Consider the following 115,343-nt stretch of genomic DNA (forward strand, 5'->3'; position numbering starts at 1 on the left):
ACACGAGTATGAAAGAGGGTTTCCGTCAGGCCATGGCCTGGTTGCACACCTGGGCCGGGTTGATCTTCGGCTGGCTGCTGTTTGCAATTTTCCTGACAGGCACCCTGTCGTATTTCAAGGACGAGATCAGCCACTGGATGCAGCCCGAAGTGCAGGCCCGTCCCCTGGACGATGCGCGCAGCCTCACCGTGGCGCAAACCTATCTGCAGCAGGTCGCACCCACCGCCGCACGCTGGTTCATCACCTTGCCGGACAGCCGCGACCCCGGCCTGTCGGTGATGTGGCAGGACAAGGTCGACCCCGGCAAGCGTGGCAACTTCATCCAGAAAACCCTCGACCCCGTCACCGGCCAGGCCGTGCAGGCCCGTGAAAGCATGGGCGGCGAGTTCTTCTACCGGTTCCACTTCCAACTGCAAATGCCTCACCCGTGGGGTCGCTGGCTGTCGACCATCGCCGCGATGGTGATGTTCATCGCGCTGATCACCGGCATCATCACTCACAAGAAAATCTTCAAGGACTTCTTCACCTTCCGTCCCCGCAAAGGCCAGCGTTCCTGGCTCGACGGGCACAACGCGGTGGGTGTGCTGGTGCTGCCTTTCCATCTGATGATCACCTACAGCAGCCTGGTGATCTTCATGAGCATGGTGATGCCGGCGCCGATCCTGGCTTCCTATGGCAACGACACCCGCGCCTTTTTCAGCGAGGTGTTCCCGAACACCAACAACGCGCCTGCATCGGGCCAGCCAGGCACATTGCTGCCGCTGGTGCCGATGTACGAGCAGGCGCGGGCACAGTGGGCGGGCGGGCATGTGGGGCGCGTGGCGGTGAATAACCCCGGCGATATGAACGCCTCGGTCAATGTATTGCGCGCCGGTTCCGACAGCGTAGTGCACGATTTCGGCAGTACCGTGTCCTTCAATGGCAGCACCGGCGAACTGTTGCGAGTGAGCGGCGGGCAGTCGCTGCCGGCGGCCATCGGCGGCAGTTTCTACGGCCTGCACATGGGCCATTTCGCCGGCCCGGTGCTGCGCTGGTTGTACTTTATCTGCGGGCTGGCGGGCACGGCGATGATCGGCACCGGGCTGGTCATCTGGCTTGGCAAGCGTCAGCTCAAGCACCTCAAGAGCAATGTGATGCCGTTTGAACTGCGTCTTGTGGAAGTACTCAACATCGCCAGCATGTCCGGCCTGATGATCGCCATCGCGGCGTTTTTCTGGGCCAACCGCCTGCTGCCGGTGACCTTCGCCGAACGTTCCGGCTGGGAAGTGCAAACCTTCTTTATTGCCTGGGGCCTGAGCCTGCTGCACGCCATCCTGCGGCGTGGCCGCCAGGGTTGGGTCGAGCAGTTGAGCGTCGGCGCATTGCTGTTTATCGCCATTCCATTGCTCAACGCGTTGACCACCTCGCATCACCTGGGCGTTTCATTGGCCACCGGAGACTGGGCCATGGCCGGCTTCGACCTGACGAGCCTGGCCAGCGGAATATTCCTCGGCTGGGCCGCCTGGAAGATGCAGCATCGCACCGTGCCTGCGCCCAAGGTTGAACGCACACGCGGGTTGACGCTCAAGCAGGAGGCGAACTGAATGCTGCTTGCACTGCTGATGTGCTACGCCGGGTTTACTGCGCTGTGCTTGTCCACCGACCGTCATCACGGCGAACTGTTGCACAGTAGACCCACGCCTCGCCGGCGCCTGGGTTTGCGTGTGGCCGGGTGGTTGCTGCTGACCGTGTCGATCTGGCCCGCCGTGGCCATCGCCGGTTGGGGCCAGGGCCTGGTGGAGTGGTGCGCCGTGTTGATGCTCAGCGCACTGCTGTTGGTGCTGCTGTTGCCGTATCGGCCAAGGCTGGCCCTGATCCTGGCGGGTGTCGGCCTGCTCGCCAGCCCTGTCGCAGCCTTCGCCACCCTCTGAGCCCGTCCATGATGATCAGCACCCCACCGGAACCCCAGGACAGCCAGCACGCTGACGCGGCCGGTGGGCGTGCGCATTTCCTGCAGGTGTTCCTGTCCCAGCGTTCGCAGATGGAAGCCCTGGTGAGTCGCCGCGTGGGGTGCCGCGCCACGGCGGCGGACCTGGTGCAGGACCTGTTCCTGCGCTTCTGGCGCCGGCCGCTGGTGCAGGTCGAAGAACTCAGCACCTACCTGCTGCGCTGCGCCGGCAATATCGCCATTGATCACCTGCGCAGCGAAGGCGCGCGGGTGCGCAGCAGCGAAGGCTGGCTGCCCGAACAGCACGACAACCAAGGCTCCGAGCCCCAGGCGGCGCTGGAAGCCGGCAATGATCTGCGCCATGTCGAAGCGGCGCTGCGCAGTTTGCCCGAGCGCACGCGGCAGATTTTCCTGCTCAACCGCATCCACGGGCGCAAGTACGCGCAAATCGCCAAGGCCATGGGCCTGTCCCAAAGTGCCGTGGAAAAACATATGATGCGTGCCCTCGAAGCCTGCAAAGCCAGCCTTCGCGACCCCTCATCCCCACGCACGCCAGGGAAAGCACCGTGAACGTCACCCCCACGCCCGCCCAGGAACAAGCGGCCCTGGCCTGGTTGAGCCTGCTGCACGACCAGCCCAGCAGTGGCGACCAGGCCACGTTCAGCCAGTGGCTGCGGGCCGACGCTGCACATGTCGAGGCCTATTCCCAGGCCCAGGTGCTGTGGGAGTTGAGCGAAGTCCCGGCGCGCAAGCTGGCGGACGAAGAAGCCATGGCCTTGCAGGGCTACCTCAATGCGATGAACACCCCGAAGCGTTCGCGGGTGCTGCGTTGGTCCGGGGCGTTGGCCATGGCTGCCTGCCTGGTGGTGATGGTGTCCATGGGGGCTGGTTGGCAGCCGTCGCGCTGGGTCGATGACCTTGGCGCTGACTACGTGACGGCACCCGGGGAAATCAAAACCGTCACGCTGGCCGACAACTCCCAAGTCACCCTGGACGCTGACAGCGCCATCGCCGTGGATTTCAACCATGGCGAGCGGCGTATCCAATTGCGTCGCGGGGCCGGCTTTTTCAGCGTGACCCACACCGGGCAATCCTTCGTGGTGGCGGCGGGCAGCGGTGAAGCGCGGGTGCTGGGCACCCAGTTCGAAGTGCGCCTGCAACCGGCAGGCGCCCAGGTGACGGTGTTGTCCGGACGGGTTGGCGTGACGCCGTCAAAGCAGGGCCAACAGCAGGTTCTTACCGCCGGCCAGCAAGTGGCCTACGCCGATGGCATTGCCGAACCAATGCATGGGGTCGACAGCGAATCACGCCTGGCCTGGCGCGACGGCTGGCTCAACTACTACAAGGCGCCCTTGGCGGACGTAGTGAAGGACCTGGGCCGTTACTTCCCCGGTCGTATCCTGTTGCTTAACGAAGAGATGGGCGCCAGGCGCGTCAGCGGCAGCTTCCCGAGCAAAGACCCACAGGCTGTGCTGAATGTCTTGCAGGCGGTTCTCGGTTTTGAACAGCACCAGGTGCTGGGGCGCATGATCGTGGTGCGCTGATTACTTCAGCGCCGCCATGATCTTCTCGGGGCTGTACTCGCGAATCAGCGTGCCGTTCACGTCCACAAACGGAATCCCGCCGCCGCCCAACGCCTCATACGTCTTGCGCGCCTGGGCGTCTTTCTCGATATCGAACGCCTGGTAGGGGATGCCTTTCTGGTCCAGGAAACGGCGGATCTGCTTGCAGTACCCGCACCACGCGGTGGCATACAGCACCACGCGCGCCGAAGCGCGCACTTGTTCAGGGGCTAACTGCGATGGGTTGAACACCCGCTCGATCTTGCCCCAGTTCTGGATCACCACCACCACCAGCAATACCAGCAGGACTTTCTTGAAAACCCCGCCCAGCATCAGTTACGGCGCTTGAGCTGGTCGGTCAGCTGGGTCGGCAGGCCCTTGATGATCAAGGTGCCGGCGGCTTCGTCGTACTCGATCTTGTCCCCCAGCAGGTGTGCTTCAAAGCTGATGGACAGGCCCTCGGCGCGGCCGGTGAAGCGACGGAACTGGTTGAGGGTGCGTTTATCCGCCGGAATCTCCGGCGAGAGGCCGTAATCCTTGTTGCGGATATGGTCGTAGAACGCCTTTGGCCGATCTTCATCGATCAACCCCGAGAGTTCTTCCAGGCCCATGGGTTCGCCAAGCTTGGCCTGGCTGCTGGCGTAGTCCACCAGGGTCTTGGTCTTTTCGCGGGCGGATTCGTCGGGCAGGTCTTCGCTTTCAACGAAGTCGCTGAAGGCCTTGAGCAGGGTGCGGGTCTCTCCTGGGCCGTCGACGCCTTCCTGGCAGCCGATGAAGTCGCGAAAGTATTCCGACACCTTCTTGCCGTTCTTGCCCTTGATAAACGAGATGTACTGCTTGGACTGCTTGTTGTTCTGCCACTCGGACACGTTGATCCGCGCCGCCAGGTGCAGTTGGCCCAGGTCCAGGTGACGGGATGGGGTCACGTCCAGCTCGTCGGTCACCGCCACGCCTTCGCTGTGGTGCAGCAGGGCGATGGCCAGGTAGTCGGTCATGCCTTGCTGGTAGTGGGCGAACAGCACGTGGCCACCGGTGGAGAGGTTGGACTCTTCCATCAGCTTCTGCAGGTGCTCGACGGCGGTGCGGCTGAACGTGGTGAAGTCCTGCCCGCCGTCGAAATACTCCTTCAACCAGCCGCTGAACGGGTGCGCGCCGGACTCGGCATGGAAGAAACCCCAGGCCTTGCCTTGTTTGGCGTTGTAGCTCTCGTTGAGGTCGGCAAGCATGTTCTCGATGGCGGCCGACTCGGCAAGCTCGGAGTCGCGGGCATGGAGAACTGCAGGTGTGCCGTCGGGTTTTTTGTCGATCAGGTGGACGATGCAATGACGGATCGGCATAGGCTTCTCGGCTGGTTGAGAGGGGAGCGGTGGGCCTCCCCGAAAAGTCGCCAAGTGTACCGCACCATTGGCCAAGACGTGCTTCGAAGGGTGTTTTGGGCACCTTCCGACGGGGCATATGCCTTTTTTTCACGGTTTAGAGCGATAAAGCTGACCAAATGGGTAGGTAGAGGCGGATATTTCCCCGTCTCTGTGCTAGTTTTGCCCCGTCTTACGCCAAGTCTCGGCGATAAGCGTGCATTCAGCATCTGTCAGGTCGAACCAATCCCCGTTTCAAGCATCTATAACCCCGATCTCCGTGGTTATAGCCGGGGGTGCCAGGCCGTGACGGTCGGGCTCGACGGCTGACACTGCACTCTGCAATCCATATGAATTTGATAGGGAAGGAACACCACAATGGCTATTACTAAAGACCAACTGATCGCTGACCTGGCTGAAGCAGTAGACGCACCGAAAACTACCGTGCGCGCTCTGCTGGACCAACTGAGCCAAGTTGTTGCTGACCAGCTGGAAAACGGCGGCGAAATCACTCTGCCAGGCGTTGGCAAACTGAAAGTGACCGAGCGTCCTGCCCGTACTGGCCGTAACCCTTCGACCGGCGCCGCCATCGAAATCGCTGCCAAGAAAGTTATCAAGCTGGTTGTGGCCAAAGGCCTGACCGACGCTGTTAACAAGTAAGACGCAGCAAAAAAAACCGTGCTCCGGAGCGATCCGGGCACGGTTTTTTGTTGCCTGCAATTTGTGCCTAGCGCACCCAGCGCTGGCGCCAGATCTGCTGCTCGTTCTTGGTCTGGAAGGTCCAGGCCACGAAGCGACTCTGCTTCTGTCCCTGGGACATCTCCACCACCTGGCTTTCCAGCACGCCGGCTTTTTTCAACGCCGTCTCGATCGCGGGCAAGTTCGACGCTTTTGACACCAGGCAACTGAACCACAACACCTTGTGGGCAAAATGCGCACTTTCAGCGATGAGCTGCGTCACAAAGCGCGCTTCACCGCCTTCGCACCACAGTTCAGCCGATTGGCCACCGAAGTTCAGCACCGGCAACTTGCGCTTGGGATCGGCCTTGCCCAGGGCGCGCCATTTGCGTTCGCTGCCCTTGGTCGCTTCGTCCATGGAGGCATGGAACGGCGGGTTGCACATCGTCAGGTCGAAGCGCTCACCTGGCTCCAGCAAGCCCAGCAGGATCTGCTTGGGGTTGGTTTGCTGGCGCAGCTGGATGACCTTGCTCAGGTCGTTGGACTGCACGATGGCCTTGGCCGCAGCCACGGCGATAGGGTCGACCTCGGAGCCGAGGAAGTTCCAGCGGTACTCCATGTAGCCAATCAGCGGGTAGACGCAGTTGGCGCCCATGCCGATGTCCAGCACCTTGACGATCGAACCGCGCGGGATCTTGCCGTCATTGGTGCTGGCCAGCAGGTCGGCGAGGAAGTGTACGTAGTCCGCACGCCCCGGCACTGGTGGACAAAGGTAGTCGGCCGGGATGTCCCAATGCTGGATGCCGTAGAACGCCTTCAACAGTGCACGGTTGAACACCCGCACCGCATCGGGGCTGGCAAAGTCGATGCTCTCTTTCCCATAAGGGTTGATGATCACGAATTGCGCCAGTTCCGGCGTAGTCTTGATCAGCGCCGGGAAGTCGTAACGCCCTGTGTGGCGGTTGCGCGGATGCAGGGTGGCCTCTTTGCGCGGCACGACGGGTTTGGCCGTGGCTGCGGTTTTAGGCTTCTTGCGCGGAGGTTTTGGCGTGCTGGGGGCGGTCATGATGATTCTGGTGTTGGCTCAAAGTGGTGGGCATTGTCACACATCCTGAGCCTGTCCCGGTCAAATGTGGGAGGGGGCTTGCCCCCGATGGGGCAAGCCCCCTCCCACATTGACCGTATTGCCAGTCAGGTATTGGCTAGTTCCACACAAAAAAGAGGCCCGAAGGCCTCTTTTTTACACAGGTTCCATTTTACAGGCTGGAAATCCGCGCATGTTGCTCCGCCAGTTTGCCCAGGGCCTGTTCGGCCTCGGCCAGCTTGGCGCGTTCCTTCTCGATCACTTCAGCCGGCGCCTTGTCGACGAACGCCGCGTTGGACAGCTTGCCACCCACCCGCTGCACTTCGCCTTGCAGGCGCGCGATTTCCTTGTCGAGGCGGGCCAGTTCGGCACCCTTGTCGATCAGGCCGGCCATTGGCACCAGCACTTCCATCTCGCCAACCAGTGCGGTCGCGGACAGCGGTGCTTCTTCGCCGGCCGCCAATACGGTGATCGACTCCAGCTTCGCCAGCTTCTTGAGCAGCGCATCGTTCTCGGCGAGACGACGCAGGTCCTCGGCACTGGCGTTCTTTACGAACACTGCCAATGGTTTGCCCGGCCCGATGTTCATTTCGGCACGGATGTTACGCGTGCCCATCATCAGGGTCTTGAGCCATTCGATATCGCTTTCGGCCGCCTCATCGATGCGCGCTTCGTTGGCCACCGGCCAAGGTTGCAGCATGATGGTCTTGCCTTCGATACCGGCCAGTGGCGCCAGGCGCTGCCAGATTTCTTCGGTGATGAACGGCATGAACGGGTGCGCCAGGCGCAGCGCGACTTCGAGTACGCGCACCAGGGTGCGACGTGTGCCGCGCTGGCGTTCGATCGGGGCGTTCTCGTCCCACAGCACAGGCTTGGACAGTTCCAGGTACCAGTCGCAATACTGGTTCCAGATGAACTCATACAGGGCCTGTGCGGCCAGGTCGAAACGGAACTGGTCGAGCTGGCGGGTCACTTCGGCTTCGGTGCGTTGCAGCTGCGAGATGATCCAGCGATCGGCCAGGCTCAGTTCGACGGCTTCGCCGTTCTGGCCGCAGTCTTCGCCTTTATCCAGCACGTAGCGCGCCGCGTTCCAGATCTTGTTGCAGAAGTTGCGATAGCCTTCGACGCGGCCCATGTCGAACTTGATGTCGCGACCGGTGGATGCCAGCGAGCAGAAGGTGAAGCGCAGGGCGTCGGTGCCGTAGCTGGCGATGCCATCGGCGAATTCGTCGCGGGTCTGCTTCTCGATCTTCTTCGCCAGTTTCGGCTGCATCAGGCCCGAGGTGCGTTTCTGCACCAGGGTTTCCAGGTCGATGCCGTCGATGATGTCCAGCGGGTCCAGCACGTTACCCTTGGACTTGGACATCTTCTGGCCTTGGCCATCACGTACCAGGCCGTGCACGTACACGGTCTTGAAGGGTACCTGCGGCGTGCCGTCCTCGTTTTTCACCAGGTGCATGGTCAGCATGATCATCCGGGCAACCCAGAAGAAAATGATGTCGAAGCCAGTGACCAGTACGTCGGTGGAGTGGAATTTCTTCAGAAATTCGGTCTGCTGCGGCCAGCCGAGGGTGGAGAAGGTCCACAGGCCCGAACTGAACCAGGTGTCCAGTACGTCGTTGTCCTGCTGCAGCGCAACGTCGGCACCCAGGTTGTGCTTGGCACGCACTTCGGCTTCGTCGCGGCCTACATAGACCTTGCCCGACTCGTCGTACCAGGCCGGAATGCGGTGGCCCCACCACAGTTGACGGCTGATGCACCAATCCTGGATGTCGCGCATCCACGAGAAATACATGTTTTCGTACTGCTTGGGTACGAACTGGATGCGGCCATCTTCCACGGCGGCAATGGCCGGTTCGGCCAGCGGCTTGGTGGAGACGTACCATTGGTCGGTCAGCCACGGCTCGATCACGGTGCCGGAGCGGTCGCCCTTCGGCACTTTCAGGCCGTGGTCGTCAACGCTCACCAGCAAACCCGCGGCGTCGAAGGCGGCAACGATCTGCTTGCGTGCTTCGAACCGGTCGAGGCCGGCGTATTCAGCCGGGATCTTGCCATCGACAGTTTCGTTCAGCGTGCCGTCCAGATTGAACACCTGGCAGGCCGGCAACACGGCAGCGTTCTTGTCGAAGATGTTCAGCAGCGGCAGGTTGTGGCGCTTGCCGACTTCGTAGTCGTTGAAATCGTGGGCCGGGGTGATTTTCACACAGCCGGTGCCGAATTCAGGGTCGCAATAGTCGTCCGCGATGATCGGGATACGGCGGCCCACCAGCGGCAGCTCGACGAACTTGCCGATCAGCGCCTGGTAGCGTTCATCATTCGGGTTAACCGCCACGGCGGCGTCGCCGAGCATGGTTTCCGGACGCGTGGTGGCGACGATCAGGTAGTCGTTGCCTTCGGCGGTCTTGGCGCCATCGGCCAGCGGGTACTTGAGGTTCCACAGGAAACCTTTCTCGTCGTGGTTTTCCACTTCGAGGTCGGAAATCGCCGTGTGCAACTTGGTGTCCCAGTTGACCAGGCGCTTGCCGCGGTAGATCAAGCCGTCTTCATGCAGGCGCACGAAGGCTTCTTTCACGGCTTCCGACAGGCCATCGTCCATGGTGAAGCGTTCGCGGCTCCAGTCTACGGACGAACCGAGGCGACGGATCTGACGGCTGATATTGCCGCCGGACTGGTCCTTCCATTCCCAGATTTTTTCCAGGAATTTCTCGCGGCCCAGGTCATGACGGTTCTGGCCGGTGGCTTCGAGTTGGCGTTCCACCAGCATCTGGGTGGCGATACCGGCGTGGTCGGTGCCCGGTTGCCACAGGGTGTTGCGGCCCTGCATGCGGCGGAAACGGATCAAGGCATCCATGATCGCATTGTTGAAGCCATGGCCCATGTGCAGGCTGCCAGTGACGTTCGGTGGCGGAATCATGATGGTGTAGGAATCGCCCGCGCCTTGCGGGGCGAAATAATTCTCGGATTCCCAGGTGTTGTACCAGGAAGTTTCGATGGCGTGCGGCTGGTAGGTCTTATCCATGCGCGGCGGGACCCTAGTTGGCATTAATTCAGGAAAGCCGGCAAGTATAACGGGGCTGGGAGCTGAGGGCGAGTTGAAGACTTGTGCGAATCAAATGTGGGAGGGGGCTTGCCCCTTCCACAGGGAGATTATGCAAGGCTCAGGACTGGTACTGGCTGAGCAGCCGCTCCATCCGCGCATCCAGTCGCCGCTTGATCTCGGTTTCGATATGCGGGGCAAAGTCGTCGATCACGTCCTGCATGATCAGTTGTGCGGCGGCGCGCAGTTCGTTGTCCAGGTGCAGTAGCAGGGCGTCGGGCCCTTTTTCAGCGGGGGCAGGTGCGACGGCGGGTGCTTCGACAACCGGCTCCGGCGCGACAGGTTTGCCGCCGACCATGTCGAACAGCAGCGGAATCTGTACCTCGCCCTCGACCGTTTCGGTCAACAGCGGCGGTTGCAAGTCATCATCACCCAGTAACTGACGGATCGACTCCAGGTCGTCCAGCAGGTGGTCATCTTTTTTCAGCGGGTTTGGCGTGTCCATCATTTACTCAAAGTCGTTGTAGCCGGTGATCCTGGAGAGGATAGCCCTGTTCGCGGTAGAAACGGAAACTCTCCCGCGCGGCCTGACGAATAGCCGGATCTTCCACCACCACCTCGGCCACACGGGCAAACGCCTTGGCGAACGGCGGCACTTTCAGGTCCAGGTTGACCAACAGGTCATGGTGATCGCCACAACTGTCGCCCAAACCGAGCACCACCAGCCCTTCAGGTTCAGACTCGGCGGGGCCATGGGGTACGAAGCTTTCGCCCTTGAAGCGCCACAGGCGGGCATCCAGCTCATCGCGTTGGGCAGCATCGCTGCAATGCAGGTAGATGCGGTGGCCCATGCGCCAGGCTTTTTCGGTGAGTTTGCAGGCAAAGTCCAGGCGCGCGAGCGGATCGGCGCTGGGCAGTATGTAGAAGTCGACTTGAGTCATTGCGGTTCCCGAGACCGAGGCGACATACGCGTCGCCCCGGAATCTTCAGTTTCAGGCCTTGGCGCGATCCAGCAGGTACTGGGTCAGCAGCGGCACCGGACGGCCAGTGGCGCCCTTGTCCTTGCCGCCGCTGGTCCAGGCCGTGCCGGCGATGTCCAGGTGCGCCCAGTTGAAGTTCTTGGCAAAACGCGACAGGAAGCAGGCCGCGGTGATGGTGCCGGCTTTCGGGCCACCGATGTTGGCGATGTCGGCGAACGGGCTGTCCAGCTGTTCCTGGTACTCATCGAACAGCGGCAGTTGCCAGGCGCGGTCGTCGGCGGCTTTACCGGCGCTGAGCAATTGCTCGATCAGCTCGTCGCTGTTACCCAGCAGGCCGGAGGTGTGGGAGCCGAGGGCGACGATGCACGCGCCGGTCAGGGTGGCGATGTCGATCACAGCCTGCGGCTTGAAGCGCTCGGCGTAGGTCAGGGCATCGCACAGCACCAGGCGGCCTTCGGCGTCGGTGTTGAGGATTTCGACGGTCTGGCCGCTCAGGGTGGTGACGATGTCGCCCGGACGGGTCGCGCCACCGCTCGGCATGTTCTCGGCACAGGCCAGGATGCACACCAGGTTGATCGGCAGCTTGAGTTCCAGCACGGCACGCAGGGTGCCGAACACGCTGGCGGCGCCGCCCATGTCGTACTTCATCTCGTCCATGCCCAGGCCCGGCTTGAGGCTGATGCCGCCGGTGTCGAAGGTGATGCCTTTACCCACCAGGGCGTAAGGCTTCTCGGACTTCTTGCCGCCGTTGTATTGCATCACGATCAGGCGTGGCGGCTGGTCGCTGCCCTGGCCCACGGCATAGAACGAGCCCATGCCCAGTTCCTTGATCTTCTTCTCGTCGAACACTTCGACTTTCAGGCCCTTGAACTCTTTGCCCAGCGCCTTGGCCTGTTCGCCGAGGAAAGTCGGGTGGCAGATGTTCGGCGGCAGGTTACCCAGGTCACGGGTGAACGACATGCCGTTGGCGATGGCCGTGGCGTGGGTCACGGCGCGCTGGACTTCAGCCTGGGCGGCCTTGATGGTCAGCAGGGTGATTTTCTTCAGGGCGCGGGGTTCGGTCTTGGTGCTCTTGAACTGGTCGAAGATATAGCCGCCGTCTACCAGGCTCTCGGCCAGCAGGCGGGTCTTGCCATAACTGTCACGGTCTTTGACCACGACTTCGTCGAGGGCCAGCGTCGCGTCGCTGCCGCCCAGGCCCTTGAGGGTGCTGAAGATGCCGCTGATGATTTTGCGGAACGGACGGTCACCCAGTTCGGCGTCCTTGCCCACGCCCACCAGCAATACGCGGTCGGCTTTCAGGTTGGGCAGGCTTTGCAGCAGCAGGCTCTGGCCGACTTTGCCGGCCAGGTCGCCGCGCTTGAGCACCGCGCTGATGGCGCCGCCGCTGAGTTCGTCGAGTTGCCTGGCGGCCACGCCGAGCTTGCGGCCTTCGCCGATGGCGACCACGAGGGTGGCGGTTTTCAACGTTTCGGGGCTAACGCTTTTTACAACCAGTTCCATTTTCGGGTCCCTTATAAAGGTCGGTTGGCCAAGAGTCTGTACTCCGGCTTTAATACCAGGCAGCCGTGTAAGCCGCCGGCGACAAAGGCCGCAGTTTGAACCTCGCCGACGGAGCCTGACAACCCTTGGTGCACGCTTTGTGCGTGTGCACGAGCAAGCTCCGTGACAGGCGCGGTCAATCACAGGATAATGCGCCATCTTTTTAGCCGGCCCTGTGTAAATGGGCTGTCTCGGTATGCTTGCTTGTTTGGCCGCCTTAGCCTGACAACCCTGGAGTGTCTGGTTTGATCGTCTTCCGTTATCTGTCCCGCGAAGTCCTGTTGACCCTGAGTGCCGTGAGTGCGGTGCTGCTGGTCATCATCATGAGTGGTCGTTTCGTCAAATACCTGGCCCAGGCTGCCTCCGGCGCCCTGGACCCGGGTTCGCTGTTCCTGATCATGGGCTTTCGCCTGCCGGGCTTCCTGCAGTTGATCCTGCCGTTGGGCCTGTTCCTCGGGATACTGCTGGCCTATGGCCGCCTGTACCTCGAAAGCGAAATGACCGTACTCTCGGCCACCGGCATGAGCCAGCAGCGCCTGTTGGGCATGACCATGATCCCGGCCGCCGGCATCGCGCTGATCGTGGCCTGGCTGAGCCTGAGCCTGGCGCCCCAGGGTGCCCTGCAGTTCCAGCTGGTACTGAACAAGCAGGACGCGATGACCGAGTTCGACACCCTCGAACCCGGTCGCTTCCAGGCGCTCAATGACGGTTCCCGGGTGACCTACACCGAAACCCTGACCGACGACCGCGCCAACCTGGGCGGCGTGTTCATCTCCGAGAAACGCCTGGGCCAGGACAAGAAAGACCGTGGCATTTCCGTGCTGGTGGCCGATTCGGGGCGCCAGGAAGTCCGTCCTGATGGCAGCCGCTACCTGATCCTGGAAAATGGCTACCGCTATGACGGCAGCCCGGGCATGGCCGATTACCGCGCGATCAAGTACGACACCTATGGCGTGATGCTGGCTCGTCCGGACATCAGCGACGAAGTCACCGACCGTGATGCCATCCCGACGCCTGATCTGTGGGGCAGCAAGGAACTGCGTTCCATCGCCGAGTTGCAATGGCGACTCTCCCTGCCGCTGCTGGTGTTCATCGTGACCTTGATGGCCGTGCCGCTGTCTCGCGTCAACCCGCGCCAGGGCCGCTTCCTCAAGCTGTTGCCGGCAATCCTGTTGTACATGGCCTACCTGACCATCCTGATTTCCGCCCGTGGCTCCCTGGAGAAGGGCAAGTTGTCGCCGACCCTGGGCCTGTGGTGGGTGCATGGGATGTTTCTATTGATCGGCCTGGGGCTGCTCTACTGGGAACCGATCCGTTTGAAAATGATGAGCCGTCGTGGCCAGAAGGAGTTGGCTCGTGGCTAAGCTCGATCGCTACATTGGTAGCAGCGTACTGATCGCCATCCTGGCGGTACTGGGCATCATCCTCGGTCTGGCGTCGTTGTTCGCCTTCATCGATGAAGTGAGCAATGTCAGCGACACCTACACCGTGTGGGACGTGCTGAGCTATGTGGCCCTCACCGCGCCGCGTCGCCTCTACGACATGATGCCGATGGCCGCGCTGATCGGCTGCCTGATCGGCCTGGGCAGCCTGGCCAGCAATAGCGAACTGACCATCATGCGCGCTGCTGGCGTGTCCATTGGTCGTATCGTCTGGGCGGTGATGAAGCCCATGCTGCTGCTGATGGCCTGCAGCGTGCTGATCGGCGAATACGTCGCGCCACCAGCCGAAACCACTGCCCAGGCCAATCGTGCCCTGGCCCAGGGGTCAGGCGATGCGCAAAGCTCCAAGCATGGCCTGTGGCACCGCCAGGGCGATGAGTTCATCCACATCAACGCCGTGCAGCCCGGCGGACTGTTGATTGGTGTGACCCGTTACACGTTCGACAAGGAGCGTCACCTGCTGGAGTCCAGCTTCGCCAAACGTGCGCAGTACGGTGGCGAAAAGTGGCAACTCAGCGATGTAACCACTACCTACTTCCGCAATATTGGCCAAGGCACCAAGGCCAGCACCGAAGTGATCAACGTACCGAGCCAGGAATGGGATATCGCCCTCAAGCCGGAGTTGCTGAATACCGTGGTGATGATCCCGGAAAGCCTGCCCATCTCCGGGTTGTGGGGTTATATCCACTATCTGAAGGACCAGGGCCTGAACAACGGCCGCTACTGGCTGGCATTCTGGGTCAAGGTGTTGCAACCGGTGGTGACCGCCGCACTGGTGTTGATGGCGATTTCCTTCATTTTCGGCCCGCTGCGTTCGGTGACCCTGGGCCAGCGTGTATTCACGGGTGTGCTGGTGGGCTTCACCTTCCGCATCGCCCAGGACCTGCTTGGCCCTTCGAGCCTGGTGTTTGGCTTCTCGCCGCTGTTTGCGGTGCTGGTGCCCACTGGCATCTGCGCCCTGGCCGGGTTCTGGCTGTTGCGTCGAGCCGGCTGATGTCGCGCTTATGATCAAAAAATGCCCCGGTCGAGAGATCGGGGCATTTTTGTTCTGGTCACCAAAGATGACGTCTGGCCTGAGCATCAGGTACAATTCCCGGCTATTTTTCAGCGGGCAATCTGCCTGCAGCCTTTTTGAGTGTTGATCCGTGAGTGATTTGAGTCATATCCGCAATTTCTCCATCATCGCCCACATTGACCATGGCAAGTCGACGCTGGCCGACCGGTTTATCCAAATGTGCGGTGGCCTTGCCGAGCGCGAAATGGAAGCCCAGGTCCTGGACTCCATGGACCTCGAACGCGAGCGCGGCATCACCATCAAGGCCCACAGCGTTACTCTGTATTACAAGGCCAAAGACGGTATCACCTACCAGCTGAACTTCATTGACACCCCGGGCCACGTCGACTTCACCTACGAAGTCAGCCGTTCCCTGGCGGCCTGTGAAGGTGCCCTGCTGGTGGTGGACGCCGGCCAGGGCGTGGAGGCGCAGTCGGTTGCCAACTGCTACACCGCGATCGAGCAGGGCCTGGAAGTCATGCCCGTGCTGAACAAGATCGACCTGCCCCAGGCCGAGCCTGAGCGCGTCAAGGAAGAGATCGAGAAGATCATCGGCATCGACGCCACCGACGCCGTCACCTGCAGCGCCAAGACCGGCCTGGGTGTCGACGAAGTGCTCGAGCGCCTGGTGCACACCATCCCTGCGCCGACCGGCAACTACGAAGATCCGCTGCAAGCGTTGATCATCGACTCCTGGTTCGACAACTACCTGGGCGTTGTGTCCCTGGTGCGCGTGCGCCATGGCCGCGTGAAGAAGGGCGACAAGATCCTGGTCAAGTCCACCGGCAAGATCCATCTGGTGGACAGCGTCGGTGTATTCAACCCCAAGCACACCGCGACCGTTGATCTGAAAGCCGGTGAAGTGGGCTTCATCATCGCCGGCATCAAGGATATTCACGGCGCACCGGTAGGTGACACCCTGACCCTGAGTTCCACGCCGGACGTCGACGTGCTGCCAGGCTTCAAGCGCATCCAGCCGCAGGTCTACGCCGGCCTGTTCCCGGTCAGCTCCGACGATTTCGAAGACTTCCGCGAAGCCCTGCAGAAGCTGACCCTCAACGACTCGTCGTTGCAGTACACCCCGGAGAGCTCCGACGCCCTGGGCTTCGGCTTCCGTTGCGGGTTCCTGGGCATGCTGCACATGGAAATCATCCAGGAGCGCCTCGAGCGCGAATACGACCTGGACCTGATCACCACTGCGCCGACCGTTATTTTTGAGTTGTTGCTGAAAACCGGTGAAACGATTTACGTCGACAACCCGTCCAAGCTCCCGGATCTCTCGGCGATCGAAGACATGCGCGAGCCGATCGTGCGCGCCAATATCCTGGTGCCGCAGGAACACTTGGGCAACGTTATCACCCTGTGCATCGAGAAACGTGGCGTACAGCGCGACATGCTGTTCCTCGGCACCCAGGTCCAGGTGACCTACGACATGCCGATGAACGAGGTGGTGCTGGACTTCTTCGACCGTCTCAAATCCACCAGTCGCGGCTATGCTTCGCTGGATTACCATTTCGACCGTTACCAATCGGCTAATCTGGTGAAACTGGATGTGCTGATCAACGGCGACAAGGTCGATGCCCTGGCACTGATCGTGCACAAGGACAACGCGCACTATAAAGGTCGCCAGTTGACCGAGAAGATGAAAGAACTGATTCCGCGCCAGATGTTCGACGTCGCGATCCAGGCCGCCATTGGCGGGCAGATCATTGCGCGGACCTCCGTCAAGGCACTCAGAAAGAACGTACTGGCCAAATGCTACGGCGGTGACGTAAGCCGTAAGCGCAAGCTGCTTGAGAAGCAAAAGGCCGGTAAAAAACGCATGAAGCAAGTAGGTAACGTGGAAGTTCCACAAGAAGCCTTCCTTGCGGTGCTCAGGTTGGATAGTTAGGTCCTATGTCGCTAAATTTCCCGCTGTTGCTGGTCATCGCCGTTGCCGTTTGCGGTCTCCTGGCGTTGCTCGATCTGGTGTTCTTCGCCCCGCGTCGGCGGGCGGCTATCGCGGCCTATCAGGGCAGCGTCAGCCAGCCCGATGGCGTGGTGATCGAGAAGCTGAACAAAGAGCCTTTGCTGGTTGAATACGGCAAGTCGTTCTTCCCGGTGTTGTTCATCGTGCTGGTGCTGCGTTCTTTCCTGGTGGAGCCGTTTCAGATCCCGTCGGGGTCGATGAAGCCTACCCTGGACGTGGGCGACTTCATCTTGGTGAACAAGTTTTCCTACGGCATTCGCCTGCCGGTGATCGACAAGAAGGTCATCGAAGTCGGTGACCCGCAGCGCGGCGATGTAATGGTGTTCCGCTACCCGAGCGACCCGAATGTCAACTACATCAAGCGTGTGGTTGGTTTGCCGGGCGACGTGATTCGCTACACCAGTGACAAGCGCCTGTTCATCAATGGTGAGTCGGTGGCTGAAAAGCTGCTGGGTTCCGAGCCGAACAGCCTGGGCAGCGCCGAGCTGTACCAGGAAAAGCTCGGTGCGGTGGAGCACGAAATCCGCAAGGAAATGAGCCGCTACCGTGCCCAGCCTGATGGGCAGTGGAAGGTTCCGGCCGGGCACTACTTCATGATGGGCGACAACCGCGACAACTCCAATGACAGCCGGTACTGGGATGACCCCAACATTCCCAAGGACCTGCTGGGCATGGTTCCCGACCAGAATATCGTCGGCAAGGCCTTTGCGGTCTGGATGAGCTGGCCGGAACCCAAACTCAGCCACCTGCCGAACTTCTCGCGGATCGGGCTGATCAAGTAATACAGGCGGCGCTGTGATCACAGCGCCGAATGCTTTTCTGGGGTGGGGACAAATCGGTCCTGCCTCATGCGGCACCAACCAGGATTTGAATTTGAACACTGCGTCAATCGTCGATGGCCGCCGGTGCCACCAACTAGATATGGATAAACCGTGACCGTTTCTCTAGCACGTCTCGAGCGCCAGCTCGGCTACACCTTCAAGGATCAGGAACTGATGGTCCTTGCCCTCACACACCGCAGCTTTGCCGGGCGTAACAACGAGCGCCTGGAATTCCTCGGTGATGCCATCCTCAACTTCGTCGCCGGTGAGGCGCTGTTCGAGCGCTTCCCCCAAGCCCGTGAAGGCCAGTTGTCGCGCCTGCGTGCGCGCCTGGTGAAGGGCGAGACCCTGGCCGTGCTGGCCCGTGGCTTCGGCCTGGGCGAGTACCTGCGCCTGGGGTCCGGCGAGTTGAAGAGTGGTGGTTTTCGTCGCGAGTCGATCCTGGCCGATGCCCTTGAAGCGCTGATCGGTGCCATCTACCTCGATGCCGGCATGGAAGCCGCCAAGGAACGTGTCACTGCCTGGCTGACCTCCGAGATCGAAAGCCTCACGCTGGTCGACACCAACAAAGATCCCAAGACCCGCCTGCAGGAATTTTTGCAGTCCCGCGGGTGCGAACTGCCACGCTACGAAGTGGTGGATATCCAGGGTGAGCCCCATTGCCGCGTGTTCTTCGTGGAATGTGAAATCACCTTACTGAACGAAAAAAGCCGAGGTCAGGGTGTGAGCCGTCGTATTGCCGAACAGGTAGCGGCCGCCGCAGCACTGATTGCCCTGGGCGTGGAGAATGGCCATGACTGATTCAACCGCAACACGCTGTGGCTATGTTGCCATCGTCGGCCGCCCGAACGTGGGCAAGTCCACGTTGCTCAACCACATCCTTGGCCAGAAGCTGGCGATCACCTCGCGCAAGCCGCAGACCACCCGCCACAACATGCTGGGCATCAAGACCGAAGGCACCGTGCAAGCGGTCTACGTCGACACCCCAGGCATGCACAAAGGTGGCGAGAAAGCCCTGAACCGCTACATGAACAAGACCGCTTCGGCGGCGTTGAAAGACGTCGACGTGGTGATCTTCGTGGTCGACCGCACCAAGTGGACCGACGAAGACCAGATGGTCCTCGAACGCGTGCAGTACGTCACCGGCCCGTTGATCGTCGCGCTGAACAAGACCGACCGTATCGAAGACAAAGCCGAGCTGATGCCGCACTTGAGCTGGCTGCAGGAACAACTGCCGAACGCCCAGATCATCCCGATTTCGGCCCAGCACGGCCACAACCTCGATGCCTTGGAGCGCGTGATCGCCGAGCACCTGCCGGAGAACGAGCACTTCTTCCCGGAAGACCAGATCACCGACCGCAGCAGCCGTTTCCTCGCCGCTGAACTGGTGCGCGAGAAAATCATGCGCCAGATGGGTGCGGAGCTGCCGTACCAGATCACCGTGGAAATCGAAGAGTTCAAGCAGCAGGGCAAGACCTTGCACATCCATGCGCTGATCCTCGTCGAGCGTGACGGTCAGAAGAAAATCATCATTGGCGACAAGGGCGAGCGTATCAAGCGCATCGGCACCGAGGCGCGCAAGGACATGGAATTGCTGTTCGATTCCAAGATCATGCTGAACCTGTGGGTGAAGGTGAAGGGCGGCTGGTCCGATGACGAGCGTGCACTGCGTTCCCTGGGCTATGGCGACCTGTAAGGTCCTGAATGCACCGCGGGGCTGAAAATGTGGGAGGGGGCTTGTCCCCGATAGCGGTGGGTCAGTTGACAAATAAGTGACTGACACACAGCCATCGGGGGCAGGCCCCCTCCCACATTAGGTTTGTGTCGTTTTCAAAAGTGCATTCCAGCAGTGAGCAGCCATGTCCCAATCCCCACCCCCCAGCCAACTCGCCTACGTCCTGCACAGCCGCGCCTACCGCGAGACCAGCGCCCTGGTGGACTTCCTCACGCCCCAAGGCCGCCTGCGCGCCGTCTTGCGCAGTGCACGGGGCAAGGCGGGCACGTTGGCGCGGCCGTTCGTGGCCCTGGACGTGGAGTTTCGCGGCAAGGGTGAGCTGCAAAACGTCGGCCGCATGGAAAGCGTGGGCACCTCGGCCTGGCTCAACGGCGATGCGCTGTTCAGCGGCCTTTACCTCAATGAACTGCTGATCCGCCTGCTCCCCGCCGAAGACCCGCACCCGGCAGTATTCGATCACTACGCCGCCACCTTGCTCGCCCTGGCCGAAGGCCGTCCCCTGGAACCCTTGCTGCGTGCGTTCGAATGGCGCCTGCTCGACGACCTGGGCTACGGCTTCGAACTGGCCAACGACCTGCACGGCGAGCCCATCGCCGCCGATGGCATGTATCGCCTGCAAGTGGACGCCGGCCTGGAGCGCGTGTACCTGCTGCAACCTGGCCTGTTCCAGGGCACCGAGCTGCTGGCCATGAGCGAAGCGGACTGGACGGCGCCCGGCGCCTTGTCCGCCGCCAAGCGCCTGATGCGCCAGGCCCTGGCCGTGCACCTGGGCGGCCGGCCGCTGGTCAGCCGCGAGTTGTTTCGAAAGCCCTGACAACCCCGTGTATGCTGTGCGGCGTTTCTTTCCCTTTTCAGGAGCGCTTCCGTGAGCACCAGCAATCGCATTCTTCTTGGCGTCAACATCGACCACGTCGCCACCCTGCGCCAGGCCCGGGGCACCCGTTACCCTGACCCGGTCAAGGCCGCGCTGGACGCCGAAGAAGCGGGCGCCGACGGCATCACCGTGCACCTGCGCGAAGACCGCCGCCACATCCAGGAGCGCGACGTGCTGCTGCTCAAGGATGTGCTGCAAACCCGCATGAATTTCGAAATGGGCGTTACCGAAGAAATGATGCAGTTCGCCGAGCGCATCCGCCCGGCACACATCTGCCTGGTGCCGGAAACCCGCCAGGAGCTGACCACCGAAGGCGGCCTCGACGTGGCCGGCCAGGAAGCGCGGATCAAAGCCGCCGTGGAGCGCTTGTCGAAGATCGGCAGTGAAGTCTCGCTGTTCATCGACGCCGACGAGCGCCAGATCGAAGCCTCGCGTCGTGTCGGCGCACCGGCGATCGAACTGCACACCGGCCGCTACGCCGACGCCACCACGCCCACCGAAGTGGCCGAGGAACTGCAACGCATCATCGACGGTGTGAGCTGCGGCCTCAAGCAAGGCCTGATCGTCAACGCCGGCCATGGCCTGCATTACCATAACGTCGAAGCCGTGGCCGCGATCAAGGGTATCAACGAGCTGAACATCGGCCATGCGCTGGTGGCCCATGCGCTGTTTGTCGGTTTCAAAGGCGCTGTCGCCGAAATGAAAGCCCTGATCCTGGCTGCCGCCAAGCACTAAACAACGATGCAGTTGCAATGTGGGAGGGGATTGCCCCCTCCCACATGCGAACCCTTACTGTTTAGCCGTTGCAGGTGTATCGTATCTGCCCTTTGCAGGCCTTGGGCCTGCGGCCGATACGTGAGGTTGTTGTGTCCCGATCCTTTTCCCGTCGACAAATCCTGGGTGGTCTTGCAGGCCTGGCCGTAGTGGGCGTCGGTGCCGGTGGCGGCTACCGCTACTGGCTGGGGAAAGTTGCCGAAGCCGAGGCGGGGCACGACTACGAGCTGATCGCCGCGCCACTGGACGTGGAATTGGTGCCAGGGCACAAGACCGAAGCCTGGGCGTTCGGCCCTTCGGCGCCGGGCACCGAGTTGCGGGTGCGCCAGGGCGAATGGCTGCGGGTACGCTTTATCAACCACCTGCCGGTCGCCACCACCATTCACTGGCACGGCATTCGCCTGCCGCTGGAAATGGACGGCGTGCCCTACGTCTCTCAATTGCCGGTCCTGCCCGGCGAATACTTCGACTACAAATTCCGCGTACCCGACGCCGGCAGCTACTGGTACCACCCCCACGTGAACAGCAGCGAAGAACTTGGCCGTGGCCTGGTTGGCCCGCTGATCATCGAAGAGCGCGAACCCACCGGTTTCAAGCACGAGCGCACCCTCAGCCTGAAAAGCTGGCATGTGGACGAAGAGGGTGCTTTCGTCGCATTCAGTATCCCGCGTGAGGCCGCTCGGGGCGGTACGGCAGGGCGTTTGTCGACGATCAACGGCGTGTCCCAGGCGGTGATCGATTTGCCGGCCGGGCAGATCACCCGCGTGCGGTTGCTCAACCTCGACAACACCCTGACCTATCGCATCAACATCCCGGATGTTGAAGCGCAGATCTACGCGCTGGACGGCAACCCCATCGAGCCACGCCCCCTGGGCAAGGAATATTGGTTGGGCCCTGGTATGCGTATCTGCCTGGCGATCAAGGCGCCGCCGGTGGGTGAGGAACTGTCGATCCGCAACGGTCCGGTGCGCCTCGGCACCTTCCGTTCGGTCGCCAACACCGATGCGCCAGGCGAATGGCCGCCTGCGTTGCCCGCCAACCCGATCAGCGAACCGGACCTGGCCAATGCCGAGAAACTCAACTTCAATTTCGAGTGGGTGGGTTCGGTCTCGGTCAACACCGACAACGGCAAGCCACCCAGCCTGTGGCAGATCAACGGCAAGGCCTGGGACATCACCGACAAGACGTGCGCCGACCGCCCGATTGCCAAGCTGGAGAAGGGCAAGAGCTACATTTTCGAATTGAAGAACATGACCCAGTACCAGCACCCGATCCACCTGCACGGCATGAGCTTCAAGGTGATCGCCTCGAACCGGCACAAGGTGATCCCGTATTTCACCGACACCTACCTGCTGGGCAAGAACGAGCGTGCCCGCGTGGCACTGGTGGCGGATAACCCAGGCGTCTGGATGTTCCATTGCCACGTGATCGACCATATGGAAACCGGCCTGATGGCCGCCATCGAGGTGGCGTAATGCGCCAGATCCGCCCAACCGCAATCATTGATCGCAGCCGCGACCAGGACTTCATGCGCGAAGCCCTGGCCCTCGCCGCCCAAGGCGCCGCGCTGGGAGAAGTGCCCGTCGGCGCGGTGCTGGTGCAGGACGGCGAGATCATCGGTCGAGGCTTCAACTGCCCGATCAGCGGCAACGACCCCAGCGCTCACGCCGAGATGGTCGCCATCCGCGCCGCCGCGCAAGCCATCAGCAATTACCGCCTGGTGGGCAGCACGCTGTATGTGACCCTGGAGCCGTGCAGCATGTGCGCCGGTTTGATCGTGCATTCACGGGTTGCGCGGGTGGTGTATGGCGCATTGGAGCCCAAGGCGGGAGTCGTGCAAAGCCAGGGGCAGTTTTTTACCCAGGGCTTTCTGAATCATCGAGTGTTGTTTGAAGGCGGGGTGCTGGCTGAGGAGTGCGGGACGGTCTTGAGCGAGTTCTTCAGGGCGCGCCGGGCCAAATCTGCTCTCTAAACGACGCTGGAAATCAAAAGGTGGGAGGGGGCTTGCCCCCGATAGCAGTGTGTCAGTAAGCATATTTATGACTGATGCACCGCCATCGGGGGCAAGCCCCCTCTCACATTTGGAACTCTATTTTATCAGTGAGGTATCAGCGTCATTTCCTGGCAATGATCACCGCCCGCATCGGCGCCGGCAGCCCTTCGATGGTCTTGCTGTGATCTTCGGGATCGAGGAAGTCACTCAACGACTGGTACTTCATCCACTCCGTCCCGCGCTGTTCCTCGACGGTGGTCACGCTCACATCCACGCAGCGCACATCAGTGAAGCCTGCACGGCGCAGCCATAGCATCAGTGCCGGTACTGAGGGCAGGAACCACACGTTACGCATCTGCGCGTAGCGATCTTCCGGCACCAGCACTTGTTGCTGATCGCCTTCGACCACCAATGTTTCCAGCACCAGTTCGCCACCTTTGACCAGGGTGTCTTTCAGCGCCAGCAGGTGTTCGATCGGCGAACGACGGTGGTAGAACACGCCCATGGAAAACACTGTGTCGAAGCCTTCCAGGTTTGCCGGCAGGTCTTCGAACGGGAACGGCAGGTGCCAGGCCCTGGGCTCGGACAGGTAGCGCTGTACCGCCTGGAACTGGCAGAAGAACAACCAGTTCGGGTCTACGCCAATCACGCTGTCAGCGCCGGCGCCAAGCATGCGCCACATGTAGTAACCGTTGCCGCAGCCTACGTCGAGGATACGTTTGCCCTTCAAGTTCAGGTGCGGCGCAACCCGCGACCACTTCCAGTCCGAGCGCCATTCGGTGTCCACATGCACGCCGAACAGGTTGAACGGCCCTTTGCGCCACGGGCTCAGGCCCATCAATGCAGTGTGCATCTGCGCGCGGGTGTCATCGTCGCAGTCGGTATCGAGTGTCAGGCCGTTGAGCAAATCCACGTCGCTGGGCTGGATGTTTGGCAGCGCATCCAACGCACTCTGCCAACGCTCCAGGTCGCCATGGCCCTTTTCCATCTTGCTGTCGAGCTGCGCTTGCAGGCCCTGGGCCCACACGGCCAGGGGAGTGCCGACCAGATGGCGGGCGAGGGGGGAAAGATCAATCATGGCAAGGCAATCAACGAGGCAAAGTTAAGACACTGGAACCACGGCACGACTTTCGAGAACCCGGCTGCCAGCAGGCGTTCGCGGTGTTCTTCGAGGCTGTCGGGCTTCATGACGTTTTCGATGGCGCTGCGCTTCTGGGCGATTTCCAGTTCGCTGTAGCCGTTGGCGCGTTTGAACGCGATGTGCAGGTCGGTGAGCAGCGCGTGTTCTTCGGCATCGTTGAAGCGCAGCTTCTCCGAGAGGATCAACGCACCACCCGGCAACAGCGACTGGCGGATGCGCGAGAGCAACGCCAGGCGCTCATCGGGGGCAATGAATTGCAGGGTGAAGTTCAGCGCCACCACCGAGGCCGGGGCAAATTGCAGCGCGAGGATATCGCCCTCGATCACCTCGACCGGCAGCAACTCCTGGAACATCGAGTCCTGGCCATTGAGGTACTCACGGCAGCGCTCGACCATGGCTATCGAGTTATCCACCGCGATCACCCGGCAACCGTCGGTGCGCACATGGCGGCGCAGGGCCTGGGTGACGGCGCCGAGGGACGAGCCCAGGTCATACAGCACGCTGTTGGGCTGGGCAAATTGTGCCGCGAGTACGCCGAGGTTCTCGACGATGGTCGGGTAACCGGGCACCGAGCGCTTGATCATGTCCGGGAACACCCGCACCACGTCTTCGTTGAAGGCGAAGTCCGGCACCTGGGGCAGGGGCTGGGCGAATAGGCGATCGGGTTCTTTGCTCACGGCTGTTCCGGGGGACGAGGGGGGAAAGGCCGGCATTTTAGCCAACTTGGCCCTCGGATGCGCGGGTTGTCTGATGGAAAGCCGAAGCGGTGATGCCCCACTGGCCGAGCCAATAAGTGACGATCAGCAAATACGGCGCCGCCTCGAACGCCACCACAAACCGATTGATCCCGATCAGCGTGTCGGAAAACACAAACGACGCCGCGCCCGACGCCGCCAACAGTGCCGAGCGCTGCGGCACTTCACTGCCCAAACGTGCCAATGCGCGCCAGAGCATGGCGCTGATCACCAGCGCATACACCACCACCGGAATCAGCAGATCGCCCAGGCCGTGGGAAATCAGGATGCTCAGCAGGATCGCGCCCACCCCCAGCGCCAGTAGCAGCGGCAGCAGCGCCAGGCGGCGGCAATCACTGAAATAGGCCTTGAGATACGCCAGGTGCGCAAACAGGAACGCCCCCAGGCCAAAGATAAACAGGTCGCCGGGCCAGGCAAGCAGCACATCCCCCACCAGGGAAAAAATCAGCCCAAGGCTGATCCAGCGTCGATAGTCGGTGGGCGGCGCATCATGCAGCCAGCCCAGCAGCGCAAGTACCGGCAGCGGCTTGACCAATAGACACAGCAAGGTGGCATGGGTGCTCAGGCCGTAGATGAACGTGCCGGCGCCCATCAACGCAAGAATCAGCCAAGGCATATCAGTTCACCGTAATGGTGCAGTCAAAGGTTTCGACAGGTTCGGCCTCCGGCTCCCAGGGTTGCTGGGAGGTCAGGCGCAAACGGCCCTGGCCGGCGGCGAAGGCCTGGAAGCGCCAGGTCGATTGGCCGCCGCCGCCGATCACGCCCGACTCGCTGCTACTGTAGACCTCAGGGCTCAACGCGCGCAGTACGCCGCCGGCGGAATCCTGGATGGCCCAGCGGTAACCGGTAGTGGGGTTGCTCGGGAGGGTGAGGGTCAGGTTTTGTCCGCTTTTAAGCTGAAGCGGGCAGGCGCTCTGGTTGTCCACGGTGACGTTTTGCTTCGGTGCACTGGCGCACGCGGCCAGCAGGGCAAGGCTCAAGGGGAGAAGCAGGCGGGCAGCGGTCATGGGGGCTCCGTTCATTCACGACGAAGGGCGAGCATAACCGAAGATGAGACAAGGTGTGACAACAGGGCAGCAGGCTTGTTGTGGCGAGCAGGCGTGCCCTGCGTTGGGCTGCGAAGCAGCCCCAAAACTAACGACCCACACTTTCAGGAAAAATGGGCTGCTTTAAAGAGGGGCTGCTTCGCAGCCCAACGCAGGGCAAGCCTGCTCGCCACAGGGGGCCTACCAGGCGCTGGATAGCTGTCAGAAGAGCACCTTCGCCACATCCGCAAAGCGCTTGGCAAAGTGCACCGTCATGCCTTCCTTCAGGTACTCCGGCAACTCTTCAAAACTCCCGCGGTTCGGCTCCGGCAAGATCAGTTCATGAATCTTCTGGCGCCGCGCCGCAATGACCTTCTCGCGCACCCCGCCAATCGGCAGCACATGCCCGGTCAACGTCAGTTCGCCGGTCATGGCCACGCCTTTTTTCGGCGGCTGGTTACGCGCCAGCGACAACAACGCGCTGGCCATGGTCACCCCGGCGCTGGGACCGTCTTTGGGCGTGGCGCCTTCCGGCACATGCAAGTGCACGAAGGCTTCATCGAAGAATTTCGGATCGCCGCCAAACGACTTCAGGTTCGAACTGATGTAGCTGTAGGCGATTTCGGCAGATTCCTTCATCACTTCACCCAATTGCCCAGTGAGCTTGAAGCCGCGGTTGAGCGTATGGATGCGCGTGGCCTCGATCGGCAAGGTTGCGCCGCCCATGCTGGTCCAGGCCAGGCCTGTGATCACGCCGGTGCCGGACAGCACTTGCTCATTGCGGAACACTGGCATGCCCAGGGAGCTTTCCAGGTCCTTGTTGCCGATCTTGATCACCGAGTCCGGCTCATCCAGCAGCTTGACTACCGCCTTGCGCACCAGTTTGCCCAGCTGTTTCTCCAACTGGCGCACCCCGGCTTCGCGGGCGTAGCCGTCGATGAGTGCGCGCAGGGCGCCGTCGCTGATGGTCAGGCTGGTTTTCGCCACACCGGCTTTTTCCAGCTGCTTGGGCCACAGGTGACGCTTGGCGATGGCGACTTTTTCTTCGGTGATATAGCCCGACAGGCGAATCACTTCCATACGGTCCAGCAGCGGGCCGGGGATGGAGTCCAGGGTGTTGGCGGTGCACACGAACAGCACCTTGGACAGGTCCAGGCGCAGGTCCAGGTAGTGATCGAGGAATTCGACGTTCTGCTCCGGGTCGAGGGTTTCCAGCAGCGCCGACGCCGGGTCGCCCTGGAAGCTCTGGCCCATCTTGTCGATCTCGTCGAGCATGATCACCGGGTTCATCACCTCCACGTCCTTGAGCGCCTGCACCAGCTTGCCGGGCAGCGCGCCGATGTAGGTACGGCGATGGCCCTTGATCTCGGCCTCGTCGCGCATGCCGCCGACGCTGAAGCGGTAGAACGGCCGCCCCAGGGACTCCGCGATGGATTTGCCCACACTGGTCTTGCCCACACCCGGCGGGCCGACCAGCAGCACGATGGAGCCGGCGACTTCGCCTTTATAGGCGCCCACCGCGAGGAACTCGAGGATGCGGCTCTTGATGTCGTCCAGGCCCGCATGGTGCTTGTCCAGCACCTTGCGCGCATGTTTCAGGTCGAGCTTGTCCTCGCCATACACGCCCCACGGCACCGAGGTGGCCCAGTCCAGGTAGTTGCGCGTCACCGCGTATTCCGGCGAACCGGTCTCGAGGATCGACAGCTTGTTCAACTCTTCGTCAATGCGTTTCTTCGCCTGGGCCGGCAGCACCTTGCCTTCCAGGCGTTGCTCGAATTGTTCGACGTCCGCGCTGCGGTCGTCCTTGGTCAGGCCCAGCTCCTGCTGGATGACCTTGAGCTGTTCCTTGAGGAAAAACTCGCGCTGGTGCTCGCCGATCTTGCGGTTCACCTCGGCGGAGAGTTCTTTTTGCAGGCGTGCGACCTCGACTTCCTTGCGCAGCATCGGCAGCACTTTTTCCATGCGCTTGAGCATGGGCACGCAGTCCAGCACCTCCTGCAACTCGTTACCGGTGGCCGAGGTCAGCGCGGCCGCGAAGTCGGTGAGCGGCGACGGGTCGTTGGGGCTGAAACGGTTGAGGTAGTTCTTCAGTTCTTCGCTGTACAGCGGGTTGAGCGGCAGCAGTTCCTTGATCGCATTGATCAGTGCCATGCCATAGGCCTTGACCTCGTCGGTCGGCTCGCTGGGCTGGTGCGGGTACTCAACTTCCACCAGGTACGGTGGGCGGTGGTGCTTGAGCCAGGTCTTGATGCGTACGCGGGTCAGGCCCTGGGCGACGAATTGCAGCTTGCCGTTCTCGCGGCTGGCGTGGTGCACCTTCACCAGGGTGCCGTACAACGGCAGGCTGGAGGTGTCGAAGTGGCGCGGGTCTTCCGGCGGCGTGTCCATGAAGAACAGGGCCAGGGAGTGGTGGTCGGACTTGCTTACCAGCTCCAGGGTTTCGGCCCACGGTTCTTCATTGACGATCACCGGCAGCACTTGCGCCGGGAAGAACGGCCGATTGTGGATCGGGATGATGTAGACCTTGTCCGGCAGGTTTTGCCCAGGCAGGGCCAGGCCGGTATTGGACGAGGCGGATTCAGCGTTTTCGGGGTCGGCGTAGTCGTTGAGGTCGTAATCGGGGAAATCTTGCTGGTCGCTCATGGGGCACCTGCATAAGGAAGTATGGTGCTTAGATGGGGCGGGGCAGTGGTGGTTTCAATGGCGGGGTGGAGTTAGCAACAAATTGCATGAATTCAGCTGATCTTGTGCAGATAACTCGGCAACGGCTGCTCCGGTAACACCGACAGCACCTTCAACCGCTGCAACATACGTTGCCTGGCCCGCTGCAAATGCTCGCGCAGGTTCAACGCCGCCGCATCAAACGCACCATGCAGCAGCAGCTCCAATATCAACCGATGTTCGGCCAGCATGGCTGGATCCGCGCCGATCCCCAGCAAGCGGTAGAAAATCCGGCTGATGATCATGGGGCTCTGGCCCTGGCGGATCAACGCCGCGATCTTGCGGTTCTGCAGGCCGGCGAGGCAGCGTTGGTGCAAGTCGTCCTCGATCTGTTCGATGGCCTCCAGGCTGCAGTGGGGGTTGTCCTGGGCGGCCAGCACGCGCTGCAGCATGGCTTCGAGCAAATCGCGGTCGAGGTGGGGCGCGCTCTGGCGCAGCGCTTCGGGTTCCAGGCAGGCGCGCAGTTCGTAGTCTTCGGTGACTTCCCGCGCCGTCAAAGGCCCCGCCAGCCATTGGGAGTAGGGCTCCTTTTCCACCAGGCCACGGTCGCGCAGGCGCATCAGCGCTTCGCGCACCACCGCACGACTGACGCTGTAGTGGTCGGCGGCGGCTTGCTCGTCGAGGCGGTAATGGCCGAAGGCGATGCAGGTGGACAGCGCCGCGCCGATTTCTTCGACGATACGTTCGCCCAACGGCCGCGTATCCACCAGTTCATCGTCACCGTTGAGCCCCAGGTGTGCATGGCTCAGGGGCAGGCGCAGCGGTTCCATGGCCAGGCCTTCGGGATTGATCAGGTAACCCCGGCCGTTGAAGCGGCAGATCAGGCCTTCGTCATGCAGCAGGTCCAGGGCCTTGCGCACTGGGACACGGCTGGTGCCGAACAATTCGGCCAGCGGCGCTTCCAGCAACACCAGGCCATGGCGCGCAGTGCCGTTGACGATCGCGTCACGCATCACCTTGTGAATCATCGCGTAACGGGACGCCGAGGCGGACACTGCTTTCATCGTTTTCTCTGGAGACTGTAGGAAGGTGGCCGAGGATTCTCTCATAAGTCGTGCCTGTCACTCTGCGCCACGTCGGTGGCACTTTTTTGGGGCCTTGAAAGCGAGGATGTTACTTTTCTGCACCAAAATGTACTTTTTAATAGAAGATACATTATTTCATTGAAGGTGTTTTCCCTCGTCCTGGCAAGATTTTTCCTGCCGTCTAAAAGCATCTATCCCGCTGCTCTGGGCAAACTTTCCTCATCGCGTACACACGTGCCGATACAGACTGGCACGGAATCTGCCTTTGTAAAATGTACATTTTATTAATATGTACGTTTTGAGGATCAAGCCGATGTCAGACGCCACTTCCATGGCCGAGGATTTTGCCAGCGGTCGCAGTGACCCGGTGCAAGCCCTCGAACAGGCACTCGATAAGGCCAGCCAAGCCCCGGCCGTGTTTATCAGCCTGACTGCCGAGCGTGCGCGCCGTGAAGCCGAAGCCTCGGCTGCCCGTTGGCGCGCCGGGCAGCCATTGAGCGTGTTCGATGGTGTGCCGCTGGCCTGGAAGGACCTGTTCGATGTGGCCGGCAGCGTCACCACCGCAGGCGCTGCCTATCGCCGCAACGCGCCTGCCGCGTTGCTCGATGCACCTGTGGTCGGCCTGTTGTGCCGCGTCGGAATGGTCAGTGTCGGCAAGACCAACCTCAGCGAACTGGCCTATTCCGGCCTGGGTCTGAACCCGCATTTCGGCACGCCGCACAATCCCCATGGCGACGACGAGCCGCGCATTCCTGGCGGCTCGTCGTCCGGCTCGGCGGTGGCGGTGGCGGCCGGGATCGTGCCCATCGCCATGGGCACCGACACTGCAGGCTCGATCCGCATCCCATCGGCGTTCAACGGCCTGGTGGGCTACCGCAGCAGCCGCCGACGCTACAGCCGTGACGGCGTGTTCCCCCTGGCCCATACCCTCGACAGCCTGGGGCCGCTGACCCGCAGCGTGCGCGATGCACTGGCCATCGACGACCTGCTGCATGGCCGTACCCAGATCCACGCTGCCCGCAGCCTCAAGGGCCAGCGCTTTGTGTTGGCGCAACAGGACGTCGAGCCCGCTGTGCGCAACAATCTGCTGCGCGCCGTGGAGCAACTCAAGGCCCGGGGCGCACTGGTTGAAGAACGTGAATGCGCGACCTTCCAGGCCACCCTGGACCTGATCAAGCACCACGGCTGGCTCGGTTCCTTCGAAGCCTTTGCCCTGCATGAAGCGCTGCTCGACGGCCCTGATGCCGAGCAACTCGACCCTCGCGTACGTCGCCGCCTCGAAGCCGCGCGCGCACTGCCCGCCAGTCAGCTTATCCACCTGACCGACGCACGCCGCCGCCTGCAACAGCAACTGATCGACGACCTCGACGGCGCCATCCTGATCACTCCCACCGTCGCCCATGTCGCGCCAGGCCTGGCACCGCTGGAGGCCGACGACGACCTGTTTGTCAAAACCAATCTCGCCACCCTGCGCCTGACCATGCCCGGCAGTTTGCTCGACATGGCCTGCGTGAACCTGCCCAGCGGCCGCGATGCCCAGGGCCTGCCCACCGGGCTGCTGCTCAGCGCCCCCACCGGAGAAGACGCTCGCCTGTTGCGCGCGGCGTTGTCCGTCGAAACCGTACTTAACGTTTAAGGAGACACACCATGGCTAAAGACATCCTCTGTGCATTTGGCGTCGACGTTGACGCCGTCGCCGGCTGGCTCGGTTCCTACGGCGGCGAAGACTCGCCGGACGACATCTCCCGCGGCCTGTTCGCCGGTGAGGTCGGCGCGCCACGGTTGCTCAAGCTGTTCGAACGCTACGGCCTGCGCACCACCTGGTTCATCCCCGGCCATTCGATGGAAACCTTCCCGGAACAGATGAAGGCCGTGGCCGACGCCGGTCACGAAATCGGCGTGCACGGCTACAGCCACGAAAACCCTATCGCGATGACGGCCGAGCAGGAAGAAATCGTCCTGGATAAATCCATCGAACTGATCACCCAGGTCACCGGCAAGCGCCCCACCGGCTATGTCGCGCCGTGGTGGGAATTCAGCAAGGTGACCAACGAACTGCTGCTGAAAAAAGGCATCAAGTACGACCACAGCCTGATGCACAACGACTTCCACCCCTACTACGTGCGCAAGGGCGACAGCTGGACCAAGATCGACTACAGCCAGCACCCCGACACCTGGATGAAACCCCTGGTGCGCGGCGAAGAAACCGACCTGGTGGAGATCCCCGCCAACTGGTACCTCGACGATCTGCCGCCGATGATGTTCATCAAGAAAGCCCCCAACAGCCACGGTTTCGTCAACCCGCGTCACCTCGAAGAAATGTGGCGCGACCAGTTCGATTGGGTCTACCGCGAACACGAACACGCGGTGTTCACCATGACCATCCACCCGGACGTGTCCGGTCGCCCGCAAGTGCTGCTGATGCTGGAGCGCCTGATCGAACACATCCAGAGCCATGCCGGCGTGCGCTTCGTCACCTTCGACGAAATCGCCGACGACTTCATCCGCCGCCAACCGCGTACCTGAACCTTTGCAACCACCCCTGAGGCGCGACCCATGTCCATCTACAACAAGCTTGACCTGACTGGCTGGAAACCCCGGCAACTGACGTCCCAGGAAGTGCGCTTCGCCACCTGGATCGCGTTTTTCGCCTGGGTGTTTGCGGTGTATGACTTCATCCTGTTCGGCACCTTGCTGCCGGAGATTGGCCGGCACTTCGGCTGGGGTGAAGTGGAGCAAGCGGAAATCGCGACCTGGGTCGCGGTGGGCACGGCGGTGGTGGCGTTTGCCATTGGGCCGGTGGTCGACAAGTTGGGCCGGCGCAAAGGCATTATCTTCACCGTGGCGGGTTCCGCGCTGTGTTCGGCGCTGACCGCAATCGGTGGTGCGTGGGGCAAGTCGCCGCTGATTTTGATCCGCTCGTTGGGCGGCCTGGGCTATGCCGAGGAGACCGTCAACGCCACCTACCTGAGCGAGCTGTACGGCGCTTCGGAAGACCCGCGCCTGACCAGACGCCGTGGCTTTATCTACAGCCTGGTGCAAGGCGGCTGGCCGGTCGGTGCGTTGATCGCCGCCGGGTTGACCGCGCTGTTGCTGCCGATCATCGGCTGGCAGGGCTGCTTTATCTTTGCCGCGATCCCGGCCATCGTCATCGCGATCATGGCGCGCAAGCTCAAGGAGAGCCCGCAGTTCCAGATCCACCAGCGCATCAGCGAGCTGCGTAAAAGCGGTGCGGTGAAAGAAGCGCAGAACGTCGCCGTGACCTACGGCGTGGACTACGACGAACACAGCAAGGCCGGCCTCAAGGCCGCCTTCCGTGGCCCGGCGCGCCGCGCCACCCTGGTGATCGGCGCCGCGCTGTTGCTCAACTGGGCCGCGATCCAGGTGTTCAGCGTGCTGGGCACTTCGGTGATCGTCAGCGTGCACCACATCTCGTTCGAGAACTCGCTGATCATCCTCGTGCTGTCGAACCTGGTGGGCTATTGCGGCTATCTGAGCCACGGCTGGATGGGCGACAAGATCGGCCGTCGCAATGTGATTGGCCTGGGCTGGATGCTCGGCGGGCTGTCGTTTGCCGGGATGCTGTTTGGCCCGAGCAATATGCCGATGGTGGTCGGGCTGTACAGCCTGGGCCTGTTTTTCCTGATCGGGCCGTACTCGGCGGCGCTGTTCTTTATCAGCGAGAGTTTCCCCACCAGCATCCGCGCCACCGGTGGCGCGATCATCCATGCCATGGGGCCGATCGGCGCTGTAGTCGCAGGCTTTGGCGCGACCCAAGTGTTGTCTGCCGGCAGCGACTGGCAGACCGCCGCGCTGTGGTTTGGCGCACTGCCGTGCTTCCTCTCCGGAGCGCTGATGTTCGCCGCACGGCATGTGCGTCCGGAAACCGTTCAGTAAGGAGTGATCGATGATCCCTGAAGTTGCCTTGATTACCGGTGCCGCCAGCGGCATCGGCCAAGCCCTCGCGGTGGCCTATGCCCGCGTGGGTGTGGCGGTGGTGGGCGGGTATTACCCGGCCGATCCCCATGACCCGCAGGCCACCGTAGGCCTGGTGGAAGAGGCCGGCGGCAAATGCCTGATGCTGCCCTTGGACGTGGGCAATACCGCCTCGGTGGACGCCCTGGCCGAACAGGCGGTGGCGCATTTCGGCCGGTTGGACTACGCCGTGGCCAACGCCGGCCTGCTGCGCCGCGCACCGTTGCTGGAGATGACCGACGCGCTGTGGGACGAAATGCTCAATGTCGATCTCACGGGGGTGATGCGCACCTTCCGTGCGGCCACCCGCCATATGGCTGAAGGTGGTGCGCTGGTGGCGATTTCGTCGATTGCCGGTGGCGTATACGGCTGGCAGGAACACAGCCATTACGCGGCGGCCAAGGCCGGTGTGCCGGGGTTGTGCCGGTCGCTGGCGGTGGAGTTGGCGCCGCTGGGGATTCGTTGCAATGCGGTGATCCCGGGGTTGATCGAGACGCCGCAGTCGCTGGATGCGAAGAATTCGCTGGGGCCGGCAGGCTTGGCGAAAGCGGCGCAGGCGATCCCCTTGGGCCGGGTAGGGCGGGCGGATGAAGTGGCGTCGCTGGTGCAGTTCTTGACCAGTGAGGCGTCGAGTTATTTGACCGGGCAAAGCATCGTCATCGACGGTGGCCTGACCGTCCGCTGGCCGGACTGACTAACTGGTTTACTGGGTCCAGTGTGGGAGGGGGCTTGCCCCCGATAGCGGTGCATCAGTCACCGTTGTTTTATCTGAACCACTGCCATCGGGGGCAAGCCCCTCCCACATTGGACCTGTGTTTTGTTCAGGAGAATTTACATGTCCCAACTTTCAAATCGCCGGGCCGTGATCACCGGCGCCGGCAGCGGCATCGGTGCCGCCATCGCCCGTGCCTACGCCGCTGAAGGTGCACGCCTGGTGCTGGCCGACCGCAATGCGGCCAGCCTCGCGGAAACCGCGATCACCTGCCGCAACCTCGGCGCCGAGGTGTTCGAATGCCTGGCCGATGTCGGTACCGTCGAAGGTGCCCAGGCCAGTGTCGACCGCTGCGTCGAGCACTTTGGCGGCATCGACATTCTGGTCAACAACGCCGGCATGCTCACCCAGGCCCGTTGCGTGGACCTGACCCTTGAAATGTGGAACGACATGCTGCGCGTCGACCTTACCAGTGTGTTCGTCGCCAGCCAGCGTGCGTTGCCGCACATGCTCGCGCAGCGCTGGGGGCGGATCATCAATGTGGCTTCGCAACTGGGCATCAAGGGTGGCGCCGAGTTGACCCATTACGCAGCGGCCAAGGCGGGGGTTATCGGCTTTACCAAATCCCTGGCCCTGGAAGTGGCCAAGGACAATGTGCTGGTCAACGCCATCGCCCCCGGCCCGATCGAGACGCCCCTGGTCGGCGGCATCAGCGACGACTGGAAACGCGCCAAGGCCAGGGAACTGCCCCTGGGCCGTTTCGGCCTGGCGGATGAAGTGGCGCCGGTCGCGGTGCTGCTGGCCAGCGAGCCGGGCGGCAACCTGTTCGTTGGCCAGACCCTGGGCCCGAACTCCGGCGATGTCATGCCATGAGTGAGGTGTAGCCATGTGCGGACTCTGTGGATTGCTTGGCGAAGACCTGCACTGGAGCGACCCCCTGGGCGATGAATTGCCCCGGCGTCGCGAACGCCTGCGCCGGATTGCGGCGATCAACCAGGTATTGGCGGTGTTCCGGCTCAAGGTCGAAGACTTCCAGGGCGCGTCCTATCTGCTATTGGGCGCCACCGGTAAACAGGCATTGGCCAGCGGCCTGGATCAACTCTGGCAAGCTGCCGAGACCTTGCTTGGCCGTCCGTTGGACCCGCTCGATCCGCGCCTGCTGGATCATCTGGAGGCCTGCGTATGAGCATCGCCCTCAACGTCATCACCGGCTTCCTCGGCAGCGGCAAGACCACCTTGCTCAAGCGCCTGCTGCAAGGCGAAAGCCTGGGCGACACTGCGTTGCTGATCAATGAATTCGGCGACGTCGGCATCGACCAACTGCTGGTTGAGGAGGTTGCGCCGGACACCGTGCTGCTGCCCAGCGGCTGTGTGTGTTGCTCGATCCGGGGCGAGTTGAAAGACGCGCTGCTTGGCCTGCTGCAGCGCCGCGAGCGCGGTGAAATCCCGGCCTTCAAACGGGTGATCCTGGAGACCACAGGCCTGGCCGATCCGGCACCGATCCTCGCCACCCTGAACAACGATGTGCAACTGCGCGGGCGTTTCCATATCGGCCTGGTGATCACCCTGGTCGACGCCAGCCACGCAGCCCTGCAAGAACGCCTGCACCCGGAATGGCTGGCGCAGGTGGCTGCGGCGGATCGCTTGCTGCTGAGCAAGACCGATCTGGCGGGGGATTGCGCAGCGCTACGTACCCATTTGCAGGCACTCAATGCCGGCACGCCGATCTTCAATACCCAGGATATTCACGGCGGCGACCAGTTGCTGCTCGGCGAAGGCCTGCGCAGCGCCGAGCCCGCCGTTGAAGTCAGCCGCTGGCAGTTGCATCGCACCCCCACTGCCACTCACGGCGCCGCGCAAGTGTGCAGCCTGACGTTCGACCAGCCACTGGACTGGGTGGGGTTCGGGGTGTGGTTGTCGATGCTGTTAAGATGCCACGGCGAACGAATCCTCCGGGTCAAAGGGCTGCTCAACGTGAACGCCAGTAACGCTCCCATCGTCATCCATGGCGTGCAGCACTGCCTGCACGCGCCGGTGCATCTGCCGACGTGGCCGGGCAGTGATCGCCAATCGCGCCTGGTGTTCATCCTGCGCGGCCTCGACCCTGCGCTGTTAAGGCGCTCGTTTGAAGTCTTTTCGCGGCGGTGGGCGACATGATCACACTGCGCGTCCTCGGCACCTCCGTGACCCTGCTTGAATGCCTGCGCGTACGTGCCGAACAAGAGCTGGGCATTCGTCTGGTGTACCAGGTGCACGATGTCGAACAGGCCCAGCGTATTGCGGTGATGCAGCCCGACAGCTACGACCTGTACGACCAGTGGTTCCACAACGTCGACTTTGTGTGGCCGGCCCAGGCGATCCAGCCTATCGACACCCGGCGCATCGCCTTGTGGCATGAAATCAACGACCTGCCCAAGCGCGGGCGCCTGTCGGCCGACGACCGCCTGGGCAGTGGCAGCGTGCCCAGTGAGCGGCTGTTCGTGCAGCACGACGGCAGCCTCGGCAGCACGGTCACCGAGCGTATCAGCATGCTGCCGCTGACCCACAACGCCGACAGTTTCGCCTACCGCCCCGAGCGCTTGCCCGACGGTTTTTGCCACGGTAACGAGAGCTGGGGCTGGCTGCTGGACCCGGCTTGGCGTGCGCGCACCGCGCTGCAAAGCGACGCCGCCATCGGCGCCCTGGATGCCGCGCTGGCGGTGCAGGGCGCGGGGCTGGCCAGCTTCAAGGACATCGGCAATATGAGCATCGAAGAGATCGACGTGCTCGCTGACATCCTGGTGCGTAAACAGAAAGAAGGACACTTTGCGGCGTTCTGGTCCGACGATGAAGAAGCTGCGCAGTTGATGCTCAGCCCGAGTATCGATATCCAGAGCCTGTGGTCGCCGACCCTGATGCGTCTGCATCGCGCAGGGGTGAAATACCGCCTTGCCGTGCCGCGTGAAGGGTATCGCGCGTGGTTTGGCGGGTTGTCGTTGTCGCGGCATGCCAAGGGGCCGGTGCTGGATGCGGCGTATGCGTACTTGAATTGGTGGCTGTCCGGCTGGCCCGGGGCGGTGATGGCGCGCCAGGGTTACTACATTGGTAACCCCGCGCGCAGTCGTGATCACTTGAGCAGTGCCGAATGGGATTACTGGTATGCGGGGTTGCCGGCGCGGGAGGAGTTGTTGGGCAGCGATGGTTTGCCGTTGATCGATGTGGGGGAAGTGCGGGACGGGGGGTCATATGAGCAGCGCATGGGGCATATTGCGGTGTGGAATTCGGTGATGGATGAGCACAATTATCTGGTGCGGCGGTGGGGGGATTTCATGCGGGCTCGGGGTGGGTGATTGTGTTCATATCAAGGTCGTTAAGTAGAACCGGCGATAACTACCCTGTGGCAAGCCCGCTCGCCACAATTGCAGTGTTCGCAACTGTAAGAGTGGAGCCATAAGTCGCCGTTATCCAAATAACGGATATGTACTCAACTCAAAACCTCAGCCAACCCTTTGTCGCCAAAAAACCGCCACCCAGTTCCCCGGCTTTATTGGGTGCACATACGCCCACTCCCAGCTAATCTCCTCAAATCGAATATTCAATAAAAATGGATATTTTTTTGACGCCAGGTCAGCAGTCGCAGGGAATGCACATGACAAAGGGACGTAGTGGCAGAGAGAGGCGAACGCTGCCAGAGGGCACTGCGATGAAGTGGCGCCACACGTTCCAGACCCGCATCGCCGGGGTGCTCGCGCTGCTGCTGCTGGTAGTCGTGGCCGCCACCTATTTCTCGGTAAAGACCGCCACCGCCCGCGCTGTGGAAAACCAGGCGCAAGTCCAACTGAAAACCGGCAGCCAGGTGTTCGAACGCTTGCTCGATCTGCGCGGGCATCGCCTGCAATACGGCCTGGACTGGCTGACCGCCGACCTGCCGTTCAAGCAAGCCGTGGCCGACGGCAAGACCGTGCCGATCCTTGCTGCGTTGCGCCGTCACGGCACGGGTATCCGCTCCAGTGAGGTGTTTGTGCTGGGCCTGGATGGCAAGGTCATGGTCAGCACGTTGCCGATCCTCACCCGTGGCCAGGTTTTCCCCTACGACGATGCCCTGCGTCACGCGCGGCGCACGGGGCTGCAGATGTTGATCGTGGCCATGGATGGGCGTCCGTATTTGTTGGTGCAGGATGAAGTACTCGACCCGCTGCCTATCGCTCGCATCGTCATGGGGTTCCCCATGGACAAGCTGTTCGCCAGTGAACTGCGTTCCATGAGCAACCTGGAGGTGTCGTTCCTCAGCGTGCAGGACGGCAAGCCCGGCGCGTTGTTCAGCACGCAGCCGGACGCCTACCAGGCCGGTACCCTCAGCCTGTTGCGCGACGGGCATATCGACCCCGAACCGCGGATCCATTTGTTCTACGGCCAGCGTGTGCTCAGCCAGATATTACCGCTGGCCAACACCGGCGACGGCGATGATGTGCGGGTGCTGTTGCAAAGCCCGCTGGACCACGCCCTGGAATCCTTTGCGCCGCTGGACCGGCAGTTCCTCGGGATTGCCCTGGCGGTGCTGGTGGTGTCGTTGGCCGGCGCGTTGTTTTTGGCGCGGCGGGTGTCGCGCCCGCTCAATGCGCTGGTGCAGGCGGCCGAACGCATCGGCGCCGGTGACTACCGCACGCCGGTGCGGGTGCGCAGCCATGATGAGTTCGGCCTGTTGGCCCGTGCGTTAAACGCCATGCAAAGCGGCATCGCTGTGCGTGAGCGGCAACTGGCGCACAACGCGTTGCATGATCCGCTCACCGGCCTGCCCAATCGCGCCCTGGCGATGGAGCGCCTGGGCAGTGCGATCAGCGCCGGCAGGCCGGTGGTGTTGCTGTATGTGGGGATCGAAAATTACCGGGTGATCAACGAAGGCTTTGGCCCCGAAGGTGTCGAGGAAATGCTGCGCGAAGCCAGTCGCTGCCTGGCCATGAGCCTGTTGGCCAGCGACACCGCGGCACGTATTGCCGGCAGTGAGTTTTTGCTGTTGCTGGAAAACACCGAGGTCGACCGCGCCGTGGCCCGCGCCGACCGCCTCTACGCGCTGCTCACCGAGCCCCAGCGCATCGGCAATGACGAACTGCGCCACGAAGTCAGCATCGGCATCGCGGCTTACCCCGCCGACGGCCAGCAAGTGGAAGAGTTGATCAGCCGCGCCGCCATCGCCCGGCATGACGCCGCGAGCCTGCCGGGGCATCTGCAGATCTACCAGCAGGACCGCGACCTGGCCCATCAGCGCCAGATCACCCTGATCCGCGACCTGCGGCGTGCGGCCATCGAGGGCGAGTTGTTCCTGTGCTACCAGCCCAAGCTCGACCTCAAGCACGGCCATGTGCGTCAGGCCGAAGCCTTGTTGCGCTGGCAGCACCCGACCCTGGGCCAGGTGTCTCCCGCCGAGTTCATCCCCCTGGCCGAACGCACCGGCAGCATGAGCAGCCTGACGCTGTGGGTGATCGAAGAAGCGGTGCGCCAGATCGCCGAGTGGGCGCAGCGCGGCCTGCTGATCCAGCTGTCGGTGAATATTTCGGTGGACGACCTGGCTGATGACGACCTGGCGATTCGCGTCACCGCGCTGTTGATGCAGTACCAGGTGGACGCCGGGCAACTGATCTTCGAGATCACCGAAAGCGCGATCATGCACAACCCGCAACAGGCCCTCAGTGTGCTGGAGCAACTGCGCGGTTGCGGTATCAGCCTATCGGTGGATGACTTTGGTACCGGCTACTCGTCCCTCGCGCAATTGCAGCGCTTGCCGGTGCAGGAGTTGAAGATCGACCAGTCCTTCGTGCGCAACCTCGACAGCACCAGCGGCGACGCCGTGATCGTGCGCTCCACCATCGAGATGAGCCACAACCTCGGACTCAAGGTAGTGGCCGAGGGCGTGGAGTTCGCCCCCAGCCTCAAGCTGCTCAAGCAGTGGAATTGCGACACCGCCCAGGGCTACCTGATCAGCCGCCCGCTGAACGCGATGGCGTTCGAGATGTGGATGCGGCGTGAGCGGGTGCCGATCTAGAAAAGCCTTTCCCTTCGACTGCAGATTTTCAAAACAGCGTCGATAACCTCTACAAGGCTTGACCGAATGCATAGTTTTTTGCCGACAGGCGGTTATGTATTGCTGTAAAACCGATGATGGCAATTGGCCTTGCTTGCGTCATCATGCATGCACTTCAATGTTTCTGTGCCAAGGCAGGCTGCTCTTTCAGCTCATTTCCTGCGGATCGACCATGGCTTGGATTTTTCACTCGTTACTTCGTACGGCGCTGTTGCTGGCTGTGGGCGGCCCCGCATCGGCGGCGACGCTTGAGGTGTTGGCCCAGCAGGTCGACGGTCAGCCTGTTGCCGATGCCGTGGTCACCTTGCACGGCCCGGCGCAGGCGCCGCAGGGCGTGCTCAAGGCGGATATGGACCAGCGCGGTCAACGCTTCGCGCCCCATGTACTGGCAGTGCACACCGGTACCCAGGTGCGCTTCCCCAACAGCGACAATATTCGCCATCAGGTGTATTCGTTCTCCGCTGCCAAGCGCTTCGAACTGCGCCTTTACGAAGGCACGCCCACTGACCCGCTGCTGTTCGACAGGCCCGGCGTGGTGGTGCTGGGCTGCAATATCCATGACTGGATGCTCGGCTATATCTACGTCACCGATGACCCGCGTTTCGGCGTCAGCGATGCCCAGGGCCGCGTGCGCCTGGAACAGTTGCCGGCCGGTGACTACCACCTCACCGTGTGGCATCCGCAACTGGCAGATATGCAGCCGTTGGATGGCGGCACCTTGCACATTCCTGCTGCCGGGCTCAGCCACCGTGTGACGTTGAGCCTGGAGCCCGCACCGGCGGATTTGCCGCCGCCGCCCAGCGCCTTTGGCGATGCCTTCAATCGAGCCGCCCATGAAACTGCGCAGTAGCTTCCAGGCGCGGGTCGCCTGCGTGTTGATCGTGCTGTCACTGGTGGTGATCGGCGCGCTGTATTTCAGCGTCAAGGCCGCCACCCGCTCGGCGGTCCACGGCCAGGCCCTGGCCCAGCTGGACGTGGGCACGCGGGTGTTCGAGCGCTTGCTCGACACACGCGGTCGGCGCCTGGCCGATGGTGTGCAGTTGTTGGCGGCCGACTTCGGTTTTCGCGATGCGGTCGCCAGTGGCGATTCGGCAACCCTGCGCTCGGTGCTGCTCAACCACGGCAAGCGCATCAACGCCAGCGACATGATCCTGCTGGGCATGGACGGAAAAGTCCTGGCCAGCACCCTGGAGGACGTTTCGGAGGGCTCGACCTTTCGCTACGACCAGGCCCTGCGCGAAGCCCGGCGCAATCGTCAGGCGATGCTGGTGGTGCCGTTGCAGGGCGAGCCGCATCTGTTGGTAGAAGCTTCGGTGCTGGCGCCGTTGCCTATCGCGCGGGTGGTAATGGGGTTCAGCATGGACGCGGCATTTGCCGATGAGCTGCGTTCGCTGAGCAACCTGGAAGTCTCGTTCCTGGCGATTGATCATGACCGCCCCGGCGAGCTGGTCAGTACCCAGCCGCAAGCACTGCGCCAGAGCATCAGCGCGCTGATGCTGGGCGACTCGACGCGGCGTGGCGTGTCCACCACCGCTCACCTTGAGCACCGCTTCCTCAGTCAATCGCTGGTATTGGCCAGTGATGAAAACGGCAAAGTCCTGGCCCTGCTGCAAAGCCCGCTGGATGCGGCGATGCAGGCCTTTGTGCCATTGGATGAAAAGATTCTCGGGATTGCCCTGGTCGCGCTGATCGCTTCATTGATCGGTGCCTTGCTGCTGGCGCGCACGGTGTCGCGTCCGGTGCAGGCCTTGGCGCAGGCGGCCGAACGCATCGGCAGCGGCGACTATCAGACCCCGGTGGTGCTGGCGCGCAGTGATGAACTGGGGCGCCTGGCCCTGGCGGTCAACGCGATGCAAAACGGCATTGCCGAGCGCGAACAACAGCTGGCGCACAATGCCTTGCATGATCGCGTCACCGGCCTGCCGAACCGTGCGCTGGCCATGGAACGCCTGGGCAGTTCGATTGCCCTGCAACGCCCGGTGGCCCTGATCTACCTGGGCATCGACAACCTGCGCGCCGCCAGCGAAACCGCAGGCCCCGAAGCGGTGGACCAACTGCTGATCACGGTCAGCCAGCGCCTGCAAGCGGCGTTGCGCCCCGGCGATACCGTGGCGCACCTGATCGCCGACGAATTCCTGCTGCTGCTCGAAGGTGCGGGCAGCGACGAAGCGGTGGGCATGGCCGACAAACTGCAACAGCTGCTGCTGCGTCCCCAGCGCATCAACGGCCATGACCTGGCGCTGGATTGTCGCCTGGGCATCGCGGTGTACCCGGTCGATGGTGAAAGCCCGCACACCTTGCTGGAACGCGCGGCCATCGCCATGAAGGACGCCGCGCAAATGCCCGGCCGCCTGCAAATCTATGAGCAGGGCCGCGACCTGGCGCACCGCCGCCAGATTACCCTGATCCGTGACCTGCGCCACGCGGCCAACCAGGGTCAACTGTTGCTGCACTACCAGCCCAAGCTGGATATCCGCCAGGGCCATGTGCGTCAGGCCGAAGCGCTGTTGCGCTGGCAGCATCCGCAGTTCGGCATGGTCTCGCCGGGGGAATTCATCCCGCTGGCCGAACGCTCGGGCAGTATCCAGTTGCTGACCCAATGGGTGATCGAGCAGGGCATTCGCCAGTTGTGCGAATGGAACCGGCGCGGCCTGTCCTTGCAACTGTCGCTGAACATCTCGGCGGACGATCTGCTGGGCGATGAGCTGGCCCACCGGGTCTCGGCATTGCTGTGTCGCTATGGTTTGCCGGCCGAGCAACTGCTGTTTGAAATCACCGAAAGCGCGGTGATGCGTGAGCCGGAAAAAGCCCTCAAGGTGCTCAACTTGCTGCGCGATTGCGGTATCGGCCTGTCGGTGGACGATTTCGGCACCGGCTATTCGTCACTGGCGCACCTCAAGCGCCTGCCGGTGCAGGAGTTGAAGATCGACCAATCCTTTGTGCGCAACCTCGATGAAACCAGTGAAGACGCAGTGATCGTGCGCTCCACCATCGAGATGAGCCACAACCTGGGCCTCAAGGTCGTTGCCGAGGGTGTCGAATACGCCCACAGCCTGCGCCTGCTGGAGCGCTGGCAGTGCGACACAGCCCAGGGTTACCTGATCAGCCGGCCGTTGAGTGCCGACGCCTTCGAAGCCTGGATGGCCTTGCCGCTCAGTGCGCAAACTTCCCTGGTTCATTGAGTGACATGACCGTGCGTTTTTCTTTCCTGATCGGTTGCCTTGGTGCACTGACCCTGCAAACGGCACTGGCCGACAACGGCCGCCTGATCGCTACCGGCGGCGCCAGCAGTATCGAAGGTGCGGCGGGCGGTGGGATCACACCCTGGGCAGTGCTGGCCGGATACGGCGAACAGCACGAATGGGGGGCCACGGCGTTCGCGACCACGGTCAACCTGCCGGATTATCGGCTGGACGTGGCCGGGCTGGCGCTGGCCTACGACAACCGCATCGAGGTGTCTTTCGCCCGCCAGCGCTTCGACCTCGGCAGCCTGGTGCATAAGCTCAATCTGCCCGAGGACAACCTGGGCCAGGACGTGCTTGGCCTCAAGGTGCGCCTGTTCGGTGATGTGATCTACGACGCGCTGCCGCAGGTTTCCCTGGGCCTGGAATACAAGCACCAGACGAACTTTGATATCCCCAGCCTGGTGGGCGCCAGGCGCGACAGCGATGTCGAAGGCTACCTGGCCGCCAGCCGCCTGTTCATGGGCGCCGCGTTTGGCTACAACGTGCTGGTCAACGGCAGCCTGCGCTACAGTCGGGCCAATGAAACCGGCTTGCTCGGCTTTGGCGGCGACCGCCGCGACAGCCGCAGCCTGCTCAAGGAAGGCTCGCTGGCGTTGCTGCTCAACCCGCGTTGGGCGGTGGGCGTGGAGTACCGTGAGAAGCCCGACAACCTGTCGTTTGCCGGCGAAAGTGATTGGGCGGATGTGTTCGTGGGGTACTTCCCCAACAAGCATGTGTCGTTTGTATTGGCTTATGCACGGCTTGGCGAAATTGCCACGCTGGACCACCAGAACGGCACGTATTTGTCCGTGCAGGGGAGTTTCTGATGCGCTGTTTACCGCTGGTTTTCGTCCTGCTGCTCAGCGCCTGCGCGCAGCAACCGCCCAAGGACGACAGCCTCTATCGCGACCTCGGCGCCATGCCCGGCATCACCCGGATCGTGGAGGGCATGTTGCTCAACATCGCCCGGGATGAACGCATCGTCGAGCGCTTCCGGCGCATTGATATCCAGCGCCTGCGCAACAAGCTGATCGAGCAGTTCTGTGTGGAGGCGGGTGGGCCGTGCACCTACACCGGTGACAGCATGGCCGAGAGTCACAAGGGCCAGAATGTGAGCCGCAGTGATTTCAATGCGTTGGTGGAGGACTTGATCAAGGCGATGGACAGCGAGGGAATTGCGGTGCCGGTGCAGAACCGCTTGATTGCGCGGTTGGCGGTGATGCGCGATGAAGTCATAGAACACTGATAAAAAATGTGGGAGGGGGCTTGCCCCCCTCCCACAGTGACAGTTCTGTTGCCGGTGTCGCTTATTCCGGCAGTTTGAACGCCATCACATAGTCACCCTGCTTGGTGCCCAGGGAACCGTGACCGCCGGCCATGACCAGCACGTACTGCTTGCCATCCTTGCCGGTGTAGGTCATCGGGGTGGTCTGCGCGCCGGCTGGCAGGCGACCTTCCCACAGTTGCTTGCCGTTTTTCACGTCGTAGGCACGCAGGTACTGGTCGAGGGTGCCGCTGAGGAACGCGACGCCACCGGCGGTGGTGAAGGTGCCACCCAGGCTAGGCACGCCCATGGTCAGCGGGACCGGAACCGGCGAGCTGTCACGCACGGTGCCGTTCTTGTGCATCCAGATGGTTTTGTGGGTGGTCAGGTCGACCGCGGCCACATAACCCCATGCCGGTGCCTGGCACGGCAGGCCCATTGGCGACAGCAGGGCTTCGAGGATCACGCCGTACGGCGCGCCTTTGTTCGGCTGCACGCCTTCGGTTTCGCTGACGCGCGGGCCTTGCTTGGCGATGTCGGCCGCCGGGATCAGCTTGGACTTGAACGCCATGTAGCTCGGGTTGACGAAGGCAATCTGGCGCACCGGGTCGACGGAAATGCCACCCCAGTCAAACACGCCGAAGTTGCCCGGATACACGATCGAACCTTGCAGCGAAGGCGGGGTGAACGCACCGTCGTAGCGCATGGATTTGAAATCGATGCGGCACAGCAGTTGGTCGAACGGTGTCACGCCCCACATGTCACGCTCTTTGAGCGGCGGCGGCATGAAGTTCAGGTCCGACTTCGGCTGGGTTGGCGAGGTGTGGTCGCCCGCGACGGCGCCTTGCGGCACGGCCACTTCGTGGATCGGCACCACGGGTTGGCCGGTGGCGCGGTCCAGCACGTAGATGCTGCCTTGCTTGGTCGACGCCATCACCGCCTGCTTCACGCCGGCTTCGGTCTTGATGTCGATCAGCGACGGCTGGCCGCCTACGTCCATGTCCCACAGGTCATGGTGAGTGAACTGGAAGGTCCACTTCACATGGCCGCTGTCGATGTCCAGGGCGGTCAGTCCGGCGCTGTATTTTTCCGAGTCTTCGGTACGGTCGCCGCCGTATTGGTCGGGCATCTGGTTGCCCATCGGCAGGTACAGCATGCCGAGTTTTTCATCCACGGCGAACATGGACCACATGTTCGGCGAGTTGCGGGTGTACGTCTTGCCTTCGGCCAACGGGGTGGTGTCGTCCGGGTTGCCACTGTCCCAGTTCCACACCAGCTTGCCGGTGTGCACGTCGAACGCGCGGATCACGCCGCTGGGCTCGTCGGTGGAGACGTTGTCGGTGACGTGGCCGCCGATCACCACCAGGTTCTTGGTGACGGCCGGCGGCGAGGTGGAGTAGTAACCGCCTGGGGCGAAGCTGCCGATGTTGGCACGCAGGTCGACCTGGCCTTTGTCGCCGAAGTCTTCGCACATCTTGCCGGTGTCGGCGTTGAGGGCGATCAGGCGGGTGTCGGCGGTTGGCACGAAGATGCGTTTCGGGCAGGCGTTCGGTGCGGCGGCCGGGCTGGCGCTGCCGGTCGGGCTTTGCTCGGAAGCGTACACGGCGTCATCGTGATACGACACGCCACGGCAGGTCATGTGCGCCCAGCCCTTGAAGTTCTCAGCCCCCTGGCTGCTGATCTTCGGATCGAAGCGCCAGATTTCCTTGCCGGTGTCCGGGTCGAGGGCAATTACCTGGCTGTGCGGGGTGCACACGTAGAGCATGCCGTTGACTTTCAGCGGGGTGTTTTCCGCGGTTGTCTCGCCTGGATCATTCGGGCCAGGGATGTCACCGGTGCGGTAGGTCCACGCTGGTACCAACTTGTGGGCGTTTTCCGGGGTGATCTGTGCCAGCGGCGAGTAACGGTCACCGTAGGCCGAACGGCCGTAGGAGTTCCAGTCGCCATCGGCCTGGGACGGCGCAGCGCTGGCCATGCCTGGCACCGCGTCGCGGTCCAGTTGGCCGGTCTTGACCATCTCACCCGGGTTGGTGAACTGGCTGGCCAGGGCGGTAGCACCTGCCAACACCACGGCGACGCTCAGCGCGCCAGTGCCCAGTGGGGCAGGTTGGCCGCGCAGCAACGGACGGCGGAACCACGGCAGCAGCATGACGATACCCAGGGCGAACAGCAGCGCCAGGCGCGGCACCAACTGCCACCAGTCCAGGCCGACTTCCCACAGCGCCCACACGGTACTGGCGAACAACACCAGTGCGTACAGGCCCAGCGCGGCGCGGCGGGTGGCCAGCAACAGGATGCCGGTCAGGGTGATGCCGATACCGGCCAGCAGGTAGTACAGCGACCCGCCGAGCATCGTCAGCTTGATACCCCCGGCCAGCAAGGCCAGGCCCATGATCAGCAGCAAGACGCCTAGCAACCTGGGCAGCAGGCGGCTTGGGCTCGAAGCACCATCAGTGCTCATAGTGTGTTTCTCCGTGACGTTGGAATTATGTGACCCCGTGCTTCACTGTAGATGACGATTCGGCACGGGCTTGGTTCAGCGTTAATTCGGTTTTTCTGGGGATAAGTGGGGTTATCCACAGACGGGCGATTTATCCCCAGGCGCAGCTCGGGGTAAGACAGCGCTGTCTTTGCAGGTGGGAATAATCAGCAAGATGAGGTCGACCGGGGGGCGCGTGAAACGTTTCAGTTTGTTGCGGCAAGGATAAAGGGAGAGGGCTTCAAGAGAAAGCGTAAATCGCAAGATGCATCATTTCAGATTTGGTAACAGTGACAGATAGTCGCTGCAACGTTGGCTTCATGAAACCCCGCCCTGTGGCGAGCGGGCTTGTTGTGGCGAGCGGGCTTGCCCCGCGTAGGGCTGCGAAGCAGCCCCCTGTCAATTCACCGCATTCTTTGAGAAAGACTCAGTGACTGGTTTTGGGGCTGCTGCGCAGCCCAACGCGGGGCAAGCCCGCTCGCCACAGTAAGCGGGTTGCTACAGGCTGGGGGGAAAATTTTTAGAAGGTGGTTCGAACGCCGAACTGCACACTTCTACCCGGCGCCGGGGCAATATCGCGCAGGATCGAGCTGGCATAGCGCACGGTCTGGTTGGTCAGGTTCTCGCCGTTCACGAACGCCAGCCACTGGCTGCCACCCATATTGAAGTGATAACCCATGCTGGCGCCGAGGGTGGTGTAGCCATCGGTGCTGCTTTCGTTATCCGGCACGCGACCCTGGCCCGCCGCGTGTTCCACATCGATACGTGCCTGCCAGCGGTCCAGTTCCCACAGCAAGCCGCTGTTCAAACGCAACGGTGCGATACGCGGCAGGGCTTCGCCGGTGTCGAGGTTGGTCGCACGGGTGTAGTCGCCCGACAGTTCCAGCGCGAACTTACCGTAGGCGCTTTCGCCAAGTTTCCAGTGATCCTGGGCTTCAAAGCCGGCGAAGCGTGCCCGCACGCCAGAGTACTTGTACTCAGGGATGCCGCCCGCGTCTTCTTCGCCTTCATCGTTCAGCGTGCGACCGCTGCCCAACAGCCCGATGTAGTTGGAGAAGCGGCTGTAGAACACCCCGAAGCTGCCCTTGTGGGTGCCATTGTCAAAGCGCAGCGCCAGGTCGCTAGACACTGCTTTTTCTTTTTTCAGGTTGGCATCGCCCAGCTCGTAGGTGCCGGTGGCGACGTGGGCGCCGTTGGCATACAGCTCGTAGAAGGTCGGTGCACGCTCGGTGTAGCCCAGGGTGGCGGCCAGGGACCACACGGGTGTGAGGGTGTAGACCGCACCCGAAGACAAGCTGCCGGCGGTGAAGTCATTGGATTTGTCGGCATTGGCAAAACGCGCGTTGCCCTTGGCATCCGGGTCGACGCTGGTGTGTTCCAGGCGCCCGCCGAGGCTGAGTTTGAGGCGCTCGGTGGCCTGCATTTCTTCGAGGATAAACAGCGCGCCGGCGTTGGTGTCGGTCTGCGGCACGAAGGCCTCTTCGCCGAGGGCGGAGAACTCGTTGCGGGTCACTTGCGCGCCCACCACGCCGTCGAACGGGCCAAGCGGCTGGTGGCGGGCTTCTACCCGGGCTTCATACCCCTTGTTCTTGAAGATCGTACCGGTTTCGCCCCCTTCGATTTCGCGGTGCTCGTAGTCGGTGTAGCCCGCGTCGAGTTTCACCGAGGTGAACGGCCCCTGCAGGTTGCGGATTTCCGAAGCGAAGGCGTAGTGATCCTGCTTCATGCGGATGCGCACATCCTGTTCGGCAGGGGAGCCGTAGTTGGCGTCGTAGTTGCTGTAGGACAACCCGGCATAGCCGTCGTCCCAGGTGTAGGAACCGCCCACGGCACCGCCGTCCTGGCGCCCGTCGCTGTTGCCCAGGCGGCCATTCTTGCCGGGGACGTCGTCGGTTGCCGGGGCGTGGCGGCTGCGCGCCTGGCCGGGGATTTTCAGGTCGTTGAATTCCCGCGCGTTGGCGTCCAGGTGCAAGGCGAACGTGCCGTTACCTGCCTCCAGTTTGCCGGCGCTGCTGCGCGTGGTGTCGGCGCCGCCGTAGCGCAATTCACCGGCACCGTGGATGCCTTCGATGGCTTCGGTGGGGATGCGGTTGTCGAAGGTGTTGACCACGCCACCGATGGCGCTGCCGCCGTACAACAGCGCCGCCGGGCCGCGCACGATTTCAACGCGATCCACGTTGACCGGGTCCAGCGGCACCGCGTGGTCGTAGGACAGCGACGACGCATCCAGCGCGCCCACGCCATTGCGCAGGATGCGAATGCGGTCGCCATCCTGCCCGCGGATGATCGGCCGGCTGGCGCCCGGGCCAAAGTACGACGACGACACGCCTGGCTGCTTGTTCAGGGTTTCGCCGAGGCTGCCCTTTTGTTGCAGGGTCAGGTCATCGCCTTCCAGCACGGTGGTCGGCGAGGCGAGCTGCTCGCTGCCCAGCGGGTTGCCGGTGATGACTTGGGGTTGCAGCTCCAGGGCATGGGCTTCGGAGCCGATCAGCAGGGCGGCGGCGAGCGGGGACAGGCGCCATAGGGAAGAGAAGAGCATTGGGCATTCCTTTGTAAAGCAACGAAAAGATTTGAGATTTGTAGTTACAATATAACATCTCTTTTTCGCTGAAAACGGGAACTTTTTTGATCGTGCTAAAGTGCGCAGCTGTGTGTTCTCTTTTCTAAAGGCCTGGCATGACCGCGACAAGCAACGACCCTCTCCACGGCGTGACCCTGCAACACGTCCTCACCACCCTGGTGGAGCATTACGAATGGGCCGGCCTGGCCGAACGGATTGACGTGCGCTGCTTCAAGAGCGACCCGAGCATCAAGTCGAGCCTCACGTTTTTGCGCAAGACCCCGTGGGCGCGGGAAAAAGTCGAAGGGTTGTACGTGAAACTGATGCGTACCAAACGCCCGCTGGACTGATCCCATGAAGCGGTTTGTGGCTGCGGCGGCGTTTGCTGGTTGGGTGGGGTTGGTGATTCAGCAATACCTGATTTTCTATTCGCGCTGGGAATCCGGCGCCAGCTTGATGGGCGGGCTGGTCAATTTTTTCAGTTTCTTCACCGTGCTCACCAACACCCTCGCGGTGGTGGTGTTGAGCTATGCGCTGGTGAGGCGCGATTCACCCGCGAAGCGGTTTTTCCTCGCGCCCGGCATCAGCAGTGGGATCGCCGTGAGCATCCTGGTGGTGGGCCTGGCTTACAACCTGTTGCTGCGGCATCTGTGGCAACCCGAAGGCTTCCAGTTCATTGCCGACGAGTTGCTGCACGACGTAATGCCGGTGCTGTTTTTTATCTACTGGTGGCAGTGCGTGCCCAAGGGCAACCTGCACCTCAGGCACATCGCCGGCTGGGTGATTTACCCGCTGGTGTACTTCGCCTATGTGCTGCTGCGGGGGGATTTGCTCGGGCAGTATCAGTACCCGTTCATTGATGTGGGCACCCTCGGTTATCCACAGGTGTTCGTGAATGCGGGGGGCATTCTGGCGGGGTTTGTCGCGATAGCAGGGGCAGTGGTGGGGCTGGACAAGCTCATCAAGCCCCAGCCCTGATTCATTCTTCGTCGCTGCCTTCGGCGCGCCAGTAACCGACGGCCTTGAGGAACTCCTCCTTGACCTGGTGCGTGTCCAGCAGCACGCGGCGCACCTGGCGCGACAGCTTGGTTTCGGTGGCGACAAAGCTGTACAGCGAGCCACTCGGCAGCGTCAGTTTGCGCACGGTGTCGAGCAGGTCGTCCTGGCCGCGAATCACCCAGACCACCTGGACGTCGGCCGCGCTTTGCAGCGCCTGCTTTTCGGCTGTATTGGCGATCTCGATCACGGCCAGCACGGTGCGCCCGGCCGGCAACTCTTCCAGGCGGCGAGCGATGGCCGGGATGGCGGTTTCATCGCCGATCAACAGATAACTGTCGAAGATATCCGGCACGATCATCGAGCCCCGTGGCCCGCCGATGTACAGGTGTTGGCCAACCTGCGCCTGCTCGGCCCAGGTAGACGCAGGGCCGTCGCCATGCAGCACGAAGTCGATATCCAGCTCACCGATGCTCAGGTCGAAACGCCGCGGCGTGTAGTCGCGCATGGCCGGTTGCGGCCCGTCGCCCTTGATGGCGAACGTCGGGCTTTCCAGCGCGGCCTGTTCGGCGGCGTTCTGGGGGAACAGCAGCTTGATGTGATCGTCACTGCCCAGGCTGACAAACCCGGCCAATTCTGGCCCGCCCAGGGTGATGCGACGCATGCGCGGGGTGATGTCCACCACCCGCAGCACCTGCAGGCGGCGACGTTTGATTTCGTGGGTAACGCGATGGATGGTTTGCGTATTCATTGGTTTTCCCCGTCGACAATGGCCTGGGCGGTGCTGTTGAGCAGCGCCGCGACACGCACGATTTCTTCCGGGCTCCAGCGCCCGTGGTGCGAATGCAAGGCATGGCGCAGGTTGTGCACCGCTTCGTGGATTTCCGGCGGTCGGTCCTGGCCGCGCAGCGCGCGCTTGCTCACGTCCATGCGCAGACGAATACCGTCGAGGGCAACCGTCTGCTCGCTTAAGAAGAGACGACCGGCGTCGGTGATTGTGTAGCGTTTTTTCCCGCCTTCGGTGTCGCCGCTGATCAACTCGCTTTCTTCAAGAAAGGTCAGCGTGGGGTAGATCACCCCGGGGCTGGGGCTGTAGGCGCCGTCGAACAGGCTTTCGATCTGGCGGATCAGGTCATAGCCGTGGCAGGGCTGCTCGGCGATCAGCGCCGGCAGCAGCAATTTCAGATCGCCTGGGGCAAAGACCCGCGGGCCGCGGCCACCGCGTTCGCGACCGCCGCGTTTTTCGAAGCCGTCGTGGCTGTCGTGGTGAGGGTGTCCTCTCATTTCGCTTCTCCTGTCGTGTTTAGATACAACGTAAGATATATCTTATAGATAGGGCAAACGCACCCGACCAACGGCACGCAAGGCATTACGAGCTTGGCAAGCAGGCTGAAAGTTTCGAGTTATTCAACTCTGTATAAATAGAGCTATTACTCAAGTCGTGAGTGGTGTGCTCTTACACGCGTTGTCGGCACGCGAGAGTTGGAGTTTTTATGCGCATGTCATACTGTTCTTACAAACGTGTTCGGTGCGTAATTATTCTCGTTTATTATCAAGTAGTCTGTTTCTTACAGTTGATTTTAAAGTTTTGGCAAAATGCCACTTTTTTCCCATATTACTAGGTGTGTCTTGGCTACATGAAGTAGAGAAGCGGACTGCTTACTTGGGCTTTTATTTTGAGAATACTGGTTGGGCATAGGGCGAGACGGTACGTTCGTCAATGCGAGTTGTTGAAAAGTTTGCGTAATGCAGGTTTTTAATGACTCCACTAAATTGTTTTTAGCCAACAGGTATATCGCTATGTTGAAACAACTTTCCGTCGCGGCCGCTCTGGTCGCGGTCGCCTTGAATTCAACCCTGGTCGTTGCCGCCGATGACGCGCGCACCGCCATTAACATCAAGGCCGACATCCCGACCAAGCAGTTCCATGCGCAGCCACGGGACCCGAACTTCGGTAAAGACGAAACCATGAACTACAACCCGGTGAGCGGTGAACTGAGTTCCCTGCGCGCCACGTTCGATGTGAAAAACACCGACGGTTCGGTGCATGCCTACATCGAAGGCGGCCCGTCTTCGGCAGCGCTGTACAACGGTTCCAACAGCATTGCGCTGACCAACACCTTCAACGGCGTCACCCTGACTGGCACCCCGCAGGAAGTGGTGGACGACCCTCAATCCACCCCGGGCACCCAGGCCGACCTGGTGATCACTCCGGCCAAGCCGACAGACACCCAGAATGGCCTGTACACCGCCAGTTACACGGTGATCTTCGACGCCGTGCCGCGTACGCCGAATCCGTAACCGACGCGGAGCACCCCTGGCCCCGTGATCGCGACGATCACGCGGGCATTGACCCAAGGTCGGTCGCCGGCAATGGCTGCCGACCTTGTCAAGCAGCCCTGACTGTGCGTATTTACGAGTATTCCGTTCATGTTTTCGAAGACGCCTATTGCGGGCGCGCTGGCGCTATTGATGTGCGCTGGCGCCCTGGCCGCGCCGACAGCGCCTGGCACGACGCCGGGCAGTTTGCTGTCACAGTCCAAGGGATTGCCAAACGATTTCGAAGAGCACTTTTTTGACGTGCCCTTGGCCGTGCGCGTGGAACTGGACCAACAGTTTCTCGGCGAGGCCATGATTGTGCTGGATCGCAATGACCGTATTACCTTGCTGGAATTCACAGACGCCAACGATAGTCCCTTCGCGGCTTCAGAACGGGCCAAGTGGCAGCAACTCCTGCAACAGGGAATGACCCTTGGAAGTTGCGAAAGAAGTTGCCCAGAGCAACTCCTGGCGATGCACTACAGCCTGGAAAACTCATTGGTCTCGATCCTCACCGAGAACGTCGAGCGCACCACGCAGACCAAGCGTTATTACGACCAGCCGGAGGCCGGAAGCCTGGGTCTGATCGTCAATAACCAATTGAACCTCAATGGTGGGCAGGATGAAGCGTTGGGCGGCCGTTATGGCCTGGAAGCCAGCGCCAGCGTCGGCAATTGGACCCAGGCACTGAACCTGCAACTGTCGCGTTTCGGCGGCACCGATACCACGCTGTACCACGCCGTGCATGAGCTTTACAGCCAGCGTGAAATGGAAGGCAACTTCCTGCGCCTGGGTTACTTCACCCCTGGCTCCGATGGCCTCACGCGGCAGGTCCGCTCATTCGGCGCCAACCCCGACACCGCCGTGGGCCTGATGTACGGCAGCTCCGACAGCCTGCTGATCAACAACCCCAAGCCCAGCGTGTACCCGATTTACGTCACCGCCAGCCGCCAGGCGTCGGTAGAGATCTACCGTAATGGCCTGTTGATCAATAGCCAGCCGGTGGCGGCGGGGTTGCAGACCCTCGACACACGCTCGCTGCCGGGGGGCATCTATGAAGTAGAGGTGCGTCTGATCGAAGACGGGCTGACCACGGCCACCACCCAGGAACTGGTGTACAAACCCAACAACTGGCGCAATGCCGACGAACGCTGGCGCTATAACACCTTCGTCGGTCGGGAAACCAAGCTGCTCAGTAACTGGGACGAACAAGCCACCGGGTTCATGACCTACGGCGCCAGCGCCAACTACCTGGCCCATCCACGGGTAATCCTGGGCCTGTCCACGCGCAAAGTGCGCGAGAAGATGCAATACGGCACGTCCATCGACTGGACCCTGGCCAACAGCACCAGCCTCTACGCCAACGTCTACCAGACCCAGGACCATGGCACCGGCCTGGATATGCAAGGCCTCTACAGCTACGGGCACGGCAGCGTGGTACTCAGCCACAACCGCAGTTGGCTGGACACCCGCCGCACCTACGAGATCCTCCCCGACGGCACACGGCTGCGGCCGCGGACCGCCTTTATCGGCCAGACCAGCAACTCGTCGCTGTCGATCAACCATCGATTGAGCAACAAGAGTTCGATCAACTCTCGCCTGTCCTACAGCCAGGGCAACGTCGAAGGGGTCGGCCTGGACCTGGGTTGGAACCAGCGCGGCAAGCTTCTTGGCAGCGATGCCAACTGGCGCTTTTCGGTGTTCGATCGCCCGGCCACCTCCAGCACCGGCGACAAACGCAACGTGGGCGTCGACGTGAGCGTCAGCCTGGCCCTGGGCGGGCCCAACGAGCAATGGTCCGCCAGCCTCGGCACGCGCACCGCCCGTGATGGCAGCCGCGACAACAATGGCTCGCTGACCTACCAGCGCACCCTGGACGATCACATGCTGCAAAGCGTGTCGGCCACGGCGATTGCCGATACTTACGGCGTCGGGTTGTCCGGTCGCACCAGCTTCCAGACCGATGCGCTGTACGGCGATGCCTTTGCCCAGCGTTCCTCCTTCAACAACAAGATCACCGGTGGCTTGAACCTGAGCAGTACCGTCGCGGTGGGCGGGCAGAAAGTTGCCCTGAGCAGCCAGCCCCAAGGCCACGGCGCCGGGATGATCGTGGATGTGGAGACCGACCTGGACGACATCACCCTGCGCGCCGATGACCTTACCGGCGGCAGCAGCACCCTGCGGCCGGGGCGCAACTTCGTGCCCATCACCGCCTACAAGAACAGCACCCTGAGTTTCGACTTCGAGGGCAACCATCCACCAGCGGCCAACATTCAGCCGGCGCGGTCCAGCTACCACTTGAACAAGGGCGGGGTGGGCTACCGCAAGATCAGCGTGATGAAAACCGTCACGGTGCTCGGTCGCCTGCTGGATGCCCAGGGCCGGCCGCTCAAGGGGCACCACGTGATCAATCACGCCAGTCGCGGGATCAGCGAGGTCGACGGGTTCTTCTCCATGGAGATGAACGCCAGCTCGCCCACTCTGGAAGTGCGCTACGCCAACCAATTGCTCTGCCAGTTCCGCCTTGACCCCAGCCAGGCGCGCCAGGAGAGCGATGTGCTGATGATCGGTGATCTGCGCTGTACCCCCGACACCCTGGCTGAGGCCACCCTGGGCACGGCAACAGCGGGTTGAATAGTTCCTGGATAAACGGCCGCGTTTGGCCGCTTGCAAAACATGAGGTTGTGGCATGAAACGTTTTTGGTTGTTATGCGTATGTCTTTTCTCCCTGGGGGCCCAGGCGGGCCCGCAGATCAACGTAGGCGTGGTCTACGACTACCTGGAGGCGGGTAAGAGCACCTATATGAAACGGGTGTTCAATGGCGGCACCTCCACGGCATTCGTCAAGGTCAACATCCTGGAAATGATCTACGACGCCGATGGCTCCTACCGTGAAGTACCGTTGCAGAACCAGCCCGGGGCCGCTGCGCGCGATGGCCTGATGGCCAGCCCGGCGCGGCTGATCGTACCGGCCAACGGCACCCAGGGCACGCGCCTGCTGTTCATGGGCAACCGTGACAAGGAACGCTACTTCCGCGTGCGCTTCGTACCGGTGGTGCCCGAGACCGAAGACGAGTTCGCCGTCACCGAAGAAGAGCGCAAGCAATACAAAGACAGCCTGGCCGCTGGCGTACGCGTGCTGGCCGGTTACGGCACGGTATTTTTCGTACGCCCCAGCAACGTGCGGTTTGACACCCAGGTGCGTGACGAAGGCAAGCGCTACACCTTGGTCAACAAGGGCAACAGTGTCGTGGTGGTCGATGAATTCAAGGACTGCTCGGCGGCCAATACCCTGGAATGCCGGCCGACGGTCAAGCACCACATCATGGCCGGTCGTTCCTATGGATTCGATAAAGAGCCTGGCCGCTCCTACCGCTTCAGCCTGATCGAAGGCAGCGAGAAAAAACCGATGGAGGTCAAGGGGTGATCACACTCTTCAAGACGCTGGCATTCGCCTCGCTCAGCGCTATTTGCGTGTTGCCCTCGGCCCGGGCTGCGGTAGAGCGGGAAACCTTCGAGGTGTTCGTGGAGATTCCCACAGCCCAGTTTTATGTGCTGCCGGTGGACCCGATGCTGGTGCATCGCGAGCAGACACTGGACTACAACCCGATATCGGCGCAACTGAGCCCGCTGCGTGCGCAGTTCGATGTCAAAAACATCAGCGGCTCGATTGGCGCGCGCTTGGATGCCGAACCATTTCTGTACAACGGCAAAGACCGTATCGACCTGCGTGTGACTTTCAACCAGCAGGTGCTGGGGCTGGCGTCCACTGAGGTAGTGTCCAGCGCCGACGCCGCGCCGGGCAAGCGGGTGGCCCTGGAAATCGCAGCGATCAAACCGGCGGATGAGTACGCGCCGGGCAACTACTACGGCACGGTGCACATGGTGTTCGATGCCATTGCGCCAGGAGTGAACTGATGGCCTTTTTACGCGCCAGGCACTGGGCCTGCGTCCTTATTCTAATGTGGGTATCGGGTGCGGCCCAGGCCGGCACCGCTGAGGTTCGGGCCAAGTTTCGTCCCGACCCCAGCAACCCTATGGTCAACCGTTTTACCAACGTCACCCCCAGCACCGGGTTCTGCCAGCATTTTGCTTATTATTGTGATCCCAGGGGCTGGTTCAGTTTGAACTTGCCCGTGGGGGTGATAACGGGGGCGCCGGTTGCCGCCAACCATGACGATCCGCGCCAGGGGGTTTACCTGAAGATACCGTCTGAATGGCGAACCGTCTCGGTTAACAACGATAAAGGTGATACCGGCGAACTTGAGGTACGTATCTCGGGAATTGGCGGTTGGGCCCGTCATGGCGGGGACGTCATGCAGATCACCAATGGTGGCGGCTATGAAGCGTTATGGAGCAGTGGTCGCTGGCATAAAGCGCCGGCACCGTGCCTGCCCACGGGGGTGCTCAATGGCACCAGTTACCAGGTTCAATGGCTCTGGCTAGTGCCGGAATACGCCGGAGCCTGCGTCACTCAGGCCTTGTTTAATCTGCCTGTTTTTTATTACGCCAGCCTGTACTTTACCTATGAACTGCGTACCCCCAACCCACTGAGCATGCCAGCGGGAACCTACCATGGGCAGATGCTTTACACTGTGGGGCCTGGCATGGACTTCGACTTTGGCGACATCACCCTGGCCAACGACAATACCTTCCTGGTTAATTTCGAGCTGGATGTCGACCACATCTTCAAAGTCGAAGTGCCTCCCGGCGGCAACCGCGTGCAGTTGGAGCCCCAGGGAGGTTGGCAGGCCTGGCTGCAGAACGGGCGCAAACCGACCCGTCTGTACCGCGACCAAACCGTCAACCTGTGGACCAGTACCCACTTCAAGATGACCCTGGAATGCGGCGTGCCGATGGGCAATACCTGCAGCGTAAGCAATGGTACGCACCAGGTGCCGCTGGACCTTGCGGTCACGTTACCGGCAGGCTTGAGCGACGCTGCCGGGCGCCCGGTCAATCACCTGCCTCTGCGCCTGGACGGCAGCGGCAGCGAACGTTTCCAACCCAATCGTTACATCGACCGCAAACCCAGTACCCTGCACTTTGCAGTCCAGGCCGACGCAGTCGCGCAGATGCTCGAGCAGGGCAGCGGCACCACTTATTCCGGCACGGCCACGGTGGTCTGGGACTCCGAGATCTGAAGCGTGGGCTCAAGCGCCGGCGGGGGCGACTGGCGGTGGACAGCTACTGGTCCGGGGCATGACAACTGATCGGGGTTATCAGACAAAACGCGGGTTAGGTCACAAAGCCTGGGGGCGTGAGGTGAGGCAAGCGTAGTAACTGTCTACGTCGGTAAGGCGCAAGCAAGGAGCTAGCGTGTGCGGCTTTACTCGACGGAGATACCCGGATGACCATGACTGCCAGCGCCCGACGCCAGGCCCATATCGAACAGATCGAAACCTTGTTCAGTGACCCACCGTCATTGCTGGCGGTGGCCCAGGACAGTGCCCAGGCCTATCTGGACCAGCATTTTGCGGCGCGTAATGAGCGCGCCGGAGCGCTGCACCTCGTGACGCCAGAAGCCTCACCCTGCGCGGGGGCTTGGCGTTATGTCTCATTGGCGCAGTTGCTGGTGGAGCGCCTGGCGTCTGCGCGGCCGATGTTGCTGGTAGAAGCGTGCCACCAAGTGGTTCGACGCGTACGCGAAGTGTTTGAGCCGGGCGGGCTGAGCCTCGCCGAGCTGGAGGTGTTGATCAATGAATGCGGCGCCTTGCTGCTGGAGGCTTTTGCCCAGCGGCTGCAGGCGTGGTGGCACGAGGCAATGCCCGTAGACATGGTGCGCTGGGGGTATTTGTCCGATGAGTTGCTGGCGTTGCTCTACGACGCACAAACGCCGCCCGGCATGAGCCAGGCGCGCGTTGCGCAGCTGTTTCCCAAGGCGCTGTTGCGCCCGAACCGGCCAGACCGCCAATGGAGCCTGGACAGCCCGACGCTACGGGTGCAGACCGTGCACCTGTCGCAGCAAAACCAGGTGCGCACACTGCCCTGGCTGGTGCTTGACCGAACGTTGCCGCAAGGTGGTTCATGCTTGCTGCTCTACAGCCCGGCGTCGGGGATAACGCCCATCGAGCGCATGGACGATATCGGGGTGCTGCTAGTGGGGCAGGTGGACCCGTTGCCGACCGGGCAGGTTGCGCACTGGTTCGTCCGGCCTGTGGAGGGTGACCCTTTCGATGCCTTGGCGGCCAGCTTCCTGGAGCGTCAATTGCGCGACATCGACCGTATCAACCGCTTGGTGCCGCGTACGCCCTTGGCCTTGCAGCAATTGCTGGACGCTATCATTGACCCCCTCGGCTGGTTTGTCGCGCAACTGAGTCCGTATCAGCAGCGATTGCGCGCCGGCTTGCCGCTGTGGTTGAGCCAGGCCGATGCCACCGACAGCGCGGCCTTTGCACAGTTGCTGCGCGGCTGGGCGCTGACCGGGCACGATGACGGGGCGCAAGACTACCTGGACGGCATCCCGTCCATTGAGCAATTCGCCGATGAGCAATTGCGGGCGTGTTTGAAGCAGCATCCAGGGACGGTCGAACTGAAACCACACGAAATCAGTATCAGGTTTGATCGCGTGATCGCCGCCGCCGTACCGGTGCCGGGTGGTTTCATCGCCGGTGAAGTCGAACCTGTCACAGTGACCCTGGTGCAACTGGCCCTGGAAAATCTCGCCGGGTTTCCCCATACCCCCAAGGCAATCACCCTCAAGGGCGAGAACGCCCCTGCGTGGCTGAATTACCGCCTGCTCGGCACCTGCATCGAACAGGTTGATATCGGGCAGTTCTATCCTCAGTTGCTTAGACGCAAGCTGGTGGACGATGCCACTGAAGCCGCTCGCCGCCAGCGTCTGTTCAGCCGGCAACTGCGTAATCAATTGCCGCTGCTTGCCCTGGAATACAAGGCCAGGGGGCTGCAGGGGCTGACCCGCAGCGGGTTCCTGTGCCTGCAGGCCGCGTTGCAAGCCACCCCGACGGAACGTCTGCTCGACGGAAAAGCCATGGCCCTGTGGCCGCTGGCGTTCCAGGCTGCGCCCGATCAGGCTGCGGATGTGGTTGCCAACCAGTTCATCATCGGGCCACAGGCCGGGCATGATGGGCCGCACCTGTTGTACCGGCCGCTGCTGAGCCCGATGTTGCAGGAGTATGAAAACCTGGCGGCGTTGTTCGAGGCGATCAAGGCTCCGGGCGAGCTGCAAGAGCAGGCACTCATCTGGATGGAGCCCCGGCGCCAGGCGGTGTACGCCAACGGTGGTTTCAGCGAGCCGCATATCCGCCATTTTCTACCGTCGGATGAATTCGCGGTCTACACCAAGCCGGGGCCCGCGCAATTGCACAAGCACGTGGCCCCCGGTGACCCGACGCAGCAGGTGTTCATGGCCACTGCCGACGCGCTGGTGGCGTTGGCCGACCGCCAGTCCCAGTCCAATGCCGAGCAGCGTTGGGCCAGTCTGAAGACGATCGGTTGGTTGCTGTTTACCAACCTGCTGCCATTCCTGCGCGGGCCGATGGCACTGGCGGGCTGGATGTTGCAACTGGCAGACAGCGTGCAACATGACCTTGAGAGCGTGCGCAGTACCGACCCGCAGGCGCGAGCAGCTGCAGTCACTGACATGCTGGTAAACCTGGTAGCGGTGCTGGCGCATCAGGCCGCACCCCATGACTTGCAGCGTCACCTGGACCTCGAACACCCGGCGTTCGCGCCATTGGCACGTGCCGAACCTGTGGCTGTCGCGCCAGTGCGGGTTGATGCCCCGGTGGCGTTCAGCGCGCCGCTGGGGTGGGCCAATGCCCGGGATACCTTGACCCCGGCCATGCAGGCGCGGTTGACAGCCTTGAGCCTCATGCTGCCGCCCGCCGCCGAGTCGCTGGACCTTGTCGAGTCCAGCGGCCCCATGCAAGGCCTGGTAAAGGTCTCTTCCGCCACGCCGCCGCAGTGGCGGGCGCGGGTGCGTGGGCATGTCTACCGGGTGCAGATCCAGCAGGGGCGGGTGCGGGTGGTCAGCGCCACCGGTGAGGTCCAGGGGCCATGGCTCAAGCACCTCGGTGAGGGGCGTTGGGACGTCGATCTTGGTCTGCATCTGCGTGGCGGCGCAGCCGACTCGATGCTGCAGGAGGCACGCCAGGCAGCGAGCACACTCAAGGATGCCCTGACTGAAGATTACCAACAGGCACGCCTGGCCCAGGCGCGGGCGCGCCGTGCGATGGCGGTCGCCCGCGTCGTCATCGAACAGCCCGTGGGCGCGATTGCCGAGCAACGTCGCATCGAAGCCAGCCGGCACTATCAACAGGAGGCTGAAAAAGCGCTGAGTCATGCCCAGCGGGAATTGCAGTGCCTGCGCGCATTGCGTGACCTGGCGCCGCGTCCGCATTATGAGCAAGAACTGTGCGAGGCTCTGGAGTCGGTGATACTGAGCACGCAACTGCTCGGTTCCCTGTCACGCGAGCACATGGTCGTGACCAACGCACAGCTCGATCCGGTGCTCAAGGTACTGGAGGACGAAACCGAGGATGAGGCCCAATCGGACATCAATCGCCAGGCCCATTCAACCCTTGGGCAGGGCCTGCGTGAACTGGCAAGGATTCAGGAAAACGCCATTCGCTGGCGGACCCTGGAGGATCGCTACCTCGACGAACTACGGCAAGTTCCCAAGCAGGGTCGCACCAAGGCCGAGGCGCTCACGGCAGCCTTGCCCGCACGGCCGTCGGTCCAGGATCTGCAGGCCCTGCAATTTACCACCTTGTGGGGCATTGCCATTGATGTGGCGGGGCCACCGCTGGAGGACGGGTTTTTTGACAGCGTGAGTGAAACCATCAATCGAGCCCGCCGGGCTAACCGTTCCATGGCGGACTTGCGTCACCTTCAGGTCACTGACCAGGAACGCATTGATTTGTTGCAGAGCATTGACCGGGTGTACGCGCAAACCGACGATCAAATCGAATTCTGGCGGGCAATGGAGCCGGACAAGTTTAATGTGGAGTACCTGCAACAACTCCAGGCGTTACTGACAGACCTGCATCTGCACATCGAACGTCAGTTGAACGAGCTGCAACAAGGGGAGGTGCCGGCCGCACCCAAGACCAAGCCTGCCCCGCCGGTACCTGGGGCGCGGCGCAAGAAAATCATCCGCACGCGCAATCGCGACCTGTATGTGGCGCAACTGAGTGAAGCGCCAGGGCTGCCGGGCGGCGAAACCGCCGAGCTGCAGGACCCCTCGGGTGCGGTCATCGCAGCGTTCACCGAAGCCGAGGATGGGGTGTGGGATGCCCAGCCATCCCCCCCGCGGCGGCGCCCCAATCGTGAACTGAGCAGCCTGATGGAGAAGGGCGAAGACTTGCTGGCCAATGACGAAAAAGCCATCCGGAACGTGGAGAAGATGATCGAATCCGTCAATGAACCGGCGAGCCTGCAGCACCTGCTCGAGTCACAGGCTATCAGTCGGCGATGGGTGGCCGAGGACATCCGCAAGAAATTGAGCATGCTTGACACCGCACGGTTAGCGGTGGTGCAACAGGCTAAAGCCGAGGCCATGGTCAGCCGTTTACGTGCCGCAGTGGCGAGCCTGGAGGCGGCCGGCCTGGACGCACGGATACGCGCAAGCAAGCTGCGGCCGATCACCCCGGACACGCTGGAGTTCCTGTATAGCCACCGCGAAGTGCAGATTACCCGTCGCGGTGAGCGGGTGAAGCTCAAGAAGCACAAAAACGATTACCTGCAGGTGTACAAGGTTGCCGATGTCGCCACCGGCCGGGCGCTGTGCTTTGCCCATTTCCACTACAAGACGCAGACGCGGCAGAATGAGGCTTACGAGGCCGCTCACCTCAAGCAACCCGGGCAGGAATACCTGGGCCGCGAGGACCAGGCTGAGGTCGAAGCCGCGATGTTTGCGCGTATTCGCCGTGGGCAGACCGGCAAGTTCGAGCCCATCCCTGAGATTGAGCGCGGGAAGCTCTCGCTGGGCATGGCACGCCGGCTGTTTTTCAGCCTCGACTGAGTTCAGTGGTTGCCCGGCACAGGGTCTGGCTGCCGGGTTGCCAGGGCGGCACCAGCACCGTGCCCATACATCGGTCAGGCAATTGGAAATCCCTTCTTTTACGGCCTGGACAGGCCAGTACTCATGAAGGCAGCGTCACGGTGATCTGGGATTCAGAGGTTTAGCCACAATCTGCAGGAGCGAGCCCGGCTCCTGCAGTGGCAGCCGAGTGCGATTCAGGTGGGGGGTAAGGACGGACCGGGTTTCGTCAAGTCAAGGGGGAACTCAAGGCCTAGTCGGTTGACACGCTCCGCGACTGTTCCAATATTCGTGTTGAAGGTGCCGTCGGCGTTCACGTATTGCGTCCAGGATGGCGGGTGAATGCCACGATCGATGGCGAATTTCCAGACTGCGTCTGCGTTCTGGTTTACCGGTTTAAGGGCCAACTGATACCAGTCTTGAAAATGCTGGTCGGTGATCCGGGTGAAATAACCGCCGGATAGGCTCGTCAGTCTTGCCTTGCGGGCCTCGCCAACTTTGTTCAGCTTGCCCCAGGCGACGAACTCGCTCCAACGATCTGGGTGAATGCCATGTGTTTTTATAAATGCATCCGCCGCTTCTTTGGTCGTCTGCTCCATGTTTACCCATTTCATGAACAGATTGTCTGACAGGTGTGTAGTGCCCTCAGGGTTGAGTCGTGCCAAGCCTCGTTTAGTTATTTCGCCACCTGACCTGACGAATTTGTTCCATGTTTTCAACGGGATATTGCGACTTGTGAAAAAAACAGCCGGGTTCAGAGCGGCCTGTGGGGTGGAGGACGCCGCATCGGCTTTGACGTATGCGTCCCATTCCCTGAGTGCTTGGGCGAGCTGACTGTCGGTTTTTGGCCCGGCGCCGGGCAGGCGTTGCCAGGTGTCCAGCTCCCAGAATTTGTTCGGCAGGCGCCGCAACCGAAACGGGGTCACGCCTCCAGCGGGTGTGAGTACCGGCGCGACCAAGCCATTGCTGTCATAGAGGTTGAACGCATTCTGAATACGGAACACCTGCTCTTTGCCCTTTGCGCCGACGCTGCGTACCAGGTAGGTACTGGGCGAACCGGGGACGCGATAGATGCCTGTGCCTTCGGCCAGTTCTGCACCGGCCGGGATGCCGCCTTTCACCACCAGGCGGGCGCTTTCTTGCAGAAAGTCGTTCTGGTATTTCAGCAGGTCCGGACGCAGTGTGTTTCTCCCTGGCCGCAGTAGCATGGACAGCGGCTTGATACCCAGGCCTGTTGTTCGCGTTACCCCGGCAACCGTAGTGGTGACTCTTGCGACTTCAAACAGCGTTTGCGCACGTGACCCGCGACGCACGACGAGCCCCGCCACGGTTTGTCCAAGGCTGCGCAGGGTATGGACCGTCGTGCGCCCCACCCGACCGACAAACCTGGCGGCCGAAGAGGCCAACTGGCCGCTCCAGGGGAAACCGCCCAGCACGCTCAGCGCTACGTCCACGCCGAACAGTACCTTGTTGAGGGTCGACTGGGCCTCCAATTCTTCGTTGGTCAAGCTTTCAGTGTCGGCTTTGTCCAGCAGGTACAGGTAGTTCTGCCGGTACAGCCCGACCAATACATCGCCTCGATGCGCGGCCAGACGATGATTGAGCAAGCGTGTATCGGCGGGCAGGCGTGCGCGAAGATAATCCAGCCAGGCCGGCCCTCGCATCAGTTGTACCAGCTCGGCCTCGTCGGCGAGTTCCCTGAGTTCCACACCGTCGGGTGCATTCGGGGTATACAGCACCCGCATGTCATCGGCGTCAGTGGAGAGAATCAGCACGCCATTCACGGTCTGCCCGCCTAATCCTTCGGGCGCGTTACTGGCCGGGTTGAACATCAGCGCGTTGGCGATCACTGCCTGCCCGTCGACCCGTGGCCGTGTCGCGGGGGATGGCGAGGCGAGCACCGCCTCCACCCAAGCGGCCGCTTTCTTTTGCCCGGAGTCACCGGGCATTTGGCTGCGGTAGATATCAGGATTCAACCGGGCCGCAAGGGCCGCGTAGTCCAGGACAGCTGCCTGGCATGCGATCCAGGCTTGTTTCAAGGCCTGGGCCTCGGCTGCCGTAGCCTGAGGGGCGAGGTATTTTTCGAGCACGTTTTGTTCGTACTGCTGGCCAACATCCAGGTCCTTGAGCCACTGCTCAAGACGTTCTTTCTCCAAGGTGATGATGGTCCCCTTGGCATCGCGCACCCATTCTCCCTGGGCGGTGGTCAGTTCGGCATTCAACAGCTCGCCTTCTTTCCAGTTGAAGCCCATTTGCCACGGTTTGGTGTTTTTCAACAGCAGGTTGGTCAGGCTCATCTTGCTGCTCTTGACCTCTTCATGCACAGACCCAAAGCCGGCACCGGATGAAATCCTTATTCGGGTAGTACGGACGACTGTTATTTTGTCCGGGTCGATGCCCTGCGCGGGATAGCCCTGGCCTTTTTCGACCAGCAAGGCGCGAATCTTTGGCAGTACCTGTTGCTTGGCATACTCGGCCAATGTGGGGATCAGCGCTTGCCATTGTTTGGCCAGTTCATCCTGTTTGGCCAGGGTGGTGTCGGCTTGATCTTGCAGAGCCTTCTGGTCCGCCGCGCTCAAGCGCTTTTCCCAGTCCGGCCGCCAGTGTTCTATCAGCAGCCGGTTGCGCGCCAGGAACGGTCCGGCCATATCCACCAGTTCCGCCAGCTCCACGCGGCCATTTTTTTCGCTGTCCGAGCCATTCTCAGTCAGGCCCAGAATGGTTTCGATGTCAGAGAGCTGTTTGTCGAGCAAGGCCTGGATGCTGTCTGCCACAAAATCGTCTGCGATCGGCGCGAATATGCGACTCAAGTCATCGCCCCACAATCCGGTTTTTCCATGCTGACCCAACAGCGGTAGGCCGCTGGTAAACAATCTGCCGGCGTCTTCGCCGGCATTGATGCGGGCTTTGAGTGTGTCATGCAGAGCTTGCAGGGATGCACACTCTTCAAAGCCCATGTTCGGGGTATATAACACTACCGCGCCAACGCCCGCTGTTTGGGTACTCAGGTTTTTGTGCCCTTGGGGCCAATGAGGAGTGACCGGGCTGGAACCGTCATTGAAGGTCAGGACGAAGCTGCCGGCCATGCGCGCCACTTCGTTGCGGACGGTGGCTACGGTCAATTGATAGACGCCGGGACGGTTGCCATGACTGAAGCTCGCTTCGCGCCGCGCCTGAGTCGGGTAGCGCAGCACACGGTCAATCAGCAATTTGGCCTGCGGGCTCAGGGTATTGTCGGCCACGCGCAGGCGTGCCTGTACCTCCAGGGTTTGGCGCTGGATATCAATCAGCCGGACCTGTGGGCAGACCAGCTCGGGTGCTATTGGCGTACGCCAGTAAGTGGTGACCCGTTCGGCCAATCGTGTTTTCAGCTTGTGAGCCAGGTCCGACAGTGTGCCGGTCTGGTTCAGTTGGTCGGTTTCGCTGAACGCGGTCGCGCTGCGAAAGACACTTTCGGCGAAGGTCTCGACCAGGTTGGCGTCATCTTCTTGAGTGGCGTGATCCTCATCCGTTTCCACTGCAGTGTTGTCCCAAAGCAATAAGGCACACACCGCCTCGAGTAATGGGCGGGAAGATTCAAAATGGCGTGCGCCCTTGCTGTCGATGCGGTAGCGGTTGACATACAGGCTGTCCAGCCCTGTATCGTCAGGCAATTGTGCAAAGGTCTCCTTGAGCAGTGACGTCAGCACAGTGCCCAGCGAGGGATGTTTGTGCTTTTCCAGGACCTGGTCCAGCTGTTGGTTGAGCGAGTTCCACTGCTGTATCAGACGCGTTTGTTGCGCAGTGTCGGGCAGGGTGAGCGGGACGGGAGATGCCTGTGTCAAGTCAGGCTGCACAGGCAGGCGGGCGATCAAGCCCGGGTTGCCCTTGAGCGGCAGTGCCAGCGTGGCGCGTACGCTGGCTGCCAGGGTCTCGAACGTGGTGTGGGACATATCGAAGGCCCGGTCGATATCGGCCTCTTGCTGGATGCGCCGAGCGTGCAGACACGCACTGAATACCTGCCCGGTGATCGGCGCATAGGTCAATTTCTGCTCATTGCGTAACACGTTCCTGGCGCGGGCGTGTTCCTTGGCGGCAATGTTGGCGAACAGCAGGTCTCTTTCGGCGCTTCTCACCAGGCGTAGACGCAAGGCATTTTCCATGGACGAGAAATTCTCGAAAAATTCACCCCCCCATTGTGGGGTATACAGGACGGTCGGTCTGGCCCCATGCAGTTGCTCGGTGAGCACGAAGCAGCCGTTGAGCGTCGTGGTCCAGTCAGGCGGGCTCGTAGCGTTCAGCGCAATACTGAGTGTGAGCGGCGGTGTGGCGTTGTTCTTGGTTTCATGGAGTACGCGGTTTTCGATCAATTGCCGGCCTTCGATCAGCACCTGCAGGTGTGACTTGGCTGTGGCCACAGCCGCTTGAACCTGAGTATCTTCAGGCGCTTTCTTCAGATTCTGCTCGGCCTTTTCGACCTGTTGCCATGCATCATGCAGCTTCAGGTCCGCCTCCAGCGTAAATACCTCACGCTGCTTTTGACTCACGGCCGCCAGGACGCTCAGGGCACCGGTGCTTGCGTGGGGCGACGACCAGAACGTCTTGAGTGTGTTCACGTAGAGCGTCTGGCTGTTGAGTTGCAGGTCGCTGATCAACTGACTGACTGCCGAGATTTCCAACGCGGCCAGTTCGGTGTCGCGTCCGGTGCCATGGGCAGTTGGATAGAACCCGGCGGCTTGACTGACGCTACCGGTTTGCGGCTCTTTGGCCAGCTCGGTCGGCAGGTTTTGGGTGGCAATCGTTTCTTGCAGCAGCTGTGTCAGGTTACGTGTCCGGGTAATGCGAGGTGCGCTGCCTTGCTCTGTCTGCGAGGGAATCTCGTACTCGTTGAGATAAACCGTATCGGGATTCGGCGGGTTGGCGGGTGCCAGTTTCGCTAATCCATGGCGCAGTTCGGTGGCCATGACGGTCGCCAAGTCCGGCTGGGCGTCCAGCAGGTGCTCGATGGCGGTGATACGGATAGGCAAGCGGCGTAGCAGGTCCTCGGTAGAGGTCTGGGGTTGTGTAGGCATAGCCTGGGTGTCCTGTAGCGATAAGGTTATCCATACAGAGCAGGTCTCTGCATGCGAATGCCCACACTATTGGCCGCCGAGGGAATGACGGGCCTACATAACCACTACATGTCTGTTTCGCCCAGGCATGTCGCGCGGTGGCCTTTGAATCAGTGAGTAGCGGCCAGGCACATGGTGGGACTCCCCGGTTGTAATAACGGATTGAGCAGCGGTGCCATGCCTTTGAGCACCTGCACCGGCAGCGCCGACGTGAACGTGAACTGTTGAGCGGAGGCGCCCGGCACAAAGGCGGTCAGGGTGCCGAAATGATGTTCGCCGATGTAGAACACAAAGGTGGCCGTGCGGTTGATCGACTTGGAACTGAGGATCCGCCCGCCAGCACCGATGGCTTCGATGCGATTGTCGCCGGTGCCGGTCTTGCCGCCCATGGCCAGTGGCGTGCCGTCGGCCAGCTTGAAACTGCCGGCCACGCGTTTGGCGGTGCCGGCATCCACCACCTGGGACAAGGCGCCGCGCAGGGCTCTGGCGACCTCGACCGGGATCACCTGCTTGCCCGGCGCCGGGTCGTTGACGACGCGTGTTTCGTAAGGCGTGCCGGCGGCAAACAACAGGCTGTCGATACGCAGCACCCTGGGGCGCACACCATCGTTGAGGATAATCCCCATCAGCTCCGCCAAGGCTGCCGGGCGATCGCCAGAGCTGCCGATCGCCGTCGCCAGGGATGGCACCAGGTGATCGAAGGGGTAGCCCACGGCCTGCCAGCGCTGATGAATGTCGAGGAAGGCCTCGATCTCCAACATGGTGCGGATGCGACTGTCCCGCGCACTCTGGTGGCGGCTCTTGAACAACCAGCTGTACACCTCCTGGCGTTCGAACTGACTGGCCTTGACCACCTCGCTGAACGTCGCCTCGGGATGGTTGAGCAAGTAGCCGAGCAACCACAGGTCCAGCGGGTGCACCTTGGCGATATAGCCTTGGTCGGGCAGGTCGTAGGTGCCGGGGCCGTAGTCCTTGTAGAGTTTTTGCAGGCGTTCGTCGGTGAGTTTTTCGTGGGTCTTGATGCCGGCCAGATGTGAGCGCACGAACAGGTTGAAGCTCGCATGGCTGGCGTCGGGCAACAGGTAGCGGTGCACGGCGGCCAGGCGGATCGGCGTGGGGCGCAGGCTGTCGAGGAAGGTGTCGAGGCGTGCCTGGGTATCTTTTTTCTGGTACTTCTTCCAGAACTTGCGCAGGAAGGTGGTGCCTTCGCGGTCAGCGAAACCGGCGAGGTATTCCTGGCGGCGCGGGTCGCTGTCGTCCTTGAGCAACTCGGCGCTGTTGTTCTCGCCCGAATAGGTGACGTAGCGCACCACGTCGCGCATCAGCCGAATGAACGGCAGGTTGATCGATTCGCGCAAGGCGTCGCGCAGGGTCGGGCTGCGGCCGTTGTCCTGGCTGCGAAAGTTATGGAAGCTGTGCAAGCCGCCGCCGGTGAAGAAGCGCTCGCCGGGGTTGGCCGAGTAGGTGCGGTCCAGCGCCGCGTCGAGCATGACGGCCAGGGATTTGTCCGGGGCCTGGATCAGGTAGTCGAGGGCCCAGCGGCTCAGGCGGTCCTGGTCGTCGACGGCGACTTTTTTCAGCGCGGCGGGCGCTTGCGCGGCGTACTTGGCGTGTAGCTCGGCGATGATTTGCAGGTAAGTGGTGAGCACCCGCAGCTTGGCGGTGGAGCCCAGCTCCAGCTTGCTGCCGTCGTTGATGTCGAAGGGCTGGTCGGTGTTGTCGGTCTGTACCCGCACCCGCGAACCGTCCGGGGTCAGTTCGAACAGGGTGAAACTGTAGCGCACCTGGGCGGTACTGGCGGGAGTGAGCAGGCGCTCGCCGATCAGGCCGATCTGGCGTGCATACTCGGGGTCGGCGAGTTGCTTGAGGTAGTCACTGACTTGGCCCTGCAACTGCGCTTGCAGGGTCGTGGTGGCGGACAGGTCCAGGCGGTCGAGGTCGTACAGCGGCCGGTCCAGTAATGCGGCCAAACGGCTGCGGGCCACACTGATGCCTTTATTGGTTTCTATCGGTTGAAGCGTGGGTTGTTGTGCCCAGTCGCGGTAAGTGACCTTGCTCGCCAGGGCGACCTTCAGCAAGTCAGGTCCGATTACGCCATTCTGGGCCAGTAGGCGTAAATGGCTGTCGGTCAGGTCGGCAAGTTCGTCCCGCCCTTTGGCGAGGTAATGGGAAGGACGACGCTGCGCGATGATCAACGACAGCACCTGACGCAACGCCAGGCCTTGCTGCGCATTCACTGGGCCGCGCAATGCCTGGTTGACCTGGTTGAAGTCGGCGCCGTACCACACCCGCAATCCCTCGGCCATGCCGTGCACTTCACCGTGCCCCGGCACCGCCGACAGCGGCACGCTGTTGAGGTAGTCGCGCACAATATCCTGCCGCGCCGGCAAGGTCTCTGGCCCATCATGGTAAGCGCGCACGGCGGCGGAAAACATCTGTCGCAGCTTTTCCCCACCCGATACGGTCAGCCCGTCTGGCGAATGGCGATATTTCTCCAATTGGGTGGCGAGGGTACTGCCGCCGGCACTCTGGCCCGGCAGGTGCAGCAGCCGGGCGACTTGCGACCAGGCTGCCTTGGCGAAGCGTGGCCAGTCCACGGCGGGGTTGGCCTGGGGTTGCGCGGGGTCGAGCAGGTCGCGGTTTTCGATGAACAGCAGGCTGTTCACGACCAGTGAGGGGATAGCCGTGAAGCTTGAGTACAACTGTTGCGGGTAGTCGTACCGATACAGCGGCACGGCGCGACAATCGGTGATGGAAAGTCCCGCCTGGATTTTTTCCGTGTAGGGCACGAACAGCCCTTTGGCGCTGTAGTCCATCAACGCGGGGGAAAACCGCGCCTGGGCTTCGATCACGTAGCCGCGCTTGAGCAAGCGCGGCAGGAATGTATCGAGGTCGCTGTATCCCAGGCGACGATCGAATGGGCCAGCGCCGGGGTAAACGATCGCATCGCTGGGGCCGGGCCTGACGTCATAAGTCAGGTCGCGGGCCAGCCGGCTGAGTGCCTCGGCCTGCAGGTGCGAGGTGCGCATCTCCCTGGCGGCGGCAAAGCCCAGGGCGATCAGCGCCATCAGCACGATCAACCAGAACAGGCGACGCCCATGGCGCGGCCGGGGTTTACTTTCGGGTAAAGGCGCTGGGTCCGAACTGCCTTGTGGTTTCGCAGCCTTGGTCGATTCGGTTTGCCACAGTGCGCCCATAGTCGATTGATCCATTCACGCAGATTGATCGGACTTGCTTGAAGCGTAGTCGCTGGGCGCTGCTTGTGAGGGAAATGTGTTTTTCGAGTCAGAACCTTCCGATGGTTGTGGGGGCGGGCCTGCCGCGACGTTTTGCCGCTCAATGTAGGTCAGATGCTCCTGTTAAATTGCAAGATATCGAGCACTTCCACTAAATTGCCTCGCTTTTATAGTGAAAGACCCTGCTCCGGGCTTTTTATACTGCACGCCCCGCTGATCTTGCCTGGCAAGAAGGGCCCGTCCATGAGGCGGCCCCGGTCTCGGCAAGGGTGCCGGCTTACCGGCCCGCGCCCTGGAGACTCGACGGACAATCCAATAACAAAATGAGGTTGTACCCTATGCCAGTCGGCAACCCACTGCCCCATGGCGAGACCGCTCAAGGCGGCCCGCTCAAACGCGAACTCGGTGAACGGCATATCCGCCTGATGGCGCTGGGCGCCTGCATCGGCGTCGGCCTGTTCCTCGGCTCGGCCAAGGCCATCGAAATGGCCGGCCCGGCGATCATGCTGTCGTACATCATCGGTGGCCTGGCGATCCTGGTGATCATGCGCGCCCTCGGCGAAATGGCCGTGCACAACCCGGTAGCCGGCTCCTTCAGCCGCTATGCCCAAGACTACCTCGGCCCGCTGGCGGGCTTTCTCACCGGTTGGAACTACTGGTTCCTGTGGCTGGTAACCTGCGTGGCGGAGATCACCGCCGTGGCGGTGTACATGGGCGTCTGGTTCCCGGATACGCCGCGCTGGATCTGGGCCCTGGCGGCGTTGATCAGCATGGGCACCATCAACCTGATCGCGGTCAAGGCGTTTGGTGAGTTCGAATTCTGGTTCGCCCTGATCAAGATCGTCACCATCATTGCCATGGTCATCGGCGGCGTCGGCATCATCGCCTTCGGCTTCGGCAATGACGGCGTGGCCCTGGGGATTTCCAACCTGTGGGCCCACGGCGGCTTCATGCCCAATGGCGTGCAGGGCGTGTTGATGTCATTGCAGATGGTGATGTTTGCCTACCTGGGCGTCGAGATGATCGGCCTCACCGCCGGTGAAGCGAAGAACCCGCAAAAGACCATTCCCAGCGCCATCGGCTCAGTGTTCTGGCGCATCCTGTTGTTCTACGTGGGCGCATTGTTTGTGATCCTGTCGATCTATCCGTGGAACGAGATCGGCACCCAGGGCAGCCCGTTCGTGATGACCTTCGAACGGCTCGGTATCAAGACCGCCGCGGGCATCATCAACTTCGTGGTGATCACCGCCGCGCTGTCGTCTTGCAACGGCGGCATCTTCAGCACAGGGCGCATGCTCTACAGCCTGGCGCAGAACGGCCAGGCGCCGGCCACGTTCGGCCAGACCTCCAGCAACGGCGTGCCGCGCAAGGCGTTGCTGCTGTCGATCTTTGCCTTGCTGCTAGGCGTGTTGCTCAACTACCTGGTGCCGGAAAAAGTCTTTGTGTGGGTCACCTCCATCGCCACCTTCGGTGCGATCTGGACCTGGCTGATGATCCTGCTGGCCCAGCTCAAGTTCCGCAAAGGCCTGAGCCCCGCCGAACGGGCAGGGCTCAAATACCGCATGTGGCTGTACCCGGTCAGTTCCTACCTGGCCCTGGCGTTCCTGGTGCTGGTGGTGGGCCTGATGGCGTACTTCCCGGACACCCGCGTGGCGCTGTATGTGGGGCCGGCGTTCCTGGTGCTGCTGACCGTGTTGTTCTACGTGTTCAAGCTGCAACCGCTGGACACCGCACAGGGTGCCACGCGTTCGGCGTGACGCTCAATGGGCCCGCTGCGCCAGTTGAGCCGCTTCGGTCAACTGGCGTATCAGGCGATTGCGTTCGGCGATCTGCAACTCCACCAGCGATTGCCGACGTTCCAGGTAGGCTTCCGAGCGTCTGTCCGGGATCTCCAGGTTCAGGCTGTTCAATTGGTGACTCACTACGTTCTCAATGGTCGAGAAGGGCTCCGGGTAACTGCGGGCCAGGTACTCGATCCAGAACTCCTCCATCAGTAGTGCGTTCTGCGCCGCCTGGGTCTTGCTCAAGTCTTCCAGGTGGCGGCGGGCGGCGGCGATGTCGCTTTCATCAACCCAGTCCTCGACGGCATACAGCATTTCTTCGCGTTGGATCGGCAGTTCGAATTGCGGCAGAAAACGCAGCCGGTAATACAGCTTGATTTCCGCATCGTCCGGCTCCACCCCGGCGTCACGCAGTCCCTGGATGTGGCTATCGGCCAATTGGTCCACCTGGCGCAGGTAGAACAGGCTTTTGGCAAGCGCCAGCAGATCCCGGTCGGCCTGGTTGCTGCCGGCCTGGGACCGGGCCTGGTGGACCTTGTGCTGAATCTCCATATCGATGAAGGCGAGGATGGCGCCATCGCCGCACGTACCGGCGACATAGGTATTCAGGAAAATTCGCTCGCGCAGCTCAGTTGATTGGCCCATGGCCTCGAGCAGGTGCCAGACCCTGGTGGTCAGGACTTGCTGGCTGGCCGGACTGTGGGTGTAGGCATAGGATTGGACCAGGTCGCGCAGTACCCGGAACGCGTCATCCGACCTCGCCCCCTCGTGGTGTTGCAATTGCTCCCATAACTGTTGCCGTGCACTGTGCTGTGCGACAGGAACACCGGCCAGCCAGCGGCTGAATTCCCTGGACATGGCCTGTTGGTGCAAGATCCCCGGCAATGCGCCACCGATGACGATGCCGGTGCGATGACGGTATTCGCGAATCCTGGCCAGGGTAGCTTCGCTCAACGGGTTGTCATGCAGGATGGTGTTGCGGTTGGTCGGCCCCATGCGCACGTCGGAAAGCACTGCGTCAGGTACCGTGGTCAAGCGGTTTTCCTGCAACAACAGGGTGCGCAGGCTGCTGCGGGTGTCGGCGCCGATGGGCCACTGATCAATGTTGGTCTGACGCAACGAGAGCACGCGCAGGCGGGCCATTCGGGAGACATCCGGGGTCAGGCCCAGGGGGTTGCCATCCAGGTGGAGCTCGGCCAGTCGCGTCATACCGGCCAGTCGCTGGCGGGATTCGGCCGTCAGCACGATAGTGTTGTCGCTCAGGTCAAGGTTCTCAAGCTGGGTCATCTGCGTCAGGCTGGCGGGCAGCTCATTGAGCATGCAGTCGATTTTCAGATGGGTCAGGCCGGTGAATTTGCCGAGGAAGGCGTTGCCGGTCTGCGGGAAGGCGTCGCCGTCGATGCGCAGGTATTCAATGTGCTCGAAGCTACGGTTGCTCAGGATGAAATCAGCGTCGGGCAAGCTGTTGCCGTCCAGGCGCAGCACCAGTTGGTGAGTGTCGAACAGTCCCGTATCGCCGTCATAGGCTGCGCGTGTTTCCTGGCGCCAGGCCCGCAGGATGCGGTCGGCCAATTGCCTGCGCACGCCGTAGTTCCAACCGACCGGATCGGTGTTCGGATCATCGACGGCCTGGGGGGTATCGATCCAGCGCTGCAATTCGAACTGCAGGGCTTGATACTCGGCTTTGCGGCGTTGCAGTTCGATCAGGGCGGCGGGTTCGCTCATGCCCAGGCCGTTGATCAACTCTTGCGCCCTGGCGTGGCTGAAACTGGGGTAAAGCTCGCGGACTTTACTGACCAGGTTCACCGGCCGGTCCCCGCCGAATGGCCATAGCCCTCTCAATGAGAACGGATAGGCGATGAACGAGCTGTCCACCTGCATCGGCGGTTGCAGCCACGGCGGTATATGCCGTAGGCCGAGCAGGCCCTTGATTGCAATGCGCTGGTTCAACGCCAGCTCGGCAATTGCGTGTCGCAGGGGGGACAGGTCAACGCTGTCGGCGATGCCCAGGGTCCGGCACTCGGTTTCCGACAGCAACAGGGCGATGGCGCTCAACAGGTCGCTGCCGACCTCGGCGGGGTCGCTGAGCAAGCGGCCTTGTTTGTCATAGGCATGGAATCCGCCGTTGAATCGCGCCAGGGTGCGTCGGTCGATACCGGTGAGGTGACCGGCGCTCTCCAGCAGACGGCCCCTGGCGTTGCCGTCGTGGATGTCCAGGCGTAATTGCCGGGGCCAGCCGGGCAGTTCCTTGAGCAGATGCAAAGTGATCCTTTCGCTGTCGGGGTTGCCCAGGGTCCTGAGGTAAAGGCCTTCGTAGGCGCGGTTCAGGCGCATATCGTCGGCGGTGAGCCGGGCCTGTTCGACCAGGCGCAGGCCGACCTGACTATGGTCCTGCAGTTGCTTGAGTTCCTGCGGCGTGGCCTGGTCGAGGATGGCCCTGACCGCGCTACGGGGCAGTTGCGGGAAACTGGATTTCAAGCGCTGTTCCAGCCGGTTGCCGCCCTGCTCGCTCTGGGCGTACAGGTTGTCGAACAGTTGCGCACGTTCGCGGTAGGCATATTCGGCGATGGTCTTGGCCAGTTTGAACAGGCGTTCTTCCTGGGTGGCCGGGAGTTCGCCGAGCAAGGCGCGAGTCAAGGCGTCGTTCTGCACCAGCTTTTTCAACGGTTCGCGACTGCGGCTTTCGGCCTCCGTGAGGCGTATTTTCTCGGTGGTGGGGTGATAGCGGTATTGGCTGATCACGCGGCCGTTGTCGTCGACAACCTCCAGGCTGTGGCTGTCCGGCCAGGTAGGCAAGTGGCTGGCGAGCTGCAGTTGCAAGGACGGTCGCGCATTCTGTTGGGCAGAATAGGTGGTCATCGCCTGGATAAAGTGAAGAATGTCGCGCTCGATGCGAAAGCGTTTGCAGGTGTCTTCCAGCAAAGGTGGTGGTGGCAGTTGAGCGCTGTGCACCTCGCGCAGGGCCCGTGCCGGCGTATCGGTGATTTTCAGGATGCGCGCGGCGGTGGTTTCGTCCACGTTGTAGTCCTGGGCACCCAGGCGGTAGAGCAGGCGATGATCGCTCCAGATCATCGGGTTCTCGGTGGACAAGCGCCATGCGCCCCGACGGTTGTGTTCCAGAGTGGGCGTGTCGACGCCGATTTTTTCCGGGTGCTTGAGCCGCCACTTGCGCAGGCTGTTGTCATAGACAACCGGATACAACGAGCCATAGAGCGGCAGCAGGGTTTGCCCGTCCAGGTCATACAAGCCATTGGCGCCCGCTTGCAAGTGTGCCGGCAGCACCACGTTCTGCTCGTACTGGTGCAACGAAAGGTCCAGCAGACTGACATAGCCGCTAGGGCCGCGCTGGGCGCTCATCAGGTCACCCAGGGTGGTGCGCAACCCCTGGGCATCGGAAGCGGATTGCATACCCAGTTTCAAGCGTTCGTGGGGTTGCAGCACCGAGCCGATGGCCAGGTAGAAACTGTCGACAGCCGGTGATACCGGGATCGGCCCGCCGTTACGCATGTCGTAGGCTTCGTAGCGACCTTCGCCGTAGAACAGCAATTCCACCGTGGTGTCGTCGGGTCCGCTGGATTCGTAACGTTGCCTGGGATCGCCGCTGCTCATATCGGTGACCACGAAATGTCGTCCCAGGGCGTCGCGTAGCAGGCTGACAGCGAACTCCCGCGCCCATCGATCGGTGTCCGGATTGAATGCGCGGCGGTGGTAAAGGCCGTCGATGGCCACATCGATGCGCAGCGCGGTCCGGTGATGCTCCAGGTGCTCGTGCAGCGCCTGCGGCAATTTGCCGGTCTGAAGCAAGCGCGCCTGCTCAGGCTCACTCAAGGGCATGTCGTTGAGCAGTTGCGCCAGGTTTGCCGGGGTCAACGGTGCGAATCGCTCGCGCAGTGTCTTCAGCACAGGCGTGACCTCCACCAAAGGAGGCGCGACCTTCAGTGGCGTAAAGAGGCGTGCGGGATCACTGGCCGGTACTTCATGCCGGGCCTGGCCGGCGTAGCGGTACAGCGCACTGAACAGCGCCAACCGCCGGGCCTGGGCCAGCTCGCTGATTTGCAGGCGCACGCGGGCGATGCGTTGCGCCGTGGTCAAGTGCGGGCTGCCTTCTTTGCCCAGTACCGAACCGGAAGGCTGTTGCTCAAGGATCAGCTCGAACAACGGCTCCTGGGAGACGACGGTGGTGTCCGGACCGTCCAGGGCGATATAGGTGCCATCGTCGCGGCGCTTGAGCTTGATAACGGTGCCCGTGGCCGGTGGGGTATCGGCGGCGGCATAGGTTTCGATGAGCGTGCCTTGGGCGTCATGCACCTGGAGGGACGCATCTGCTGGCCAGCCGGGCACGTGAGGCAACAGGCACAGCACCGCCCCATCGGCATGGGGCGGCAGGTGGCCGCGGCGGTGAAAGTCGCTGATCAACTGGTCTATGAGCCGGTCAACCTGCAGGCGCCTGACGCCTTCGGTCAGGTTGACGGGGGCAGGCGCGCCGGCCCAGACGTTGTCCAGGGTGGCGCGGCTGGGGGAGATGCTGCGCAGCATGCGTTCCATGTCGAGCCTGGGCACCGGGCTTGAGCCATTGGGCAGCATGCGCTCGAGCAGTTGCACGTCGGACAGGTCATGGGCGTTTCTCAAGTCCAGGGTCCAGGCTTGCAAGGCGGGGTCGAACACGATCGGCGGCGCCGCATCGCTGCCGTTGTCCTGCTTGAGCACGAACCTGAGAGTCTTGGCGTCATGGCTGATTTCCACGACGCGTCGCTCTTCACCGTACTTCAACCAGGCGTACTGCTGCCCGTTGATCTGGTACACGCCCTGGGCATTGGGCGTCTGACCATTGAGCAGGTTCTGATCGAGAATGGCGTAGGGGCCTATGTCCGGTTTCCAGAGCACCCCGGTGTCGTCGTTGCGCATCAGCTTTTGCGGGTTGCCCAGGCGTTGCAGCAAACCTTGGATGCGTAGCCGATGCACCCGCCCGGCGGTGGTGATCAACAGACCGTTGATCGCCAGGTCCATCACGTCCGCCAATGCGGCGGCAAAGTCCATGGCCTGGCCCTTCGCGGCTTCATTGATACCCACGATCGTGCTGTAGGTGAGGCTGCCGAATACCACCACCTGCATCACCCGGTTCAGGCCGGTGACGCCGCCGGGCATGGGCGTCAGCAGCAATTGCAGGATTTCGTCGGCGATGGCGGCAGCGCCGTCCATGACGGCCTGCAAGTCGCGGGTCGAGCGGCTGGTGGCCAGGGTGGAAAGATTGGCCTGGTAGTGTTGGACGTGACGGTAAGTGAGGGCTTGCACCAGGGTTTCGGGACGCCCGTGCCTGGGGTCTGGGCTGAAGCGCAGGCTGTCCAGGGTCTTGGCCGGGAACAGGCGATGGAACGTGTCGTACAGGAAGCCGGCGAGGGCGCTGAGGTGCTCCGGGCGTCGCTCCTGCTGGTCGAGGCGCTTGAACGCCGTCATTTCGGTCACGGGCAGTTGTCGTGCAAACCAGCCCAGGTCATGTCGGCGGTGGCTGTCCTTGAGTTGCTGCATGAAGTGCGCGTGGGCCGCGTTGCTGTCGACGTGATAGTGCAGCGCACCGCCGGGACGGAACGGGAAGTAGGACACTACCCCGAGGCTGCCCACCCGGATCAGCAGCAGCGGCACCGGGATGGTCTCGTCGGAAGGCACGAACGGCACCGCCGGCAGCAGCGTGATACCGGTGCTCATCCCAAGTGTTTCGAATTCCAGCGCCGCGCCACTGCCCTCAATGGCCTGGGTCATGCGGTGGTAGAGTTCAAGGGTGACGCCTGTCACGGCGCGGTTGCGATAGGCTTCCAACGCTTCGAAGAGCAGGCAGGCACGGGCGCTGTCCTGCAGCAACTGTTGCAGTCTTCCGTCCCGGCCCAGGGCTGCATCGAGCGTGCGTTGCAGTTGCCCGCCCAGGTCCAGCTCGCGGGCGATCTCGACAAAACCCTGAACGGTCAACACCGGGTTTTCATTGCCCGTGAAGTAGGAGGCATCGACGAAGGTGCTGCCCTGGCGTTGCGGTGTGCCCGTGGTGAAGTCGAAGTTCAGGCACGCGGCGTCCCACAACGAAAGGGTGGACACATGGGAGCGGTATTTCCATTCATCGTATGCCCGGCGAAAACGCCGCCGTTCCCGGGAGAGGCTGGTGGAACTGGTGCGCGGTTCCCAGGGCATCGGCGGCTGCACCTGTTCCAGGTAGCGCGTGTGCAGGAAGACGCGCTTGGGGTCCTGGTTGCCGATGCGCGCGCGCAATTGGGCCTGCCCCCACGTCTTGAACGTGCCGATCAGGGCGTTGTTTTCTGTCTCTACCGCTTTCAGGGCCTGGAGGGCATTGCGTTGCAGCCGCACATAATCGCGCTGCTGGTCAGGGCTCAGGGTGTTCAGTGTGCGCGTGAGGGTTTCACGGATCTGCTCCAGGGCTTGCTGTCGGCCCCAGGCATCACTCGATTGCAGGTTGCCCGACAGGCCGTTGAGCAGTTGATGGGTTGGCATGGGCCATTTCCTTTCACGGGTTAAGTGGAAGGAAATGGAATCACCCTGCCGGTTTTGCCGGGCGCTACCTATGTAGCGCGGGCTTGGGGGCCGAGTCCAGGCGCTTGAGCATGTCCAGCCACATAGCCAGGCCGACCATCAACAGCGCACCGGCCACGGCGGTCGCCAGTTGCATGGCGACGGCATCGTGGGCCAAGGCGTTGATCATGTCTGCCAGGGGCGCCAGCACGACCCCAAGGCAAAACACTTCCAGGGAGTAGCGGCCCATGCGGCACACCTCAGTGGCAACGCGGTTCTGCGTCCAGCCGACGTGGGGCAACAGCTTCGCCGTAACGTAGGCCAGGGCGAGGAAGTGCACGAGGCGCACCGGTGACAAATCGGTCTTGCTGATCGGGTACAGCCCATCACTGAGCCAGGCCGGCATCCAGGCGTCATGCACGTGCGGCCAGCGCCACGACAGGGTGATCACCGCAGCCAGCACTACATACAGGGCACATGCGACAAACAGCGGCTGGCGCGACAACGGGCGTACCTGCACAGGTTTCGGCCGCTGGCTGTACACCGCCGCCGCGCCGCCAAGCACGAACAGCAACTGCCAGGTGACCGGGTTGAAGTACCACACGCCGTCGGCAATCGCGCGCAGGTTCCAGCCCATCCAGGGCGCCATCAAGTAGATCGCCAGCGACACAGCCACCACGGCCTCGACCCGGCGCATCATCATCGGCAGCACCAGCGGCAGGCCGCCCAACAGCACGATATACAGCGGCAGCGGGTCCATCAGGTTGGGCTTGAAGCGCAGCAGCAGTTCGTCGGTCAGCGCCTGCTGGGGGTGGGTGACGAAGTGCGTCAGGCCCATCTCCTCGACCAGGTCGCGGGTTTCCACATGGCTGTTGGCGAAGAACACGATGCCCATCAGCAGCGCCAGCAAAAAGATATGCACCACGTACAGCACCCAGGTACGTCGCAGGATTTTCAAACTGGCCAGCCAGTAACCGTCGCGCTGCAGGATCTTGCCGTAGGCGAGCACGGCGGCAAAACCGGCGAGGAACACGAACACCTCCGCCGCGTCGCTGAAACCGACGTTGCGCAAGGTGATCTGGCCGAGAGGGTTGTGGGGGACGTGATCCCAGAAAATGAAGATCAACGCCAGGCCCCGAAAAAAATCGATGCGTGGGTCGCGTCCGTCAGGCATGGCTACGGGCTCTTGAATATCAGGTTTAACAAGGACAGGTGAGCGTGGGCGTTGTCGTACGCCGCACGTCGGGCGGGCGCAGGTTGGCGGTATTTGTAAGCAATTGCAAAGGTTGGATATTACTGAATGTCTCTAGACATCAATGATGACCAGTGTGCCATGGCTGCCGGCGAGCACTGCGTGGGCGATACCGGCTTCCACGAGGTACATCTGGCCGGCGCCTACCCTGATTTCGTCGTCGCCGATGCTCAGGCGCAACAGGCCATCGATCACCAGTAAGCCTTCGTTGTAGTCATGGGTTTCTACCTCGTACGCCTGCTCATCCATACGCAACACCTTGATCCACGCGCGGCCAACCTGGCCCAGACGCTTGGATTTCCAACTCTCGGGTAGTTGCGCAGCGATGGCGGAAAAGTCCAGTAACGGCATGTGAATCTCCTTGTTTCAACGATGCCGTCGGTGGTCCGGTTCAGCGGTGAGGGTCGTTATCTTGATATCACGCGGCGCTGGCTTCGTGGGGTTCAAAGCTGTCCGCCCGCGCCATCTGCCACATCCGCGAATAGAACTCGCCATTCACCTCACCGGTCAACAATTCGCCCGGCTTGAGGAACACATGCAACTGCGAGAACAACTTGATCTCGGTCGCCGACATGCGCCGCACCAGGTGCTTGGCCGACAGTTGCGACGGATGCTCCAGGCCCGCCGCCGCGAGCATTTCCGCCAGGGCCTTGAGGGTGTTGCGGTGGAAGTTGAACACGCGCTGGGCCTTGTCCGGCACCACCAGGGCGCGCTGGCGCAGCGGGTCTTGAGTCGCCACGCCGGTCGGGCATTTGTTGGTGTGGCACGACTGGGACTGAATGCAGCCAATGGCAAACATGAAGCCGCGCGCCGAGTTGGCCCAGTCGGCGCCGATGGCCAGTACGCTGGCGATATCGAACGCGCTGACGATCTTGCCGCTGGCGCCGAGCTTGATCTTGTCGCGCAGATTCAGGCCCACCAGGGTGTTGTGCACGAACAGCAGGCCTTCACGCAGCGGCACGCCGATATGGTCGGTGAACTCCACTGGCGCGGCGCCGGTGCCGCCTTCCTTGCCGTCGACCACGATAAAGTCCGGGAGGATGCCGGTTTCGAGCATGGCCTTGGCGATGCCCATGAATTCCCACGGGTGGCCCAGGCAGAACTTGAAGCCTACCGGTTTGCCGCCGGACAGTTCACGCAGTTGCGCGATGAACTGCATCAATTCGATCGGTGTGGAGAACGCGCTGTGACGCGACGGCGAGATGCAGTCTTCGCCCATCAGGATGCCACGCGTGTCCGCGATTTCCTGGGTGACCTTGTGCTTGGGCAGGATCCCGCCGTGGCCGGGTTTGGCGCCCTGGCTCATCTTGATTTCGATCATGCGCACTTGCGGGTTCTGCGCCTGCACGGCGAAGCGTTCCGGGTCGAAACGGCCATCGCTGGTGCGGCAACCGAAGTAACCGCTGCCGAGTTCCCAGGTCAGGTCGCCGCCGTTTTCGCGGTGGTAAGGGCTGATGCTGCCTTCGCCGGTGTCGTGGGCGAAGTTGCCGAGCTTGGCGCCCTGGTTCAACGCGCGAATCGCGTTGGCGCTCAGCGAGCCAAAGCTCATCGCTGAGATATTGAACACCGATGCCGAGTACGGCTGCGTGCACTGCGGGCCGCCGACCATCACGCGGAATGCGCTGGGGTCGCTGAGCGGCGCCGGGCGCATGGAGTGGCCGATGAATTCGAAACCCGACTGGTACACGTCGATCAGGGTGCCGAAAGGTTTGTCGGCGGTTTCGTTCTTCGCCCGCGAGTAGACCAGTGAGCGCTGGGCGCGGGAGAAGGGCAGGGCATCGCTGTCGGATTCGAGCAGGTACTGGCGGATCTCCGGGCGGATGGCTTCCACCAGGTAACGGATATTGCCCAGGATCGGGTAGTTGCGGCGCACGGCGTGGGGGCTTTGCAGCAGGTCGAACAGACCGATCAGGCTCAACACGCCGGTGACCACCGTGATGGGCCAGAGCCATTCGTGTTCGATAAAAGGGAGGCTGGCAAGGGTGAACAGGACGCACACGGCAAAGAAGGCGTAACGGCTTAACAACGACAGGCTCATACGGTTTCCTTGGGTTCAGACTCTTTTGGTCGGTACGGCATTCTGCGCCTGTAAGGAAACCCTAGACAACCTGTGGGAATGTTCAATTTGGCATGCTGGGTGAGACGGACTGGCCCGATATAGAGAGCTTGCGGCTATCAGTGACTTCGAAGTGGGCCTGGTTGTCGGTGGTTGAATCACCCCCAACGAACAGGGTGAAGGTGCCGGCTTCCACCCTTGGCTCAAAATCCGCATCCAGCACTGCAAAGTCATTTTCATCGAGTGTGAAAACCACTTCCCGGGTTTGGCCGGCTGCCAAATGCACTTTGCGAAAGCCGCGTAACTGGCGTACCGGGCGGGTGACGCTGGCGACATCGTCCCGCAGGTACAGCTGAACAATTTCATCGCCTGCGCGTGGGCCGGTATTGGTAACGGTGGTCGTTACAGTCAAGGGCTGGCTGGAGCCGAGGCGCGTGCTGCTCAATTGAGGCGTGCCGTAGCTGAACCTGGTATAGCTCAGACCGAAACCGAAAGGGTATAACGGGGTCGAGGGTTGATCGATGTAACGCGAGCTCCAACTGTCGTCCTCGCCTAAAATCGGGCGTCCGGTGTTTTTGTGCGCATAGTAGATGGGAACCTGCCCGACGCTGCGGGGGAAGGTCATGGGCAGTTTGCCGCTTGGGTTTATGTCGCCGAACAGTACATCTGCCACGGCGTTGCCCGCTTCGGTTCCCAGAAACCAGGATTCGATGATTGCGGGCGCCTGCTCGACAGTGTCGGTCAGTGCCAGTGGGCGGCCATTCACCAGGATAACGACCACAGGCTTCCCGGTTTCCAGGAGAGCCCGCAGGAGGGCATTCTGGGCGCCGGGCAGGTCCAGGCTGGCGCGGCTGTTGGCTTCGCCGGACATGTTTGACGTTTCACCCAATACTGCGACGATTGCATCGGCGTCTTGGGCAGCGTTTTGTGCCGCTGCAATACCCTGAGTGTCCTGGCTTGACGGTGAAGCGCCGGGCACGTAGATCACTCGAGTGGCGGGGGAGGTGGCGTTCTGTATGCCTTGCAGAATTGAGATCGCCCCAATGGGTTGCTCCGCAGCCATACAGGTTTTCAGACTGGCAGCGACATCCGTTGCGAGGCTGCCGACGACCAGAATATTTTGAAGATCTTTCGACAAGGGCAGCAATGAATCGGCATTTTTCAGCAGCACGATGGACTTTTGTGCGGCTTCTCGGGCAAGTGCGCGGGCTTCCGGAGTCTGGGACAGCAAGCGTTGCCGGGTTGTATCACTGTAGCGATAGGGATCATCGAACAGGCCCAGCCGTTGCTTGGCCTTGAGTACTCGGCGTACGGCGTTGTCCACGGTCGCCATCGGCACTTGGCCGTTACTGACCAGATAGGGCAGGGTCAGCCTGAAAAACTGGTTGGCTAGTTCTACATCCACGCCTGCCTCAATTGCTTGACGTGACGCGTCCAGGGGTGTCGCTGCAGTGCCATGGGTGATCAGTTCCGCCAGTGCCTCATAGTCCGAGACGATCATTCCCGAAAACCCCCATCGCTGACGCAGCACACGGTCAAGCAGTGCTTGGTTGCTGGCCATTGGCAGCCCCTCAAGTTCGTTGAAAGCCGGCATGATGGCATCGACGCTTGCCTGAACGGCGGCCCGAAAGGGTGGCAGGTAGACGTCCCATAGCGTTCGTTGCGACAAGTCTACGGTGTTATAGTCGCGTCCTGCTTCGGCGGCGCCGTATGCCACGAAATGTTTCGCGGTGGCCAACATGAACGCCGTACTGGCCGGCCCGTCTCCATGAAAACCCTTGATTCGCGCCGTGGCCATAGCCGAGCCCAAGAAGGGGTCTTCGCCGGAACCTTCCACCACTCGCCCCCAGCGTGGGTCGCGAGTGATATCGATCATCGGTGCGAACGTCCAATGCACGCCACTGGCCGTCGCCTCCACTGCGGCGGCATGCGCGGTGCGCTGGGTGAGATCAGGGTCCCAGGCACTGGTTTCGGCAAGCGGGACCGGGAACATCGTGCAAAAACCATGAATGACATCTAGAGAAAACAGCAAAGGAATATGCAGTCGCGAGCCTTCCACCACGAAACGCTGTAATTGACGGGTTTTTTCTGCACCGCTGGCGCCTATCACTGCGCCAACATCAGTCATCGCCAGGTGTTTCTGGCCTTGCAGATGGTTGATGGCCCCGTTAGGGGTGTCCACTATGTGTAACAGCGTCAGTTGGCCCACTTTTTCTTCAAGGGTCATCTGCGCCAGCAAGTGCTCGACCACGTCATCCTGAGCCATCGCGACCAAGGGTAGGTAAGTGACCAGCAGGATCAGCAGTCGACGCTTCATACGTGTGCTCCGAGGCAACGCGCTTACCTGGAGTGTCTGGTTAGTCACCAACAACGTCTACTGTGAGTTCTGACAGGTATATGCTTATTGCAATCTGTTCTCGTTTGGGTATGTGACGTGTGTTACTGTATAACGCATCGAATGCACTCAAACGCCCCGGAGGCCTTATGAAAGCTGGTATCCATCCTGATTACCGCACCGTGCTGTTCCACGACACCGCCGCTGACGTGTTTTTCCTGATCGGCTCCACCGCCGACAGCGACCGCACCCATAAACACAGTGACGGCAACACTTACCCGTATATTCCGTTGGACGTGTCCAGCGCCTCGCACCCGATCTACACCGGCCAACAGCGCAAGACCCAGGCCGAAGGCCGCATTGCCGGGTTCAACAAGCGGTTCGCGTCGTTTGGCTCTAGCCCGAAAAAAGCCGAGGCCTGAGCGACATGATGGCGGCGTGTTCTACGCCGCCGTCTGCCGGATCGGTAGCACCACCCGAAACGTCGTACCTTTGCCGGGTTCGCTGCTGACGGAAATATCGCCCCGGTGTTTCTTGACGATGCCGTAGGACAGCGACAGACCCAGCCCTGTGCCTTCACCCACCGGTTTGGTGGTGAAGAACGGGTCGAAGATTTTCTGCACGCTCTCAGGCGCAATCCCACAGCCGTTGTCGGCCACTTCCAGCCATACATGCTCGCCTTCCACACCATTGCTGATGGTGATGGTGCCGCGCTCGGGTCCCATGGCTTGCGCAGCATTGATCACCAGGTTCATCACCACCTGGTTGAGCTGGGATGCCAGGCACTCGATTTCCGGTAGCGGGGCATAGTGCTTGACCACATCGGCCTTGTACTTGAGTTCGCTGGCGACGATGTTGAGCGTGGAGTCGATGCCCTGTTGCAGGTTGGCAAATTGCCAGGTCTGGTCGTTGTCCACCCGGGAGAAGTTCTTCAGGTCCTTCACGATCTGTATCACGCGGCTGATGCCTTCCTTGGATTCCCTGATCAGGATCGGAATGTCTTCCTTGAGGAAGTCCAGTTCCACCTCGTCGCGCATCGCCTTGAGTTGATCGCGCTGTGTTCCCGATGCGAGGCTAGCCTCGACCGTCCGGTAGGCATCCAGCATCTGTTGCAGCTGGTTGAAATAGCCATCCAGGGTACTGAGGTTGGAGGAGATAAACCCCACCGGGTTGTTGATCTCATGGGCCACGCCCGCCGCCAGTTGCCCCAGCGACGCGAGTTTTTCCGACTGCACCAGTTGGCTTTCCAGGTGCTTGCGCTCGTCAATTTCCAGTTGCAGCGCTTGGGTGCGCTGTTCCACCAGTTGTTCCAGGTGTGCGGTTTGCAGGGAGGCACGCCGGGCCATGTCCCATTTGTTGGCCAGGGTGTTGGCCATTTGCTGGACTTCGATATTGTCGAAGGGCTTTTTCAGGATCAGCAGGCGATCATGGGCGTGCAGGCGCTCCAGCAGGTCTTCCCAGGAATAGTCCGAGTAAGCGGTGCACACCACCACCTGCAGGTCGGGCGCGACTTTCCAGAGTTCCTCGATGGTTTTTGCGCCATCCCAGCCCTGGGGCATACGCATGTCGACAAAGGCCAGGGCGTAGGGTTGTTTGTTTGCCATGGCCGTGACGAGTAGTTGCAGGCCTTCCTCTCCACCGTATGCCGAATGCAACTCGAACACCTGGGCCTGGGCTTTGGCCGTGTCACCGAACAGGGCCGACTCCATGTCATCCAGCGCCTGGTTGGATTCGACGGCAGGCATCAGGATTTTGCGAAAGTCGTCATGGATCGACGGCGTGTCATCAATCAACAAAATGCGCCGGTTGGGAGGCTGGTTCATGGGGGGCTTCCGGCAAGAGTGAGAGGAATCGTCAAGGTAAACACTGCACCGAGGCCAGGCCCATCGCTGTGTGCGCTGAGCTGGCCGTTCATTTCCACGGCGGCCAGGGCGCAGCTGTGCAGGCCGAAGCCGTGGCCTTCCTTGCGGGTGGTGAAGCCGTGGGTGAAGATCCGGGTCATATTCTCGGGCGGAATGCCTTCGCCCTCGTCTTTCACGCTGATCTGCAAGGTGTCATCGGCACCCGGCTGGACAACCAGGGTCATTTGTCGTGGCCGGTCGGTGAGGTTGGACATGGCGTACTTGGCGTTGCTGATCAGGTTGACCATGATCAGCAACAGCCGGTGCTTATCCCCGAGGATTTCCGGCACCCGTGCGTACTCCTTGACCACCGTGACGTGGTGACGGCTCAGGGCGCCGGCATTCATGCGCAAGGCATCTTCCATCAAGGCACTGATGTTGACCGGCTCCAACAGCGTGGACGCACCGGCGTAGGATTGTTGGGTGGCGACGATGTCCTTGATGTGGTCGACGCTTTTGCTCAACTGCGCCAGTTCTTCGGTCATGCCCTGCTGTTCGGCGGCGATGGCTTCCACCAACTGGTTCAAGTAGCCGGGCAACAGTTTGCCCTTTTCATCTTCGGTGAGGAACGTGCCCAGGTCAGCCTGGCGTTCGTTGATCAACTGCATGGCTTTACCCAGGCCCAGGGCCTTGCTGCTACGCAATTTGCGGCTGACGAGGTCGGCGGAAATGTTCACGCTGTTGAGCACATTGCCGACGTTGTGCAGCACGTTGGTGGCGATCTCGGCCATGCCGGCCTGGCGGGCGCTGTCCATCAGTTCACTCTGGGCATCCTTGAGTTGCTGTGTGCGCCGCTCCACGCGTTGCTCCAGGGTTTCATTGGCCGCCTGCAAGGCGCGGTTGACCCGGTTGATCTCGGCGAAACTGCGCAACAGGCGCACGGCCAGGTAGAGCAACAGCACCACCAGCAAGGTCGAGAAAATCAGCAGGTAACGGTGGTATTGGTGGTCGATCAGGTCGGCCGTCTGCTGGTCCTGGTTGAGATGGGTGGTCAGGTCATCCAGGCGTTCGGCCACGGGCACCGCCGCGATCCGTTCAAGCAGGCTGTTGACCAACGGCTGTTCGCGCAGGATCAGCGAAATATGATTGCTGAGAATATCGACCGGCGCCTGGAACTCGACAGGCAGCAACTCTTTGTTGACGGCCAGCTTGCCCAGGCCGACGAGAATGTCGGCGGCTCGATCATCGCTGGTGACCTGGGCGAACTCCAGGCTGCTGAGCAACAGGTCGTAGGTGTCGGTGGCCACGCTTTGCAGTTGCGCCTTGCCCTCATCGTCCACCCGGTTGAATTGGGCCTGGATATCGTCCTCGGCAGTCGGGAGGAAGGCCAGCGAGTTGCGCAGCACCGCGTTGTGGGATTTGAACTGGTCCACCAACCGGGCCTTTTCCTGGATGGCCGCCTCATAGGCTTGTTGATCGGCCTGCCAGCGGGGCTGGTCGGTGGCCTCGTGGTAGGAACCGCGGCTTTTCAGCTCGGTCCACAGCCGGGTCATTTCCAGCAGTGGCGCGACCAGGGGGTCGTAGTTATGGGTAATAGAGATCCGGGCCTTGAGCACCTCACTGTCCCATTGGGCATTGAGTTGCTGGAGTTGCCGGATCAGGTCCCGCGAGTGAGTGTAACTGGCTGTCTGGTCACGGCCTGACTTGAAGTACAGAAAGACCAGCGTCGAGGCCAGCAGCACGGTGATCAGGGCGAGCAGCAGTTGGCTGGTACGGCGTCTGGCCAGGATCATAGTGGTTTGCCCGCCCATTCGCCCGTCAGGGTCTTGAGGAATTGAATGATCAGGTCCTTGTCTTCCTGGGAAGGGTTGCGCCCCAGTTGATACTTGAACATCACATCGACCGCTTCTTCCAGGGTCCTGGCCGAGGCGTCGTGAAAGTACGGGGCGGTGACGGCCACATTGCGCAGGCTGGGCACCTTGAACACATGGCGGTCCTCTTCGTCCTGGGTCAGCAGGTAGCGCCCAAGGTCCGACTCCACCGGATTGCCCCGTGCCTTGAAATAGTCGCCCATCACGCCGAACTTCTGGAACATGTTGCCGCCGATATTGACCCCCTGGTGGCAAGCAATGCAGCCGTAGTCCTTGAAGCGTTGGTAGCCGTACTTTTCCTGGGTCGTGAGGATCTCGGTGTTGCCCAGCAGGTACTGGTCGAATCGCGAGTTGGGTGTCAGCAGGGTGCGTTCATAGGTGGCCAGTGCGTTTTGCACATTGGCGGCGGTGACGCCGTCGGGGTAGGCCTGGCTGAACGCGGTCTGGTAGGCAGGCATGGCGGACAGGTTCTGCACCACGGTTTTCCAGTCACTGCCCATTTCCACCGGGCTGATCACCACCTGTTCGACCTGGGCTTCCAGGGTATCCACCCGGCCATTCCAGAACTGCTTGAAGTTCAGGCTGGCGTTGAATACCGACGGCGTGTTGATCTCGACCGGCTTGCCGTCGAAGCCAAGGGAAAACGGCTTGTCGTCGGCACCGCCGGACGCCAGTCGATGGCAACTGGCGCACGAGAGGGTGCCGTTGACCGACAGGCGCGGTTCGTTGAACAGCTGGCGACCCAGCTCGACCCTGGCCGGGTCCAGCGTGGGAACCGCAGGCAGCGGTTTGAGCGCTTCATCCAGTGGTGCGGCCAGCAGCGGTGCCGCCAGGCCCAGCATGAACATCAGGCCAAGACGGTAAGTTGAGACATTGCTCAAGCGAGCACTCCTTGCAAGCATAGGGCTATGGGGTGGGCATCAATGTCGCGCAGCCCACTTGCAGCAACTGGGCAAAGTCTTTGGCAGGCACGGCCTTGCTGAATAAAAAGCCCTGGCCTTCTTCACACAGCTGGGCTTGCAGGAAACTCAGCTGATCGAGGGTTTCGACCCCTTCGGCGATGATAGTCAGTTCCAGGCTCCTGCCCATGCCGATGATAGCGCTGATCAGTTGCTCGTCCTGGTTATTTACGTTCAGGCCGCGCACGAAGGACTGGTCGATCTTCAACACGTCGATGGGGAAGCGTCTCAGGTAGCTGAGGCTGGAGTAACCGGTGCCGAAGTCGTCCAGGGCCAGGCGCACGCCCATGGCCTTGATGGTGTGCAGGGTCTTGACGGTTTCTTCGACATTTTGCATCAGCACGCTTTCGGTGATTTCCAGTTCAAGCAAGTACGGCGGCACGCCGGTTTGCTTCAGCACGGCGGCGAGTTTGTCGACGAAGTCGCGTTGGCGGAAGTCCAGGGGTGAGATATTCACCGAGACACATAATGGCGGCAGGCCCATTGCACGCCAGGACTGCACCTGCTCGCAGGCCTGGCGCAGCACCCATTGGGTCAGGGGCACAATCAGCCCGCTGTCTTCGGCCACGGGGATGAAGTCGCTTGGCTTGATCCAGCCGGAGCGTGGCTGATACCAACGGATCAACGCTTCGGCGCCGACGATTTTGCCGGATTTCAAGTCCAGCTTCGGCTGGTAGTGCAGCACAAACTCGTTGCGGTCCAGCGCCTGGCGAATCGCGCTTTCCAGGTTTTGCTGGAATTGGGCGCGCAGGTTCATGTCTTCGGTGTAAAAGCTGAAACCATCCGGGCCCTGTTCCTTGCGGGTGTGCATGGCGGTTTCAGCGTGCTTGATCAGCTCCACGGCATTCCCGCTGTCATTGGGGTAGATGCTGATGCCCAGGCTGGCGGTAATGCTCAGGTCGTGCCCTGCCACATGCCGGGTGGTTTTAACGGCGGTGAGTATTTTTTGCGCAATATGTTGGGTTTGCTGGGGATGCTGGATATCGTTGAGCACGACCACGAACTCGTCCGAGCCGTAGCGAAATACCGAATCCGACTCACGTACGGCTGCCACCAGGCTCTGGCTGACTTGTTGCAGCACCTCGTCGCCCACCGGATAGCCCAAGGCATTATTGATGCGCTTGAAGCGGTCCAGCCCGATAAACATCACCGCCAGTTGCGTGTCATGCCGGCGGCCCAAGGCAATCGCCTGGGTCAGCCGGTCGCCCAGCAGGGTACTGTTGGGCAATTCGGTGAGGGTGTCGTATTGCAGGAGGTGCGAGACCTTGAGCAATTCCTGCACCCGTTCTTCGATGGTGCGCTCCAGGCCAAGCACTTTCTGCGCGATATCCTGGGCAAGCTGCCATTTCCAGGTCAGGGCGCTGGCCATCTGGCGGATTTCCAGGTGGTCGAAGGGTTTTTTCAGGATCAGCAGCTGGTCGTTATACTTCAGTCGCGCCTCGATGGCTTCGAAGGAATAGTCGGAATAAGCCGTGCACAGGGCGATCTGCAGGTTGGGGTCGACGTTCCACAGCTGTTCGATGGTCTGCAGGCCATCCCAACCCGGCGGCATGCGCATGTCGATGAACGCCAGGGCATAGGGCGCGTTGGCGGCCAGGGCCCGGTTGACCAGTTCCAGGGCTTCCTCACCCTGGTAGGCGGAGTCCAGCTTGAAGGCCTGGCGTACTTTAGGGGCGGTGCCGAACAGCGCTTCCTCAAGGTTCTCCAACGAAGGCTCGCCATTGGCATCGGCGCAGAGAATCTTGCGGAAGTCCTGATGGATCGAGGCCGTATCATCGACGATCAGAATGCGCCGGTTGGCCCTGGCGGAATCAGCAGTCATGGCCTGTTCCGTGACGACAAAGGGTTTGACTGCATAACGACTCCTTCCCTGATTTCGCCTCGGAGCGGGGCGCCAACCTGTTCTGTCAGCATAGTCGAGGTCCCTTGATATCGACGGCCAGTTGGCGTCAAATCAACCCCGCGCCTCAGGCGAAGGAAGCTGGCCGGGCACAAGGGTTCAATTTAGCTCCATTTTGTTTGATTTGAAGGCGCGGTCACCATGGATGAGAAACCCACTGTTTTACTGGTCGATGATGAAGAGTCGATTCTCAATAGCCTGCGCCGGCTGTTGCGCAGTCAAGCCTTCGATGTGGTGCTGGCCGGCAGCGGCGCCCAGGCCCTGGAGATCATGGCGGCACAGCCCATCGACCTGATCATGAGCGATGCGCGCATGCCCGGCATGGATGGCGCGCAGCTACTGGCCGAAGTCCACCGGCTGTACCCGGCCACCAGTCGTATCCTGCTGACCGGCTACGCTGACGTGCCGACCATCATCAAGGCGATCAACGAAGGGCAGATCCACCGTTATATCGCCAAGCCGTGGAATGACGATGAACTCAAGCTGATCCTGCAGCAGGCGCTTGAGCATCAGCGGCTTGAACGGCTGACCCAGGTGCAGAACGACCAGCTCAAGGCGCTCAATGCCACCCTGGAAAAACGCGTCGCGTCGCGCACCGCCGAGTTGCAGCAAACCGCCGACATGCTCGACCTGGCCTACGAAGAACTCAAGCGCAGCTACGTGACCGGCACCGAGGTGTTTTCGCTGTTGGCCAACCTGCGCCTGCCCAGGGACAAGCAGACCAACCGTGCGCTGATCGAACTGATCCGCGTGTACTGCGCCGCCCAGGCCATGGATGAAGCCAGCACCCGCGACCTGACCATGGCCGCCGCGCTTTACAACATCGGCAAGCTGAGCTGGACCGATAGCATGATGGTGTCGCCGTCGGACAAATTGCACAGCACCGACCGCACGCTCTACCGCGAGTACCCGGCCCAGAGTGAATCGCTGTTGATGACCCTTGAACCGATGAAAGACGCGGCGCGGATCATTCGCCATCATCAGGAGCGCTGGGACGGTACGGGCTTTCCCGACCACCTCAAGGGCGAGTCGATTCCTCCCGGTTCACGGCTGTTGAAATTGGCGGTGGACTTCATCGAGTTGCAGAAAGGCTTGATCCTCGAGCGCAACTTGAACAGCGATGAAGCCCTGCTGTTTATCCGCAAATATGTCGGGCGCCTCTACGATCCGGACCTGGTGGAAGATTTCGTGCAGGCCTGCGCAACCTTCCTGAGCGACGTGACCCTGGGCGACCCCACGGTAAAAGTCCTCACCACTCGGGAACTGGAGGCCGGCATGGTCCTGGCCCGCAACCTCAATGCCGACAACGGCATGTTGTTGTTGAACGCCGGCAAGGTGTTGAACCTGCCGCTGGTCGACAAGTTGATTGCGTTCGAAGCGATGGAGGGCGCCAAGTACAGCGTGTTCATCAAGACGCCCGAGGAGCAGGCGCAACTCCCCTAGTGTGCTCCGTACGGGGCCCGGTTTGCCTACAGGCCCCAGGTTTTACGCCGGCTGCCGTGATAGTCGATGATGCCCCTGAGCACGTACACGTCTTTCTCACCGTCTTTCCCGGTTTTCTCGAGCGCCACTCGCCATCGACCGCGCCCGGCGCCTGGGTCCAGTTGCGGCAGATCCACGTAGCTGTAGCTGCCGATTTTCTTGCCGCTGACCCGTCCTCCTTGAATGTCCTGAACGATTTCGTCGATTTTGCTTTTGGCGTTGGCTGGCAGCAGAGACAGTTGGGTTTCCATCAGCTCGTCGAACCTGACGATGTGGGCCGCCCCGTCGCCCGAGGGGGTGACGGGGCTCGGTGGCACAGGGGTTTGTGGCCTTTGAGGCAGCCTTTCACCGCGAGGAAGTGGCGGGTGTGCGGGTTGAAATTCCAAAGGCGTTGAGAATTTGGGAATGGTTCTTTCAAATTCCGCGACCGTCACGCTGTCCACCGCCTTGAAACTGGAGACTGCTCCGGTCCTTTCGCCGTGGGACAAGACAATGTAGGGAATGCCGGCTTTTTTGAAATCGTCTGAAAATGAATCGACGCCGAGCTTCAGTAAAAACTCACGGCGCCGTTCGATCCTGAACGTTTCCAAGGCTTCCTGGATACTCTGGGCCTCGAGCAGTTTCTTCAAGGCCTCGTTAAAGCTGATGTTGTGTTGTGTAGCGATGTCCTGGACGATCTTCGTGCGTCCTTTTTCTCTCACAAACGCCTCGAGGGTTTCCTGCCGCCAGGTGGACAAGTGAAACTTATTATCGAACTTGGTCAGGCTGTTCAGCTGTTTCTGGGTGAACGCATAACCGACGAAAGTGGCGCCGGTATCTTGGTCGATAATACTGATCGATGCCACGACGTGTTTTGAGAAGTCGTCGTTCCGGCCAACGATTCGTTTGATTTTAATAAACAGATTTTCCATCTCCTCGCTGGAAAGGGTGAATTGTCCGGACAGGAAGTAGGTGGTCTTGTTCAGGTGTGTATAAAGGTTCGCTTCGAATTCAATGTTCAATAACGTCTCGCGCAGTCGCGGCGCGGGAACCCCCCGCTGCCCCCAGACAATACGGCGAAACGTGGCCTCATCGACACTCAGGCGCTCCAGCGCGTTGTCCAGCAGTCGACGTTTCTGTGACACGGTCACCTCCTTGAGCATCGCTTCGCCATGGGTAGCAGAGAAGTAGATGCGCATCGCTGCGATCAGGTCATCGTGCACTTGCTGTTCGGCGGTACGCCCCCCGAGAACGCCCAACACCGACCCGCCCCCGCGTGTCGTACGCTCAAAGCGTGGCTTCCAGCTTTTTGCATCGCCCGGCACAACCATGAAATCCGGCTTATTCCCCGTCGGGTGCTTGATAAAGCGCGCACCTTCTTCCACATGGGACGCATACAGGTAATAGCGACCGTCGTTGCCCATCATCGCGACAAAATGCTGATTGCGACTGTCCATGAAACTGAGCGCGCCCATCGCGCGCGACAGTCGAAAATGGTGGGTTTGGGCAAACGCTTCGACGTCAAAAAGAGCGTCGATCGAGTGGGGCAGTCGGTACTCTGCGACATCGACCCAGGCCGGGTCCAGCGGGCGGATCGAGGGTTTGGCGAGAACGATGGAGGCTTTTTTGTCTTCGCCGATTTTGCGGATCAGGCCCGGGATACTGCGCCCCAACTTCTGCGCGTTGCGCACCCCCCGGACAATGTAGCGGTGGGCCAGGCGCCGCAGGGCCTTGAACAGGGACAGTCCGAGGAGGAAGTCAGCCACTTCGACGGAAAATAAAAAGCCGTTGACTGCCGATTCGAGGGCAATTTCTGCGTTGGTCCGCGAACGGTAATCGGCATGGGAAAGCTGAAAGCCCAGGTGTGCCGAATACAAATAGGCATGCAGTTCGCCGGTGACCGGGGTCAGGGCATAACGGTGCACGCTGCGAGTGTCATTGAATACCCGGGAGAGTTCGCGCACATCGTGCGTGGCCATCCGTTGGCTGAAATAGGCACGCCATTCGGGTTTGGCCTTGAGCGTATCGAGTTCCGCCAGGCCCAGCACCAATTCCCTGAAGGGCGCATCATCGGGGGCCTCCGGTGTATAAAGCACGCACACGCCGCCGGGCCTGGTGCCCTTGCGCTGAATGACCAGCACGCCGTTGATCACCTGGCCTCCCTGGCCCCCTTCAAGCCCGCCTCCCATGACCAGGAGATTGACCTCGATATCGAACTGGCCGACCTTGGGCCGGGTGGTGGGGTCGGGATGCTGCGCAACTGCCTGTACCCAGTCCAGTCCACCGCCAGGTGTCTTGAAAATAAACAGGTCGTTGACAGCAGGATTGAGCCGACTCTCCAAGGCGTCCTTGCGCATCCTTGCCGCATTCGCGCGCTGCCAGGCGCTGGCGAAAGCGCGGCCTTCACCGTCTGGCGCGAACGCCGCCCTGAGGTACGCCGCGTACTGCTGGCCAATGTCGGCCTGTAGGGCAAGGGCGCGCAGGTCTGCGTTGTCGAGCCTGCCGACTTTTTCTCCTCGCGTGTCGAAAAGGTCGGCAGTGGCGGTGATCGTTCTGTGCAATTCATGGGGCGACCACGCATCGATGTTGCGCCGGGCATAGCTTCCCAGGGTGCGCAGGTCCACGACTTCTTTGACGTTCCAGGTGCCGAAGGTCAATGTCTGCTCCGTCAACACCAGGGGAATATCGAGCTGTGGGTCTTCGCAGATGTAGACCGTTTCGGATTCGTCGTCTCGATAACCCGTGACCTTGACTGGCATTGACGTGCTCACACGCAGTCGTACCAGGCTCTTGTGGACGTCCAGGTCCACATTGGCATATTCCGGTTTCTGGCGGCTGAGCACCTTGCGGGTTTCATCCTCCGCGAATGCCGGCAGGGTCGAAATCTGTTCAAGCAGTGGGCGCAGCGCCTCATTGTTGTCGACCAGGGTTGTTTCCAGCTGTCGGTACAACTGCTGGTCCGCCGGGCTGGCCGTGCTCAGCCAGACGGGGTCGTGCGGCGCGACCAGGCGCAGGTTGCGTGCCGCGAGGGCCGCGGATACATCCAGGTGTGGCGCCAGGTCGGCAACCAGAGCGAGTTCACCGGCCAGTGGCAACGTCTGTTGGCGCAGAGCCTTCCGGGTGTTGAAGTACTGCCGTACCCGCAGGGAGCGGACGTGGTCGGCGATCACATCGGCCTCGATCCGTGGCGGGTCGCTCGCCAATATTGGCGTGTCACTCGCGTGTGCTTGAGCGGCCAGCGGCAGGCTGGCAATCAGGCGTTGGCCCGCGGGGTCGCTGGCGCGCACACGTGCCGCCACGGTTTCATTCAACCGCGCCAGGTTTTCAAATTCCTCGAAGCCTTCGCCAGGGCTGAAGAGCAGTACGTTGCCAACGGGCGGTGTGCCACCGGTGGCGTTCAGGATGAACGCGGCGGCGAACTCGCTGCCATTGTCCAGCGCCAGCCGGTACACGGCAGGTCTGGGGCCTGTGGGAAACACCTTTTTGCGCGCCGCGGCGGTGGGGTATTTCAATACCGTGTCCGCCAGTGTCCGTGACGCGGCCGACAATGTGCCGTCCAGCGTGCGCAGGGCCAATTGGTGGGCCAGGACCTGTCGGCGCAGGTCGACCAGTCGCTCCTCGAGGGTCGGTTGGTCGCCTTCCCGATCTCTCCAGAATTCATTGAGCTTGACCGTGAAGGCGATTTCCAGCACGCCCGCCAGTGTGGCGGTCGGGCTGGCCGCAGACAGGCGTTTGGCCTCATCCACGGTACCGCTTTCCCGGTAGAAGGCACCGCTCTCTTGCGTCAGATAAGCCTGCGCGTCGGGGCCGCGTAACCTGGCCAGCAGTGATCCCAGGGGTTCGCTGCCCAGCCATTGTTTCTGGCCCGGTACGTCCTCGCGATAGCGGCTGTAGAAAATGTGGTTGGGATTGATGGGCCGCTGCAATTCAGGAAACAAGGCAGCCAACTGTTGCTGATACACCGTTTCAAGATTCGGCTGTTGCTGGAGCAGTTCGTCGGTCTGGGTATTGAACCTGCCGAGTGCCTGGATAAGCAGCACTTGCTGGGTGTCGCCGGTCTGGTTGGCGGCGGGTACCACCGGCAGGGTCACGGGTTGCGAGAGGTCGGCAGGCCCGTTGACCGGCAGGAGTGGTTCCGGGGCATCTGAGGGGGGAAGCGATGACTGGTACATGGTGAACTCGTATGGAAGGCGCTTGCTGCGCACGGCTGGATCAGAGTTCGGAGTCTAGGGTGGGTGGTTGCACGTGTTGCGGTGCATGTGTGTGGGTGAACGCGTGCCCGGGGGCGATTGCCTGCAACGGATGCCCATGTGATCCTTGCCGCTTTTGCGCCTGAGGTTTATTGCATGTCCACCATTATCCGCATTGCTGCTGCCCTCCTGATCGGCAGTGACGGCCACACGTTGCTGGTTCGCAAGCGCGGCACCCAGGCCTTCATGCAGCCGGGCGGCAAGATCGACGCCGGTGAGCAACCCGCCCAGGCCCTGGCCCGCGAGCTGCACGAAGAGCTGAACCTGCATATCGATCCAGGCCAGGCCTTGTACCTGGGGCACTTCTCGGCGCCGGCCGCCAACGAGCCGGGTTTCACCGTGGAAGCCGAGCTGTTCCAGGTGCGGATCGACGTACCGGTGACGCCCGCCGCTGAAATCGAGGAAATACGCTGGATCGATCCCATGGGCGACGGCGGCTTGCACCTGGCGCCGCTGACCCGCGACCTGATCCTGCCGTTCTACCGCGAATCGCTGGCCGGCTGCGCGACGTCCGCTTGATGGGGGGCGGTCAGCGAACCGCGCTGACGCCATCCAGGGTGGAGAACGAGGTGTCCTTGGCCGTCAGCAGGAAGTCGCGCATGTACGGTGCATCCAGCATGTCGGCGCGAATCCCCGCATACAACGTCGCGAACAAGCCTTTTTCGCCGAGGCGCTTGGCTTTCACATAACCACGCGAGCTGTATTCATGCAGCGCCCAGTGGGGCATGCCGCATACGCCACGGCCGCTGGCCACCAGTTGCATCATCATCACCGTCAGTTCCGAGGTGCGCACCTGGGCCGGTTCCACGTCGGCCGGTTCCAGGAAGCGGGTGAAGATGTCCAGGCGGTCACGCTCCACCGGGTAGGTGATCAGGGTTTCGGTCAGCAGGTCCTCCGGCACGATGTACGCCTTGTTCGCCAACGGGTGCTGATTGGCCACGGCCAGCATGGCTTCGTAGGTGAACAGCGGCACGTAGGTGATGCCGGGCAACTCGAGCGGGTCGGAGGTGACCACCAGGTCGAGGTCGCCACGGGCCAGGGCCGGCAGCGGGGCGAAGGCGAAACCCGAGGCCAGGTCCAGCTCGACTTCCGGCCAGGCATCGCGGAACTGGTCGATGGTCGGCATCAGCCACTGGAAGCAACTGTGGCACTCGATCGCCATGTGCAGGCGCCCGGCGGTGCCGCCGGCCAATCGCGCAATATCCCGCTCGGCGCCGCGCAGCAGCGGCAGGGTGGCGTCGGCCAGTTGCAGCAGGCGCAGCCCTGCGCTGGTGAAACGCAGCGGCTTGGTCTTGCGCACGAACAGCGGCATGCCCAGGCGTTCTTCCAGTTCCTTGAACTGGTGAGACAGCGCTGATTGCGTGAGGTGCAGGCGCTCGGCCGCTTCCACCAGGCTGTCGGCTTCGCGCAGGGCGTGCAGGGTCTTGAGGTGACGGATTTCGAGCACGGACTCTCCATGAATACAATTTGTGACGAATCGGAATGACGTGAGTTTGTCTCATGTTGTAAGCCCTGTCGACAGTGACCGTTGAGCACTCTTCATCAAACTGTCACGCAACTGTGGCAGCGCGCTTGAACAAACTTCATCAGACTCGCGCTCTACTGGGGTTCTGCGTTTCGGTGTTTTCCATGCGTGTGTTGTTTTTATTGGCCGCCTTAGTGTTCGGCCTGCCGTCTTTTGCGGCTTCTCGATGTGATGTGAATGTCCCGACCCAAACGGTCGACCTGGCTCAGGTGAGCATCGCCTACCAGAGCATCGGCCGTGCGTCCGACCCTGCCTTGCTGCTGGTGATGGGCCTGGGCGGACAGTTGATCCACTGGCCTGACGAGGTGGTCGTCGCCTTGTGCCAGCAAGGGTTCCGGGTGATCCGCTATGACAATCGAGACGTCGGCCTGTCTACCTGGCGCCAGGCTCCGGCCAATGCCAACCTGACCTTCGAAGTGCTGCGCTACAAACTCGGCCTGCCGGTGGCGGCTCCGTATACCTTGACCGACATGGCCGATGACGCCATAGGCCTGATGGACGCGTTGCAGATCCAGCAATTCCACGTACTCGGCGCGAGCATGGGCGGGATGATCGCCCAGCACCTGGCCGCCATGGCGCCGCAGCGGGTCGAAAGCCTCACGCTGATCATGACCAGTTCCGGCGCCGAAGGCCTGCCGGCGCCGAATGCCGCGCTGGTACAGCTGTTGTCGCGACGCAGCGCGCCGAATCGTGAAGTGGCCCTGGAGCAGCAGGCCGACTTGCTCGCCGCACTGGGCAGCCCGAACGTCAAGGATGATCGCCAGGCGCTGTTGCACCAGGCGGCGCTGTCCTACGACCGCGCCTTCAACCCGGACGGCGTGAAGCGCCAGATCATGGCGATCCTCGCCGAACCGAGCCGCGTGCCGTTGCTCAACCAATTGCGCGTGCCGACCCTGGTGGTGCACGGCACGGCCGACCCGTTGTTGCCGGTGATGCACGGCGTGCACCTGGCGGCGCATATCCAGGGCAGCCAGTTGAAGCTGATTCCCGGCATGGCCCATCGGTTCCAGGAAGCGTTCAAGGCGCCCCTGTTGACGGCCGTGTTGCCGTACCTGCAAGCCCATCGGGAAGATGCGGCGCACTGGGCGCAGATTGACCTGGGCGAGCCTTCGAAGGTGTTGTGACATTGGTGTATCGTGCAACCTTTACGGCGCATTACTGCCAGCGAGGTTGCCTGCCATGAGTACTCCCCTGAAAATCGATTTCGTCAGCGATGTGTCCTGCCCCTGGTGCATCATCGGCCTGCGCGGCCTGACCGAAGCCCTCGACCAGCTTGGCGCCGACGTGCAAGCCGAGATCCACTTCCAGCCGTTCGAACTGAACCCGAACATGCCCGCCGAAGGGCAGAACATCGTCGAGCACATCACCGAGAAATATGGCTCCACCGCCGAGCAATCCCAGGCTAACCGCGAGCGCATCCGCGACATGGGCGCCGGGTTGGGCTTCGCCTTCCGCACTGACGGCCAGAGCCGCATCTACAACACCTTCGACGCGCACCGCCTGTTGCATTGGGCCGGGCTGGAGGGCTTGCAATACAACCTCAAGGAAGCGTTGTTCAAGGCGTATTTCACCGACCAGCAGGACCCGTCCGACCAAGCGACGCTGGCGATCATTGCCGAGAGCGTCGGGCTGGATATCCAGCGTGCGGCCGAGATTCTGGCCAGCGACGAGTACGCCGCCGAAGTCCGCGAACAGGAACAACTGTGGATCTCCCGTGGCGTGACCTCGGTGCCGACCATCGTGTTCAACGATCAATATGCCGTCAGCGGTGGGCAGCCGGCGGAAGCTTTTGTAGGCGCGATCCGGCAGATCATCAGCGAATCCAAAAACTAACGCCGAACGCAGGTCAAAATGTGGGAGGGGGCAAGCTCCCTCCCACATTGTTCTCCATTGGTCTTGAGACAGGTGCTGGCCCGTCCCTTGCATTGACCCCATAAAGCCTTAGGGGACACTGCCTTGAACATTCTTGACCTCGACCACAGCCTCACCGGCCAGGCACCGATTGCCCGGCGCCTGGCCAGTGGGCGCGCCCATCGTATCGACCTGCTGGACCTTGGCCCCAAGCTGCGCCTGTGGTCCACCGAAAAAACCTGGAAGCGCTTCGCCGAACGCCTGGCCCAACGGCCCCGGCCTTCCGACGCACGGCCGGAAATCCTGTTTGTCGGCTCCGGCGATTATCACCACCTCACGCCGGCATTCCTGGCTGATTTGAAAGAGCCCATCAGCCTGATCCACTTCGACAACCACCCCGACTGGGTGCGCTTTGCGCCCAAGCGTCACTGTGGTTCGTGGGTCAATCGCGCGTTGAAAATGCCGGCGATCAAACGCATCGTCACCCTCGGCCCGTGCAGCGACGACCTGCACAACCCGCAACTGCGCGGCGGCAACCTCGGTGCCCTCAAACGCGGGCAATTGCAGCTGTTTCCCTGGCAGCATGCGCCCTCCAAAGTCTGGGGGCGGGTAGGGGACGGCGCTGGTCACCAGCAGCGGGAAAACCACCTGCATTGGCGCAACCTGGCCGAGCTGGACTGGGCGGCGTTCCTTGAGCAGATGATCGACAGACTGCCCACCGAGGCAATCTGGATCACCCTCGACAAAGACGTACTCGCCAGCGAAGACGCCGCCACCAACTGGGATCAGGGCGGCATGCGCCTTAGCCACCTGCTGCAAGCCTTGCGGGCTTTGGCGGCGCGCAAGCGCATCATCGGCATCGACGTGTGCGGCGAGTTCGCCACGCCGGCGTTCAGCAATGCCTTCAAGCGTTGGGAGGCCAAGTCCGACCAGCCGCCGCCCGAACGCTGGAGTGCCGAGGACTTGCAGCGCAATGCCGCGACCAATGAAGCCCTGATTGATCTGTTTGAGGAGCTGTTCCCGTGACGTTGACCGTGGTGTTGCTGGTGGCGTTTTCCATCGTGCTCGATGTGATCGGCCAGCTGTGTTTCAAGATCGGCCTGGACCGTTTGCCGGAGTTGGACGGCGGTTTTCGCCTGAATGCGTTCTGGGGCCAGGTGTTCAATGCGCCGTTGCTGTGGGCGGGGATCGGCGCCTATGCCGTCGAATTTTTCGTGTGGCTCGAAGCGTTGTCCCGAGCACCGTTGAGCCTGCTGTTTCCGGCGGCCGCGCTGGCGTATTGCGGCGTGGTGCTGGCGGGCAAGGTGGTGCTGGGCGAAACCGTCAGCCGGCGCCGTTGGCTTGGCACGCTGGTGATTACCTTGGGCGTGATGTTGGTGGCGATTGCAGGGAGTCAGGCATGAGTACGCAAACGATGAATACCGGATGGCTGCATGGGCGTTTGGGCACGGTGGTGCTGTGGGCCTTGTTGATCTGCACCGAAAGCGCTGGCCAGTTGTTTACCAAAGTAGCCGGGGATCAACTGGGGCAGATGGATTTCAGTTGGCAGTGGTTGGCGCAAGTGGCGCGCAACCCTGGGATCCTGGCGGCGATTGCCAGCTACATCGGCGCGTTTTTCGTATGGATGCTGATCCTGCGGCGCAGCAGCCTGTCCCTGGCGTTTCCGCTGAGTTCACTGGTGTTTGTGGTGGTGTTGCTCGGGTCGTGGCTGGGGCTGGGGGAACATATCAGCCCGCTGCACTGGGTGGGGGTGGCGGTGATCATCGGGGGTATCGCCCTCCTGGCAGAGGGCGAAGAAAACTGAGTGGCTAGGGTTTGCGGTGTTTCACCAAAAACCCTAGGCCATGGGACACCGGAAGTGTTTTGACCCCCGCCTCCCGCTGCTGCTCGGCAATCTCCCGATGAAACGCCTTCACCTGGGTCCAGTGCATCTTCGGCCGGTAGTGGTGCTCGGCGTGGTAGCCGTTATTCATCCAGATCAGGTTGTACAGCACGCTGTAGGAACTCACGCCCCAGGCGATCGGCAGGTTTGGGTTGCCGCCGAAATGCTCGTAGTAGCCATTGAGCGATGACAGGCACTGGCCCAGGTACCAGAACGGCAACAGCCACAGCACCGCCTGCCAGTTGTAGAACGCCAGCGCGATGTAGAACGCCACGGTCACGCCGATCTCGACTTTCACCCAGCGCGCATCGGCCGGGCGTTTGCGCGTCATTTCGGCGTAGAACGGCTTGGGATCGTCGCGGAAAAAACTCAGGAAGGTATAGGCCCACGGGTTTTCCGGCTGGCCATTATGGCCACGCTGGTAGATCGACAGCGGGTCGATGGTTTTACCGTCCGGCCCCGGCAGGTCGGCGTTGCCACGGTGGTGGCGATTGTGGATGTCGCGGTAGAGCGTCTGGGAGAAACCGATGGTCACCGACAGCAGCAGGTCGAAGGCCCGGTTCATGGCGCGATGGGTGAAGTAGGCGTTGTGGATCTGGTTGTGGGAGATGCTGTTGATGCTCCACGACAGGCTGACTGCGTAAAGCAGCGCCAGCGGCACCAGGGCCCACCAGCTCAGGTGATGGAAGGCGGCAACCAGCCAGACGACAAATGCGAAATGCGCCAGGCCCAGGGCGATGGGCACCAGGTCCCAGAGCGAGTGATGGAGCAGGCGGTAAGCGGGGCGAGCCATGAAGAGTGTCCTGGAAAAGTGGATTCCAGCACCTTATTGCAAACCCCAGACCAACCTAATCGAACTTGTAGCTGATGGCCGTCTGCACCTGGCCCTGGTTCACATCGCCGGTCTCTTTGACGATGCTGCTGTTGGCGGCCGATCCCACCAAGTGAATCCAGCTGGCGCTGGTCAGCAAGGACCAGTTGGCAGCCAGGGGAAATTCGAAACTCTGGGTCAGCGTCAGGTTCTGGAAACCACCGCTGGCGTTGTAGGGACGAAAGCCGGTGGAAGCGGCTTCGTTGTCATCCACGCCAAAAAACGTGTTGGTCTGGCGTGCATCGGCAAAATGCGCAACCAGCCCGCTGCTGCCGATGATCCCACCGCCCAGCGGGTAGCCCAGTTCGCCGCCCAGTTTGCCGAGGGCGCCACTCTGCGAATGCCCACCGCCCACGGCTTGCCCCAATTGCGCGTAGACCCTCCAGAAATCAGCCGGGGCGTACTGGACGAAGCCACCCACCTCGGCCATGTCCGACACATTGCGCAGGCCTTGCAGATCGCCATTGGACGTGCGCCCCGACAGGTAGTTGATATAGGGGCCGGCGGTAAAGCCGTGGGTGTTGAGCGCGCTCCAGGTCAAGCCGTCATCGGTGCCCAGGCTGACGCTGCCCCAATCCAGGTCCAGGTAGGGCACGGGGCGGACTTCGTAGCGGCTGGCGGTGGGGTCATGGGGTTGATAACTGATGCCTGCGCCCACTTCACCGGTGATGCCTTCGGCCAGGGCAGCGTTTGAAAAGCTCCAAAGGCCAAGCAAACCGGCGAATGCAGCGCATGTGATCCTGTACATGGTCAGGTTCCTTGATTGATTACGTGCGCATGAACGCGCGAAGGGCCCGCTTCACGCAAGCACTCATCTTGTTTGTAGCAAGCTACAAAAATTGTAGCTTCGACGACACATTCCGCCCTCGATACGCGCCAGAGCCCCAGCCCTGCTGGGTGGTGGCCAGTTGGCACAGTCCCTGCTCTACCTCTGGTGCAAGCGCATACAGCGCGCTCCTCCAAGGTAAACAACGATGATCCAGTGGCATATCGTGTGTGACTTCGACGGGACCATTACCCCCACCGATGTCATCGACAACGTCCTCCAACGCTTCGCCGGCCCCGAGTGGGAAACCATCGAACAGGAATGGCTGGATGGGCATATCGGTTCACGCGAATGCCTGAGCCGCCAACTGGCGCTGATCAAGGCCACACCTTCCGAGCTGCTGGCGTACTTCGACAGCGTCGAGATCGACCCGGACTTCCCCGACTTCGTCGACCACGTCATGGGACTGGGTGCGACCATCGAAGTGGTCAGCGACGGCATCGAGCAGGGCATCGCCCGCATCCTGTCGCGCAACTACGTGACCTTGCTGCCGATCCTTGCCAACCGCCTGCGCCAGGTCGACCAGAACAGCTGGCGCATCGACTTCCCGTATGCCAGCGACGCCTGCCGTGCCGCTTCCGGCAACTGCAAGTGCAAGTCCACCCCACGCAACAAGCGCGTGCTGGTGATCGGCGACGGCAAGTCCGACATGTGCGTGGCCTCCACCGCCGACTTCGTGTTCGCCAAGGGCAGCCTCGCCAAGTACTGCGAAGCCAACGACATTCCTCACGCACGCTTCGACACCTTTGCCGAACTGCCTGCATTGCTGGCCCTGCTGCCTCAGGGCATCGCCGCCAACGCCACCACCTTTACTGCTGACAACCAGGAACTCTTCCATCATGTCTGATATCCGTATCGCTACCGCCGAAGACCAGATCCTTCTGGACAAAGAAGCCAAGTATTGCTCCTACGGCGACACCGTTCACTACATCGAGCCGCCGCGTATTTTCAGCCGTTGCGAAGGCTCCTACGTGTGGGACACCGAAGACCAGGCCTATCTCGACCTGCAAATGTGGTACTCGGCGGTCAACTTCGGCTACGCCAACCCACGCCTGAACAACGCGTTGAAACAGCAGATCGACACGCTGCCGCAAATTGCCAGCCAGTACCTGCACAAGGGCAAGATCGAGCTGTCGGAAATGATCGCGGTCGATGCCAAGAAGAAATTCGGCCTCGACGGTCGCGTGCACTTCAACGTCGGCGGTTCGCAGTCCATCGAAGATTCCCTGAAAGTGGTGCGTAACGCCACCAACGGCAAGAGCCTGATGTTCGCCTTCGAGGGCGGCTACCACGGGCGCACTCTGGGTGCTTCGTCGATCACCTCCAGCTACCGCTACCGTCGTCGCTACGGCCACTTCGGCGAGCGCGCGCAGTTCATCCCGTTCCCGTACCACTTCCGTGGCCCCAAAGGCATGACCAAGGAAGAATACGGCAGCCACTGCGTGCAGCAATTCGCCCGCCTGTTCGAGACTGAATACAACGGGGTGTGGGACCCGAAAGTCGGCTCCAGCGAATACGCCGCGTTCTACGTCGAGCCGATCCAGGGCACCGGCGGCTACGTGATCCCGCCGATGAACTTCTACCGCGAGTTGAAGCACGTGCTGGATCAACACGGCATCCTGATGGTCTCCGACGAGATCCAGATGGGCTTCTACCGCACCGGAAAACTGTGGTCGATCGAACACTTTGACGTGCAGCCGGATGTGATCGTGTTCGGCAAGGCGCTGACCAACGGCCTCAACCCACTGGGCGGCATCTGGGCCCGTGAAGAGTTGATCAACCCGAAGATCTTCCCGCCAGGTTCGACCCACTCCACCTTCGCCTCCAACCCGTTGGGCACGGCGGTAGGCCTGGAAATGTTCAAGATGACCAACGAGATCGACTACGGCGCGATGGTCATGGCCAAGGGCAAGTTCTTCCTCGAAGGCCTGCAGGACCTGCAGAAACGTTTCCCGATCATTGGCGATGTCGACGGCCTGGGCCTGGCGCTGCGCTGCGAAATCTGCGCCCCGGATGGTTTCACCCCCGACAAGGCGACCCTGGACTACATGGTCGAAGAAGGCATGAAAGGCGACATGGTGGTGGACGGCCAGAAACTCGGGCTGATCCTCGACGTGGGCGGCTACTACAAGAACGTGATCACCCTGGCACCGTCCCTGGAAATCAGCTACCCGGAAATCGAGCTGGGCCTGAAGCTGCTCGAGCAACTGCTGGTGCGGGCGACCAACCGGTGAACAGCGTCGGGATCGACCTCGGTGAAGGTGATGCCGGTTTCGTTCTCGGTGACGGTCCGGTCGGGATCCTGTTGATCCACGGCCTGACCGGCACCCCGACGGAGTTGCGCCAGGTCGCCAAGGGCCTGGCCAAGGTGGGCAATTGCACGGTGTACGTGCCCACCCTGGCCGGGCACTGCGGTGACAACAGCGACCTGCAGGCCACGGGCTGGCGGGACTGGTACGAAGGCGTGCGCAAGACCTTCGTGGGCGTGAAGCAACGCCACGCGCAGGTGTTTGTCGGCGGCTTGTCGATGGGCGCGGTGATGTCGATGTACCTGGCGTCGGAGCATCCGGGCCAGGTGGCCGGTTTGCTGATGTATTCCACCACGCTCAAGTACGACGGGTGGAGCATCAACAAAATGGCGTTTATCACGCCGTTGCTCATCCGTATCCCGTTCGGCGTGCGCCTGTTCCGCTTTACCGAGAAGCCGCCCTACGGCATCAAGAACGAACGCCTGCGCGCCATCGTTGAACGGCAGATGAAGGAAGGCGAAAGCAGCGAGGCGGGCCTGTTGACGATGGAGGGCGTGACGGTGCGTGAATTGCACTGGATGAACGCCGTGGTCAAGAAACGCATGCCGTCGATCAACGTACCGGCGCTGGTATTGCACTCCATCGAGGACGACATCACCAGCCGCTGGAACGCCGATTACGTGGAACGCCACCTCGGCGGGCCGGTGACCAAGATCCTGCTGGACAACTGCTACCACATGATCACCGTCGACCTGCAATACCGCCGGGTGATCGAATTGAGCGCCGATTTCGTCGAACAACACACCTCCGCCATGGGCGCCAGTTCACTTTGTGGCGAGCCCGCTCGCCACAACAAGCCCGCTCTCCGCCATAGACTCTGACAAAGGACACGATGTGATCACCGCCCAAGCCTTCCCGACCATCCGGGCTATCCAGCGCAGTGCCTGGAACGACTGTTTCCCGGGTGCCCTGGAGGACTGGGACTATTACGTAGCCGTGGAAAACGCGGCCATTGATGATTTCCAGTGGCGTTATCTCGCGGTTTATCAGGATGGAACGCTGGTGGCCGTGGCTGCCGCGTTCATCACGCATTATCGCCTCGACACCACGGTGTCGGGCGCCGGCAAGCGCTTGACCGAACGTGTCGAACGATTGTGGCCGGGGCTTTTGCAACTGGGGCTGTATGCCCTCGGATCGCCGGTGGCCGAACGCTGCGACGTGGGTTTCGCCAGCAGCGTGGCGGATGCGCAGCGTCCGCTGTTGCTCAAGCACCTGCTGGGCGCCGCCCGCCAGGATGCCGATGACTTCGGCATCGGCCTGGTGGCGGTCAAGGATGCGCCGAGCAAGGATCCGCATTGGCTCCAGAGCTGCCGCGCGGCAGGCTTCCAGAGCATGCCAAGCTTGCCCACCGGCGTGTTGCCGCTGCCGTACGGCTCGGTGGATGCCTACCTGGGTTCGCTGGGCAAATCCACGCGCAAGGACCTGCGCCGCAAGCTGCGTGCGCCGGGGCCGCGGGTGGAGTGGCGGCGCAATATCGACGACGTGCTGCCCGAGGTGATGCGCTTGTACGAGGCCACGCTCACGCGTGCCGAGTTGCAGTTCGAACGGCTGCCCGCCGGTTACTTCACCGGTGTGCTCGAACGCCTGGATGAGCGCGCGGTCTGTGTTCTTTACTGGGTGGACGAGCAACTGGTGGCGTTTAACCTGGTGCTGGTCGACCAACACCGGCTGGTGGACAAGTTTTTCGGGCATGACGTGGCGTTCACCCGCGACTACAACCTGTACTTCCGCAGCTGGCTGACCAATGTCGACTACTGTATTCAACACAATATTGCCGTGTATGAGTGCGGCCAGGCCGGGTATGCCAGTAAGCTGCGCCTGGGTTGCGAGTTCCAGGGCAACAGTGTGTTTTTTCGTCACCGCAATCGGCTGGTCAACGGCCTGCTCAAGCTTGTAAAACTGTTTATTCGACCGGACCGTTCCGACCCTGCCATGGCTGCTGCGATAAGCGAAACCTGATGATCACCAAGACCCGCCAGAAAGCCCGCCCCTTTGCCATTTCGCGCTGGAGCGTCCAGCGCAAGCTGGTGCTGGCGTTCTGGTTGGTCAGCGTGATTCCTACCATGATCGCGGCTGAGCTGGCCGCGACCACGCTGTCGCAGATCTTCGACAGCAACGTGCGCATCTGGCTGCAGGAGTCGACCAAGATCGTCAAGGACGAAATCGGCGACATCCTTCACGACAACGCGCGCATGGCCAAATTGTTCCTGCGCTACACCAGCCCGCCGTCAAGCCGGCAAGCCGCCAAGCACGACCGCCTGACCGCCGACATTGCCGACGCTACCGACATCGACGTGGTGGCGCTGATTCGCGCCAGCGACCACAAGGTCGAATTCAGCACCGCCTCCGATGACATCGTCAAACAGATCAACCTGACCAGCAACGCGGTGTTGCAGACCGTGCAGGTGGCCGGGGTGAATACCGGCCTGGTGGTGTCGACCTTTGAAACCAGCCGTGACGGTGTCGACTACCTGTTGCTGGTCGCCACCTACCTGGACAGCAGTTTCCTCACCAGCGTGGCCGATGTGCATTCCCTCGACCTGCGCCTGTACCTGGCCAACCCCGACGGTTTTTCCGAGATCTTCTCGACCCAGCGCTTCGTGGATCACCCCTCGCGCATCCCCAAGAGCGTCGAAGCGGCGATGCGCAGCACCCGCCAGCCCAGCGAGCAGTTCACCAACAACTACAGCGGGCTGTACTGGCCGATCTTCAATGATGCGGGGGATTTGCAGGGCGTGATTTTCAGCGGTCTGCTGCGCCACACCAGCCTGGTCGGGCTGGTCAACCAGAGCAACCTGTTCGTGCTGATCTTCCTGCTTAGCTCGGCCTTGTCGCTGGCGGCCGGGGTGTTGGTGTCGCGGCGCCTGACCAAACCGCTGCGCGACCTGTCCCAAGGTGTGGACGCGGTGATTTCGGGTCACTACGAACACCGTGTGCCGGTCAGCGGCGGCGATGAGCTGGCGCAGTTGAGCAGCACCTTCAACCATATGACCGAGCGCCTGGGCGAGTTGCATTACCTTGAGGCCCAGTTGCGCCGACGCGATCGCCTGCACGCCCTGGGCGAAGTCGCCATGGGCCTGGCCCACGAGATCCGCAACCCGCTGGGCATCATCAAGACAGCCACGCAACTGTTGCATCGGCGTGCCGATCTGCCGGAAACCGACAAGCGTCACCTGGAATACGTGGTCAGTGAGGTCAGCCGCATCAACGACCTGATCACCGAGTTCCTCGACTTCGCCAAGCCCAACCCGCCGCTGCGCGTGTTGCAGCCGGCGCGCGCGCTGGTGGACGAGATCCTCGGCTTTTGCGCGCCGGAACTGGCCACCCATGCGATCGATGCGCATGTCGATGACCAGGCGCCGGGAGCGACCATCTATGCTGACGCCAAGCAGCTCAAGCAGGCGTGTCTCAACCTGATTCTCAACGCCGTCGACGCGATGCCCGAAGGCGGGCGGCTGACGTTGGGCATTCGCTCGGTGGACGACAACACAGTGATCAGCATCGCCGACACCGGCCAGGGCATTCCGGCGGACATGATCGAGCGTATCTTTACCCCGTTCGTCACCACCAAGGCCTCGGGCACCGGGCTGGGCCTGGCCAAAGTCTATTCGATCATGGAAAGTCACGACGGCAGCATCGAATGCGCCAGTGAAAAAGATGCCGGCGCCACGTTCAGCCTGTACATTCCGGCGATGGGCGAAGACGACGAGGACAGTCATGACGCATAACATTCTGGTAGTCGACGACGAACCCAAGCTCTGCGACCTGCTGGCGTCGGCCCTGGGCCAGAACAACGTGCAGGTGTTCATCGCCGGCAACGGCCTGCACGCGCTCAAGGTGCTGGAGCAGGAAGACATCGACCTGGTGATCAGCGACTGGCGCATGCCAGGCATGGACGGGCCGGCGCTGCTGGCCGAGATCAAGGTGCGTTACCCCCACGTGCCGGTGATCGTGATGACTGCCTACAGCACCGTGAAAAACGCCGTGCAGTCGATGCGCAATGGCGCCTACGACTACATCGCCAAGCCGTTCGATATCGACGAGCTGGACATCACCGTGGCCAAGGCCCTGCAGTTTCGCGACATCATGCGCGACAACGCGCGCCTGCGCGCCGAACTGGACGAGCACGCACAGTTCGACAGCCTGGTGGGCGACAGCCCGGCGTTTCGCAAAGTGCTGCAGGCGGTGGACTCGGTGCGCGACAGCAGCGCCACCATCCTGCTCACCGGCGAAAGCGGCACCGGCAAGGAAATGGTCGCCCGCGCCATCCACAAACACGGCAGCCGTGCCGACCAGCCGTTCGTGGCGGTCAACTGTGCGGCGATCCCGGAAGGACTGCTGGAAAGCGAAATGTTCGGCCATCGCAAAGGCGCGTTTACCGGTGCCGTGGCCGACCGGGTAGGGCGCTTCCAGCAGGCCGACAAGGGCACGTTGTTTCTCGACGAAGTGGGCGACATGCCGTTGGCGTTGCAGGCGAAGATCCTGCGTGCATTGCAGGAGCGGGTGATCGAACCGGTGGGCGACCCGCGCGAGCGCAAGGTGGACGTGCGGGTGATTGCCGCCACCAACAAGAATTTGCTGGACGCGGTGGCCAACAAAGAGTTTCGCGAAGACCTGTATTACCGCCTCAACGTGTTCCCGATCCCGTTGCCGGCCTTGCGCGAGCGGGTGGAAGACATCGCGCCGTTGGCCCGCCACTTCGCCCACACCCTGAGTGCCACCGCCGGCAAACGCATCACTGGCTTCAGCCCGGAAGCCTTGCAGGCCATGGCGGCGTATCACTGGCCGGGCAATATCCGTGAACTGCAGAACTGCGTGGAGCGCGCGACCATCGTGGCGGCGTCACCGGTAATCGAGGATATCGACCTGCCGGGTTATCTGTTTGCATCCAAACCGAGCGAGGGCGGCGTGACGGCGATCCTCAGCGATGGGCCGGGCATTCCCCAGGACCTGGATGCGGCGCTGGCAGAGGTGGAGAAGGCCTATATTCTGGCAGCGTTGCAGGAGAGCAATGGCGTGCAGGCCGCAGCGGCGGCGAAGATCGGGATTTCCGAGCGCAGTTTCTGGTATCGCCTGAAGAAGCTGGGCATTCAGGTCGACAAGATCGTCCGCTGACTCAACCGGGATAAAAATGTGGGAGGGGGCTTGCCCCCGATTGCAGTGGGTCAGACAGCTTTTCTGTCTCTGATACACCGCCATCGGGGGCAAGCCCCCTCCCACAGTTTTGACCGTGCTGGGTCAGGTGTGGACGCGTACCCAGATGCTCACCAGCACCGTCGCGGCCATCAACCACGCCACGGCGGCCACGGCCAGTGATGCCTCCAACCGCATCCGATCGACCATCACATACAAGGTCGCCAGGTACACAAAATACGGAATGATCGACCACATCCCGAACAGGATCGTGGTCTTCAAGTCGTCTACCGAGCGCCCTTTGCCGACGATGTAGTGGGCGATCAACGCAAAGGTCGGAAACAGCGGCACCAGCCCTGCGATGTAATAGTTTTTGGTCTTGGCCAGCGCCGCCAGAATCAGCACCACTGCCGCGCCGAGGGCGGCCTTCAATAGCAAGTCCATCAGTGACTCAACCCGTACTTCTTGACCTTGTCGAACAGCGTGGTCTTGGCCATCCCCAGTTCCTGGCTGGCCTGGGTCAGGTTGCCGCCGCTGCGTTGCAGCGCATCGTTGAGCAGGTTGCGTTCGAAGGCCTCCACTGCCTCGGTAAAGGCCAGCCCCTGGCCGCCGCTGCTGGCGCCGCTTTTCTTGAAGGCGGGCAGGCCGAGGGCGAAGCGTTCGGCGACGTTGCGCAATTCGCGCACGTTGCCCGGCCAGTCGTGGCTCATCAGGCTCGACAGGGTCTGGTTGTCCAGCTCCGGCGCAGTGCGGTCGAAACGCAGGGATGACTGCTGCAGGAAGTGTTCGAACAGTTGCAGGATGTCTTCGCGACGCTCGCGCAGGGGCGGCAGTTCCAGGGTCACCACGTTAAGGCGGTAGTACAGGTCGCTGCGGAACTGGTTGGCGCGGCTCAGTTCGTCGAGGTCGGACTTGGTGGCGGCGATCACCCGGCAATCCACTGCGACACTCTGGTTCGACCCCAGGCGTTCCAGAGTGCGTTCCTGCAATACCCGCAGCAACTTGATCTGCAGGTTGATCGGCATGCTTTCCACTTCATCGAGGAACAGCGTGCCTTCGTGGGCGTGTTCGATCTTGCCGATGCGGCGCTTGCCGGCACCGGTGAAGGCGTTGGCTTCGTGGCCGAAAATCTCGCTTTCGAAGAGGTTCTCCGGCAGGCCGCCGCAATTCAGGGCGACGAACTGGTGGGCGTGACGCCGGCTGAAATCATGCAGGCAGCGCGCGACCAGTTCCTTGCCGGTGCCGGTCTCGCCTTCGATCAGCACGTTGGCCGAGGTGTCGGCGACGTTGGCGATCAGTTCGCGCAGGTTCTGCATCGCCGGCGAACGGCCGATGATGCGGCCTTCCAACGAATCGCGCTCGGCCAATTGGCGGCGCAGCGACCAGACTTCCCGCGCCAGCCCGCGCTGCTCCAGGGCGCGCCGGGCGACGTCGACCAGGCGTTCGGGGGAGAAGGGTTTCTCCATGAAGTCATAGGCGCCGTTGCGCATCGCGCCGACCGCCATGGAAATATCGCCGTGCCCGGTAATCAGCACCACCGGCAGGCTTTTATCCAGGGCCTTGAGGCGGGTGAGCAGCTCCAGGCCGTCGATGCCCGGCAAACGGATATCGCTGATCACGATGCCGGCGAAGTTTTCGCCGATGCGCTTCAAGGCTTCTTCGGCACTGCCCACGCCGACGCTGGGAATATCTTCCAGGGCCAGGGCTTGCTGGCAGCCGAGCAACACGTGGGGGTCGTCTTCGACGATCAGCACGGTGAGGTCTTCTTTAACGGCGGTAGCGTTTGTATTCATGTCGACTCAGCTTGTTGAGTGCCCGCCAGCGGCAGGCACAAGACAAAGGCCGTTCCACCACTGGCCGGGTGTTCCACGGCGAGGTTGCCGCCGGTGGCCGCCGCGAGGCTGGCGGACAGCGTCAGGCCCAGGCCCAGGCCTTGCTCGCCGGGCTTGGTGGTGAAGAACGGTTCGAACAAATGCTTGCGCGCCTCGGGATCGATGCCGTGGCCATTGTCGCGCACTTGCAGGCGGTATTTGCCCTCGCTGCTGCTGCCCTCCAGCCACAATTGCGGCGCCGGTTGGGCTTGCATGGCGTCGAGGGCATTGCCGATCAGGTTGACCAGGATCTGTTCCAGGCGCGTCTGGTCGATTTGCAATTGGGCGTGGGAAAAGTCGCGGTGCAGGGTCAGTGGCAGGCTGTCCAGGCGTGCGCCGAGCACCTGGAACGCGGCGTCTACCGCTTTGGCCAGGCTGGCTTCGCCCTGGTCGTCTCCGCGCCGGGCGAAGGAGCGCAGGCTGGCGGTGATACGGCCCATGCGGTCGATCAGTTCATTGATGGTCTTGAGGTTGGCGCTGGCGGTATCCAGGGCGCCGCGCTCCAGGAAACGCACGGTGTTGCCGGACAGGGTACGCAGCGCGGCCAGTGGCTGATTCAATTCGTGGGCGATGCTGGTGGACATCTGGCCGATGGCCGCCAGTTTGCCGGCCTGCACCAGTTCATCCTGGGCACGGCGCAGGGTTTCTTCGGCCTGGCGCCGTTCGCGGATCTGGCCCTTGAGCCGTTCGTTGCTGGCGCGCAGGTCGGCGGTGCGCTCGGCAATCCGTCGTTCCAACTGGCTGTTGGCTTCCTGCAAGGCTTCCCGTGCGGCGAGGCGGGTGGCGATGACTTTGCGTCGCTCGTTCCAGGCAATCAGCAAAAACGCCACCAGGCCAAACGCAACGGCCACCAGGATGCCCTGGTTGATTGCGGCGCGGCGCAGGTCGTTGAGCGGGGTGAGCAGGGTGAAATTCCACGGCGTGTCGTTGAGCGGACGGGTCTGCGCCAGGTAGCTGACTTCGTGGGCGTCGTTGACCACTTCGCTGTTGGCCGGGAAGGTCAGCTTCTCGGTGCCTTCGTTGAGGCGCTCGCGGGCCAGGGGCTCCAGCTCGTTCAGCGTCGCCCAGTAATATTGCAGGCTGTGGGCCAGGCGGTCCTTGGTGTCATCGCTCAGCGGGCGCACGGCCTTGAGGCGCCGGGCCGGGTCACTGGAGAGGATGATGATGCCGTTTTCGTCGCTCACGAACGCTTCGAGGCGTGCGCGTTGCCAGCGCTCTTCGAGGGCTTCGAGGCGTACCTTGACCACCGCGACGCCGATGATCTTGCCATGCTCTTCCAGGCCGTGGGCCAGGTAGTAGCCGGGTTCGCCGTTGGTGCTGCCGATGCCGTAGAAGCGACCTGGCTGGCCCCGCACGGCGTTCTGGAAATAGGCGCGGAAGGACAGGTCTTCACCCTGGTAACTGTCGGCATCGCGCCAGTTACTGGTGGCCAGCACGCGGCCGGTG

87 protein-coding genes and 2 pseudogenes (2 of these 89 running past the window's edge) are annotated in these 115,343 nt (G+C 61.8%); 52 read left to right on the forward strand and 37 right to left on the reverse strand.

The window, feature by feature from the left end; genetic code table 11:
* The 5 genes in view from BFN10_RS04325 to BFN10_RS04345 are tightly spaced (at most 8 nt apart) and all read left to right on the forward strand, a layout consistent with a single transcriptional unit that may run on beyond the window.
* Nucleotides 1-12, forward strand: the final stretch of a protein-coding gene (locus tag BFN10_RS04325; protein ID WP_071488626.1) for a DUF3649 domain-containing protein. Its footprint begins 291 nt before the window's first position; 12 of the gene's 303 nt are visible here — the last part of the coding sequence; the start codon falls outside the window, past its left edge; the stop codon is at nt 10-12.
* On the forward strand, nt 9-1,583 hold the full coding sequence (locus tag BFN10_RS04330; RefSeq protein ID WP_071488627.1) for a PepSY-associated TM helix domain-containing protein: 1,575 nt from the start codon (nt 9-11) through the stop codon (nt 1,581-1,583). The genes BFN10_RS04325 and BFN10_RS04330 overlap by 4 nt, the downstream gene beginning before the upstream one ends.
* Complete coding sequence (locus tag BFN10_RS04335; protein WP_071488628.1) at nt 1,584-1,910, forward strand: DUF3325 domain-containing protein; 327 nt, start codon at nt 1,584-1,586, stop codon at nt 1,908-1,910.
* Nucleotides 1,911-1,918: 8 nt separating this feature from the next.
* Nucleotides 1,919-2,497 (forward strand): RNA polymerase sigma factor, encoded by a 579-nt coding sequence (locus tag BFN10_RS04340; RefSeq protein WP_071488629.1) that lies wholly within the window; start codon nt 1,919-1,921, stop codon nt 2,495-2,497.
* On the forward strand, nt 2,494-3,471 hold the full coding sequence (locus BFN10_RS04345) for a FecR family protein (RefSeq protein WP_071488630.1): 978 nt from the start codon (nt 2,494-2,496) through the stop codon (nt 3,469-3,471). The genes BFN10_RS04340 and BFN10_RS04345 overlap by 4 nt, the downstream gene beginning before the upstream one ends.
* Here BFN10_RS04345 and BFN10_RS04350 read toward each other — a convergent pair whose 3' ends face one another.
* Together BFN10_RS04350 and yejK are read right to left on the reverse strand one after the other, a co-directional pair.
* A complete protein-coding gene (locus tag BFN10_RS04350; RefSeq protein ID WP_071488631.1) occupies nt 3,472-3,822 on the reverse strand; it encodes a glutaredoxin family protein in 351 nt (116 codons plus the stop codon). It lies immediately after the preceding gene.
* Nucleotides 3,822-4,826, reverse strand: coding sequence for a nucleoid-associated protein YejK (yejK, locus tag BFN10_RS04355; protein ID WP_010212893.1), 1,005 nt, complete (start codon nt 4,824-4,826; stop codon nt 3,822-3,824). Before yejK ends, BFN10_RS04350 begins: the two co-directional genes overlap by 1 nt.
* A gap of 396 nt (nt 4,827-5,222) precedes the next feature.
* Here yejK and BFN10_RS04360 point away from each other — a divergent pair, with 396 nt between their 5' ends.
* Nucleotides 5,223-5,504, forward strand: coding sequence for an HU family DNA-binding protein (locus BFN10_RS04360; protein WP_003188840.1), 282 nt, complete (start codon nt 5,223-5,225; stop codon nt 5,502-5,504).
* Nucleotides 5,505-5,571: 67 nt separating this feature from the next.
* Here BFN10_RS04360 and rlmF read toward each other — a convergent pair whose 3' ends face one another.
* The 5 genes from rlmF to BFN10_RS04385 all read right to left on the reverse strand — a co-directional run bounded on the left by rlmF (nt 5,572) and on the right by BFN10_RS04385 (nt 12,126).
* The gene (gene rlmF, locus BFN10_RS04365) at nt 5,572-6,588 is read right to left on the reverse strand and encodes a 23S rRNA (adenine(1618)-N(6))-methyltransferase RlmF (RefSeq protein WP_071488632.1); all 1,017 of its coding nucleotides are present in this window, start codon (nt 6,586-6,588) and stop codon (nt 5,572-5,574) included.
* A 190-nt stretch (nt 6,589-6,778) separates the two neighbouring features.
* Complete coding sequence (locus BFN10_RS04370) at nt 6,779-9,625, reverse strand: valine--tRNA ligase (protein WP_071488633.1); 2,847 nt, start codon at nt 9,623-9,625, stop codon at nt 6,779-6,781.
* Nucleotides 9,626-9,764: 139 nt separating this feature from the next.
* Nucleotides 9,765-10,151: a DNA polymerase III subunit chi gene (locus BFN10_RS04375; protein WP_083351543.1), complete on the reverse strand. Its 387-nt coding sequence runs from the start codon at nt 10,149-10,151 to the stop codon at nt 9,765-9,767.
* 4 nt (nt 10,152-10,155) lie between these two features.
* Entirely contained in the window at nt 10,156-10,584 is a 429-nt protein-coding gene (locus BFN10_RS04380) for a DNA polymerase III subunit chi (protein WP_012722396.1), read from the reverse strand.
* Nucleotides 10,585-10,635: 51 nt separating this feature from the next.
* Entirely contained in the window at nt 10,636-12,126 is a 1,491-nt protein-coding gene (locus BFN10_RS04385) for a leucyl aminopeptidase (RefSeq protein WP_071488635.1), read from the reverse strand.
* A 284-nt stretch (nt 12,127-12,410) separates the two neighbouring features.
* Here BFN10_RS04385 and lptF point away from each other — a divergent pair, with 284 nt between their 5' ends.
* The 10 genes from lptF to tadA all read left to right on the forward strand — a co-directional run bounded on the left by lptF (nt 12,411) and on the right by tadA (nt 22,806).
* Nucleotides 12,411-13,529 (forward strand): LPS export ABC transporter permease LptF, encoded by a 1,119-nt coding sequence (gene lptF / locus BFN10_RS04390; RefSeq protein WP_071488636.1) that lies wholly within the window; start codon nt 12,411-12,413, stop codon nt 13,527-13,529.
* Nucleotides 13,522-14,601 carry an LPS export ABC transporter permease LptG gene (lptG, locus tag BFN10_RS04395; protein WP_071488637.1) on the forward strand — a complete coding sequence of 360 codons (1,080 nt, stop codon included), beginning with the start codon at nt 13,522-13,524 and terminating at the stop codon, nt 14,599-14,601. Before lptF ends, lptG begins: the two co-directional genes overlap by 8 nt.
* Before the next feature lie 151 nt (nt 14,602-14,752).
* A complete protein-coding gene (gene lepA, locus BFN10_RS04400; protein WP_003188853.1) occupies nt 14,753-16,552 on the forward strand; it encodes a translation elongation factor 4 in 1,800 nt (599 codons plus the stop codon).
* Nucleotides 16,553-16,557: 5 nt separating this feature from the next.
* Complete coding sequence (lepB, locus tag BFN10_RS04405; protein WP_071488638.1) at nt 16,558-17,412, forward strand: signal peptidase I; 855 nt, start codon at nt 16,558-16,560, stop codon at nt 17,410-17,412.
* A gap of 150 nt (nt 17,413-17,562) precedes the next feature.
* Complete coding sequence (gene rnc, locus BFN10_RS04410; RefSeq protein ID WP_012722401.1) at nt 17,563-18,252, forward strand: ribonuclease III; 690 nt, start codon at nt 17,563-17,565, stop codon at nt 18,250-18,252.
* A complete protein-coding gene (era, locus tag BFN10_RS04415) occupies nt 18,245-19,147 on the forward strand; it encodes a GTPase Era (protein WP_033902448.1) in 903 nt (300 codons plus the stop codon). Before rnc ends, era begins: the two co-directional genes overlap by 8 nt.
* Nucleotides 19,148-19,310: 163 nt before the next feature.
* A complete protein-coding gene (gene recO / locus BFN10_RS04420) occupies nt 19,311-20,000 on the forward strand; it encodes a DNA repair protein RecO (RefSeq protein WP_071488639.1) in 690 nt (229 codons plus the stop codon).
* Nucleotides 20,001-20,051: 51 nt separating this feature from the next.
* Nucleotides 20,052-20,795, forward strand: coding sequence for a pyridoxine 5'-phosphate synthase (gene pdxJ, locus BFN10_RS04425; RefSeq protein WP_071488640.1), 744 nt, complete (start codon nt 20,052-20,054; stop codon nt 20,793-20,795).
* Between the two features lie 131 nt (nt 20,796-20,926).
* Nucleotides 20,927-22,309 (forward strand): multicopper oxidase family protein, encoded by a 1,383-nt coding sequence (locus tag BFN10_RS04430; protein WP_071488641.1) that lies wholly within the window; start codon nt 20,927-20,929, stop codon nt 22,307-22,309.
* Complete coding sequence (gene tadA, locus BFN10_RS04435) at nt 22,309-22,806, forward strand: tRNA adenosine(34) deaminase TadA (protein ID WP_071488642.1); 498 nt, start codon at nt 22,309-22,311, stop codon at nt 22,804-22,806. The genes BFN10_RS04430 and tadA overlap by 1 nt, the downstream gene beginning before the upstream one ends.
* Nucleotides 22,807-22,948: 142 nt before the next feature.
* Here tadA and cmoB read toward each other — a convergent pair whose 3' ends face one another.
* The 6 genes from cmoB to BFN10_RS04465 form a co-directional block, all read right to left on the reverse strand.
* Complete coding sequence (gene cmoB, locus BFN10_RS04440; protein ID WP_071488643.1) at nt 22,949-23,905, reverse strand: tRNA 5-methoxyuridine(34)/uridine 5-oxyacetic acid(34) synthase CmoB; 957 nt, start codon at nt 23,903-23,905, stop codon at nt 22,949-22,951.
* Nucleotides 23,902-24,645 carry a carboxy-S-adenosyl-L-methionine synthase CmoA gene (gene cmoA / locus BFN10_RS04445; protein ID WP_071488644.1) on the reverse strand — a complete coding sequence of 248 codons (744 nt, stop codon included), beginning with the start codon at nt 24,643-24,645 and terminating at the stop codon, nt 23,902-23,904. The genes cmoB and cmoA overlap by 4 nt, the downstream gene beginning before the upstream one ends.
* Before the next feature lie 37 nt (nt 24,646-24,682).
* Nucleotides 24,683-25,339, reverse strand: coding sequence for a lysoplasmalogenase (locus tag BFN10_RS04450; protein ID WP_071488645.1), 657 nt, complete (start codon nt 25,337-25,339; stop codon nt 24,683-24,685).
* A 1-nt stretch (nt 25,340) separates the two neighbouring features.
* Nucleotides 25,341-25,730 (reverse strand): protease inhibitor I42 family protein, encoded by a 390-nt coding sequence (locus tag BFN10_RS04455; RefSeq protein ID WP_071488646.1) that lies wholly within the window; start codon nt 25,728-25,730, stop codon nt 25,341-25,343.
* 240 nt (nt 25,731-25,970) lie between these two features.
* Entirely contained in the window at nt 25,971-28,391 is a 2,421-nt protein-coding gene (gene lon / locus BFN10_RS04460; RefSeq protein WP_071488647.1) for an endopeptidase La, read from the reverse strand.
* 92 nt (nt 28,392-28,483) lie between these two features.
* On the reverse strand, nt 28,484-29,473 hold the full coding sequence (locus tag BFN10_RS04465) for a GntR family transcriptional regulator (protein WP_071488648.1): 990 nt from the start codon (nt 29,471-29,473) through the stop codon (nt 28,484-28,486).
* A gap of 334 nt (nt 29,474-29,807) precedes the next feature.
* On the opposite strand from BFN10_RS04465, the gene BFN10_RS04470 reads away from it, so the two are divergent.
* The 13 genes from BFN10_RS04470 (at nt 29,808) to BFN10_RS04530 (ending at nt 44,709) form a co-directional block, all read left to right on the forward strand.
* Nucleotides 29,808-31,130: an amidase gene (locus BFN10_RS04470; protein ID WP_071488649.1), complete on the forward strand. Its 1,323-nt coding sequence runs from the start codon at nt 29,808-29,810 to the stop codon at nt 31,128-31,130.
* A gap of 11 nt (nt 31,131-31,141) precedes the next feature.
* On the forward strand, nt 31,142-32,020 hold the full coding sequence (locus BFN10_RS04475; protein ID WP_010212857.1) for a polysaccharide deacetylase family protein: 879 nt from the start codon (nt 31,142-31,144) through the stop codon (nt 32,018-32,020).
* Nucleotides 32,021-32,050: 30 nt separating this feature from the next.
* On the forward strand, nt 32,051-33,391 hold the full coding sequence (locus BFN10_RS04480) for an MFS transporter (RefSeq protein ID WP_071488650.1): 1,341 nt from the start codon (nt 32,051-32,053) through the stop codon (nt 33,389-33,391).
* Nucleotides 33,392-33,401: 10 nt separating this feature from the next.
* Nucleotides 33,402-34,163 (forward strand): SDR family NAD(P)-dependent oxidoreductase, encoded by a 762-nt coding sequence (locus tag BFN10_RS04485; protein ID WP_071488651.1) that lies wholly within the window; start codon nt 33,402-33,404, stop codon nt 34,161-34,163.
* Between the two features lie 141 nt (nt 34,164-34,304).
* Nucleotides 34,305-35,054 (forward strand): SDR family NAD(P)-dependent oxidoreductase, encoded by a 750-nt coding sequence (locus BFN10_RS04490; RefSeq protein ID WP_071488652.1) that lies wholly within the window; start codon nt 34,305-34,307, stop codon nt 35,052-35,054.
* A gap of 13 nt (nt 35,055-35,067) precedes the next feature.
* Nucleotides 35,068-35,367, forward strand: coding sequence for a hypothetical protein (locus BFN10_RS04495; protein WP_071488653.1), 300 nt, complete (start codon nt 35,068-35,070; stop codon nt 35,365-35,367).
* Entirely contained in the window at nt 35,364-36,338 is a 975-nt protein-coding gene (locus BFN10_RS04500; RefSeq protein ID WP_071488654.1) for a CobW family GTP-binding protein, read from the forward strand. The genes BFN10_RS04495 and BFN10_RS04500 overlap by 4 nt, the downstream gene beginning before the upstream one ends.
* Entirely contained in the window at nt 36,335-37,510 is a 1,176-nt protein-coding gene (locus BFN10_RS04505; RefSeq protein WP_071488655.1) for an ABC transporter substrate-binding protein, read from the forward strand. Before BFN10_RS04500 ends, BFN10_RS04505 begins: the two co-directional genes overlap by 4 nt.
* Before the next feature lie 353 nt (nt 37,511-37,863).
* Nucleotides 37,864-40,200, forward strand: coding sequence for a putative bifunctional diguanylate cyclase/phosphodiesterase (locus tag BFN10_RS04510; RefSeq protein ID WP_071488656.1), 2,337 nt, complete (start codon nt 37,864-37,866; stop codon nt 40,198-40,200).
* Between the two features lie 211 nt (nt 40,201-40,411).
* Nucleotides 40,412-41,089, forward strand: coding sequence for a methylamine utilization protein (locus BFN10_RS04515; protein ID WP_071488657.1), 678 nt, complete (start codon nt 40,412-40,414; stop codon nt 41,087-41,089).
* The gene (locus BFN10_RS04520; RefSeq protein ID WP_071488658.1) at nt 41,073-43,421 is read left to right on the forward strand and encodes a putative bifunctional diguanylate cyclase/phosphodiesterase; all 2,349 of its coding nucleotides are present in this window, start codon (nt 41,073-41,075) and stop codon (nt 43,419-43,421) included. Before BFN10_RS04515 ends, BFN10_RS04520 begins: the two co-directional genes overlap by 17 nt.
* A gap of 5 nt (nt 43,422-43,426) precedes the next feature.
* The gene (locus BFN10_RS04525) at nt 43,427-44,290 is read left to right on the forward strand and encodes a DUF3034 family protein (protein ID WP_071488659.1); all 864 of its coding nucleotides are present in this window, start codon (nt 43,427-43,429) and stop codon (nt 44,288-44,290) included.
* Entirely contained in the window at nt 44,290-44,709 is a 420-nt protein-coding gene (locus BFN10_RS04530; RefSeq protein WP_071488660.1) for a group I truncated hemoglobin, read from the forward strand. The genes BFN10_RS04525 and BFN10_RS04530 overlap by 1 nt, the downstream gene beginning before the upstream one ends.
* Nucleotides 44,710-44,770: 61 nt before the next feature.
* Here the strand turns inward: BFN10_RS04530 and BFN10_RS04535 are convergent, their stop codons facing one another.
* Nucleotides 44,771-47,188: a glucose/quinate/shikimate family membrane-bound PQQ-dependent dehydrogenase gene (locus tag BFN10_RS04535; protein ID WP_071488661.1), complete on the reverse strand. Its 2,418-nt coding sequence runs from the start codon at nt 47,186-47,188 to the stop codon at nt 44,771-44,773.
* Nucleotides 47,189-47,726: 538 nt separating this feature from the next.
* Nucleotides 47,727-49,745 (reverse strand): TonB-dependent receptor, encoded by a 2,019-nt coding sequence (locus tag BFN10_RS04540; protein WP_071488662.1) that lies wholly within the window; start codon nt 49,743-49,745, stop codon nt 47,727-47,729.
* A 137-nt stretch (nt 49,746-49,882) separates the two neighbouring features.
* On the opposite strand from BFN10_RS04540, the gene BFN10_RS04545 reads away from it, so the two are divergent.
* Nucleotides 49,883-50,116 (forward strand): VF530 family protein, encoded by a 234-nt coding sequence (locus BFN10_RS04545; protein WP_048720273.1) that lies wholly within the window; start codon nt 49,883-49,885, stop codon nt 50,114-50,116.
* 4 nt (nt 50,117-50,120) lie between these two features.
* Entirely contained in the window at nt 50,121-50,744 is a 624-nt protein-coding gene (locus tag BFN10_RS04550; RefSeq protein ID WP_071488663.1) for a Pr6Pr family membrane protein, read from the forward strand.
* A gap of 1 nt (nt 50,745) precedes the next feature.
* Here BFN10_RS04550 and BFN10_RS04555 read toward each other — a convergent pair whose 3' ends face one another.
* Together BFN10_RS04555 and BFN10_RS04560 are read right to left on the reverse strand one after the other, a co-directional pair.
* Entirely contained in the window at nt 50,746-51,513 is a 768-nt protein-coding gene (locus BFN10_RS04555; RefSeq protein WP_071488664.1) for a siderophore-interacting protein, read from the reverse strand.
* Nucleotides 51,510-52,046, reverse strand: a complete 537-nt coding sequence (locus BFN10_RS04560) for a PadR family transcriptional regulator (RefSeq protein ID WP_071488665.1) — start codon at nt 52,044-52,046, stop codon at nt 51,510-51,512. The genes BFN10_RS04555 and BFN10_RS04560 overlap by 4 nt, the downstream gene beginning before the upstream one ends.
* A gap of 516 nt (nt 52,047-52,562) precedes the next feature.
* Here BFN10_RS04560 and BFN10_RS04565 point away from each other — a divergent pair.
* The 6 genes from BFN10_RS04565 (at nt 52,563) to BFN10_RS04590 (ending at nt 63,066) form a co-directional block, all read left to right on the forward strand.
* A complete protein-coding gene (locus BFN10_RS04565; protein ID WP_071488666.1) occupies nt 52,563-53,063 on the forward strand; it encodes a CS1 type fimbrial major subunit in 501 nt (166 codons plus the stop codon).
* Between the two features lie 129 nt (nt 53,064-53,192).
* Nucleotides 53,193-55,715, forward strand: a complete 2,523-nt coding sequence (locus tag BFN10_RS04570; RefSeq protein WP_071488667.1) for a CS1-pili formation C-terminal domain-containing protein — start codon at nt 53,193-53,195, stop codon at nt 55,713-55,715.
* Nucleotides 55,716-55,770: 55 nt separating this feature from the next.
* Entirely contained in the window at nt 55,771-56,508 is a 738-nt protein-coding gene (locus tag BFN10_RS04575) for a pilus assembly protein (RefSeq protein WP_071488668.1), read from the forward strand.
* Nucleotides 56,508-56,999, forward strand: coding sequence for a CS1 type fimbrial major subunit (locus BFN10_RS04580; protein ID WP_071489096.1), 492 nt, complete (start codon nt 56,508-56,510; stop codon nt 56,997-56,999). Before BFN10_RS04575 ends, BFN10_RS04580 begins: the two co-directional genes overlap by 1 nt.
* Nucleotides 56,999-58,225 carry a hypothetical protein gene (locus BFN10_RS04585; RefSeq protein ID WP_071488669.1) on the forward strand — a complete coding sequence of 409 codons (1,227 nt, stop codon included), beginning with the start codon at nt 56,999-57,001 and terminating at the stop codon, nt 58,223-58,225. The genes BFN10_RS04580 and BFN10_RS04585 overlap by 1 nt, the downstream gene beginning before the upstream one ends.
* 206 nt (nt 58,226-58,431) lie before the next feature.
* Complete coding sequence (locus BFN10_RS04590) at nt 58,432-63,066, forward strand: hypothetical protein (RefSeq protein WP_071488670.1); 4,635 nt, start codon at nt 58,432-58,434, stop codon at nt 63,064-63,066.
* Nucleotides 63,067-63,281: 215 nt separating this feature from the next.
* Here the strand turns inward: BFN10_RS04590 and BFN10_RS04595 are convergent, their stop codons facing one another.
* Nucleotides 63,282-68,135: a dermonecrotic toxin domain-containing protein gene (locus tag BFN10_RS04595; RefSeq protein WP_071488671.1), complete on the reverse strand. Its 4,854-nt coding sequence runs from the start codon at nt 68,133-68,135 to the stop codon at nt 63,282-63,284.
* 149 nt (nt 68,136-68,284) lie between these two features.
* Nucleotides 68,285-71,371: a transglycosylase domain-containing protein gene (locus BFN10_RS04600; protein WP_071488672.1), complete on the reverse strand. Its 3,087-nt coding sequence runs from the start codon at nt 71,369-71,371 to the stop codon at nt 68,285-68,287.
* Between the two features lie 377 nt (nt 71,372-71,748).
* Here BFN10_RS04600 and BFN10_RS04605 point away from each other — a divergent pair, with 377 nt between their 5' ends.
* Nucleotides 71,749-73,167 carry an amino acid permease gene (locus tag BFN10_RS04605; RefSeq protein ID WP_071488673.1) on the forward strand — a complete coding sequence of 473 codons (1,419 nt, stop codon included), beginning with the start codon at nt 71,749-71,751 and terminating at the stop codon, nt 73,165-73,167.
* Between the two features lie 3 nt (nt 73,168-73,170).
* Here the strand turns inward: BFN10_RS04605 and BFN10_RS04610 are convergent, their stop codons facing one another.
* The 5 genes from BFN10_RS04610 to bglX all read right to left on the reverse strand — a co-directional run bounded on the left by BFN10_RS04610 (nt 73,171) and on the right by bglX (nt 85,329).
* Entirely contained in the window at nt 73,171-79,686 is a 6,516-nt protein-coding gene (locus BFN10_RS04610; protein ID WP_071488674.1) for an NEL-type E3 ubiquitin ligase domain-containing protein, read from the reverse strand.
* Between the two features lie 64 nt (nt 79,687-79,750).
* Complete coding sequence (locus tag BFN10_RS04615) at nt 79,751-80,878, reverse strand: OpgC family protein (RefSeq protein WP_071488675.1); 1,128 nt, start codon at nt 80,876-80,878, stop codon at nt 79,751-79,753.
* 132 nt (nt 80,879-81,010) lie between these two features.
* The gene (locus BFN10_RS04620) at nt 81,011-81,307 is read right to left on the reverse strand and encodes a cupin domain-containing protein (RefSeq protein ID WP_071488676.1); all 297 of its coding nucleotides are present in this window, start codon (nt 81,305-81,307) and stop codon (nt 81,011-81,013) included.
* Nucleotides 81,308-81,374: 67 nt separating this feature from the next.
* Nucleotides 81,375-82,994, reverse strand: coding sequence for an FMN-binding glutamate synthase family protein (locus tag BFN10_RS04625; RefSeq protein ID WP_071488677.1), 1,620 nt, complete (start codon nt 82,992-82,994; stop codon nt 81,375-81,377).
* Nucleotides 82,995-83,076: 82 nt separating this feature from the next.
* A complete protein-coding gene (gene bglX / locus BFN10_RS04630) occupies nt 83,077-85,329 on the reverse strand; it encodes a beta-glucosidase BglX (RefSeq protein ID WP_071488678.1) in 2,253 nt (750 codons plus the stop codon).
* 167 nt (nt 85,330-85,496) lie between these two features.
* Here bglX and BFN10_RS04635 point away from each other — a divergent pair, with 167 nt between their 5' ends.
* Nucleotides 85,497-85,769 (forward strand): type B 50S ribosomal protein L31, encoded by a 273-nt coding sequence (locus BFN10_RS04635; RefSeq protein WP_071488679.1) that lies wholly within the window; start codon nt 85,497-85,499, stop codon nt 85,767-85,769.
* 21 nt (nt 85,770-85,790) lie between these two features.
* Here BFN10_RS04635 and BFN10_RS30005 read toward each other — a convergent pair whose 3' ends face one another.
* The 6 genes and pseudogenes from BFN10_RS30005 to BFN10_RS04655 form a co-directional block, all read right to left on the reverse strand.
* Nucleotides 85,791-86,453 (reverse strand): ATP-binding protein, encoded by a 663-nt coding sequence (locus BFN10_RS30005; protein WP_414860449.1) that lies wholly within the window; start codon nt 86,451-86,453, stop codon nt 85,791-85,793.
* A 60-nt stretch (nt 86,454-86,513) separates the two neighbouring features.
* Nucleotides 86,514-86,597 (reverse strand): annotated as a pseudogene (locus tag BFN10_RS30010) (hypothetical protein); the annotation flags it as partial.
* A 135-nt stretch (nt 86,598-86,732) separates the two neighbouring features.
* Nucleotides 86,733-87,170, reverse strand: a pseudogene (locus tag BFN10_RS30015) (response regulator); the annotation flags it as partial.
* Nucleotides 87,167-88,981 (reverse strand): DAHL domain-containing protein, encoded by a 1,815-nt coding sequence (locus BFN10_RS04645; RefSeq protein ID WP_071488681.1) that lies wholly within the window; start codon nt 88,979-88,981, stop codon nt 87,167-87,169. The pseudogene BFN10_RS30015 and the gene BFN10_RS04645, both read right to left, overlap by 4 nt.
* On the reverse strand, nt 88,978-89,940 hold the full coding sequence (locus BFN10_RS04650; RefSeq protein ID WP_071488682.1) for a cytochrome-c peroxidase: 963 nt from the start codon (nt 89,938-89,940) through the stop codon (nt 88,978-88,980). Before BFN10_RS04650 ends, BFN10_RS04645 begins: the two co-directional genes overlap by 4 nt.
* Nucleotides 89,941-89,965: 25 nt before the next feature.
* Nucleotides 89,966-91,840, reverse strand: a complete 1,875-nt coding sequence (locus BFN10_RS04655; protein WP_071488683.1) for a putative bifunctional diguanylate cyclase/phosphodiesterase — start codon at nt 91,838-91,840, stop codon at nt 89,966-89,968.
* A 219-nt stretch (nt 91,841-92,059) separates the two neighbouring features.
* On the opposite strand from BFN10_RS04655, the gene nosR reads away from it, so the two are divergent.
* Nucleotides 92,060-93,361: a response regulator c-di-GMP phosphodiesterase, NosR family gene (nosR, locus tag BFN10_RS04660; protein WP_071488684.1), complete on the forward strand. Its 1,302-nt coding sequence runs from the start codon at nt 92,060-92,062 to the stop codon at nt 93,359-93,361.
* A gap of 26 nt (nt 93,362-93,387) precedes the next feature.
* Here the strand turns inward: nosR and BFN10_RS04665 are convergent, their stop codons facing one another.
* On the reverse strand, nt 93,388-97,551 hold the full coding sequence (locus BFN10_RS04665; RefSeq protein ID WP_071488685.1) for a dermonecrotic toxin domain-containing protein: 4,164 nt from the start codon (nt 97,549-97,551) through the stop codon (nt 93,388-93,390).
* A gap of 174 nt (nt 97,552-97,725) precedes the next feature.
* Here BFN10_RS04665 and BFN10_RS04670 point away from each other — a divergent pair, with 174 nt between their 5' ends.
* A complete protein-coding gene (locus BFN10_RS04670; protein ID WP_071488686.1) occupies nt 97,726-98,148 on the forward strand; it encodes an NUDIX hydrolase in 423 nt (140 codons plus the stop codon).
* Nucleotides 98,149-98,158: 10 nt separating this feature from the next.
* Here BFN10_RS04670 and metR read toward each other — a convergent pair whose 3' ends face one another.
* Nucleotides 98,159-99,076, reverse strand: a complete 918-nt coding sequence (gene metR, locus BFN10_RS04675) for a transcriptional regulator MetR (protein WP_071488687.1) — start codon at nt 99,074-99,076, stop codon at nt 98,159-98,161.
* A gap of 182 nt (nt 99,077-99,258) precedes the next feature.
* Here metR and BFN10_RS04680 point away from each other — a divergent pair, with 182 nt between their 5' ends.
* The 5 genes from BFN10_RS04680 (at nt 99,259) to BFN10_RS04700 (ending at nt 102,809) form a co-directional block, all read left to right on the forward strand.
* Nucleotides 99,259-100,278, forward strand: coding sequence for an alpha/beta fold hydrolase (locus BFN10_RS04680; RefSeq protein WP_071488688.1), 1,020 nt, complete (start codon nt 99,259-99,261; stop codon nt 100,276-100,278).
* A gap of 55 nt (nt 100,279-100,333) precedes the next feature.
* Complete coding sequence (locus BFN10_RS04685; protein WP_071488689.1) at nt 100,334-100,987, forward strand: DsbA family oxidoreductase; 654 nt, start codon at nt 100,334-100,336, stop codon at nt 100,985-100,987.
* A 123-nt stretch (nt 100,988-101,110) separates the two neighbouring features.
* A complete protein-coding gene (locus BFN10_RS04690) occupies nt 101,111-102,031 on the forward strand; it encodes an arginase family protein (RefSeq protein WP_071488690.1) in 921 nt (306 codons plus the stop codon).
* Nucleotides 102,028-102,408, forward strand: coding sequence for a DMT family transporter (locus tag BFN10_RS04695; protein ID WP_016977488.1), 381 nt, complete (start codon nt 102,028-102,030; stop codon nt 102,406-102,408). Before BFN10_RS04690 ends, BFN10_RS04695 begins: the two co-directional genes overlap by 4 nt.
* Entirely contained in the window at nt 102,405-102,809 is a 405-nt protein-coding gene (locus tag BFN10_RS04700; protein WP_071488691.1) for a DMT family transporter, read from the forward strand. The genes BFN10_RS04695 and BFN10_RS04700 overlap by 4 nt, the downstream gene beginning before the upstream one ends.
* Before the next feature lie 4 nt (nt 102,810-102,813).
* On the opposite strand, the gene BFN10_RS04705 is transcribed toward BFN10_RS04700, so the two are convergent.
* Nucleotides 102,814-103,680 carry a fatty acid desaturase family protein gene (locus BFN10_RS04705; protein ID WP_071488692.1) on the reverse strand — a complete coding sequence of 289 codons (867 nt, stop codon included), beginning with the start codon at nt 103,678-103,680 and terminating at the stop codon, nt 102,814-102,816.
* A 55-nt stretch (nt 103,681-103,735) separates the two neighbouring features.
* Nucleotides 103,736-104,506 carry a MipA/OmpV family protein gene (locus BFN10_RS04710; RefSeq protein ID WP_071488693.1) on the reverse strand — a complete coding sequence of 257 codons (771 nt, stop codon included), beginning with the start codon at nt 104,504-104,506 and terminating at the stop codon, nt 103,736-103,738.
* Nucleotides 104,507-104,732: 226 nt separating this feature from the next.
* Between BFN10_RS04710 and BFN10_RS04715 the strand changes: the two genes are divergently transcribed.
* From BFN10_RS04715 to BFN10_RS04740, 6 genes are read left to right on the forward strand one after another with little or no spacing between them, the layout of a single operon-like run.
* A complete protein-coding gene (locus BFN10_RS04715; protein ID WP_071488694.1) occupies nt 104,733-105,431 on the forward strand; it encodes an MtnX-like HAD-IB family phosphatase in 699 nt (232 codons plus the stop codon).
* Complete coding sequence (locus BFN10_RS04720) at nt 105,424-106,818, forward strand: aspartate aminotransferase family protein (protein WP_071488695.1); 1,395 nt, start codon at nt 105,424-105,426, stop codon at nt 106,816-106,818. The genes BFN10_RS04715 and BFN10_RS04720 overlap by 8 nt, the downstream gene beginning before the upstream one ends.
* Nucleotides 106,815-107,714 (forward strand): alpha/beta hydrolase, encoded by a 900-nt coding sequence (locus BFN10_RS04725; protein ID WP_071488696.1) that lies wholly within the window; start codon nt 106,815-106,817, stop codon nt 107,712-107,714. The genes BFN10_RS04720 and BFN10_RS04725 overlap by 4 nt, the downstream gene beginning before the upstream one ends.
* 13 nt (nt 107,715-107,727) lie before the next feature.
* Nucleotides 107,728-108,852 (forward strand): GNAT family N-acetyltransferase, encoded by a 1,125-nt coding sequence (locus BFN10_RS04730; protein WP_071488697.1) that lies wholly within the window; start codon nt 107,728-107,730, stop codon nt 108,850-108,852.
* Nucleotides 108,852-110,621, forward strand: coding sequence for a sensor histidine kinase (locus BFN10_RS04735; RefSeq protein ID WP_071488698.1), 1,770 nt, complete (start codon nt 108,852-108,854; stop codon nt 110,619-110,621). Before BFN10_RS04730 ends, BFN10_RS04735 begins: the two co-directional genes overlap by 1 nt.
* Entirely contained in the window at nt 110,611-112,008 is a 1,398-nt protein-coding gene (locus BFN10_RS04740) for a sigma-54-dependent transcriptional regulator (protein ID WP_071488699.1), read from the forward strand. Before BFN10_RS04735 ends, BFN10_RS04740 begins: the two co-directional genes overlap by 11 nt.
* A 123-nt stretch (nt 112,009-112,131) precedes the next feature.
* Here the strand turns inward: BFN10_RS04740 and BFN10_RS04745 are convergent, their stop codons facing one another.
* The 3 genes in view from BFN10_RS04745 to aauS are tightly spaced (each overlapping or abutting the next) and all read right to left on the reverse strand, a layout consistent with a single transcriptional unit that may run on beyond the window.
* Complete coding sequence (locus tag BFN10_RS04745; protein WP_071488700.1) at nt 112,132-112,470, reverse strand: GlpM family protein; 339 nt, start codon at nt 112,468-112,470, stop codon at nt 112,132-112,134.
* On the reverse strand, nt 112,470-113,819 hold the full coding sequence (aauR, locus tag BFN10_RS04750) for a two-component response regulator AauR (RefSeq protein ID WP_071488701.1): 1,350 nt from the start codon (nt 113,817-113,819) through the stop codon (nt 112,470-112,472). The genes BFN10_RS04745 and aauR overlap by 1 nt, the downstream gene beginning before the upstream one ends.
* A protein-coding gene (gene aauS, locus BFN10_RS04755) for a two-component sensor histidine kinase AauS (RefSeq protein ID WP_071488702.1) crosses the window boundary here: on the reverse strand, nt 113,816-115,343 show its 3' portion. Its footprint extends 374 nt past the window's final position; only the last 1,528 of its 1,902 coding nucleotides appear in the window; the start codon falls outside the window, past its right edge; its stop codon occupies nt 113,816-113,818. The genes aauR and aauS overlap by 4 nt, the downstream gene beginning before the upstream one ends.

Source organism: Pseudomonas extremorientalis, from assembly GCF_001870465.1.
GTDB lineage: Bacteria > Pseudomonadota > Gammaproteobacteria > Pseudomonadales > Pseudomonadaceae > Aquipseudomonas > Aquipseudomonas extremorientalis.

Excerpts from the sequence above, each read along its gene's own strand:
- BFN10_RS04450 (WP_071488645.1), bottom strand. The coding sequence starts at position 25,339 with ATGCCTTGGCTGATTCTTGCGTTGATGGGCGCCGGCACGTTCATCTAC.
- BFN10_RS04700 (WP_071488691.1), top strand. The coding sequence starts at position 102,405 with ATGAGTACGCAAACGATGAATACCGGATGGCTGCATGGGCGTTTGGGC.
- BFN10_RS04475 (WP_010212857.1), top strand. The coding sequence starts at position 31,142 with ATGGCTAAAGACATCCTCTGTGCATTTGGCGTCGACGTTGACGCCGTC.
- BFN10_RS04340 (WP_071488629.1), top strand. The coding sequence starts at position 1,919 with ATGATGATCAGCACCCCACCGGAACCCCAGGACAGCCAGCACGCTGAC.
- BFN10_RS04595 (WP_071488671.1), bottom strand. The coding sequence starts at position 68,135 with ATGCCTACACAACCCCAGACCTCTACCGAGGACCTGCTACGCCGCTTG.
- BFN10_RS04535 (WP_071488661.1), bottom strand. The coding sequence starts at position 47,188 with ATGAGCACTGATGGTGCTTCGAGCCCAAGCCGCCTGCTGCCCAGGTTG.
- tadA (WP_071488642.1), top strand. The coding sequence starts at position 22,309 with ATGCGCCAGATCCGCCCAACCGCAATCATTGATCGCAGCCGCGACCAG.
- BFN10_RS04335 (WP_071488628.1), top strand. The coding sequence starts at position 1,584 with ATGCTGCTTGCACTGCTGATGTGCTACGCCGGGTTTACTGCGCTGTGC.
- BFN10_RS04500 (WP_071488654.1), top strand. The coding sequence starts at position 35,364 with ATGAGCATCGCCCTCAACGTCATCACCGGCTTCCTCGGCAGCGGCAAG.
- BFN10_RS04585 (WP_071488669.1), top strand. The coding sequence starts at position 56,999 with ATGGCCTTTTTACGCGCCAGGCACTGGGCCTGCGTCCTTATTCTAATG.
- aauR (WP_071488701.1), bottom strand. The coding sequence starts at position 113,819 with ATGAATACAAACGCTACCGCCGTTAAAGAAGACCTCACCGTGCTGATC.
- BFN10_RS04705 (WP_071488692.1), bottom strand. The coding sequence starts at position 103,680 with ATGGCTCGCCCCGCTTACCGCCTGCTCCATCACTCGCTCTGGGACCTG.
- BFN10_RS04360 (WP_003188840.1), top strand. The coding sequence starts at position 5,223 with ATGGCTATTACTAAAGACCAACTGATCGCTGACCTGGCTGAAGCAGTA.
- BFN10_RS04495 (WP_071488653.1), top strand. The coding sequence starts at position 35,068 with ATGTGCGGACTCTGTGGATTGCTTGGCGAAGACCTGCACTGGAGCGAC.
- BFN10_RS04465 (WP_071488648.1), bottom strand. The coding sequence starts at position 29,473 with ATGAAAGCAGTGTCCGCCTCGGCGTCCCGTTACGCGATGATTCACAAG.
- BFN10_RS04515 (WP_071488657.1), top strand. The coding sequence starts at position 40,412 with ATGGCTTGGATTTTTCACTCGTTACTTCGTACGGCGCTGTTGCTGGCT.
- BFN10_RS04645 (WP_071488681.1), bottom strand. The coding sequence starts at position 88,981 with ATGATCCTGGCCAGACGCCGTACCAGCCAACTGCTGCTCGCCCTGATC.
- BFN10_RS04480 (WP_071488650.1), top strand. The coding sequence starts at position 32,051 with ATGTCCATCTACAACAAGCTTGACCTGACTGGCTGGAAACCCCGGCAA.
- BFN10_RS04485 (WP_071488651.1), top strand. The coding sequence starts at position 33,402 with ATGATCCCTGAAGTTGCCTTGATTACCGGTGCCGCCAGCGGCATCGGC.
- BFN10_RS04560 (WP_071488665.1), bottom strand. The coding sequence starts at position 52,046 with ATGAGAGGACACCCTCACCACGACAGCCACGACGGCTTCGAAAAACGC.
- BFN10_RS04680 (WP_071488688.1), top strand. The coding sequence starts at position 99,259 with ATGCGTGTGTTGTTTTTATTGGCCGCCTTAGTGTTCGGCCTGCCGTCT.
- yejK (WP_010212893.1), bottom strand. The coding sequence starts at position 4,826 with ATGCCGATCCGTCATTGCATCGTCCACCTGATCGACAAAAAACCCGAC.
- BFN10_RS04685 (WP_071488689.1), top strand. The coding sequence starts at position 100,334 with ATGAGTACTCCCCTGAAAATCGATTTCGTCAGCGATGTGTCCTGCCCC.
- BFN10_RS04605 (WP_071488673.1), top strand. The coding sequence starts at position 71,749 with ATGCCAGTCGGCAACCCACTGCCCCATGGCGAGACCGCTCAAGGCGGC.
- BFN10_RS04745 (WP_071488700.1), bottom strand. The coding sequence starts at position 112,470 with ATGGACTTGCTATTGAAGGCCGCCCTCGGCGCGGCAGTGGTGCTGATT.
- BFN10_RS04490 (WP_071488652.1), top strand. The coding sequence starts at position 34,305 with ATGTCCCAACTTTCAAATCGCCGGGCCGTGATCACCGGCGCCGGCAGC.
- BFN10_RS04505 (WP_071488655.1), top strand. The coding sequence starts at position 36,335 with ATGATCACACTGCGCGTCCTCGGCACCTCCGTGACCCTGCTTGAATGC.
- BFN10_RS04455 (WP_071488646.1), bottom strand. The coding sequence starts at position 25,730 with ATGACCGCTGCCCGCCTGCTTCTCCCCTTGAGCCTTGCCCTGCTGGCC.
- lon (WP_071488647.1), bottom strand. The coding sequence starts at position 28,391 with ATGAGCGACCAGCAAGATTTCCCCGATTACGACCTCAACGACTACGCC.
- nosR (WP_071488684.1), top strand. The coding sequence starts at position 92,060 with ATGGATGAGAAACCCACTGTTTTACTGGTCGATGATGAAGAGTCGATT.
- cmoB (WP_071488643.1), bottom strand. The coding sequence starts at position 23,905 with ATGATTGATCTTTCCCCCCTCGCCCGCCATCTGGTCGGCACTCCCCTG.
- BFN10_RS04570 (WP_071488667.1), top strand. The coding sequence starts at position 53,193 with ATGTTTTCGAAGACGCCTATTGCGGGCGCGCTGGCGCTATTGATGTGC.
- lepB (WP_071488638.1), top strand. The coding sequence starts at position 16,558 with ATGTCGCTAAATTTCCCGCTGTTGCTGGTCATCGCCGTTGCCGTTTGC.
- BFN10_RS04740 (WP_071488699.1), top strand. The coding sequence starts at position 110,611 with ATGACGCATAACATTCTGGTAGTCGACGACGAACCCAAGCTCTGCGAC.
- BFN10_RS04590 (WP_071488670.1), top strand. The coding sequence starts at position 58,432 with ATGACCATGACTGCCAGCGCCCGACGCCAGGCCCATATCGAACAGATC.
- BFN10_RS04620 (WP_071488676.1), bottom strand. The coding sequence starts at position 81,307 with ATGCCGTTACTGGACTTTTCCGCCATCGCTGCGCAACTACCCGAGAGT.
- BFN10_RS04540 (WP_071488662.1), bottom strand. The coding sequence starts at position 49,745 with ATGCTCTTCTCTTCCCTATGGCGCCTGTCCCCGCTCGCCGCCGCCCTG.
- BFN10_RS04385 (WP_071488635.1), bottom strand. The coding sequence starts at position 12,126 with ATGGAACTGGTTGTAAAAAGCGTTAGCCCCGAAACGTTGAAAACCGCC.
- BFN10_RS04370 (WP_071488633.1), bottom strand. The coding sequence starts at position 9,625 with ATGGATAAGACCTACCAGCCGCACGCCATCGAAACTTCCTGGTACAAC.
- BFN10_RS04710 (WP_071488693.1), bottom strand. The coding sequence starts at position 104,506 with ATGTACAGGATCACATGCGCTGCATTCGCCGGTTTGCTTGGCCTTTGG.
- BFN10_RS04550 (WP_071488663.1), top strand. The coding sequence starts at position 50,121 with ATGAAGCGGTTTGTGGCTGCGGCGGCGTTTGCTGGTTGGGTGGGGTTG.
- BFN10_RS04625 (WP_071488677.1), bottom strand. The coding sequence starts at position 82,994 with ATGAGCCTGTCGTTGTTAAGCCGTTACGCCTTCTTTGCCGTGTGCGTC.
- BFN10_RS04520 (WP_071488658.1), top strand. The coding sequence starts at position 41,073 with ATGAAACTGCGCAGTAGCTTCCAGGCGCGGGTCGCCTGCGTGTTGATC.
- BFN10_RS04510 (WP_071488656.1), top strand. The coding sequence starts at position 37,864 with ATGAAGTGGCGCCACACGTTCCAGACCCGCATCGCCGGGGTGCTCGCG.
- BFN10_RS04375 (WP_083351543.1), bottom strand. The coding sequence starts at position 10,151 with ATGATGGACACGCCAAACCCGCTGAAAAAAGATGACCACCTGCTGGAC.
- BFN10_RS04575 (WP_071488668.1), top strand. The coding sequence starts at position 55,771 with ATGAAACGTTTTTGGTTGTTATGCGTATGTCTTTTCTCCCTGGGGGCC.
- rlmF (WP_071488632.1), bottom strand. The coding sequence starts at position 6,588 with ATGACCGCCCCCAGCACGCCAAAACCTCCGCGCAAGAAGCCTAAAACC.
- BFN10_RS04600 (WP_071488672.1), bottom strand. The coding sequence starts at position 71,371 with ATGGGCGCACTGTGGCAAACCGAATCGACCAAGGCTGCGAAACCACAA.
- BFN10_RS04350 (WP_071488631.1), bottom strand. The coding sequence starts at position 3,822 with ATGCTGGGCGGGGTTTTCAAGAAAGTCCTGCTGGTATTGCTGGTGGTG.
- BFN10_RS30005 (WP_414860449.1), bottom strand. The coding sequence starts at position 86,453 with ATGCTGGATGCCTACCGGACGGTCGAGGCTAGCCTCGCATCGGGAACA.
- BFN10_RS04470 (WP_071488649.1), top strand. The coding sequence starts at position 29,808 with ATGTCAGACGCCACTTCCATGGCCGAGGATTTTGCCAGCGGTCGCAGT.
- BFN10_RS04735 (WP_071488698.1), top strand. The coding sequence starts at position 108,852 with ATGATCACCAAGACCCGCCAGAAAGCCCGCCCCTTTGCCATTTCGCGC.
- BFN10_RS04715 (WP_071488694.1), top strand. The coding sequence starts at position 104,733 with ATGATCCAGTGGCATATCGTGTGTGACTTCGACGGGACCATTACCCCC.
- BFN10_RS04525 (WP_071488659.1), top strand. The coding sequence starts at position 43,427 with ATGACCGTGCGTTTTTCTTTCCTGATCGGTTGCCTTGGTGCACTGACC.
- BFN10_RS04665 (WP_071488685.1), bottom strand. The coding sequence starts at position 97,551 with ATGTACCAGTCATCGCTTCCCCCCTCAGATGCCCCGGAACCACTCCTG.
- BFN10_RS04545 (WP_048720273.1), top strand. The coding sequence starts at position 49,883 with ATGACCGCGACAAGCAACGACCCTCTCCACGGCGTGACCCTGCAACAC.
- BFN10_RS04670 (WP_071488686.1), top strand. The coding sequence starts at position 97,726 with ATGTCCACCATTATCCGCATTGCTGCTGCCCTCCTGATCGGCAGTGAC.
- BFN10_RS04565 (WP_071488666.1), top strand. The coding sequence starts at position 52,563 with ATGTTGAAACAACTTTCCGTCGCGGCCGCTCTGGTCGCGGTCGCCTTG.
- era (WP_033902448.1), top strand. The coding sequence starts at position 18,245 with ATGACTGATTCAACCGCAACACGCTGTGGCTATGTTGCCATCGTCGGC.
- BFN10_RS04655 (WP_071488683.1), bottom strand. The coding sequence starts at position 91,840 with ATGACTGCTGATTCCGCCAGGGCCAACCGGCGCATTCTGATCGTCGAT.
- bglX (WP_071488678.1), bottom strand. The coding sequence starts at position 85,329 with ATGAAGCGTCGACTGCTGATCCTGCTGGTCACTTACCTACCCTTGGTC.
- BFN10_RS04555 (WP_071488664.1), bottom strand. The coding sequence starts at position 51,513 with ATGAATACGCAAACCATCCATCGCGTTACCCACGAAATCAAACGTCGC.
- BFN10_RS04610 (WP_071488674.1), bottom strand. The coding sequence starts at position 79,686 with ATGCCAACCCATCAACTGCTCAACGGCCTGTCGGGCAACCTGCAATCG.
- BFN10_RS04635 (WP_071488679.1), top strand. The coding sequence starts at position 85,497 with ATGAAAGCTGGTATCCATCCTGATTACCGCACCGTGCTGTTCCACGAC.
- BFN10_RS04380 (WP_012722396.1), bottom strand. The coding sequence starts at position 10,584 with ATGACTCAAGTCGACTTCTACATACTGCCCAGCGCCGATCCGCTCGCG.
- BFN10_RS04330 (WP_071488627.1), top strand. The coding sequence starts at position 9 with ATGAAAGAGGGTTTCCGTCAGGCCATGGCCTGGTTGCACACCTGGGCC.
- recO (WP_071488639.1), top strand. The coding sequence starts at position 19,311 with ATGTCCCAATCCCCACCCCCCAGCCAACTCGCCTACGTCCTGCACAGC.
- BFN10_RS04720 (WP_071488695.1), top strand. The coding sequence starts at position 105,424 with ATGTCTGATATCCGTATCGCTACCGCCGAAGACCAGATCCTTCTGGAC.
- BFN10_RS04530 (WP_071488660.1), top strand. The coding sequence starts at position 44,290 with ATGCGCTGTTTACCGCTGGTTTTCGTCCTGCTGCTCAGCGCCTGCGCG.
- BFN10_RS04615 (WP_071488675.1), bottom strand. The coding sequence starts at position 80,878 with ATGCCTGACGGACGCGACCCACGCATCGATTTTTTTCGGGGCCTGGCG.